Origin of the sequence: Caenimonas aquaedulcis (assembly GCF_015831345.1) — a bacterium.
In the GTDB taxonomy this organism is placed as follows: Bacteria; Pseudomonadota; Gammaproteobacteria; order Burkholderiales; family Burkholderiaceae_C; genus Ramlibacter; species Ramlibacter aquaedulcis.
In genome coordinates this window covers 792,370-904,964 of the sequence record NZ_JADWYS010000001.1, presented here as the reverse complement: position 1 = coordinate 904,964, position 112,595 = coordinate 792,370, and the positions used below count along the sequence as shown (strand labels likewise).

Annotated in this window: 104 protein-coding genes, 1 tRNA gene, 1 other RNA gene and 1 riboswitch (2 of these 107 only partly in view); of the genes, 52 read left to right on the top strand and 54 right to left on the bottom strand. The window is 67.2% G+C overall.

Annotation, left to right across the window (positions count from 1 at the left end; translation table 11 throughout):
* Positions 1–160, bottom strand: partial view of a 2Fe-2S iron-sulfur cluster-binding protein gene (locus I5803_RS04245; protein ID WP_196985158.1) — the beginning only. Its footprint begins 170 nt before the window's first position; only the first 160 of its 330 coding nucleotides appear in the window; it begins with the start codon at positions 158–160; its stop codon lies off the left edge, out of view.
* Between the two features lie 68 nt (positions 161–228).
* On the opposite strand from I5803_RS04245, the gene I5803_RS04240 reads away from it, so the two are divergent.
* On the top strand, positions 229–648 hold the full coding sequence (locus I5803_RS04240; RefSeq protein WP_196985157.1) for a CBS domain-containing protein: 420 nt from the start codon (positions 229–231) through the stop codon (positions 646–648).
* A gap of 3 nt (positions 649–651) precedes the next feature.
* On the opposite strand, the gene I5803_RS04235 is transcribed toward I5803_RS04240, so the two are convergent.
* Entirely contained in the window at positions 652–2,130 is a 1,479-nt protein-coding gene (locus I5803_RS04235) for a glutamine synthetase family protein (protein ID WP_196985156.1), read from the bottom strand.
* Positions 2,127–3,503 carry a Rieske 2Fe-2S domain-containing protein gene (locus I5803_RS04230; protein ID WP_196985155.1) on the bottom strand — a complete coding sequence of 459 codons (1,377 nt, stop codon included), beginning with the start codon at positions 3,501–3,503 and terminating at the stop codon, positions 2,127–2,129. Before I5803_RS04230 ends, I5803_RS04235 begins: the two co-directional genes overlap by 4 nt.
* A gap of 46 nt (positions 3,504–3,549) precedes the next feature.
* Between I5803_RS04230 and maiA the strand changes: the two genes are divergently transcribed.
* Positions 3,550–4,191, top strand: a complete 642-nt coding sequence (maiA, locus tag I5803_RS04225; RefSeq protein ID WP_196985154.1) for a maleylacetoacetate isomerase — start codon at positions 3,550–3,552, stop codon at positions 4,189–4,191.
* Positions 4,191–4,970 carry a peptidoglycan editing factor PgeF gene (pgeF, locus tag I5803_RS04220; protein ID WP_196985153.1) on the top strand — a complete coding sequence of 260 codons (780 nt, stop codon included), beginning with the start codon at positions 4,191–4,193 and terminating at the stop codon, positions 4,968–4,970. The genes maiA and pgeF overlap by 1 nt, the downstream gene beginning before the upstream one ends.
* Here the strand turns inward: pgeF and I5803_RS04215 are convergent.
* Positions 4,902–5,189, bottom strand: a complete 288-nt coding sequence (locus tag I5803_RS04215) for a hypothetical protein (protein ID WP_196985152.1) — start codon at positions 5,187–5,189, stop codon at positions 4,902–4,904. The two genes, pgeF and I5803_RS04215, sit on opposite strands and share 69 nt — an antisense overlap.
* 88 nt (positions 5,190–5,277) lie before the next feature.
* Here I5803_RS04215 and I5803_RS04210 point away from each other — a divergent pair, with 88 nt between their 5' ends.
* Genes I5803_RS04210 through phbB form a run of 3 tightly spaced genes read left to right on the top strand, consistent with a single transcriptional unit; the run spans position 5,278 to position 8,936 of the window.
* The gene (locus I5803_RS04210) at positions 5,278–6,966 is read left to right on the top strand and encodes a PHA/PHB synthase family protein (protein WP_196985151.1); all 1,689 of its coding nucleotides are present in this window, start codon (positions 5,278–5,280) and stop codon (positions 6,964–6,966) included.
* Between the two features lie 12 nt (positions 6,967–6,978).
* A complete protein-coding gene (locus I5803_RS04205; RefSeq protein WP_196985150.1) occupies positions 6,979–8,160 on the top strand; it encodes an acetyl-CoA C-acetyltransferase in 1,182 nt (393 codons plus the stop codon).
* Between the two features lie 38 nt (positions 8,161–8,198).
* Positions 8,199–8,936, top strand: a complete 738-nt coding sequence (phbB, locus tag I5803_RS04200) for an acetoacetyl-CoA reductase (RefSeq protein WP_196985149.1) — start codon at positions 8,199–8,201, stop codon at positions 8,934–8,936.
* A gap of 68 nt (positions 8,937–9,004) precedes the next feature.
* On the opposite strand, the gene I5803_RS04195 is transcribed toward phbB, so the two are convergent.
* Both I5803_RS04195 and I5803_RS04190 read right to left on the bottom strand, forming a co-directional pair.
* Positions 9,005–9,409, bottom strand: coding sequence for an RNA-binding protein (locus I5803_RS04195; RefSeq protein WP_196985148.1), 405 nt, complete (start codon positions 9,407–9,409; stop codon positions 9,005–9,007).
* Between the two features lie 108 nt (positions 9,410–9,517).
* Positions 9,518–12,385, bottom strand: coding sequence for a PAS-domain containing protein (locus I5803_RS04190; protein ID WP_196985147.1), 2,868 nt, complete (start codon positions 12,383–12,385; stop codon positions 9,518–9,520).
* A gap of 43 nt (positions 12,386–12,428) precedes the next feature.
* Here I5803_RS04190 and dusA point away from each other — a divergent pair, with 43 nt between their 5' ends.
* From dusA to I5803_RS04150, 8 genes are all read left to right on the top strand, one after another.
* Entirely contained in the window at positions 12,429–13,427 is a 999-nt protein-coding gene (dusA, locus tag I5803_RS04185; protein ID WP_196985146.1) for a tRNA dihydrouridine(20/20a) synthase DusA, read from the top strand.
* Between the two features lie 28 nt (positions 13,428–13,455).
* Positions 13,456–15,792, top strand: coding sequence for a bifunctional salicylyl-CoA 5-hydroxylase/oxidoreductase (locus tag I5803_RS04180; RefSeq protein WP_196985145.1), 2,337 nt, complete (start codon positions 13,456–13,458; stop codon positions 15,790–15,792).
* A complete protein-coding gene (locus tag I5803_RS04175) occupies positions 15,789–16,646 on the top strand; it encodes an enoyl-CoA hydratase family protein (RefSeq protein ID WP_196985144.1) in 858 nt (285 codons plus the stop codon). Before I5803_RS04180 ends, I5803_RS04175 begins: the two co-directional genes overlap by 4 nt.
* Positions 16,647–16,654: 8 nt before the next feature.
* Positions 16,655–17,812: an acyl-CoA dehydrogenase family protein gene (locus tag I5803_RS04170; RefSeq protein ID WP_196985143.1), complete on the top strand. Its 1,158-nt coding sequence runs from the start codon at positions 16,655–16,657 to the stop codon at positions 17,810–17,812.
* Complete coding sequence (locus I5803_RS04165; protein ID WP_196985142.1) at positions 17,809–18,207, top strand: RidA family protein; 399 nt, start codon at positions 17,809–17,811, stop codon at positions 18,205–18,207. Before I5803_RS04170 ends, I5803_RS04165 begins: the two co-directional genes overlap by 4 nt.
* A gap of 166 nt (positions 18,208–18,373) precedes the next feature.
* Complete coding sequence (locus I5803_RS04160) at positions 18,374–19,177, top strand: calcium-binding protein (RefSeq protein ID WP_196985141.1); 804 nt, start codon at positions 18,374–18,376, stop codon at positions 19,175–19,177.
* 146 nt (positions 19,178–19,323) lie between these two features.
* Entirely contained in the window at positions 19,324–20,721 is a 1,398-nt protein-coding gene (locus tag I5803_RS04155) for a calcium-binding protein (RefSeq protein WP_196985140.1), read from the top strand.
* Between the two features lie 48 nt (positions 20,722–20,769).
* Entirely contained in the window at positions 20,770–21,951 is a 1,182-nt protein-coding gene (locus I5803_RS04150) for an acyl-CoA dehydrogenase (RefSeq protein ID WP_196985139.1), read from the top strand.
* Here I5803_RS04150 and I5803_RS04145 read toward each other — a convergent pair.
* The 3 genes from I5803_RS04145 to I5803_RS04135 all read right to left on the bottom strand — a co-directional run bounded on the left by I5803_RS04145 (position 21,948) and on the right by I5803_RS04135 (position 25,699).
* A complete protein-coding gene (locus I5803_RS04145; protein WP_196985138.1) occupies positions 21,948–23,960 on the bottom strand; it encodes a TRAP transporter permease in 2,013 nt (670 codons plus the stop codon). The two genes, I5803_RS04150 and I5803_RS04145, sit on opposite strands and share 4 nt — an antisense overlap.
* On the bottom strand, positions 23,957–24,913 hold the full coding sequence (locus I5803_RS04140; RefSeq protein ID WP_231402332.1) for a TAXI family TRAP transporter solute-binding subunit: 957 nt from the start codon (positions 24,911–24,913) through the stop codon (positions 23,957–23,959). Before I5803_RS04140 ends, I5803_RS04145 begins: the two co-directional genes overlap by 4 nt.
* Positions 24,914–25,063: 150 nt before the next feature.
* Entirely contained in the window at positions 25,064–25,699 is a 636-nt protein-coding gene (locus I5803_RS04135) for a GntR family transcriptional regulator (protein WP_196985136.1), read from the bottom strand.
* Between the two features lie 98 nt (positions 25,700–25,797).
* Between I5803_RS04135 and scpA the strand changes: the two genes are divergently transcribed.
* The 10 genes from scpA to I5803_RS04085 all read left to right on the top strand — a co-directional run bounded on the left by scpA (position 25,798) and on the right by I5803_RS04085 (position 39,628).
* Positions 25,798–27,960, top strand: a complete 2,163-nt coding sequence (gene scpA / locus I5803_RS04130; RefSeq protein WP_196985135.1) for a methylmalonyl-CoA mutase — start codon at positions 25,798–25,800, stop codon at positions 27,958–27,960.
* 117 nt (positions 27,961–28,077) lie between these two features.
* Positions 28,078–29,070: a methylmalonyl Co-A mutase-associated GTPase MeaB gene (meaB, locus tag I5803_RS04125; protein WP_354001619.1), complete on the top strand. Its 993-nt coding sequence runs from the start codon at positions 28,078–28,080 to the stop codon at positions 29,068–29,070.
* Positions 29,071–29,093: 23 nt separating this feature from the next.
* Positions 29,094–30,626, top strand: a complete 1,533-nt coding sequence (locus tag I5803_RS04120) for an acyl-CoA carboxylase subunit beta (RefSeq protein ID WP_196985134.1) — start codon at positions 29,094–29,096, stop codon at positions 30,624–30,626.
* Positions 30,627–30,768: 142 nt separating this feature from the next.
* Entirely contained in the window at positions 30,769–32,817 is a 2,049-nt protein-coding gene (locus tag I5803_RS04115) for an acetyl-CoA carboxylase biotin carboxylase subunit (RefSeq protein WP_196985133.1), read from the top strand.
* A complete protein-coding gene (locus I5803_RS04110) occupies positions 32,817–33,884 on the top strand; it encodes an alkaline phosphatase D family protein (RefSeq protein WP_196985132.1) in 1,068 nt (355 codons plus the stop codon). Before I5803_RS04115 ends, I5803_RS04110 begins: the two co-directional genes overlap by 1 nt.
* Positions 33,881–34,366 (top strand): VOC family protein, encoded by a 486-nt coding sequence (locus I5803_RS04105; RefSeq protein ID WP_196985131.1) that lies wholly within the window; start codon positions 33,881–33,883, stop codon positions 34,364–34,366. The genes I5803_RS04110 and I5803_RS04105 overlap by 4 nt, the downstream gene beginning before the upstream one ends.
* An 83-nt stretch (positions 34,367–34,449) precedes the next feature.
* Positions 34,450–36,273, top strand: coding sequence for an FAD-dependent oxidoreductase (locus I5803_RS04100; protein ID WP_196985130.1), 1,824 nt, complete (start codon positions 34,450–34,452; stop codon positions 36,271–36,273).
* On the top strand, positions 36,270–38,123 hold the full coding sequence (locus I5803_RS04095; RefSeq protein ID WP_196985129.1) for a 2-oxoacid:acceptor oxidoreductase subunit alpha: 1,854 nt from the start codon (positions 36,270–36,272) through the stop codon (positions 38,121–38,123). Before I5803_RS04100 ends, I5803_RS04095 begins: the two co-directional genes overlap by 4 nt.
* On the top strand, positions 38,120–39,175 hold the full coding sequence (locus I5803_RS04090; RefSeq protein ID WP_196985128.1) for a 2-oxoacid:ferredoxin oxidoreductase subunit beta: 1,056 nt from the start codon (positions 38,120–38,122) through the stop codon (positions 39,173–39,175). The genes I5803_RS04095 and I5803_RS04090 overlap by 4 nt, the downstream gene beginning before the upstream one ends.
* A gap of 12 nt (positions 39,176–39,187) precedes the next feature.
* Entirely contained in the window at positions 39,188–39,628 is a 441-nt protein-coding gene (locus tag I5803_RS04085) for a CBS domain-containing protein (protein ID WP_196985127.1), read from the top strand.
* 3 nt (positions 39,629–39,631) lie between these two features.
* On the opposite strand, the gene I5803_RS04080 is transcribed toward I5803_RS04085, so the two are convergent.
* The 7 genes from I5803_RS04080 to I5803_RS04050 form a co-directional block, all read right to left on the bottom strand.
* Complete coding sequence (locus tag I5803_RS04080) at positions 39,632–40,225, bottom strand: electron transport complex subunit RsxB (protein ID WP_196985126.1); 594 nt, start codon at positions 40,223–40,225, stop codon at positions 39,632–39,634.
* Between the two features lies 1 nt (position 40,226).
* Positions 40,227–41,570, bottom strand: a complete 1,344-nt coding sequence (locus I5803_RS04075; RefSeq protein ID WP_196985125.1) for a polyhydroxyalkanoate depolymerase — start codon at positions 41,568–41,570, stop codon at positions 40,227–40,229.
* A 152-nt stretch (positions 41,571–41,722) separates the two neighbouring features.
* Positions 41,723–43,132: a glycosyltransferase family 2 protein gene (locus tag I5803_RS04070; protein WP_196985124.1), complete on the bottom strand. Its 1,410-nt coding sequence runs from the start codon at positions 43,130–43,132 to the stop codon at positions 41,723–41,725.
* The gene (locus I5803_RS22375) at positions 43,129–44,175 is read right to left on the bottom strand and encodes a HEAT repeat domain-containing protein (protein ID WP_196985123.1); all 1,047 of its coding nucleotides are present in this window, start codon (positions 44,173–44,175) and stop codon (positions 43,129–43,131) included. Before I5803_RS22375 ends, I5803_RS04070 begins: the two co-directional genes overlap by 4 nt.
* Positions 44,156–44,920 (bottom strand): YaiO family outer membrane beta-barrel protein, encoded by a 765-nt coding sequence (locus I5803_RS04060; RefSeq protein WP_196985122.1) that lies wholly within the window; start codon positions 44,918–44,920, stop codon positions 44,156–44,158. Before I5803_RS04060 ends, I5803_RS22375 begins: the two co-directional genes overlap by 20 nt.
* Positions 44,917–45,309 (bottom strand): response regulator transcription factor, encoded by a 393-nt coding sequence (locus I5803_RS04055; RefSeq protein WP_196985121.1) that lies wholly within the window; start codon positions 45,307–45,309, stop codon positions 44,917–44,919. Before I5803_RS04055 ends, I5803_RS04060 begins: the two co-directional genes overlap by 4 nt.
* A gap of 80 nt (positions 45,310–45,389) precedes the next feature.
* On the bottom strand, positions 45,390–46,052 hold the full coding sequence (locus I5803_RS04050) for a hypothetical protein (RefSeq protein WP_196985120.1): 663 nt from the start codon (positions 46,050–46,052) through the stop codon (positions 45,390–45,392).
* Between the two features lie 230 nt (positions 46,053–46,282).
* On the opposite strand from I5803_RS04050, the gene I5803_RS04045 reads away from it, so the two are divergent.
* Positions 46,283–46,444 (top strand): hypothetical protein, encoded by a 162-nt coding sequence (locus I5803_RS04045; protein WP_196985119.1) that lies wholly within the window; start codon positions 46,283–46,285, stop codon positions 46,442–46,444.
* A gap of 29 nt (positions 46,445–46,473) precedes the next feature.
* Here I5803_RS04045 and ffs read toward each other — a convergent pair.
* Positions 46,474–46,570: signal recognition particle sRNA small type (gene ffs, locus I5803_RS04040), an RNA gene on the bottom strand.
* Between the two features lie 75 nt (positions 46,571–46,645).
* Between ffs and dnaX the strand changes: the two genes are divergently transcribed.
* The 7 genes from dnaX to I5803_RS04005 all read left to right on the top strand — a co-directional run bounded on the left by dnaX (position 46,646) and on the right by I5803_RS04005 (position 52,641).
* Positions 46,646–48,463, top strand: coding sequence for a DNA polymerase III subunit gamma/tau (gene dnaX / locus I5803_RS04035; protein WP_196985118.1), 1,818 nt, complete (start codon positions 46,646–46,648; stop codon positions 48,461–48,463).
* Positions 48,464–48,472: 9 nt separating this feature from the next.
* Positions 48,473–48,802, top strand: a complete 330-nt coding sequence (locus I5803_RS04030) for a YbaB/EbfC family nucleoid-associated protein (protein WP_196985117.1) — start codon at positions 48,473–48,475, stop codon at positions 48,800–48,802.
* Positions 48,802–49,389 (top strand): recombination mediator RecR, encoded by a 588-nt coding sequence (recR, locus tag I5803_RS04025; RefSeq protein WP_196985116.1) that lies wholly within the window; start codon positions 48,802–48,804, stop codon positions 49,387–49,389. Before I5803_RS04030 ends, recR begins: the two co-directional genes overlap by 1 nt.
* Before the next feature lie 4 nt (positions 49,390–49,393).
* Complete coding sequence (locus I5803_RS04020; protein ID WP_354001618.1) at positions 49,394–49,813, top strand: MAPEG family protein; 420 nt, start codon at positions 49,394–49,396, stop codon at positions 49,811–49,813.
* Positions 49,814–49,919: 106 nt separating this feature from the next.
* Positions 49,920–50,966, top strand: a complete 1,047-nt coding sequence (locus I5803_RS04015) for an ABC transporter substrate-binding protein (RefSeq protein ID WP_196985115.1) — start codon at positions 49,920–49,922, stop codon at positions 50,964–50,966.
* Between the two features lie 17 nt (positions 50,967–50,983).
* Positions 50,984–51,799: an ABC transporter ATP-binding protein gene (locus tag I5803_RS04010; RefSeq protein ID WP_196985114.1), complete on the top strand. Its 816-nt coding sequence runs from the start codon at positions 50,984–50,986 to the stop codon at positions 51,797–51,799.
* The gene (locus tag I5803_RS04005) at positions 51,796–52,641 is read left to right on the top strand and encodes an ABC transporter permease (RefSeq protein WP_196985113.1); all 846 of its coding nucleotides are present in this window, start codon (positions 51,796–51,798) and stop codon (positions 52,639–52,641) included. The genes I5803_RS04010 and I5803_RS04005 overlap by 4 nt, the downstream gene beginning before the upstream one ends.
* Positions 52,642–52,647: 6 nt before the next feature.
* On the opposite strand, the gene I5803_RS04000 is transcribed toward I5803_RS04005, so the two are convergent.
* From I5803_RS04000 to gloB, 4 genes are all read right to left on the bottom strand, one after another.
* Positions 52,648–54,321 (bottom strand): alkaline phosphatase D family protein, encoded by a 1,674-nt coding sequence (locus I5803_RS04000; RefSeq protein ID WP_196985112.1) that lies wholly within the window; start codon positions 54,319–54,321, stop codon positions 52,648–52,650.
* Positions 54,322–54,483: 162 nt separating this feature from the next.
* A complete protein-coding gene (locus I5803_RS03995) occupies positions 54,484–54,915 on the bottom strand; it encodes a YXWGXW repeat-containing protein (protein WP_196985111.1) in 432 nt (143 codons plus the stop codon).
* Between the two features lie 134 nt (positions 54,916–55,049).
* Positions 55,050–56,588, bottom strand: coding sequence for a transglycosylase SLT domain-containing protein (locus I5803_RS03990; protein WP_196985110.1), 1,539 nt, complete (start codon positions 56,586–56,588; stop codon positions 55,050–55,052).
* A complete protein-coding gene (gene gloB, locus I5803_RS03985; RefSeq protein WP_196985109.1) occupies positions 56,585–57,358 on the bottom strand; it encodes a hydroxyacylglutathione hydrolase in 774 nt (257 codons plus the stop codon). Before gloB ends, I5803_RS03990 begins: the two co-directional genes overlap by 4 nt.
* Here gloB and I5803_RS03980 point away from each other — a divergent pair.
* From I5803_RS03980 to I5803_RS03955, 6 genes are all read left to right on the top strand, one after another.
* The gene (locus tag I5803_RS03980; protein WP_231402331.1) at positions 57,357–58,136 is read left to right on the top strand and encodes a class I SAM-dependent methyltransferase; all 780 of its coding nucleotides are present in this window, start codon (positions 57,357–57,359) and stop codon (positions 58,134–58,136) included. The two genes, gloB and I5803_RS03980, sit on opposite strands and share 2 nt — an antisense overlap.
* A complete protein-coding gene (rnhA, locus tag I5803_RS03975; RefSeq protein WP_196985108.1) occupies positions 58,133–58,594 on the top strand; it encodes a ribonuclease HI in 462 nt (153 codons plus the stop codon). The genes I5803_RS03980 and rnhA overlap by 4 nt, the downstream gene beginning before the upstream one ends.
* Positions 58,595–58,756: 162 nt before the next feature.
* Positions 58,757–60,016, top strand: coding sequence for an efflux RND transporter periplasmic adaptor subunit (locus I5803_RS03970; RefSeq protein ID WP_196985107.1), 1,260 nt, complete (start codon positions 58,757–58,759; stop codon positions 60,014–60,016).
* 16 nt (positions 60,017–60,032) lie between these two features.
* On the top strand, positions 60,033–63,203 hold the full coding sequence (locus I5803_RS03965; RefSeq protein ID WP_196985106.1) for an efflux RND transporter permease subunit: 3,171 nt from the start codon (positions 60,033–60,035) through the stop codon (positions 63,201–63,203).
* Positions 63,204–63,230: 27 nt separating this feature from the next.
* Positions 63,231–63,500: a MoaD/ThiS family protein gene (locus tag I5803_RS03960; RefSeq protein WP_196985105.1), complete on the top strand. Its 270-nt coding sequence runs from the start codon at positions 63,231–63,233 to the stop codon at positions 63,498–63,500.
* 4 nt (positions 63,501–63,504) lie between these two features.
* A complete protein-coding gene (locus I5803_RS03955; RefSeq protein ID WP_196985104.1) occupies positions 63,505–64,602 on the top strand; it encodes a WD40/YVTN/BNR-like repeat-containing protein in 1,098 nt (365 codons plus the stop codon).
* Between the two features lie 15 nt (positions 64,603–64,617).
* Here the strand turns inward: I5803_RS03955 and I5803_RS03950 are convergent, their stop codons facing one another.
* On the bottom strand, positions 64,618–64,986 hold the full coding sequence (locus I5803_RS03950; protein ID WP_196985103.1) for a cell envelope biogenesis protein TolA: 369 nt from the start codon (positions 64,984–64,986) through the stop codon (positions 64,618–64,620).
* Between the two features lie 140 nt (positions 64,987–65,126).
* Here I5803_RS03950 and I5803_RS03945 point away from each other — a divergent pair, with 140 nt between their 5' ends.
* On the top strand, positions 65,127–66,521 hold the full coding sequence (locus I5803_RS03945) for a DUF3943 domain-containing protein (protein WP_196985102.1): 1,395 nt from the start codon (positions 65,127–65,129) through the stop codon (positions 66,519–66,521).
* Between the two features lie 123 nt (positions 66,522–66,644).
* Positions 66,645–67,139, top strand: coding sequence for an acyl-CoA thioesterase (locus I5803_RS03940; protein WP_196985101.1), 495 nt, complete (start codon positions 66,645–66,647; stop codon positions 67,137–67,139).
* Between the two features lie 3 nt (positions 67,140–67,142).
* On the opposite strand, the gene I5803_RS03935 is transcribed toward I5803_RS03940, so the two are convergent.
* The 8 genes from I5803_RS03935 to I5803_RS03900 form a co-directional block, all read right to left on the bottom strand.
* Positions 67,143–68,561 carry a sensor histidine kinase gene (locus I5803_RS03935; RefSeq protein ID WP_196985100.1) on the bottom strand — a complete coding sequence of 473 codons (1,419 nt, stop codon included), beginning with the start codon at positions 68,559–68,561 and terminating at the stop codon, positions 67,143–67,145.
* Positions 68,562–68,691: 130 nt separating this feature from the next.
* Complete coding sequence (moeA, locus tag I5803_RS03930) at positions 68,692–69,960, bottom strand: molybdopterin molybdotransferase MoeA (RefSeq protein WP_196985099.1); 1,269 nt, start codon at positions 69,958–69,960, stop codon at positions 68,692–68,694.
* Positions 69,957–70,583, bottom strand: coding sequence for a molybdenum cofactor guanylyltransferase MobA (mobA, locus tag I5803_RS03925; RefSeq protein ID WP_354001617.1), 627 nt, complete (start codon positions 70,581–70,583; stop codon positions 69,957–69,959). The genes moeA and mobA overlap by 4 nt, the downstream gene beginning before the upstream one ends.
* On the bottom strand, positions 70,576–71,691 hold the full coding sequence (gene moaA / locus I5803_RS03920) for a GTP 3',8-cyclase MoaA (RefSeq protein ID WP_196985098.1): 1,116 nt from the start codon (positions 71,689–71,691) through the stop codon (positions 70,576–70,578). Before moaA ends, mobA begins: the two co-directional genes overlap by 8 nt.
* 29 nt (positions 71,692–71,720) lie before the next feature.
* The gene (locus I5803_RS03915; RefSeq protein WP_196985097.1) at positions 71,721–72,482 is read right to left on the bottom strand and encodes an SDR family oxidoreductase; all 762 of its coding nucleotides are present in this window, start codon (positions 72,480–72,482) and stop codon (positions 71,721–71,723) included.
* 27 nt (positions 72,483–72,509) lie between these two features.
* A complete protein-coding gene (locus I5803_RS03910; RefSeq protein WP_196985096.1) occupies positions 72,510–73,943 on the bottom strand; it encodes an aldehyde dehydrogenase family protein in 1,434 nt (477 codons plus the stop codon).
* A gap of 34 nt (positions 73,944–73,977) precedes the next feature.
* On the bottom strand, positions 73,978–74,796 hold the full coding sequence (locus I5803_RS03905) for a metal-dependent hydrolase (RefSeq protein ID WP_196985095.1): 819 nt from the start codon (positions 74,794–74,796) through the stop codon (positions 73,978–73,980).
* A 93-nt stretch (positions 74,797–74,889) separates the two neighbouring features.
* Positions 74,890–77,055 (bottom strand): sodium-translocating pyrophosphatase, encoded by a 2,166-nt coding sequence (locus I5803_RS03900; protein ID WP_196985094.1) that lies wholly within the window; start codon positions 77,053–77,055, stop codon positions 74,890–74,892.
* A 219-nt stretch (positions 77,056–77,274) separates the two neighbouring features.
* On the opposite strand from I5803_RS03900, the gene ppa reads away from it, so the two are divergent.
* Entirely contained in the window at positions 77,275–77,811 is a 537-nt protein-coding gene (ppa, locus tag I5803_RS03895; RefSeq protein ID WP_196985093.1) for an inorganic diphosphatase, read from the top strand.
* Positions 77,812–77,836: 25 nt separating this feature from the next.
* Here ppa and I5803_RS03890 read toward each other — a convergent pair whose 3' ends face one another.
* The 5 genes from I5803_RS03890 to I5803_RS03870 form a co-directional block, all read right to left on the bottom strand.
* Complete coding sequence (locus I5803_RS03890; protein WP_196985092.1) at positions 77,837–78,088, bottom strand: KTSC domain-containing protein; 252 nt, start codon at positions 78,086–78,088, stop codon at positions 77,837–77,839.
* Between the two features lie 82 nt (positions 78,089–78,170).
* Positions 78,171–78,962: an esterase/lipase family protein gene (locus tag I5803_RS03885; protein ID WP_196985091.1), complete on the bottom strand. Its 792-nt coding sequence runs from the start codon at positions 78,960–78,962 to the stop codon at positions 78,171–78,173.
* Positions 78,963–78,996: 34 nt separating this feature from the next.
* Positions 78,997–80,568, bottom strand: coding sequence for a wax ester/triacylglycerol synthase family O-acyltransferase (locus I5803_RS03880; protein ID WP_196985090.1), 1,572 nt, complete (start codon positions 80,566–80,568; stop codon positions 78,997–78,999).
* Between the two features lie 69 nt (positions 80,569–80,637).
* Positions 80,638–81,390, bottom strand: coding sequence for a hypothetical protein (locus I5803_RS03875; RefSeq protein ID WP_196985089.1), 753 nt, complete (start codon positions 81,388–81,390; stop codon positions 80,638–80,640).
* A gap of 27 nt (positions 81,391–81,417) precedes the next feature.
* Positions 81,418–82,611 (bottom strand): GNAT family N-acetyltransferase, encoded by a 1,194-nt coding sequence (locus tag I5803_RS03870; RefSeq protein WP_196985088.1) that lies wholly within the window; start codon positions 82,609–82,611, stop codon positions 81,418–81,420.
* Between I5803_RS03870 and I5803_RS03865 the strand changes: the two genes are divergently transcribed.
* Both I5803_RS03865 and I5803_RS03860 read left to right on the top strand, forming a co-directional pair.
* Entirely contained in the window at positions 82,610–84,280 is a 1,671-nt protein-coding gene (locus I5803_RS03865) for an NAD+ synthase (RefSeq protein WP_196985087.1), read from the top strand. The genes I5803_RS03870 and I5803_RS03865 overlap by 2 nt on opposite strands.
* 31 nt (positions 84,281–84,311) lie before the next feature.
* Positions 84,312–84,650, top strand: a complete 339-nt coding sequence (locus I5803_RS03860) for a P-II family nitrogen regulator (protein WP_196985086.1) — start codon at positions 84,312–84,314, stop codon at positions 84,648–84,650.
* Between the two features lie 6 nt (positions 84,651–84,656).
* Here I5803_RS03860 and I5803_RS03855 read toward each other — a convergent pair whose 3' ends face one another.
* The 7 genes from I5803_RS03855 to I5803_RS03825 all read right to left on the bottom strand — a co-directional run bounded on the left by I5803_RS03855 (position 84,657) and on the right by I5803_RS03825 (position 90,402).
* Positions 84,657–87,080, bottom strand: coding sequence for a PAS domain-containing protein (locus tag I5803_RS03855; protein ID WP_196985085.1), 2,424 nt, complete (start codon positions 87,078–87,080; stop codon positions 84,657–84,659).
* A 77-nt stretch (positions 87,081–87,157) separates the two neighbouring features.
* Complete coding sequence (locus I5803_RS03850; protein WP_196985084.1) at positions 87,158–87,745, bottom strand: LOG family protein; 588 nt, start codon at positions 87,743–87,745, stop codon at positions 87,158–87,160.
* Complete coding sequence (locus I5803_RS03845; RefSeq protein ID WP_196985083.1) at positions 87,742–88,146, bottom strand: diacylglycerol kinase; 405 nt, start codon at positions 88,144–88,146, stop codon at positions 87,742–87,744. The genes I5803_RS03850 and I5803_RS03845 overlap by 4 nt, the downstream gene beginning before the upstream one ends.
* A 41-nt stretch (positions 88,147–88,187) precedes the next feature.
* On the bottom strand, positions 88,188–88,646 hold the full coding sequence (locus tag I5803_RS03840; RefSeq protein ID WP_196988447.1) for an RDD family protein: 459 nt from the start codon (positions 88,644–88,646) through the stop codon (positions 88,188–88,190).
* 41 nt (positions 88,647–88,687) lie between these two features.
* Positions 88,688–89,401, bottom strand: a complete 714-nt coding sequence (locus I5803_RS03835; protein WP_231402330.1) for a DUF3106 domain-containing protein — start codon at positions 89,399–89,401, stop codon at positions 88,688–88,690.
* A 9-nt stretch (positions 89,402–89,410) separates the two neighbouring features.
* Positions 89,411–89,839, bottom strand: a complete 429-nt coding sequence (locus I5803_RS03830; protein WP_196985082.1) for a DUF3619 family protein — start codon at positions 89,837–89,839, stop codon at positions 89,411–89,413.
* The gene (locus tag I5803_RS03825) at positions 89,836–90,402 is read right to left on the bottom strand and encodes an RNA polymerase sigma factor (RefSeq protein ID WP_196985081.1); all 567 of its coding nucleotides are present in this window, start codon (positions 90,400–90,402) and stop codon (positions 89,836–89,838) included. The genes I5803_RS03830 and I5803_RS03825 overlap by 4 nt, the downstream gene beginning before the upstream one ends.
* A 278-nt stretch (positions 90,403–90,680) precedes the next feature.
* Between I5803_RS03825 and I5803_RS03820 the strand changes: the two genes are divergently transcribed.
* From I5803_RS03820 to pbpG, 7 genes are all read left to right on the top strand, one after another.
* Positions 90,681–92,465: an acetolactate synthase 3 catalytic subunit gene (locus I5803_RS03820; protein ID WP_196985080.1), complete on the top strand. Its 1,785-nt coding sequence runs from the start codon at positions 90,681–90,683 to the stop codon at positions 92,463–92,465.
* An 87-nt stretch (positions 92,466–92,552) separates the two neighbouring features.
* Positions 92,553–93,044, top strand: coding sequence for an acetolactate synthase small subunit (ilvN, locus tag I5803_RS03815; RefSeq protein WP_196985079.1), 492 nt, complete (start codon positions 92,553–92,555; stop codon positions 93,042–93,044).
* Between the two features lie 55 nt (positions 93,045–93,099).
* Positions 93,100–94,116: a ketol-acid reductoisomerase gene (ilvC, locus tag I5803_RS03810; RefSeq protein ID WP_196985078.1), complete on the top strand. Its 1,017-nt coding sequence runs from the start codon at positions 93,100–93,102 to the stop codon at positions 94,114–94,116.
* Between the two features lie 75 nt (positions 94,117–94,191).
* The gene (pssA, locus tag I5803_RS03805) at positions 94,192–95,010 is read left to right on the top strand and encodes a CDP-diacylglycerol--serine O-phosphatidyltransferase (RefSeq protein WP_196985077.1); all 819 of its coding nucleotides are present in this window, start codon (positions 94,192–94,194) and stop codon (positions 95,008–95,010) included.
* Positions 95,011–95,179: 169 nt separating this feature from the next.
* The gene (leuA, locus tag I5803_RS03800; RefSeq protein WP_196985076.1) at positions 95,180–96,877 is read left to right on the top strand and encodes a 2-isopropylmalate synthase; all 1,698 of its coding nucleotides are present in this window, start codon (positions 95,180–95,182) and stop codon (positions 96,875–96,877) included.
* Entirely contained in the window at positions 96,862–98,400 is a 1,539-nt protein-coding gene (locus I5803_RS03795) for a 2-isopropylmalate synthase (RefSeq protein WP_196985075.1), read from the top strand. The genes leuA and I5803_RS03795 overlap by 16 nt, the downstream gene beginning before the upstream one ends.
* A 119-nt stretch (positions 98,401–98,519) precedes the next feature.
* The gene (gene pbpG, locus I5803_RS03790) at positions 98,520–99,566 is read left to right on the top strand and encodes a D-alanyl-D-alanine endopeptidase (RefSeq protein WP_196985074.1); all 1,047 of its coding nucleotides are present in this window, start codon (positions 98,520–98,522) and stop codon (positions 99,564–99,566) included.
* 8 nt (positions 99,567–99,574) lie between these two features.
* Here pbpG and I5803_RS03785 read toward each other — a convergent pair whose 3' ends face one another.
* The 3 genes from I5803_RS03785 to aat form a co-directional block, all read right to left on the bottom strand.
* Positions 99,575–100,369, bottom strand: coding sequence for an IclR family transcriptional regulator (locus tag I5803_RS03785; RefSeq protein WP_196985073.1), 795 nt, complete (start codon positions 100,367–100,369; stop codon positions 99,575–99,577).
* Positions 100,370–100,434: 65 nt separating this feature from the next.
* Positions 100,435–101,178, bottom strand: coding sequence for an arginyltransferase (locus I5803_RS03780; RefSeq protein WP_196985072.1), 744 nt, complete (start codon positions 101,176–101,178; stop codon positions 100,435–100,437).
* Entirely contained in the window at positions 101,175–101,921 is a 747-nt protein-coding gene (gene aat / locus I5803_RS03775; protein WP_196985071.1) for a leucyl/phenylalanyl-tRNA--protein transferase, read from the bottom strand. Before aat ends, I5803_RS03780 begins: the two co-directional genes overlap by 4 nt.
* A 74-nt stretch (positions 101,922–101,995) precedes the next feature.
* Between aat and I5803_RS03770 the strand changes: the two genes are divergently transcribed.
* The gene (locus I5803_RS03770; RefSeq protein ID WP_196985070.1) at positions 101,996–103,159 is read left to right on the top strand and encodes a tetratricopeptide repeat protein; all 1,164 of its coding nucleotides are present in this window, start codon (positions 101,996–101,998) and stop codon (positions 103,157–103,159) included.
* 58 nt (positions 103,160–103,217) lie between these two features.
* Positions 103,218–103,568 (top strand): hypothetical protein, encoded by a 351-nt coding sequence (locus tag I5803_RS03765; RefSeq protein ID WP_196985069.1) that lies wholly within the window; start codon positions 103,218–103,220, stop codon positions 103,566–103,568.
* A gap of 75 nt (positions 103,569–103,643) precedes the next feature.
* Here I5803_RS03765 and I5803_RS03760 read toward each other — a convergent pair.
* From I5803_RS03760 to I5803_RS03720, 9 genes are all read right to left on the bottom strand, one after another.
* Positions 103,644–103,719: transfer RNA gene (locus I5803_RS03760), tRNA-Asn, on the bottom strand.
* A 38-nt stretch (positions 103,720–103,757) separates the two neighbouring features.
* The gene (locus I5803_RS03755) at positions 103,758–105,911 is read right to left on the bottom strand and encodes a TonB-dependent siderophore receptor (RefSeq protein ID WP_196985068.1); all 2,154 of its coding nucleotides are present in this window, start codon (positions 105,909–105,911) and stop codon (positions 103,758–103,760) included.
* A 67-nt stretch (positions 105,912–105,978) separates the two neighbouring features.
* Positions 105,979–106,080: riboswitch (TPP riboswitch) on the bottom strand.
* A 36-nt stretch (positions 106,081–106,116) separates the two neighbouring features.
* Positions 106,117–107,217 carry an NAD(P)/FAD-dependent oxidoreductase gene (locus I5803_RS03750; RefSeq protein WP_196985067.1) on the bottom strand — a complete coding sequence of 367 codons (1,101 nt, stop codon included), beginning with the start codon at positions 107,215–107,217 and terminating at the stop codon, positions 106,117–106,119.
* A 64-nt stretch (positions 107,218–107,281) separates the two neighbouring features.
* Positions 107,282–107,611, bottom strand: coding sequence for a ferredoxin FdxA (fdxA, locus tag I5803_RS03745; RefSeq protein WP_196985066.1), 330 nt, complete (start codon positions 107,609–107,611; stop codon positions 107,282–107,284).
* 62 nt (positions 107,612–107,673) lie between these two features.
* Positions 107,674–108,972: a sulfate adenylyltransferase subunit 1 gene (locus I5803_RS03740; protein ID WP_196985065.1), complete on the bottom strand. Its 1,299-nt coding sequence runs from the start codon at positions 108,970–108,972 to the stop codon at positions 107,674–107,676.
* Positions 108,972–109,904, bottom strand: a complete 933-nt coding sequence (cysD, locus tag I5803_RS03735; protein ID WP_196985064.1) for a sulfate adenylyltransferase subunit CysD — start codon at positions 109,902–109,904, stop codon at positions 108,972–108,974. Before cysD ends, I5803_RS03740 begins: the two co-directional genes overlap by 1 nt.
* Positions 109,901–110,653 carry a phosphoadenylyl-sulfate reductase gene (locus tag I5803_RS03730; protein WP_196985063.1) on the bottom strand — a complete coding sequence of 251 codons (753 nt, stop codon included), beginning with the start codon at positions 110,651–110,653 and terminating at the stop codon, positions 109,901–109,903. Before I5803_RS03730 ends, cysD begins: the two co-directional genes overlap by 4 nt.
* Entirely contained in the window at positions 110,650–111,042 is a 393-nt protein-coding gene (locus tag I5803_RS03725; RefSeq protein WP_196988445.1) for a DUF934 domain-containing protein, read from the bottom strand. Before I5803_RS03725 ends, I5803_RS03730 begins: the two co-directional genes overlap by 4 nt.
* A 5-nt stretch (positions 111,043–111,047) precedes the next feature.
* Positions 111,048–112,595, bottom strand: partial view of a nitrite/sulfite reductase gene (locus I5803_RS03720; protein WP_196985062.1) — the 3' portion only. 273 nt of this gene lie beyond the right edge of the window; the window shows 1,548 of its 1,821 coding nt (coding positions 274–1,821); the start codon falls outside the window, past its right edge; it ends in the stop codon at positions 111,048–111,050.

Here is a 112,595-nt window from a genome sequence, read left to right as displayed (position 1 = left end):
AAACGTGACACGTGCCGCAGGTCATCATGCCGCCGCAGTCGGCCGCGATGCCGTCGATGCCGCCGGCGAGCGCGGCCTTCATCAGGCTGCGCTCCGTCGCGCACTGCACCGGCTGCGGCTTCGCGGGTTGGTCGGCAGTGGCGAAGTACACGGTGATCATCGAAGGCATTGTCCTACAGCGGCATGCGGCCGCGCATCGCCATCATGGTGACCCAACAGGAGAACACCATGCACAAGATCAGCGACGTGATGAGCCGTGACGTGAAAGTCATCGCCCCGGACGCGACCATCGGCGACGCCGCCAAAGCCATGCGCGACGGCGACTTCGGGATGATGCCCGTCAGCGAGAACGACAAGATGGTCGGCGCGATTTCCGATCGCGACATCGCGATCCGCGCCATCGCCGAAGGCCGCGGGCCCGACACGAAGGTGCGCGACATCATGTCCGACGGCATCCACTGGGTGTACGACGACGAGTCGGTCGATCGCGCCTCCAAACTCATGAGCGAGCACCAGATCCGCCGCCTGCCGGTCGTCGACCGCGACAAGCGCCTCGTCGGCATCGTGGCGCTCGCGGACCTGGCCGTGAAGGAAAGCGAATCGCGGCCCGCCTCGCAGGCCCTCACCGAAATCTCGGAACCGGCCTGAATTTCAGAAACGGCTGAAGTACTCGCGCCGTTCGAAGTCTTCCTTGTCCTGCGCGCTGTCCCAGCGCTGCAGGTCGCTGCGCTTGATGCGCGTGAAGTAGCCGATGAAGGACTGGCCGAAGCCTTCGGCCAGCGCGGCGTCGCCCGCGAGCGCGTCGAGCGCCTCGCCGAGCGAGGTGGGCAGCCTGTCCGACGCGTCGCCATACGGCGCATCGGTGGCGGGCGGGGCTTCCAGCGCGTGTGCGATGCCGTCCAGGCCCGCGTGGATCTGCGATGCGAGATACAGGTACGGATTCGCCGCGGGTTCGCCGATGCGGTTCTCGATACGCGTCGCGCCGTCCCCGCATTCGCCGATCACGCGCAGCATCGCCCCGCGGTTGTCCCGGCCCCAGAGAACCGATTGCGGCGCGAGTGCATTCGGGCGGAAGCGTCCGAAGCCGTTCACGCTCGGCGTGCAGAACACGGTCATCCCCCGCGCGTGGGCCAGCAGCCCCGCGAGGTACTGCTCGCCGAGCCTGGAGAGCGTGTAACCCGCGTCGGCAGGCGTCGAGCCGTCCGCCGGCGCGTCGCGGCTGAACAGGTTGCGGCCGCTGCGCGCATCGACCAGCGACTGGTGCAGGTGCCAGCCGCTGGACATGATGTTCGGGAACGGCGGGCGGCACATGAAGCTGGCGTGGTAGCCGGCGCAGCGCAGCGCCTGCTTCACGGCGCTGCGGAACAGGACCATGTTGTCCGCCGCGGCGAGGGCATCCGTCGCTTCGAACACCGCTTCCACCTGGCTCGGCCCCAGTTCGATCTCCAGGGACAGCAGCGGCATGCCCAGCGCCTGCGCCGTCCGTTGCACGATGCGCAGCGGCTCCTCGGCCATGTCGAACCACGCATCGTTCAGCAGGTTGTAGCCCGGGTGGATCATGCGCACCGCGGGCGGCAGGCCCGGCCAGCCGGCCAGCTGCGGATCGAGCTGTTCGCGCGTGTCCTCGATTCGGTAGATGTGGAATTCCACTTCGAGTCCGCAACGCATCGCCAGGCCCGCATCGGCAAGCCGCCGCAGCGCGCGTTGCAGCACGCGGCGCGTGTCCAGTTCCACGGGCGTGCCGTCCTGGAACCAGGGCTGGCCCTGCACCCATCCGGTCTGGCCGGCCCAGGGCAATTGCCGGAAGCTTGCCGGGTCGGCCATCAGCAGGAGGTTGTTCGCAAACCCGAAGCCGGGCAGCGACGCGGTGCCATCGGGCTCGAACACCTTGTACGCGGTGCGGTCGGATGCGTCCTTGAGCATCAAGGTGCTCACCAGGCCCACGCCTTCCTCCATCGCGCGCCGCGCCGCCGACGCCACCAGTGTCTTGCCGCGCGTCACGCCGTGGAGGTCGCACCACGCGAAGCGAACCAGCTCCAGCGACGCGCCCGCGATCAGCCGCTCCGCGCGCACCAGCGCTGCTTCACGCGCCGCGTCGTGGAGGCCGCAGCGCTGCGCGAAGGTGCTCATGCAGCGACGGTGGTGCGATGCGTCCAGGGTGCGCCCGCGCGCTTGGCACGCGTGCGTTCGCGCCACCACGTCGCCCATTCGCCGGCCGGCGCGATGCCGTCGACCGTGTCGGGCCCGGTCATTGCAGCGGCCTGGGACGCGTCCGCGCAGCCGGGCGGAACCCCGCCGGCCTGCACGGTCTCGATCGCCTTCAGCAGCATGCGCCGGTTGGCCATGATCACCTTGTCGCTCGTGCCCAGGTGCTCGCGCGTCCTGTCCTGGATCGCACCCATGCTCTCCACCGCCCACTGGTCGTGCACGTTGATGTCGTCCTCGCCCATGCCCAGGTAGGTTTGCGTGCGCTGCTCCCGCGCGTCGAATCCCCAGTGGTTGTGGCGGCCGGACTTCGGCAGGTAGTCGGGCAGCTCGATGTATTGCAGGCGCTGGTTGCGCATCGCTTCCTTGTCCACCGGCTCGGCGAAGCTGGTGAAGAACGAATACCAGTACGTGTGCGTGTCGTCCACCGGCACGTGCATCTGCGTGATCGTGAGCGTTTCCGACAAGGGGATCACGAAGGTCTGCGGGAAGATCGATTGCGTCACGCGCACGTGCGTGAGCGCATCCGTCATCGGGCGCAAGGCCGTGAGCTGCATCCCCCAGGGCTGCGGCTCGAAGCTGATCTCGGGTTGGTGGAACTCGCGCATGATGCGCGTCATCGGCCAGCGCTCGCCGTCCGCTTCTCCGGCCGCGGCGCTGCGGAACTGCTTGCCCGCCGCATTGCGGCCGATCTCCTCCAGCGGCTCGTCGTTGAGGAAGCGATGCAGGAAGGAAGGATGCGCGGGGTCGATGCCGACCTCGACCGCCTGCAGCCAGTTGCAGTTCCACAAGCCCTTGAAGGCGAAGGTGTGGGACGCGGGCGCCGTGAAGCAGTCGAACGCGGGGAAGGGCGGCGGCTGCGTCCCTTCCTCGCCGAACCAGCCGAAGAGCACGCCGCTTTTCTCCAGCACCGGATAGCTGCGCTGGCGCACGCGCTCGCACAGCTTGCTGCCGGCGGGCTCGGCCGGTGTGTCGAGGCACTTGCCCGCGGCATCGAATTTCCAGCCGTGGAAGGGGCAGCGCAGGCCGTCGCCCTCGTGCCTCCCGAAAGACAGGTCCGCGCCGCGATGCGGGCAGGCACGGTCGAGCAGGCCCCACGCGCCCTGCGCGTCGCGAAACAGCACGAGGTCCTGCCCGAGGATGCGCACGGCCTTCACCGCGCGTTCCGCCATGCGCGGATCGAGCGCCGGGTCGAACTCGTCCACCAGGGCGACAGGCTGCCAGTAGCTGCGCAGCACCGCGCCGCAGGGCGTGCCCGGACCGATGCGTGTGATCAATTCGTTCTGCTCGGCTCGCATGCCAACTCCTTGCATTCGACAGGCAAAAGGGCATTATCCTTTTGCCATGAAGCTCTACAACTACTTCCGCTCCTCCGCCTCGTTTCGCGTGCGCATCGCGCTGCAACTGAAGGGTTTGCCCTATGACTACGTGCCTGTGCACCTGGTGAAGGGCGAGCACAAGAAGGAGGGCTTCGCCTCCATCGCGCCGTCGACGCTCGTGCCGATGCTGGAGCTCGATGGGGGCGAGCGGCTCTCGCAGTCCATGGCGATCATCGAATACCTCGACGAAGTGCATCCCGAAACGCCGCTGCTGCCGCGCGATGCGCTGGGCCGCGCGAAGGTGCGTGCGCTGGCGCAGGACATCGCGTGCGAAATCCATCCGCTCAACAACCTGCGCGTGCTGAAGTACCTCGTGCGCGAGCTGAAGGTGGACGAGGAAACGAAGAACACGTGGTATCGCCACTGGGTGCGCGAGGGACTGGAAGCTTTCGAGCGGCAACTCGCGGCGCTGCCGCGTTCGAAGTACTGCTATGGCGACACGCCCACGCTCGCCGACTGCTGCCTCGTGCCGCAAATTTTCAATGGGCGCCGTGTGAACACGAGCTACGAGGGATTGCCGCGCACGATGGCCGCCTTCGACGCGTGCATGGCCCATCCGGCGTTCCAGGCGGCGCAGCCGTCGAACTGCCCGGACAACGAGCCTTGATGCAATCGCCCCCTGGGTGGATCGTCCCCGCATGGCCCGCGCCGCGGGGTGTGGAGGCGGCGTGCTCGACGCGCCTGGGCGGGGCCTCGCGACCCCCCTACGACAGCCTCAACCTGGGCGATCACGTCGGCGATTCGCCCGCCGACGTCGCGCGCAACCGCGCGACTTATGCGGAGGCGCTCGGCGCGCATCCCGTGTTCATGAAGCAAGTGCACGGCTGGGGGGCGGCGCACATCGACGCGGACAGTGCCGACGGCATCGAAGCGGATATCTGCGTCACCGCCGAAAGGCGCGTGGCGTGCACGATCATGGTGGCCGATTGCATGCCTGTGCTCTTCGCGCTGCGCGACGCCGGCGCGGTCGCGGCGGCGCATGCGGGATGGCGTGGCCTGGCGGGCGAGGGCGGGCGCGGGGTGATCGAATGTGCGTGGGAGCAGCTGCGCGACGCGAACGGCGGGCGGCCCGCTCCGTCGGACGTCCTCGCCTGGCTGGGCCCCTGCATCGGCCCGGAGGCCTTCGAGGTGGGAGAGGAAGTCAAGCAGGCCTTCGAAGCATCGGATGCAGGCGCAGCGGCGTGCTTCCGCGTTCACGCGCCCGGCAAATACCTCGCCGACCTGCCGGCGCTCGCGCGGCGCCGTCTTGCGGCGCTCGGCATCACCTCCGTCCACGGCAACGATGGCAGCGCGCCGTGGTGCACCGTGGGCAATCCCTCAATCTTCTTTTCGCACCGGCGCGACCGCGTCAGCGGGCGGTTCGCCGCGAGTGTCTGGCTCGCCTGACGCGGCGGCCCGCGCCTGCTCCAGCTCAGCCGCTTCGCGTGCCTTGATCGCACGCTTGCGCTGCGGCGTTCGCATCAGGTAAACCACCAACGACACAGGCGCCACGCCATAGAGTACAAAGGTGAAGATGGCGCCGAGCACCGTGCCGATCGGGTTGGTGGCTTCGGCCACCGCCATCATGAGCGCGACGTAAATCCAGGCGATGGCGACGATGTACATGGGGAGCCGGTTGAAAACTTGTTGCACTGCAACATGAATTGACAGATACTTCGGGTTAACCCGAATAACAGGGTAATCAGGAGACAAGATGAATTCTGAAGCAGTCTGGGCGCAGGCCGCCCAGCAGTTCCAGCAGAGCCTCGGCGACAGCTGGACGCAGGCCATGCAGACCTTTTCCGGGGTCCATGGCGCCGGCATGCCCGCGATGCCGCAACTGCAGTTCTCCCCCGACAAGCTCGAGGCCCTGCAGCAGGCGTACGTCAAGGAAGCCACCGAGCTCTGGAACAGCGGCCTCTCCGCGAACCCCGGTGCGGGCGACAAGCGCTTCGCCTCCGACGCCTGGTCCGCGAACCCGGTGGCGGCGTTTTCCGCGGCGGTCTACCTCCTCAATGCGCGCACGCTGCTGGCCATGGCCGAAGCCGCCGATACGGACGCGAAGACCAAGGCTCGGCTGCGTTTCGCGATCGAGCAATGGATGGCTGCTTCGTCGCCGAGCAACTTCATGTGCCTGAACGCCGAGGCGCAGAAAAAGGCCATCGAGACGCAGGGCGAAAGCATCGCCAAGGGCGTGCAGAACCTGCTGAAGGACATCAAGCAGGGCCACGTGTCCATGACGGACGAGAGCGTGTTCGAGGTCGGCACCAACGTCGCCACGACCGAAGGCGCGGTGGTGTTCGAGAACGAGCTTTTCCAGCTCATCGAATACAAGCCGCTCACCAAGCAGGTGCACGAGCGCCCCTTCCTGGTCGTGCCGCCCTGCATCAACAAGTTCTATATCCTGGACCTGCAGCCCGAGAATTCGCTCATCCGCTACCTCGTGTCGCAGGGCCATCGCACTTTCGTCATCAGCTGGCGCAACGCGGACGACGCGGTGCAGGGCAAGACCTGGGACAACTACGTGGGCGAAGGCCCGATGGAGGCGATCCGCGTCGTGCGCGAGATCACCGGCGCGAAGCAGCTCAACGCGCTGGGCTTCTGTGTCGGCGGCACGATCCTGGGCACCGCGCTGGCCGTCCACGCGGCGCGGGGCGAAAAGCCGGTGGCCTCGGCGACCTTCCTCACCACGCTGCTGGACTTCTCCGACACCGGCGTGCTGGACCTCTTCATCGACGAGCCCTTCGTCAAGTTCCGGGAAATGCAGCTGGGCCGGGGCGGCCTGCTGAAGGGCCAGGAACTCGCGTCTACATTCAGTTTCCTTCGCCCCAACGACCTGGTGTGGAATTACGTGGTGGGCAATTACCTCAAGGGCGAAACGCCGCCGCCGTTCGACCTGCTGTACTGGAACAGCGATTCCACGAACCTGCCCGGGCCCATGTTCACCTGGTACCTGCGCAACACCTACTTCGAGAACAACCTCGTCAAGCCCGGCAAGCTCACCGTGTGCGGCGAGAAGGTGGACCTGGGCAATCTCGACATTCCCGTGTACATCTACGGCTCGCGCGAAGACCACATCGTGCCCATCGGCGGCGCCTACGCGTCGACGAAGCACCTGCCCGGGAAGAAGCGCTTCGTCATGGGCGCGTCGGGCCATATCGCGGGGGTGATCAACCCGCCCGCGAAGAACAAGCGGTCCTACTGGACCAACGACAAGCTTCCCGAATCGCTCGAGACCTGGATCAAGGGCGCCAAGGAACATCCGGGCAGCTGGTGGACCGACTGGTCGAACTGGCTGAAACCCCACGCGGGCAAGCTGGTCGCAGCCCCCAAGACTTACGGCAAGGGCAAGTTCAAGGCGATCGAGCCTGCGCCGGGCCGCTATGTGAAAGCCAAGGCTTAAAGGAGCATCCAAATGGAAGACATCGTCATCGTTTCCGCCGTACGTACCGCCGTCGGCAAGTTCGGCGGCTCGCTCGCCAAGATCCCCGCTCCCGAGCTCGGCGCCGCCGTGATCAAGGAAGCCCTGGCCCGCGCCAAGGTGGACCCGGCGCAGGTCAGCGAAGTCATCATGGGCCAGGTGCTCGCGGCCGGCTCGGGCCAGAACCCGGCGCGCCAGGCGCTGCTGAAGGCCGGCCTGCCCAAGGAAGTCCCGGGCCTCACCATCAACGCCGTGTGCGGCTCGGGCCTGAAGGCCGTGATGCTCGCGGCGCAGGCCATCGCCTGGGGCGACGCGGAGATCGTTGTCGCCGGCGGCCAGGAGAACATGAGCGCCGCGCCGCACGTGCTCCCCAATTCCCGCGACGGCCAGCGCATGGGCGACTGGAAGCTGGTCGACACGATGATCGTCGACGGCCTCTGGGACGTCTACAACCAGTACCACATGGGCATCACCGCCGAGAACGTCGCGAAGGCGCACGACATCAGCCGCGACGCGCAGGACAAGCTCGCGCTCGGCAGCCAGCAGAAGGCCGCGGCCGCGCAGGAAGCCGGCAAGTTCAAGGATGAGATCGTCGCGATCACCATCCCGCAGAAGAAGGGCGACCCGGTCGTCTTCAACTCCGACGAGTTCATCAACAAGAAGACCAGCGCCGAAGCGCTGGCCGGCCTGCGCCCCGCCTTCGACAAGGCTGGCAGCGTCACCGCCGGCAACGCGTCCGGCCTCAACGACGGCGCCGCGGCGGTGGTCGTGATGAGCGCGAAGAAGGCCAAGGAACTCGGCCTGAAGCCGCTCGCGCGCATCGTGTCCTTCGGCACCAGCGGCCTCGACCCCGCCACCATGGGCATGGGCCCCGTCCCGGCGACGAAGAAGGCGCTGGAGCGCGCAGGCTGGAAGGCGAGCGACGTCAACCTGTTCGAGCTGAACGAAGCTTTCGCAGCCCAGGCGTGCGCCGTGAACAAGGAACTCGGCATCGACCCCGCGAAGGTCAACGTCAACGGCGGCGCGATCGCGATCGGGCACCCGATCGGTGCATCGGGCGCGCGCATCCTCGTGACGCTTTTGCACGAGATGGGCCGCCGCGAAGCGAAGAAGGGCGTGGCCGCGCTGTGCATCGGCGGCGGCATGGGGGTTTCCCTCGCAGTCGAACTCGTGTGAACGGCGTACAAGAACAATCATCAACCAGGAGACAACACATGAGCCAGAAAATCGCGTACGTCACGGGCGGCATGGGCGGCATCGGCACCGCCATCTGCCAGCGCATGCACAAGGAAGGATTCAAGGTCATCGCGGGTTGCGGCCCGACGCGTGATTTCAACAAGTGGCTGGGCGAGCAGAAGGCGCTCGGCTACACCTTCCATGCGTCCGTCGGCAATGTCGGCGCGTGGGAATCCACCGTGGAGGCTTTCGGCAAGGCGAAGGCCGAGCACGGCCCGATCGACGTGCTGGTGAACAACGCCGGCATCACGCGCGACCGCATGTTCCTCAAGATGACCCGCGAGGACTGGGACGCGGTGATCGAGACCAACCTCAACTCCATGTTCAATGTGACCAAGCAGGTGGTCGGCGACATGGTGGAAAAGGGCTGGGGCCGCATCATCAACATCTCGTCGGTCAACGGCGAGAAGGGCCAGGCGGGCCAGACGAACTACTCGGCCGCGAAGGCCGGCATGCACGGCTTCACGATGGCGCTGGCGCAGGAGCTCGCCAACAAGGGCGTGACGGTCAACACGGTGAGCCCGGGCTACATCGGCACGGACATGGTCAAGGCGATCCGCCCGGACGTCCTCGACAAGATCGTGAGCACGATCCCCGTCAAGCGCCTGGGGCAGCCGGAAGAGATCGCCTCCATCATCGCGTGGCTCGCCTCCGACGAAGGCGGTTACTCGACGGGCGCGGACTTCTCCGTGAACGGCGGCCTGCACATGGGCTGAGCCTTGCCTCGCGCCACGTAAAAAAGGCCCGCGACGCGGGCCTTTTTTTTACGGCGATACCGATGCGATCAGGTCAGGTCTTCGATGACGAGCTGGCGGTACTTCTGCCCATAGGAAATGTTGGCGTCCTTCAGCACGTCCATGACGCGCTCGCTCTCGCTGGCCTTCGGCGCGTGGATCATGAGCGCGTGGTGGCCCTGGCTCGCATATTCGGAGAACTGCCGCACGGTATCCGCTTCGGTGCCGGCCGAGGGCATCGGGATGTCGGCGCTGCCGACCGTGCGCGCGATGTGCTCCTGGATCATCTCGGGTGTCAGCAGCGAGATGGCCTCGTCGGTGTAGCCGTTTTCCTCGAGCAGGCGTTCCGCATCGCGGGCATCCTGCTCGGTGGGGAACATGAGGAACATGTACCCGGTGGGATAGAACACACCCCGCATGGTGAGCATGCCGGGTTCGAGTTGGAATGGTTTCATGGCGCCTCCTAGCTGACACGGCCATTGCAACCCATGCGCGGCGGATGCCCTGTAGTCGCGGCGCAGCGCGCCGTGTAGGACTCGCCCCCATGCCCGGCGGCGGCTCGGTCAGCCGTTCGCGGCGGCGGGCTGGAGCCACCGGTCCACGGCCTGCGTGAGCGTGGCGCCGTCGATGGGCTTGCTGAGGAAATCGTTCATCCCGATCGACAGGCAGCGCTCGCGCTCGGCCTGCGAGGCGTTCGCGGTGAGCGCGATGATGGGCTTGGCGAAACCGCGCTCGCGCAGCAGCGCCGTCGCCTGGTAGCCGTCCATCTCGGGCATGTGGCAATCCATGATGACGAGGTCGAACGGTTCGTGCGAGGCGGCCGCGACGGCTTGCGCGCCGTCGCTCGCGATCACCACGTCCAGGTATCCCGCGTGCGCCAGCAGGCCCTGCACCACCAGCTGGTTGACGGGGTTGTCTTCGGCCAGCAGCAGGCGCGCCGCGCGGAATTCCCGCTGCTGCGGCACCGGCACCCCGGGCTTGCTGGCTGCACCGGCCTGCGCCGCCGCCAGGGGCAGTTCGCAGCGGAAGGAGGATCCCTTGCCCGGCACGCTGCGCAGGCTCACGCTGCCGCCCATCGCGTCGCAGAGCTGGCGCACGATCGCCAGGCCCAGGCCCGTCCCGCCGTACTTGCGTGTGGTGGAACTGTCGGCCTGCGAGAAGCGCGAGAAAAGCCGTTCGCGCACGTCCTCCGCGATGCCGATGCCCGTGTCGTGCACGGTGAACGAGATCTGCGGCGTCGAACGCGCGCCCGGCATGCGCGCGATCACGAGCCCGATGCCGCCTTCGGAGGTGAACTTCAGCGCGTTGGACAGCAGGTTGTTGAGCACCTGCCGCAGCCGCCCGGGGTCGCCGCGCAGCACCGCCGGCACGCCCGGGCCGATCTCCAGCTGGAAGTCGAGGTCCTTCTCGCGCGCGCGCAGCCGGTAGAGCTCCTCCAGGTGGCGCGTCACGTCCTCCAGGCGGAAGTCGATGTCCTCCAGTTCCACCTTGCCCGCCTCGATCTTGCCGAGGTCCAGCAGGTCGTCGATCAACTCGAGCAGGTCCCTCGCGCTGGTGTCGGCCAGCTGCACGTACTTGTGCTGGTGCAGCGCGAGCGGTTCGGCGGCCAGCAGCTGCGTCATGCCCAGGACACCGTTCAGCGGCGTGCGGATCTCGTGGCTGATGGTGTCGAGGAACTCCGTCTTGGCCCGGTTGGCCGCCACCGCTTCGTCCTTCGCGCGCCGCACGTTCGCCTCGGCGCGGCGCGCCTCGGTCACATCGCGGAAGCTCCAGACACGGCCCACGGCATGGCCCTCGACCGTCATCGGCCGCGCATAACGCTCGAACACGCGGCCGTCCTTGAGGATCAGCTCGTCGTTGGCTTCGGAGAGCGGCGACGCGTACAGCTCCCCCACGCGCCGCGTGAACGCCTGCGGATCGGCGAGCTGGGGCTCGATGTTCGGCCGCAGTGCGTCGACACCGTGCGCGAGGTCCTCCGCGGAGAGGTTCCACATCTCCAGGAACTTGCGGTTGTGGTAGAGCACTTCACGGTCGGGGTTCACCACCAGCAGGCCGTCGGTGGTGGATTCGAGCGTCGCGCGCGTGATTTCCGCGGCGCGGGCCAGCGCCTCGTCGGCGGCGCGTGCCTGGGTCACGTCCATGTAGGTGGTGACGAACCCGCCGCCGGGCATGGGCGAGCGGCGCACTTCCAGCGCAGGCGCGCCCACGTGGCTGCGCAGGAGCAGGTGGCGCGAAGGCGTGGCGGCCTGGCGCGCGACGCGCTCGAGCACTTCGCCGGCATCGGCATCGCCGTACTCGCCGCGTGCGAGGTCGAAGCGCACGAATTCCGACAAGGTGGGCTGGCGCCCTTCGAACAGGCGGTCGGGGAAGTCCAGCAAGGTGCGGAACTGGTGGTTGTGCGCGATGAGCCGGAATTGCGCGTCGAACACGCTGACGGCGCACGGCAGGTGCTCCACCACGGCGGACAGCAAACGCAGCGACGCTGCCTCGGCGTCGCGCGCCGACTTGAGCGCGCTGATGTCCTGCAGCACGCCGACCATGCGCACGGGCACGCCGTTCTCGAACTCCGCGTGGCCGACCGATCGCATCCACACCTGGCGCCCGTTCGCGGTGGTCATCGGCAGCTCGATGTCCCAGGGCTCGCCGGTCGCCAGGGCGCGCGCGGCGGTATCGTCCATGAGGCGCAGCGCCTCGGGATTGAAGAATCGGCGATGGTCATCCAGGCCCACCGGCGTGCCGGGCTTGAGTTCGAAGTTGCGGTAGTTCTGCTCCGTCCAGTGCACGGTGCGCGTGCGCAGGTCGGCTTCCCAGCCGCCGACGCGGCTGAGCGTTTCGGCGCGCGCGAGGAAGCGGTTGGCGCCGTGCAGCCGGCTCGCATGCTCCACGTGCCCGGCGATGTCGCTCTCGACACGGTCCATCAGTTGCGCGCGCTGCGTGAGCATGACCTGAACCACCTCCGCCAGCTCGGCCAGGCTTTGCGCCTGCTGGGGCGTGAGGTGCGCGGGCACGCGGTCGATCACGCACACGGTGCCGATGCGCTCGCCGGAGGGCAGGGTGATCGGGGCGCCGGCATAGAAGCGGACGTTGGGCTCGCCGGTGACGTACGGGTTGGACCGGAAGCGGGGGTCGAGCAGGGCGTCGGGCACTTCCATCACGCCCGACTGCCGGATGGCGTGGTCGCAGAAGGCGAGGGTGCGCGGCGTCTCGGTGTCGCCGTCGAGGCCGACCCGGGACTTGAACCACTGCCGGTCTTCGTCGATGAGGCTGATGAGGGCGATCGGCGTGCCGCAGATGGCGGCGGCAACCCGTGTGAGGCTGTCGAAGGCGGGCTCGGGCGCGGAGTCGAGGATCTTCAGCATGCGCAGCCGGGCGAGCCGCCGGGCTTCGCCGGGTACTTCGTCCGGCGGGTGGAGGGGGTCGGAAACGGCCATTGCCGCGCATGTTATCCGCTCGCGTGCAAAATTGCGTTTTCCCATGAACCCCAAACACGATACCCGGTGGCGCATGTCCGTCGCCCCGATGATGGACTGGACGGACCGCCACTGCCGGTACTTCCACCGCCTGCTGACGCGCCGCACGCTGCTCTACACCGAGATGGTGACCACCGGCGCGCTGCTGCACGGCAACGTGCCGCGCCACCTCGATTTCGATCCTGCGGAGCACCCGGTCGCGCTGCAGCTGGGCGGCAGCGAACCGGCGGACCTCGCGGCCAGCGCGAAGCTGGGGCGGGAGTGGGACTACGACGAGATCAACCTCAACTGCGGCTGCCCGAGCGAACGCGTGCAGCGCGGCTCCTTCGGCGCATGCCTGATGGCGGAGCCGCAGCTGGTGGCCGATTGCGTGAAGGCGATGCGCGACGCCGTGTCCCTTCCCGTGACGGTGAAGCACCGGATCGGCATCGACCAGGGCGAGAGCTACGGGTTCGTGCGTGATTTCGTGGGCACCGTCGCAAATGCCGGGTGCGACGTGTTCCTCGTTCACGCGCGCAACGCCTGGCTCAAGGGCCTGTCGCCCAAGGAGAACCGGGAAGTCCCGCCGCTGCGCTACGAATTCGTGCATCGCCTCAAGCGCGAGTTTCCGCATCTCACCTTCGCCGTCAACGGCGGCATCAAGGACGACGCGCAGGTGCGCGAGCAGTTGCAGGCCGTGGACGGCGTGATGGTCGGGCGCGAGGCTTATCACCACCCCTGGTGGCTCGCCTCGTGGGACAGCGCGTACTACGGCGAGGCGGATTCGGGCCTCACCCGCGAGGCGGTGGAAGAGCAGATGGTGGCGTACATGGAACGCGAAGCGGCGCTGCGCGGCACCGCCTACTCCTCCATCGCCCGCCACATGATGGGGCTGTACAACGGCGTTGCGGGCGCGCGCCGCTGGCGGCAGGTCTGGAGCGACCACAGCCTGAAGGACCGCCCGGCGCGCGAGGTCTCGCGACTTGCGCGCGTTTCACTGGCGCAACCGGCGGAGATAGTTTAAGCTTCAACTATCCAGGCTTGGAGCAACCATGAACATCGTCTGCATCGGCGGGGGTCCGGCGGGGCTGTATTTCGCCCTGCTGATGAAACAGCAGGACCCTGCCCATCGCGTGCGGGTCGTGGAGCGCAACCGGCCGTACGACACCTTCGGCTGGGGCGTCGTCTTCTCCGACCAGACCCTTGGAAACCTGCAGGCGGCCGACGCGCCGACCGCCGCCGAAATCCTCGGCGCGTTCAACCACTGGGACGACATCGAGGTCAACATCCGCGGCCACCGCATCGTGTCCGGCGGCCACGGCTTCTGCGGCATCGGCCGCAAGCGCCTCCTCAACATCCTGCAGCGGCGCTGCGAGCAGCTCGGCGTCGAACTCGTGTTCGAGACCGACGTGCAGGACGACGCCCAATACCCCGACGCCGACCTCATCATCGCGAGCGACGGCCTCAACAGCCGCATCCGCACGAAGCACGCCGCCACCTACCAGCCGGACATCGACTTGCGCCAGTGCCGCTTCGTCTGGCTCGGCACGCACAAGCGCTTCGACGCCTTCACCTTCGCGTTCGAGGAAACGCCCTGGGGCTGGTTCCAGGCGCACGCCTACCAGTTCGACGGCGACACCTCCACCTTCATCGTGGAAGCGCCGGAGGCGGTGTGGCTGAAGGCCGGCCTGGACAAGATGGAGAAGGAAGAATCCATCGCGTTCTGCGAGAAGTTGTTCGCGAAGTACCTGGACGGCAACGCACTGATGTCCAACGCGTCGCACCTGCGCGGCTCGGCGCAGTGGATCCGCTTTCCGCGTGTCGTGTGCAAGACGTGGGTGCACGACAACGGCCATGCGCCGGTGGTGCTCATGGGCGACGCCGCGCACACCGCGCACTTTTCCATCGGCTCGGGCACCAAGCTCGCGCTGGAAGATTCCATCGAACTCGCGCGCTGCATCGGCCGATCCAAAGGCGACCTGAAACAGGCGCTGGGGGATTACGAAGCCGTGCGCAGCATCGAAGTGCTGAAGATCCAGAACGCCGCGCGCAATTCGACCGAGTGGTTCGAGAACGTGTCGCGCTACGTCAACCTGCCGCCCGAGCAGTTCGCGTATTCGCTGCTCACGCGCAGCCAGCGCATCAGCCACGAGAACCTGCGCCTGCGCGACAAGGGCTACGTGGAAGGCTACGAAGACTGGATCGCGCAGCGCGCGGGCTTGCAACGCGCGGCGGCGCAGCATCCCGTGCCGCCGATGTTCACGCCGTTCACGGTGCGCGGCGTCACCCTGAACAACCGTGTCGTCGTCTCGCCGATGGCGCAGTACTCCTGCGTGGACGGCCTCCCTGCGGACTACCACCTCGTGCACCTCGGCGCGCGTGCCATGGGCGGCGCCGGACTGGTCGTGGCGGAGATGACCTGCCCCACGCCCGATGCGCGCATCACACCCGGCTGCCCGGGGCTGTGGAACGAGGCGCAGCGGGACGGCTGGAAGCGGATCGTCGATTTCGTGCATGGCAACAGCGACGCGAAGATCGCGCTGCAGCTGGGCCACGCGGGCGCCAAGGGTTCGACGCGCGTGCCCTGGGAAGGCGAGGACCAGCCGCTGCCCTCGGGCAACTGGCCGCTGATCTCGGCGTCCCCGCAGCAATACATCGACGGCGTGAGCGACTGGTCGCGCTCCATGACGCGCGAGGACATGGACCGCGTCAAGGCGGACTTCGTGCACAGCACGCGGCTGGCCGCGCAGGCCGGCTTCGACTGGCTCGAGCTGCACTGCGCGCACGGCTACCTGCTCTCGAGCTTCATCTCGCCGCTGACGAACCAGCGCACGGACGACTACGGCGGCTCGCTGGAGAACCGCCTGCGCTATCCGCTGGAAGTGTTCGCCGCGATGCGCGCGGTGTGGCCCGCGAACCTGCCGATGTCGGTGCGCATCTCCGCGCACGACTGGGTGCCCGGCGGCATCACGCCCGACGACGCGGTGGCGATCGGCAGGGCGTTCAAGGCCGCGGGCGCCGACATGATCGACTGCTCGTCCGGGCAGGTGAGCAAGGAGCAGAAGCCCGTGTACGGCCGCATGTACCAGACGCCTTTTTCGGATCGCGTGCGAAACGAGGCAGGCATCGCCACGATCGCCGTCGGCGCGATCTCTGAAGCGGACCACGTCAACAGCATCATCGCGGCCGGCCGTGCCGACCTGTGCGCCGTGGCCCGGCCGCACCTGGCCAATGCATCGTGGACGCTCCTGGAAGCCGCGAAGATCGGCTACACCGACGTTCCCTGGCCCCGGCAGTACCGCTCGGGCAAGACCCAGCTCGAACGCAATCTCGAGCGCGAAAAGGCCATGGCCGCGGCACCGAACATTCCCGAAGAGGAAAGAACATGACAGAGACAAGCACCCTCGACCCCGCGCTGGCCGCGGGCAACCGCAAGCAGCTGGCGGGGTACCGCGCCGAGCACTTTCTGTGGGAGGTGAAGGAAGGCGTGGCCACCATCACGCTCGACCGCCCGGACCGCAAGAACCCGCTCACCTTCGATTCGTATGCCGAGCTGCGCGACCTCTTCGGCCAGCTGAAATACGCGACGGATGTGCATGCGGTGGTGGTCACGGGCGCGGGCGGCAACTTCTGCTCCGGCGGCGACGTGCACGAAATCATCGGGCCGCTCGTGCAACTGAAGGCGCCGGACCTGCTCATGTTCACCCGCATGACGGGCGATCTGGTGAAGACCATGCGTGCCTGCCCGCAACCCATCGTGGCGGCGGTGGACGGCATCTGCGCGGGCGCCGGCGCGATCGTCGCGATGGCGTCGGACATCCGCTTCGGCACCGCCCGCAGCAAGACGGCCTTTCTCTTCAACCGCGTCGGCCTCGCCGGTTGCGACATGGGCGCCTGCGCCTTCCTGCCGCGGCTGATCGGCCAGGGCCGCGCGAGCGAGCTGCTCTATACCGGCCGGTCCCTGGGCGGCGAGGAGGGCGAGCGCTGGGGCTTCTTCAACCGGCTGTGCGCGCCGGAAGACCTGCTGGCGCAAGCGCAAGCCCTGGCGCTGGAGCTCGCGCAGGGTCCGACCTTCGCGAACGGCATCACCAAGACCATGCTCCACCAGGAGTGGGCGATGACCATCGAGCAGGCGATCGAAGCGGAAGCGCAGGCGCAGGCGATCTGCATGCTGACCGAGGATTTCTCGCGGGCCTACCACGCGTTCGTTGCGAAGCAGAAGCCCCGCTTCGAAGGCAATTGAGGCGAGCCATGAGCGACACCACTTACCTCGACTGGCCTTTCTTCGAAGAGCGGCACCGCGCCCTGGCACGCGAACTGGACGCCTGGGCCGCCCAGCACGTGGCGGGGCACCATGGCAGCGACGTGGACGCGGAGTGCCGTTCGCTCGTGCGGTCCCTCGGCGCGGCCGGGTGGCTCAGGCACGCCGTCGGTGGCGGCCACGGCGCGCAGCCGGTGATCGACACGCGCGCCATCTGCCTGATCCGGGAAACGCTGGCACGCCACAACGGCCTGGCGGACTTCGCGTTCGCGATGCAGGGCCTGGGCTCCGGGGCGATCAGCCTGCAGGGCACGCAGGCCCAGAAGGACAGTTACCTGCCGCGCGTGGCGCGCGGCGAGGCGATCGCCGCATTCGCGCTGTCGGAACCGGAGGCCGGCTCCGACGTGGCCGCGATGCAGTGCAACGCGCACGTCGAGGGCGACCACGCCATCCTGGACGGCGAGAAGACCTGGATCTCCAACGGCGGCATCGCGGACTTCTACGTCGTGTTCTGCCGCACCGGCGAGGCGCCCGGCGCGCGCGGCATTTCCGCCTTCATCGTCGATGCGGGCACGCCGGGCTTCGAAATCGCGGAGCGCATCGACGTGATCGCGCCGCATCCCCTCGCGAAACTCCGCTTCACGCATTGCCGCGTGCCGCTCACGCAGCGCATCGGGGAGGCGGGGGAGGGGTTCAAGGTGGCGATGCGAACGCTCGATGTGTTCCGCACCTCGGTCGCGGCCGCCGCGCTCGGCTTCGCCCGCCGCGCGATGGACGAAGCCCTGCATCGCGCGACGACGCGCAGGATGTTCAACCAGGCACTGGCCGACTTCCAGCTCACGCAGGCGAAGCTCGCGCAGATGGCGACGACCATCGACAGCGCGGCGCTGCTCGTGTACCGCGCCGCGTGGCAGCGCGATGGCGGCCGCAACGTGACCAAGGAGGCCGCGATGGCCAAGCTGACCGCCACGGAAGGCGCGCAGCAGGTCATCGACGCGGCCGTGCAGATGTTCGGCGGGCAGGGCGTGGTCAGCGGGGAGATGGTGGAGCGCCTCTACCGCGAGATCCGCTCGCTGCGCATCTACGAAGGCGCGAGCGAAGTGCAGCAGTTGATCATCGCCCGCGAACTGCTCAAGGAGGCACGATGACTTGCGAGGTGATTCTCCCGGCCGGGTGGCCGCGGCCCAAGGGCTATGCGAACGGCGTCGTGGCGCAGGGAAAGATGCTGTTCATCGCCGGCATGATCGGCTGGGACGCGCAGGGCGTCTTCCACTCCGACGATTTCGCGGCGCAGGCGCGCCAGGCCTTGCAGAACCTGGCCGACGTGCTGGAGGAAGCCGGCGGCAAGCCGGAGCACATCGTGCGCATGACCTGGTATGTGACGGACAAGCGCGAATACCTCGCCGCGTCGCGCGAGATCGGCGTGGCCTTCCGCGAGATCATCGGCGCCTACAACGCCGCGATGACGGCCGTGCAGGTCACGGCGCTGATGGAGGACCGCGCCAAGGTGGAAATCGAGGCGACCGCGGTATTGCCCGCCTAGCCCGGAGGCGAGGGCAGGCCATTTCCCTACACGCAGGCGCTCCATTGCCCTGCTGTGCCAGGAAATTGCAGAGCTACATTGGCTCACAGTCAGGTGCATTCGGTGCTCGGCTTAGTTCTTAACTAGCGGAGACAACCTCATGGCCCGGATTCATCAAGACCACAGCGTGCAAACCGTTGCACAACAGACCATCAACCTCACCAGCGCCAACGACACCTACACCATCGGTGCCGGCAACTTCCAGATCAACGGACTGGGCGGGGACGACACGATCACCACCGGAAGCGGCAGCAACCTCGTCGTCACGCGCGCCGGCAACGACACCATCACCACCGGCGGCGGCGCGGACGTCATCCAGGGCGGCGACGGCAACAACACCGTGAATGCGGGCGACGGCACCAACGCCGTCACGACCGGCACCGGCAACGACACGCTCACCACGGGCTCCGGCAACGACGTCATCGTCAGCGGCGCGGGCAACGACATCATCCGCAGCGGCGCCGGCGCGGACCTGATCACCAGCGGCGCGGGCAACGACTCGATCGACCTGGGCGTCGACAGCGTGCTGGACCGCGTCATCTTCGCCAAGTCGGCAGCCCTGAACGGCAACGACGTGATCACCGGGTTTACCACCGGCATCGACAAGCTCGACCTGAACGCCATGACCTCGCAGCACGCGGCGACGCTGGTGCAGGGCAACCTGACGGTGCATGCAGGCAACGTCTACTTCCTGGCCTCCGGCCTCTCGAGCGCGGCCGACAGCGCCGTCGCATCCGCCGCACTGATCGAGGCCGGCGCGCACTGGACCAACGGCCAGGCCGGCACCGTCGCCTTCTTCGTCGTCGCGGACGACAACAGCTCGGCGGTCTACCAATACATCGAGGCTGGCGGCGCGGGCATCACGCTCGGTGAGTTGACGTTGATGGGCACGGTGGACCACGCGGTGTCGACCGGCGACCTCGCTTTCTAAGCCACCACCCGATCCGAGCGGGGTATTGCCTTACGCGCAATCCCCGCTTTTGCTTTCGTGGCGCCGAAAGTGCCGAGCTACATTGGCTCACAGTCTGGTGCATCGGGTACTCGGCTTAGTTTCCAACTAGCAAAAGAGACCGCCCCATGACCATCTCCACCGCAGAACGCACCCTCATCATCGAACTCGCCGTGGCGATGTTCGACGTCGCCCCCGGCGCCACCTACCTGGCCTCGCTCGAAGCGGCGCTGGAGGCCAACGGGCACGTCATGTGCACGCTGGCCACCGAGATGGCGAACAGCAGCGTCTACCGCTCCCTGAACCCCGACTCGCAGACCATGGAGGAATTCGCGACGGCGTTCCTCACGCCGCTGGGCCTGCAGTCCAACGAACTCGCGCACGACTTCGTGTACGGCAAGTGGAACGCCGGTGTCGACAAGGGGCAGATCGCGTACGAGGCCATCATCGCGCTGGACGGCACGAACTCGCCCCAGTTCGCCGAGGTCAAGGCGCTGCTGAACAACGAAACCTTCGTCGCGGAGCACTATTCCGTGACACTGGCGCAACCCGCCACGGACTTCGTGCTGCTGCACCACGTGATCGAAAGCGTGACGGCCGATACGGCGAGCGTCGACACGGCGATCGCCGCCATGACGCCGCCTCCTGCACCGGCGCCTGCTCCCGCTCCGGCTCCCGGTCCTGCGCCGGCTCCCGCTCCCGCTCCCGGACCATCCCCCGCGCCTGCGCCCTCGCCCCAGCAGGTGGTCGACCTGACGATCGCCAACGACACCTACACCATCGGTGCCGGGGACTTCCGCATCAATGGCCTGGGCGGCGACGACACGATCACGACCGGCAACGGCAACAACGCGGTGATCACCCTGGCGGGCAACGACACCATCACCACCGGCAGCGGGGCGGACACCATCCTCGCGGGCGACGGCAACAACACCGTGAGCGCGGGCGACGGCATCAATGCCGTCACGACCGGCACGGGCAACGACACCATCACCACCGGCGCAGGCAAGGACACCATCGTGAGCGGCGCCGGCAACGACGTCATCACCAGCGGCGCCGGCATGGACGTCGTCTCCAGCGGCGCGGGCAGCGACACGATCGACCTCGGGGTGGACAACGTGATGGACCGCAACATCATGGCGGCTACGCCTGCGGCGAACGGCAACGACGTGGTCACGAATTTCATGTCGGGCGTCGACAAGCTCGACGTCGGCCTGCTCACCACGCAGCATGCGGCGGTCGCCGTCGCCGGCAGCATCAACGTGCACGCCGGCGCCGTCTATTTCGTCGATGCCGCGCTCTCGAGCGTCGCGGACAGTGCGGTCGCGTCGGCGACATTCATCGCGTCGGCGGCGTCGTGGACGGACGGGAGCGCGGGGGCGGTGGCCTACTTCGTCGTCACGGACGACGACAGCTCGGCGGTCTACCAATACATCGAAGCGGGCGGCGCGGGCATCACGGCGGGCGAATTGACGCTGATGGGCACCGTCGGCACGAAAATGGCGGCCGGCGACCTGATGTTCTGAGGCGCGGATTCGGCGAGAATTGCGTCCAGACACTCTCTGGATGCACACATGAAAGCCACCAAAGCTTCCTTCAACTGGGCCGACCCGCTGCTGCTCGACTCGCAGCTCACCGACGACGAGCGCTCCGTCCGGGAGGCGGCGGCGTCGTATTGCCAGGAGCGCCTGGCGCCCCGCGTGGTCGAGGCGTTCCGCCACGAGAAAACCGATGCGTCCATCTTTCGCGAGATGGGCGAGCTCGGCCTGCTCGGGCCGACCATCCCCGAAGCTTATGGCGGCGCCGGCCTGAATTACGTGTGCTACGGCCTCGTCGCGCGCGAAGTGGAGCGCGTCGATTCCGGCTACCGCTCGATGATGAGCGTGCAGTCCTCTCTCGTGATGGTGCCCATCAACGAATTCGGCAATGAAGCGACGAAGCAGAAATACCTGCCCAAGCTCGCGCGCGGCGAGTGGATCGGCTGCTTCGGCCTCACCGAGCCCAACCACGGCTCTGACCCGGGCAGCATGATCACCCGCGCGAAGAAGGTGGACGGCGGCTACAAGCTCTCGGGCGCGAAGATGTGGATCACCAACAGCCCGATCGCGGACGTGTTCGTCGTGTGGGCCAAGGACGACGAAGGCGCGATCCGCGGCTTCGTGCTGGAGAAGGGCTGGAAGGGCCTGTCCGCCCCGAAGATCGAAGGCAAGGTGGGCTTGCGCGCCTCCGTGACGGGCGAGATCGTGATGGACGAAGTGTTCTGTCCCGAAGAAAACGCGTTCCCCGAGGTGCGCGGCCTCAAGGGCCCGTTCACCTGCCTCAATTCCGCGCGCTACGGCATCGCCTGGGGCGCGCTGGGCGCGGCGGAGGACTGCTGGTTCCGCGCGCGGCAGTACGTACTGGACCGCAAGCAGTTCGGCAAGCCGCTCGCGGCCAACCAGTTGATCCAGAAGAAGCTCGCGGACATGCAGACCGAGATCACGCTGGGCCTGCAGGGGTGCCTGCGCCTGGGCCGCATGAAGGACGAGGGCACGGCGTCGGTGGAGATCACCTCCATCATGAAGCGCAATTCCTGCGGCAAGGCGCTGGACATCGCGCGCCTGGCGCGGGACATGATGGGCGGCAACGGCATCAGCGACGAATTCGGCGTCGCGCGCCACATGGTGAACCTCGAGGTGGTGAACACCTACGAGGGCACGCACGACGTGCACGCGCTCATCCTCGGGCGCGCGCAGACGGGGATTTCGGCGTTCTAGGCAGCGACCGGCCGGCCGCGCAGGTACTGCATCGCCAGCGCGGCGACGACAAGCCCGATGCCGACCAGATCCGCCGTCACCGTCGGATAGACCAGCGCAAACCCCGCCGCGAGGAACATGCCTCGTTCGAACGGCGTCGCCTTCTTGAGCGCCCAGCCCTGGAAGCCGGCGGCCAGCGCCGCCACGCCGATGGCGGCCGTGATGGTCACCTCGGCGATCGACCACCAGTTGGCCGCCGCCAGCGCCTTCGTCGATCCCATCAGCAGCAAGCCCTGCCCGCTCGGGTCCAGCACGAACATGAAGGGAACGAGGAACGCTGGCACGGTGTACTTCCAGCACTGCATCGTCGTCCTGTACGGATCGCCGCCGGTGATGGCCGCCGCAGCGAAGGGTGACAGCGCCGTCGGCGGCGACACCTCGGACAACACCGCGTAATAGAAGATGAACATGTGCGCCGCGAAGTCCGGCACGCCGAGCTTGATGAGGGCCGGCGCCGCGATCACCGCGCAGATGATGTACGACGCCGTCACCGGCACGGCCAGCCCGACGATCCACACCACGAGCGAGGTGTAGATGGCGGTGAGCAGCAGCGAGCCGTGCGCCATGTCGATCACGATGGAGCTGAACTTGAGGCCCAGCCCGGTGAGCGTCACCACGCCGACGATGATGCCGGCGCCCGCGCAGGTCGCGGCGACGTTCAGCACCCCGATGGAGCCGCCTTCCATCGCCTTGATGAAGCCCGAGTTCCACAGCTTCGGCACGAAGGGGCCGCGCCCCCGAAACACGTCGTAGGGGATCAGCGAGCATTCCGGCCGCAGGAAACTGGCCACGGCCGACACCACCGTCGCCCAGAACACCGAGAGCACCGGCGAGAAGCCCCACATCATGAAGACCACGATGGAGATCAGCGACAGGAAGTGGAACCAGTAGCGGCGCGTGAGGTTCCACACCGTGTCGACCTTCTCGAAGACGGTGTTGCCCATGCCGTACTTGCGCGCATCGATCTCCACCATGAGGAAGAGCGCGAGGTAGAAGAGCAGCGTGGGGATGCACGCCATCAGCAGCACGTCGAGGTAGGAGATCTTCAGGAACTCCGCGATCAGGAACGCCGCGGCGCCGAGCACCGGCGGCGAGATGATCGCGCCCAGCCCGCCCGCGGCGAGCAGGCCGCCGGCCGCATTGCGTTCGTAGCCGACCTTGGCGAGCATCGGCCACGCGACGGAGCCGAGGGTCACCGTCGTCGCCACACCCGAACCTGACGGCCCGCCCAGCAGGAAGGACGCGAGCACCACCGTGCGCCCCGCGCCCGTGGGCTTGCCGCCCATCGCGGAGAAGGAGAAGTCGATGTAGAACTTGCCCGCGCCGGAATACTGCAGGAACGCGCCGAAGATCGTGAAGAGGATGATGAGCGAGGACGACACGTCCACCGCCACGCCGAAGATCCCCTCCAGCGTCATGTACAGGTGCCCCACCAGGCGGCCCACCTCGTAGCCCTTGTGCGTCCACGGGTTGGGCAGGTAGGCGCCGAAGAGCGCATAGAGCACGAAAACGCTGGTGATCGCCGGCATGATCCAGCCGGTCGTGCGGCGCATCGCCTCCAGCACCAGCACGATGAGCGTGACCCCGAAAAAGATGTCCCAGCCGTTGGGCGTGGTGTTGCGGTCGGTGAAGTCGTCGCCGCCGAGGATCACCCACATCACCACCGCGATCGAGAGCAGGGCGGCGATGAGGTCCCACCACATGATGCGGTGGCGGAACGCCTTGCTCACGGGAAAGAGCAGGAAGGTGAGGAACAGCACCATCGCCACGTGCAACGGCCGCAGCGTCTGCGTTGGCACGATGGCGTAGGCGGCGTACAGGTGGAACGCCGACATCGCGACGGCGCAGGCGGTGATGAAGACGGCGCGCCAGCCCGCGAGCTTGTTGGCCGCGCCTTCTTCCTCCTCGATGAACTCCTGCGCCCTGGACAGCGCTTCGTCGCTGACGACGCCGGACGGCTCGGCGCTCAATTGAGCTTCACGCCTCGTTCAGCGAAATACTTCGCCGCCCCCGGGTGGAAGGGGATGGGCGTGGCGGCGTTCTTCTGGTTCTCCAGCTTGAAGTTCTCCGCTTCCTTGTGCACGGCGATGAGGTCCGTGCGCTTGTCGAAGATGGTCTTCACGATGTTGTAGGCCGTCTTGTCGTCCATGTTCTGGTGCGCGACCAGCAGGTTCATCACGGTGGCCTGGTGGTTGTCCGTGTCCATGCCCTTGTACATGGCCTTCGGGATCACGTCCTCGACATACAGCGGGCCGTATTTGGCGTTCATCTTCGCGACGACCTCGGTGTGGTCGATCATCTTGAGCTTCGTGCCGGGCGTATTGGCCAGGTCGGTCACGGCCGCGGTGGGCAGCCCGCCGACCCAGAAGAACGCGTCGATCTTGTTGTCCTTGATCGCGTTCACCGATTCGGCCGCCCCGAGCCGCTCGCGCTTCATGTCCTTGTCCTTGTCCAGGCCGGCGGCTTCGATGATGCGAAACGCCATGACTTCCGTCGCGCTTCCCGGAGAGCCGGTCGACACGTGCTTGCCCTTGAGGTCGGACAGCTTCGAGATGCCGCGGCCTTCCACGGTGACGATGTGCATGCGGTTCGGGTAGAGGACCATCAGCGTGCGCAGCGGGATCTTGTTGCCCTTGAACTTGTCCTCGCCCTTGTACGCATCCAGGCCCGCGTCGGCCATGGTGAAGCCGATGTAGGGCTTGTCGGTACCGATGAGCTTGAGGTTGTCCACGGAACCGCCCGTGACTTCCGCGGTGGCCTGCATCCCGGGCACGTACTTCGAGAGCACGGCCGCGAGCCCGCCGCCCATCGGGTAGTACACGCCCCCGGTGCCGCCCGTGCCGATGGAGATGTTCTGCGCGCCTGCCAGGCCCGCAAAGAAGAGGGCGAGGGCGGCCGTGGCCAGCCGGAGGAAGTGACCCATCATTTGTCCTGTCTCCTGTGTGTTGTGGCGCCGGCGAAGGCGCTGGGTGAAGCCAGACCATGCTAGGTGACGCGCGAATGCGCTGTCAACGTGTGAAACGCTTGCACCTTTCGTATACGGCGGCCGGGCGGTGCGGCCGGCGGGCGGCGCTCAGGCGGCGGCTTCGAGCCCGTTGCGGAAGTGCTCCTGCATCCGCTTGCTCGCGGCCTTCGCGTCGCGCCGGGCGATGGCCTCCATGATCGCGCGATGCTCGAGCATCGACTCCTTCACGCGGCCGGTCTTCAAGAGCGAGTTGTGCCGGTTGAGCTTCATGACCTTGCGCAGGTCCGCCACCATCTGGTCGCGCCAGCGGTTGCCCGCGATCGCGAGCAGGCGCATGTGGAAGCGCTCGTTGATGGCGAAGAACCTGTCGCGATTGCCGGCGGCGGCCTCCAGCTGCTTGTGGATCGCCTGCAGGTCCGAGATCTCGTCGTCCGTCGCCTGCGTGGCCACCACGCCCGCCGCATCGCTTTCCAGCAGCGAGAGGAGGTGATAGACGTCGGTGAGGTCCTTGTCCGACACCTCCGTGACGTAGGCGCCGCGCCGCACCTTCATCGTGATGAGGCCCTCGGCCGCGAGCACCTTGAGCGCCTCGCGCAGGGGCGTGCGGCTGATGCCGAATTCCTCGGCGATCTTCATCTCGTCGATCCAGCTGCCGGGCTCGAGCTCGCGCTTGAAGATGCGCTGGCGCAAGAGCTCCGCCACCTCCTGGTACAGGGCGCGGGGAGCGAGCGACACGGCGGACATGGGCGCGATTTTAGGTGGATTCCAATTCTTTATCAATAATTATGAATGATGTAAGATGGCGGCCCGACAGGAATAGCATCGAACCGGAAGCCGTACCCATGAGCCAGCCCGACCCCGACACCGCACCCGGCCGCCTTGCCGCCTGGGCCCAAGCCGCGGCCAAGTCCGCCCCCGGCGGCGACGTCGCGAAGCTCGACTGGGTGACGCCCGACGGCATCACCGTCAAGCCGCTCTACACCGCGCAGGACCTGCGGGGCCTGCCGTATACCGATACGCTGCCCGGCTTCGAGCCGTACCTGCGCGGGCCGCAAGCCACCATGTACGCGGCGCGCCCGTGGACGATCCGCCAGTACGCCGGCTTTTCCACGGCGGAAGAATCGAACGCGTTCTACCGCAAGGGCCTCGCGGGCGGCGGGCAGGGCGTGTCGGTGGCCTTCGACCTCGCCACGCACCGCGGTTACGACAGCGACCATCCGCGCGTCACCGGCGACGTCGGCAAGGCCGGCGTCGCGATCGACTCGGTGGAAGACATGAAGATCCTCTTCGACGGGATCCCGCTGGACAAGGTGTCGGTGTCGATGACGATGAACGGCGCGGTGCTGCCCGTGCTCGCAGGCTATGTCGTCGCGGCGGAAGAGCAGGGCGTGGCGGCGGACAAGCTCTCGGGGACCATCCAGAACGACATCCTCAAGGAGTTCATGGTCCGCAACACCTACATCTACCCGCCCAAGCCGAGCATGCGGATCATCGGCGACATCATCGAGTACACGGCGAAACACATGCCGAAGTTCAACTCGATCTCCATCTCCGGCTATCACATGCAGGAGGCCGGAGCGAACCAGGCGCTGGAACTCGCGTTCACGCTGGCCGACGGCAAGGAATACGTGAAGACGGCGCTGGCGAAGGGCCTGGACGTCGACGATTTCGCGGGGCGCCTCTCCTTCTTCTGGGCCATCGGGATGAACTTCTATCTCGAAGTCGCGAAGATGCGCGCGGCCCGCCTGCTGTGGCACAGGATCATGAAAGGCTTCGGCGCGAAGAACGCGAAGAGCCTGATGCTGCGCACGCACTGCCAGACCTCCGGCTGGTCCCTGACCGAGCAGGACCCGTACAACAACGTCGTGCGCACCACCATCGAGGCGATGGCGGCGGTGTTCGGCGGCACGCAGTCGCTGCACACCAACTCCTTCGACGAGGCGATCGCGCTGCCCACCGAGTTCTCCTCGCGGATCGCCCGCAACACGCAGCTCATCATCCAGGAGGAGACGCACATCACGAACGTGATCGATCCCTGGGCCGGCAGCTACATGATGGAAAAGCTCACGCAGGACATGGCGGATGCGGCGTGGAAGATCATCGAGGAAGTCGAAGCCATGGGCGGCATGACGCGCGCGGTGGACTCGGGCTGGGCCAAGCTGAAGATCGAGGCGGCGGCGGCGGAGAAGCAGGCGCGCATCGACTCCGGCCGCGACGTGATCGTCGGCGTGAACAAGTACAGGCTCGCGAAGGAAGACCCGGTCGACATTCGCGACATCGACAACGTCGCGGTGCGCGAGCAGCAGATCGCAAGGCTGAAATCCATTCGCGCATCGCGCGACGGCGCGAAGGTGCAGGCGGCGCTCGATGCGCTCACGGCGGCTGCCGAGAAGGGCGACGGCAACCTGCTGGACCTGAGCATCCGTGCCGTGCGGCTGCGCGCCACGGTGGGCGAGGTGTCCGATGCGCTGGAAAAGGTTTTTGGGCGCCACCGCGCCGATACGCAAAAGGTGACCGGTGTGTATGCAGCTGCCTATGACTCGGCCGAGGGCTGGGAACAATTGAAGAAGGAAATCGAGGCGTTCGCGCAGGAAGAGGGCCGCCGCCCGCGCGTGATGATCTCCAAGCTCGGGCAGGACGGCCACGACCGCGGCGCGAAAGTGGTGGCCACCGCCTTCGCGGACCTGGGCTTCGACGTCGACATGGGCCCGCTCTTCCAGACACCGGAGGAGTGCGCGCGCCAGGCGATCGAGAACGACGTGCATGCCGTCGGCGTGTCCACCCTGGCCGCGGGCCACAAGACATTGGTGCCCGCCATCATCGCGGAGCTGAAGAAGCAGGGAGCCGACGACATCATCGTGTTCGTCGGCGGCGTGGTGCCGCAGCAGGACTACGACTTCCTCTACCAGGCGGGCGTCAAGGGCATCTACGGCCCGGGCACGCCGATCCCGGCGAGCGCGAAGGACGTGCTGGAGCAGATTCGCAAGGCGATCGGGCGGTCATGATTCAAAGCCCTTATGACCTGTTACTACAGGTGCAGGAAGAATCCGCGAAGATCGGCGAACCTGGACCACGCGGCAAATGAGGCCAGTATTGCCTGACCGCCAGGCGTTCGAGATCCTGTGAACGCCGAAGTCCACACCCTGGTCCAGGCGGTGCGCGGCGCCGACGCCATGCAGCGCCGCCGCGCGGTGGCCAAGGCCATCACGCTGCTCGAATCGACGCGGCCGGACCACCGCGCGCGGGCCGACGAGCTGCTCGCGCAGCTGCTGCCGCACTCCGGCCGCTCGGTCCGCCTCGGCATCTCGGGCGTCCCGGGCGTCGGCAAGAGCACCTTCATCGAGGCGCTGGGGCTCTTCCTGATCGAGCGCGGCCACCGCGTCGCGGTGCTCGCCGTGGATCCATCGTCGAAAGTGTCCGGCGGCTCCATCCTCGGCGACAAGACGCGCATGGAGCGCCTGAGCGTCGACGAGCGCGCCTTCATCCGCCCGAGCCCGTCGAGCGGCACGCTGGGCGGCGTCGCGGAGAAAACACGCGAGGCCATGCTGGTGTGCGAAGCGGCGGGCTTCGACGTGGTGATCGTCGAGACGGTCGGTGTCGGCCAGAGCGAGACCGCGGTGGCGGGCATGACGGACATGTTCGTGCTCATGCAGCTGCCCAACGCCGGCGACGATCTGCAGGCGATCAAGAAGGGCGTGATGGAGCTCGCCGACCTCGTCGTCATCAACAAGGCCGACATCGACCCCGACGCCGCCACGCGCGCGCAGGCGCAGGTCACGAGCGCGTTGCGCCTGCTCACGCAGCACGGCCGCGCGATGGCCTGGGCGCCGCACGTGATGTCCATGAGTGCATTGACGGGCGAGGGCCTGGAGCGCTTCTGGCAAACGGTGGAGGAATTCCTCGCCGTGCAGCGCGGTGGCGGCGCGCTGGAGGCACGCCGCAAGCAGCAGGCGCTCGAATGGATGTGGGAGCGCATCGACGCGGGCCTGCGTTCGGAGTTTCGCGAGAACCCCGCCGTGCGGGAACTCCTGCCCCAACTGCGCAACGAGGTGGCCGCGGGCCGCGTCGCCGCATCCACCGCCGCGCGCAAACTGCTCGACGCGCGGCGCACCTGAAAAGATTCTGGAGAACGAACGACATGCAGGACATCCTCGAACAACTGGAACAGAAGCGCGCCGCAGCCCGCCTGGGCGGCGGGCAGAAGCGCATCGACTCGCAGCACAAGAAGGGCAAGCTCACGGCGCGCGAGCGGCTGGAGCTGCTGCTCGACGAAGGCACCTTCGAAGAGTGGGACATGTTCGTCGAGCATCGCTCCACGGACTTCGGCATGGCGGACAACAAGATTCCCGGCGACGGCGTCGTCACCGGCTACGGGATGATCAACGGCCGCCTCGTGTTCGTGTTCAGCCAGGACTTCACCGTGTTCGGCGGCGCGCTGTCCGAGGCGCATGCGGAGAAGATCTGCAAGGTGATGGACCAGGCGATGAAGGTCGGCGCGCCCGTGATCGGCCTGAACGATTCCGGCGGCGCGCGCATCCAGGAAGGCGTGGCGTCGCTCGGCGGTTATGCGGACGTATTCCAGCGCAACGTGATGGCGTCCGGCGTCATTCCGCAGATCAGCATGATCATGGGCCCGTGCGCCGGCGGCGCGGTGTATTCGCCCGCGATGACGGACTTCATCTTCATGGTGAAGGACTCGAGCTACATGTTCGTCACCGGCCCCGAAGTGGTGAAGACGGTGACGCACGAGGAAGTCACGGCCGAGGAACTCGGCGGCGCGGTGACACATACCTCCCGCAGCGGCGTGGCGGACCTCGCCTTCGAAAACGACGTCGAGGCGCTCCTGATGCTGCGGCGCCTGTACAACTACCTGCCACTCAACAACCGCGAGAAGGCGCCGCGCCGCCCGAGCAACGACCCGGCCGAGCGCATGGACATGTCGCTGGACACGCTGGTGCCCGAGAACGCGAACAAGCCCTACGACATGAAGGAGCTCATCACCAAGACGGTGGACGACGGCGACTTCTTCGAGCTGCAGCCGGAATACGCGAAGAACATCATCGTGGGCTTCGGCCGGATGGAAGGCCAGACGGTGGGCATCGTCGCCAACCAGCCGCTGGTGCTGGCGGGCTGCCTGGACATCAAGAGCTCGATCAAGGCCGCGCGCTTCGTGCGCTTTTGCGATGCATTCAACATCCCGGTCGTCACCTTCGTGGACGTCCCGGGCTTCATGCCGGGCACGAGCCAGGAGTACGGCGGCATCATCAAGCACGGCGCGAAGCTGCTCTACGCGTACGCCGAGTGCACGGTGCCGAAGATCACGGTGATCACGCGCAAGGCTTACGGCGGGGCGTACGACGTGATGAGCTCCAAGCACCTGCGCGGCGACGTGAACTTCGCATGGCCGAATGCCGAAATCGCGGTGATGGGCGCGAAGGGCGCGGTGGAGATCATCTTCCGCGAAGACAAGGGTGACCCGGTGAAGCTTGCGGCCAAAGAGGCCGAGTACAAGGCACGCTTCGCGAACCCCTTCGTCGCGGGCGCGCGCGGCTTCATCGACGACGTGATCCTGCCGCATGAAACCCGCAAGCGCATCTGCCGCTCGCTCATCATGCTGCGCGACAAGAAGCTCGAGAACCCGTGGAGGAAGCACGGGAATATTCCGCTGTAGGACCCGACAGCCGGACGCAGAATCTCGCAGAGGTTACGCAGAAGAAGACAAGAAGAAGTCAAATTTCATTTTGAATTTTCTGTATTCATTCTGCGTAACTTCTGCGAATTCTGCGTCCTTGAACCCGAATAAAGGACATCACATGTTCACCAAAATCCTCATAGCCAACCGCGGCGAGATCGCCTGCCGCGTCATCAAGACGGCCAGAAAGATGGGCATCAAGACCGTCGCCGTCTACTCCGACGCCGACCGCGACGCGCGTCACGTGCAGCTCGCCGACGAGGCGGTGCACATCGGCGCCGCGCCCAGCCGCGAAAGCTACCTGCAGGCGGACCGCATCATTGCGGCCTGCAAGCAGACCGGCGCGCAGGCGGTGCACCCGGGCTACGGCTTCCTGTCCGAGAACGAGGCGTTCGCGCGCAAGGTCGAGGAGGAGGGCATCACCTTCATCGGGCCCAAGCACTACTCCATCGCCGCGATGGGCGACAAGATCGCGTCCAAGAAGCTCGCCAACGATGCGAAGGTCAACACCATCCCCGGCTACAACGAAGCGATCGAGACGGCCGAGCAGGCCGTCGAGATCGCCAAGGGGATCGGCTACCCCGTGATGATCAAGGCGTCGGCGGGCGGCGGCGGCAAGGGATTGCGCGTCGCGTTCAACGACAAGGAGGCACTCGAAGGCTTCACGTCCTGCCGCAACGAGGCGCGCAACAGCTTCGGCGACGACCGCGTGTTCATCGAGAAGTTCGTCGAGGAGCCGCGCCACATCGAGATCCAGGTGCTGGGCGACTCGCACGGCAACGTGATCTACCTCAACGAACGCGAATGCTCGATCCAGCGCCGTCACCAGAAGGTGATCGAGGAGGCGCCGTCGCCCTTCATCAGCGACAGGACGCGCAAGGCGATGGGCGAGCAGGCCGTGGCGCTCGCCAAGGCCGTGAAGTACCAGAGCGCGGGGACGGTGGAATTCGTGGTCGGCAAGGACCAGTCCTTCTACTTCCTGGAGATGAACACGCGGCTGCAGGTGGAGCACCCCGTCACGGAGTGCATCACCGCGCTGGACCTGGTGGAGCTGATGATCCGCGTCGCGGCGGGCGAGAAATTGCCGCTGGCCCAGGCCGACGTGAAGCGCGAGGGCTGGGCGATGGAGTGCCGCATCAACGCCGAGGACCCGTTCAGGAATTTCCTGCCGTCCACGGGGCGGCTCGTGAGGTTCCAGCCGCCGAAGGAGTCGATGTGGGCCTCGGACACGGAACACCTGTACGGCGTGCGCGTGGACACCGGCGTGCAGGACGGCGGCGAGATTCCCATGTACTACGACTCGATGATCGCGAAGCTGATCGTGCACGGCAAGGACCGCGCGGAGGCGATCGCGAAGATGCGCGAGGCGCTCAACGGCTTCGTGATCCGCGGCATCTCCAGCAACATCCCCTTCCAGGCCGCGCTGCTGGCGCACCCGAAGTTCGTCTCCGGGGACTTCAACACCGGCTTCATCGCCGAGCACTACGGCAAGGGCTTCCATGCGGAAGACGTGCCGCACGACGACCCCGATTTCCTCGCGGCGCTCGCGGCCTACGTCAACCGGCATTCGCTCCAGCGCGCCGCGGGCATCAGCGGGCAGATGCCGGGCCACGAGTTCGAGGTGGGCGAGGATTTCGTGGTGGTGGGCCTCGGCGCCGACGGGAACAACCGCCGCCAGCCCGTGAACGTGCGCGATTTCCAGGCGCAGTCCGGCTCCAGCGCGGTGGAGACGAACGGCAAGCGCTACGAGTTGTGCAGCAAGTGGCACCTGGGCGGCTCGCGCATCCGCGGCACCGTCAACGGGAAGGCCTTCACGGCGCAGATCGAACGCGGGGTGGGGCGCAATCCCCTGGCCTTGCGCGTGTCGCACAACGGCACGCGGCTGGACGCGCTGGTGCTCACGCCGCGGGCGGCGGAGCTGCATGCGCTGATGCCCTTCAAGGCGCCGCCGGACATGAGCCGCTTCGTGCTGTCGCCGATGCCCGGCCTGCTGGTCGATGTCGCCGTGCAGCCGGGACAGAAGGTGCAGGCCGGCGAGCGGGTCGCGGTGATCGAGGCGATGAAGATGGAGAACGTGCTCTTCGCCACCGCGGACGGCGTGGTGGGCAAGGTGCTGGCCGCCAAGGGGGAGAGCCTCACCGTCGACCAGCCGATCGTGGAGTTCGTCTGATGTTGAAACGGCGCCAGATTCTCGCGTGCGGCGCGGCGACAGGCTTTGCCGCGCTGGCCGGCTGCGCATCGCCGGGGATCGTGCCGCGCGACGCGTCCGTCCCGCTGCGTCGCATCGGCATGTCCTCCTGCATGGACCAGAACCAGCCGCAGCCGATCTGGGATACGGTCATCGCGGACCGGCCGGACCTGTTCCTCTTCGGCGGCGACAACGTGTACTGCGAGATGCCTTACTCGCTCACCCGCCTGCAGCGCGCCTACGCCAGGGCATCCGAGTGGGACGGCTTCGCGCGCGTGCGCGCCGGCACGCGCCACATGGCGATCTGGGACGACAACGATTACGGGCAGAACGACGGTGGGGCGGACTTCGCGTTCAAGGTCGAATCCAAGGCGGTGTTCCTCGATTTCTGGAAGGTTCCGCAAGACGATCCGCGCCGCACCCGCGAAGGCCTGTACGTCGCCGAGACCTTCGGCCCGGCCGGCCGCCGGGTGCAGGTCATCATGCTGGACGGACGGTGGTTCCGCTCGCCCTGGAAGGTTACCGACCAGCGCAACGCGCCCGGCAAGGAGCGCTACGTGCCCGACCCGGACCCGGCCAAGACGATGCTCGGCGAGGCGCAGTGGCGCTGGCTGGAGGAGCAGCTGCGCCAGGACGCGCAGGTGCGCATCATCGTCTCCGGCATCCAGGTCGTGACCGAGGGCCACGGCTGGGAGCGCTGGGGCAATTTCCCGCGCGAGCGGCAGCGCCTCTACGACACCATCGCGCGCACCGGTGCGCAGGGCGTCGTGCTGCTCTCGGGCGACCGGCACATCGGCGCGATGTATAGCGAGACCCGGGACGTGCCCTACACGCTGTACGAGATGACGTCCAGCGGCATCACGCATCCCTGGCGCAATGCGGCCGAAGCCGGCCCCAACCGGATCGGCGAGCTCTTCACCGAGCAGCACTACGGCGTGGTGGAGATCGACTGGGAGGCCCGCGCGCTGGAGCTGCAGCTCAAGGACATCTCCGCCACGGTGCGACGCCGCCAGCGCCTCGCTTTCGACCAACTCAAGGGCAGACCATGACCACCGCGCAACGTCCCTTCCAGGTGCTGGGCATCCAGCAGATCGCCATCGGCGGGCCCGACAAGATGCGCCTGCGAAAGCTCTGGGTCGACTTGTTCGGCCTGCAGGTCACAGGCACTTTCCAGAGCGCTAGCGAGAACGTGGACGAGGACATCTGCACCCTGGGGTCCGGGCCGTTCAGGGTGGAAGTGGACCTGATGCAGCCCCTGGATCCGGAAAAAAAGCCGGCGGTGCACCAGACCCCGCTCAACCACATCGGCCTGTGGATCGACGACCTGCCCAAGGCGGTGGAATGGCTGGGCGCCCAGGGCCTGCGCTTCGCGCCCGGCGGCATCCGGCGCGGCGCCTCGGGTTTCGACATCTGCTTCGTGCATCCCAAAGCCAATGACCAGTTTCCCTTCGCCGGAGAAGGCGTGCTGATCGAGCTGGTCCAGGCGCCGCCGGAAGTCGTCCGGGCCTTCGCGGCCCTTGCCGGGAGCTGACCCCGGCATTTGCCCCCGTTCGCAGACGAGCATAGACTGTCCCCAACCGCAGGCATTTCATGCGGGCAGCAAGGAGACAAGCTTTGCAGCGAACCGATATTGCCGACCCGGCCTATTTCCACAAGGTCGTCGACTGCCAGTGGGCCTGCCCCGCGCACACCCCCGTCCCCGAATACATACGATTGATCGCGCAGGGCCGCTACAGCGACGCCTACATGATCAACTGGGTGTCCAACGTCTTCCCCGGCATCCTCGGGCGAACGTGCGACAGGCCCTGCGAGCCCGCCTGCCGTCGCGGCCGCGTCGAGGAGAACAACGCGGGGGATCCGGAGCCGGTCGCGATCTGCCGCCTCAAGCGCGTCGCCGCGGACATGAAGGGCGACGACGTGCAGGCGCGCATGCCCAAGCCCGCGAAGAAGAACGGCAAGCGCATCGCCTGCGTCGGGGCCGGGCCGGCATCGCTGACCGTCGCGCGCGACCTGGCGCCGCTGGGCTATGACGTCACTGTGTTCGATGGGGAAGCGAAGGCCGGCGGCTTCATGTGGACGCAGATCCCGCGCTTTCGCCTGCCGGAGTCGGTGATCGACCAGGAGACGGGGTTCATCATGAACCTCGGCGTGAATTTCGTCAGCGGCAAGCGCATCGAGTCGATGAAGGCGCTGATGGCGCAGGGCTACGACGCGATCTTCGTGGGCTGCGGCGCACCGCGCGGACGCAAGCTCGAATTGCCGGGGCTGGAAGAATCCAGGGCCAACGTGCACATCGGCATCGACTGGCTGGCGTCGGTTTCCTTCGGCCACGTGACGAAGATCGGCAAGCGCGTGATCGTGCTCGGCGGCGGCAACACCGCCATGGACTGCTGCCGCTCCGCGCGCCGGCTGGGCGGCGAGGACGTGAAGGTGATCGTGCGCAGCGGCTTCGAGGAGATGAAGGCCTCGCCCTGGGAGAAGGAAGACGCGATGCACGAGGGCATCCCGATCGTCAACTTCCACGTCCCGAAGGCCTTCGTGCACGAGGGCGGACGGCTCACCGGCATGACGTTCGAGATCGTCAAGGCCGAATACGACGCGAAGGGGCGCCGCCAGCTCGTACCCACGGGCGAGCCCGACGCGTTCTTCGCGTGCGACGACGTGCTGGTGGCCGTGGGCCAGGAGAACGCCTTCCCCTGGATCGAGCGCGACTGCGGCATCGCCTTCGACGAATGGGGCCTGCCCAAGCTGCTCAAGGACACTTTCCAGTCCAGCGTGCCCAACGTCTTCTTCGGCGGCGATTCGGCCTACGGCCCGAAGAACATCATCACCGCCGTGGCGCACGGCCACGAGGCGGCCGTGTCGATCGACAAGCTGCTGCACGGGGAAGAGATCTACGTGCGGCCGCCGCCGATGACGAACCTGATGTCGCAGAAGATGGGCATCCACGAGTGGAGCTACGACAACGACACCAGCAACGACCTGCGCTACAAGGTGCCGTGGGCCAAGGCGGAGAAGGCGCTGGCCAGCATCAAGGTGGAGGTGGAGCTCGGCTTCGACGTCGCGACCGCGGTGAAGGAAGCGGGGCGCTGCCTCAATTGCGACGTGCAAACGGTGTTCGTGGAGAGCGCGTGCATCGAATGCGACGCCTGCGTGGACATCTGCCCGATGGACTGCATCACCTTCACGGACAACGGAGAAGAGGGCGACCTCCGGCAGCGATTGAAGGCGCCGGCGCTGAACCTCGCACAGTCGCTCTACGTCTCGGGCGGGCTCAAGACCGGACGCATCATGGTCAAGGACGAGGACGTCTGCCTGCACTGCGGCCTGTGCGCCGAGCGCTGCCCGACGGGTGCCTGGGACATGCAGAAGTTCCTGCTCAAGACGACGCAGGCGGGGCCGACATGCCGGTCGCACAAGGAGGAAGTCGCCGCATGAAGCGCATCGAAGCCCTCAACGATTTCGTCATCAAGTTCGCGAACGTGAACGGTTCGGGATCGGCCTCGGCCAACGAACTGTTCGCCAAGGCGATCCTGCGCATGGGCGTGCCGGTGAGCCCGCGCAACATCTTCCCGAGCAACATCCAGGGCCTGCCGACCTGGTACGAGGTGCGCGTGAGCGAGGCGGGCTACCTCGGCCGGCGCGGCGGCATCGACATGATGGTTGCGATGAACCCGCAGACCTGGGACGCGGACGTCGCCGAACTGGAGCCCGGCGGCTACCTCTTCTACGACAGCACGCGGCCGCTGCCGCCCTCGAAGTTCCGGCCCGACATCACCGTCATCGGCATGCCGCTCACCGAGATCTGCAATGCCGTCTACACCGACCCGCGCCAGCGGCAGCTCTTCAAGAACATCGTCTACGTCGGCGCGCTGTCGGTGCTGCTGGAGATCGAGCCGGAGGTGATCGAGAAGCTCTTCGGCGAGCAGTACAAGGGCAAGGAGAAGCTGCTCGCGTCCAACGTGCAGGCGCTGCACCTGGGGCGCGACTTCGCGAAGGAGCACCTCGACGCTCCGCTGGGCATCCGCGTCAAGCGTGCGGACAAGGTCGGCGACCAGATCTTCGTGGACGGCAATGCGGCGGCGGCGCTGGGCTGCGTCTATGGGGGCGCGACGGTCGCCGCGTGGTACCCGATCACGCCATCGTCGTCCGTCGCGGAGGCGTTCCAGAAGTACTGCGGCAAGTTCCGCGTGGATCCCGCGACAGGCCAGCACCACTACGCCATCGTGCAGGCGGAGGACGAGATCGCCTCCATCGGCATGGTGGTCGGCGCGGGGTGGAACGGCGCGCGCGCCTTCACGGCGACCTCGGGCCCGGGCGTGTCGCTCATGACGGAATTCATCGGCCTCGCGTATTTCGCGGAGATCCCCGTGACCATCATCAACGTGCAGCGCGGCGGACCGTCCACGGGCATGCCCACGCGCACGCAGCAGGCGGACATCATCGCCTGCGCCTACGCATCGCACGGGGACACCAAGCACGTACTGCTGTTCCCCGAGGACCCGCACGAATGCTTCGAACATGCGGCTTGCGCCCTGGACCTCGCGGACCGGCTGCAGACACCCGTGTTCGTGATGACCGACCTGGACATCGGCATGAACCAGCGCATGTGCCGGCCCTTCGCGTGGGACGACAGCCGCAGCTACGACCGCGGCAAGGTGATGACCGCCGCGGAGCTGGAGGCCGGCAAGGATTTCGGCCGCTACAAGGACGTGGACGGCGACGGCATCCCGTGGCGCACGCTGCCCGGCACGCACCCGACGAAGGGCAGCTACTTCACGCGCGGCACCACGCGCGACCCGTACGCGCGCTATTCGGAGCGCGGGCCGGACTACATCTACAACGTCGAGCGGCTGCTCAAGAAATTCGCCACCGCCGCGACGCTGGTGCCGCAGCCGGTGCTGCGCCCCGCGAGCCGCAAGACGCCGCTGGGCGTGATCTACTTCGGCTCGACCAGCCCCGCGATGCAGGAGGCGCTGGACGTGCTGCCCGAATCCGGCATCCACCTCGACGCGCTGCGCCTTCGCGCCTTCCCATTCCCGGAGAGCGTGAAGCAGTTCATCGCGTCGCACGAACGGGTTTTCATCGTGGAGCAGAACCGGGACGCACAGATGCACAACCTGATCGTCAACGAGCTGGACATCGACCCCGGCAAGCTCACGCGCGTGCTGCACTACGACGGCACGCCGATCACCGCTCGCTTCATCACCGCGGCGATCACCAAGCACGTGACGCTGTCGATGATGCCGCGCGGCAAGACAGCCCAGGCGCAGGAGGTGCAGCCATGACCTACATCGCCAAGCCCCGGCTGCACCACCCGACCCTGGAGACCAACAAGGTCGGCTACACCCGCCGCGATTACGAAGGGAAAATCTCGACCCTGTGCGCGGGTTGCGGGCACGACTCCATCTCCGCGGCCATCATCCAGGCGTGCTGGGAGCTGGACATCGAGCCGCACCGCGTCGCCAAGCTGTCGGGCATCGGCTGCAGCTCCAAGACGCCGGATTACTTCCTCGGCGCCTCGCACGGCTTCAACACCGTGCACGGGCGGATGCCTTCGGTGCTGACCGGCGCCAACCTCGCCAACCGGGACCTGCTGTACCTCGGCGTGTCCGGCGACGGCGATTCCGCGTCCATCGGCCTGGGGCAGTTCGCGCACGCGATGCGGCGAGGCGTGCGCATGGCCTACATCGTGGAGAACAACGGCGTGTACGGCCTCACCAAGGGGCAGTTCTCCGCGACGGCGGACAGCGGTTCCAAGAGCAAGAAGGGCGTGATCAACAGCGACAGCCCCGTGGACCTGGTGGCGATGGCGCTGCAGCTCGGCGCGACCTACGTGGGGCGCAGCTTCTCCGGCAACAAGGCGCAGCTCGTGCCGCTGATCAAGGGGGCGATCACCCACGGCGGCGCGGCCTTCATCGACGTCATCAGCCCCTGCGTCGCCTTCAACAACCACCCGGGCAGCACGAAGAGCTACGACTACGTGCGCGAGCACAACGAGGCCGTGAGCCGCATCGACTTCATCACCGAGCGCGAGGAGATCACGGCGGTGGCGCAGCCCGGCGAGGTGGTGGACGTGCGCCAGCACGACGGCTCGCTGCTGCGCCTGCGCAGCCTGCACGCGGACTACGACGCGACCAACCGCTACACCGCGATGGCCTACATGCAGGAGCACCAGGCCCGCGGCGAGATCGTCACGGGCCTGCTGTACGTGGACCCGCTGGCCACGGACCTGCACACTGCGCTCAACACGAGCGCGAAGCCGCTGAACGAGCTGGACGTGCCGCAGTTGTGCCCGGGCGCGCCGGCGCTGGACAAGCTGAACGCCTCACTGCGCTGAAAGGGGTTGATCATGGCCGAACGCACCGTCTTCCAGTCCATGTCGCACAAGCACGTGCTCAGCCTGGGCCCCACGGCAAGCGTGTGGGAGGCGGCCTGCGCGATGACGCGCGAGAACTGCGGCAGCGTCCTCATCATGGAGCCGCCGGAAAAGATCCTGGGCATCGTGACGGAACGGGACCTGATGACGCGCGTGCTGGCCAAGGCGCTGGACCCGGCGAAGACGGCGGTGTCGGCGGTGATGACGCCGCACCCGCTGTGCGTCACGCCCGAAACGCTGGTGTCGGACGCGGTGGTGATCATGCTGGAGCGCGGCTTTCGCCACCTGCCCATCGTCGCCCCGAATGCGAAGGTGCTCGGCGTGTTCTCGGTGCGCGATGCGCTGCCGCGCGAGATCGGCGCGGCGATGAGCGTGACCGAATTCAACGAACAGGTGAACGACGCGCTCGGCTGAGCCTCAGGGCGCCGCGCGACGCGCGCGGGACTTCGCCATCGCGGCTTCGATCACGGATCGCTTGCGGTCGGCTTCCACGCGCGAAGCCTGCTCCTGCGCATCCCGCGCACGGCGCACCCCATGGAATTCGTAGCGTTGCAGTGCTTCGTCCGCCTGCGGCTGGGACCATGCCTGCCAACCGGTGGCCGTGCCGGTTTCGTTCTCGAGAGAAATGCAATCCACCGGGCACACGGGCACGCACAGCTCGCAGCCGGTGCAGTAGGGCTCGATCACGGTGTGCATCCGCTTGTTGCTGCCCAGGATGGCGTCGGTGGGGCAGACCTTCAGGCACAGCGTGCAGCCGATGCACCAGTTCTCGTCGATGACGGCCATCAGGCGCGGGCCTTCGACGCCGTTCGCGGGATTCAGGGGGAGGGGAGGCAGCCCGGTGATCGCCGAGAGGCGCGAGACGCCTTCCGCGCCACCGGGCGGGCACTGGTTGATCGCGGCGTCACCGTCGGCGATCGCCTGCGCATAGCCTGCGCAGTCCGGGTAGCCGCAACGCGTGCACTGGGTCTGGGGCAGGGCGGCATGCAGCCGCGCGGCCAGGGGCGTCACGTCAGGCGGCGACCTTGCGACGCGAGGTCTTTGCGGTTTTCACGGCCTTGCGCGCGGGCTTGGGCGCCTCGACGGTCGGGCCGTTGTGGAACTGCTGGATGAAATCGCGCACCTGCGGATAGACCTGGTCGCGCCAGCGGCGGCCGCTGAAGATGCCGTAGTGGCCCGCGCCCTTGACTTCCAGGTGCTTCTGGCGGGACTTGGGCACGTTGTAGCAGAGCTCGTGCGCGGCTTCGGTCTGGCCGGAGCCGGAGATGTCGTCCAGCTCGCCCTCGACGGTGAAGTGCGCCGTCGTCTTGATGGACGAGGGATCGACCCGCTCGAGCTCGCCGTTTTCCGAGATCACGTCCCAGGTGCCGTTCACGAGCGCGAACTCCTGGAAGACGATGCGGATGGTCTCGAGGTAGTAGTCCGCATCCATGTCGAGCACGGCGTTGTATTCGTCGTAGAACTTGCGGTGCGCCTCGGTGCTCGCGTCGTCGCCCTTGATCAGGTTCTTGAAGTAGTCGTAGTGGCTCGACATGTGGCGGTCGGGGTTCATCGCCACGAAGCCGGTGTGCTGCAGGAAGCCCGGGTAGACGCGGCGGCCCGCGCCGGGGAAGTTGCTCGGCACGCGGTAGATCACGTTGTTCTCGAACCACTCGTAGCTCTTGTTCATCGCGAGGTTGTTCACCGCGGTCGGGGACTTGCGGGCGTCGATCGGGCCGCCCATCATCGTCATCGTGAGCGGCGTCGTCTCGCCGCGCGAGGCCATGAGCGACACGGCGGCCAGCACCGGCACCGTCGGCTGGCACACGCTGATGACATGGCAGTTGCCGTAGATCCCCTGCAGGTGGCGGATGAATTCCTGCACGTAGTTGACGTAGTCGTCCAGGTGGAACTCGCCCTGCTCGAGCGGCACGTTGCGCGCGTTCTTCCAGTCGGTGATGTAGACCTTGTGGTCCTTGAGCATGGTGCGGACGGTATCGCGCAGCAGCGTGGCGTAGTGGCCGGAGAGCGGCGCGACGATCAGCACGGCCGGCTGGCCCTTGATGCGGTCGAGCGTGGCGGGGTCGTCCGTGAAGCGCTTGAAGCGGCGCAGCTCGCAAAAGGGCTTGTCGATCTCCACGCGTTCGTGGATGGCCATCTCGGCGCCGTCCACGTCGATCGACGTGATGCCGAAGGCGGGCTTCTCATAGTCCTTCCAGAGACGGTACATCAGGTCGTAGCCCGCGGAGGCGCGCTGGGCGAACGGGTTCTGGCCGAAAGGCGAAAGCGGGTTGCTGTAGAGCTTGGACGCGGCCTGCGCGAAGTCGGCGAAGGGCTCCATGAGGGAGCGTTGCGTTTCGTAGATCTGGTAGAGCATGTGTGCGGGTCCCGTCTTGTGCAGTGCAATATAGCACTCGGTTACGAGGCAGGCTTAAGGAGTAACCACCAATCGTTGTAGGGGAGCACCTATGGTCCCGGCGTCACGGAATCGTTATAAAAGTGAACCTTTTCATGCGTAGGGGCCAAGACTCACTGCTTCTGTTGCCAGGATCCCTTGCGCTTCATCTCCCCCCAGCTCGACTTGCTGTTGGCGGCCCAGCGGTACAGGCCGATGAGCCGCCACCAGGTATTCATCTGCCGGTAGCCGAAGTTCTCCAGCACCACGATGCAGGCGAGCACCCCGATCTGCTTCATCGTGGGATAGAGGTGAAAGGCCATCTCTTCCAGGAGCAGACCCGAGGCGGACAAAAGGATCCCGAGCCCGAGCGCGACGAACAGGAAGATCGCGCAGGCCTCCCAGGAGATGAGGCCGAAGGACCAGGCGAACAGCATGAAGGCATACCCGCCCAGCTCCACCACCGGCCCCAGCCACTCGAACAGCACCATGAAGGGGAAGGCGATCCAGCCCGGCGGCCCGCCGTGGCGGCTGAACATCAGTCCCCAGTTGGAGGTCAGGCTCTCCGACAGCCCGCGCTGCCAGCGGATCCGCTGGTTACGCAAGGTGGTGCGGTCTTCCGGCACCTCCGTCCAGCACACCGGGTCGGGCACGAATTCCGCGCGGTAGGGGATGCCCTGGTCGCGCAGCATGCGGTGCATGCGGACCACGAGCTCCATGTCTTCCCCGATGGTCTTGGGCCGGTAGCCGCCCGCCGCGACGACCACTTCCGTCTTGAAGAGGCCGAACGCCCCCGAGATGATCAGCATCGCGTTGATCTGCGACCACCCGAGCCGGCCGAAGAGAAACGCGCGCAGGTACTCGACCACCTGAAAGAGCGCGAGCAGGTTCGACGGCAGGCCGACCTTGGTGAGGAAGCCGCCCTGTACCTCGCAGCCGTTGGCGACGCGCACCGTGCCGCCCGTCGCGACCATGCGCGAATCGCGCAGGAAGGGCCGCGCGACGCGCTGCAGGCTGTCGCGCTCCAGGATGGAATCGGCGTCGACACCGCAGAAGAGTTCGTAACGCGCGAGGTTGATGCCCGCATTGAGCGAATCGGCCTTGCCGCCGTTCTCCTTGTCGATCACGCGCAACTGCCGGTGCAGCGCGGAGCGGTAGATGCCGCGCACGGGCTTCGTTTCGATCCGTGCGTTCACCGCTTCGGGGAAGGGCGAGAGCTCGAATTCGCGCTTGAGCACATCGAGCGTGGCGTCCTTGGAGCCATCGTTGATCACGACGATCTCGAATTCTGAATACGCGAGCTGCAGCATCGAGCGGATCGACGCGGCAATGGTGGTCTCCTCGTTGTACGCGGGGACGAGGATGCTGATGGCGGGCTCGAGTCCGGTGATCACTTGCGGCAAGCTCTCGACGATCTTTTCCTGCGACATGCGATACAGGCTGACCAGCGACAGGATATTGAGCGTGAGGTAGCCCAGGTTCAGCAGGATGAAGTACGCCAGCACCGCGACGGTGATGAAGTGGATCACGCCCTGCTGCGTCATGCGGCCGCCAGTTCCGCCAGCACATGGCGCAGGATGTCGTGGGACCCGGCGGAGGCGTTCTGCAGCTCTTCGAGCTTGCGCGTGTCCACATAAGGGAAGTTCGCGATCGTCTGCGCCGCAGCCAGGCGCACCGGCCACTGCGCATCCCCGAGCAGCTGGGCCAACAGGTCGACGTCCTGCGGGCCGCCCATGCGGCCGAGCGCGTGGGCGGCCCCGGCGCGGACGCGCGCGTCGGGATGCAGGGCGAGGCGGCGCACGTCTTCCACCACGTCGCGGTCGGCCGCGGTGGCCAGGGCCGCGGCGACCACTTCGGGCGGCTGGCCCTGCGCCAGGGCGAAGCGCAGGGTGGGCGCGGGCAGCGTGAGCCGCAGCGCGTCGGTGAAGCGCAGCGCGCGCACGAGTTCCTCGGACTTGAGCTCGACGATGCGTTTGACCAGCAGCAGCCAGAAGGCTTCCCGCGCCTCGGTGAGGAAGCCGGCCACGCGCGCGACGTCCCAGTCGCCGCGGCCGAGGATCAGGTGCATCAGCCGCTGCGCGCCTTCCAGCGGGTCGATCTGCACCAGCGAGCGGGCCGCGTTGACCGAGAGTTGCCCGTCGGGGTGCGCCGCGAGCTTCAGCAGGTCGTCCCGGGCCTGCGTATCGCGCAGGTGGCCCACGCAGAGGATCGCCAGCAGCTTCTCGTCGCGCGACCCCCAGCGCAGGAGCTTGCGCGCGACACGGTCCGCACCCACCGCGCGCGCGGCTTCGTCGAGCCGCCGCGCCGACTCGCCGCGCACCGACTCGTGCAGGTATGCCCACAGGCGCAGGAACATGCGCGCCTGTCCGGGACGCAGGCGCGCCAGGGCGCGCGGCGTGCGGTCCACCATGGCCGACATCAGGATCGGGCGCCAGACTTCCAGGAATCGGTTCCACCGGCGCTCCTCGCGGCGCAGGCGCACGCGCAGCGACACGATGGCGACGGCGACGCCCAGCGTCAGGACGACGGAGACGACGCCGGCCCAGAAGGCGGCGAGCAGGTAGGGGTCAGAAAGAGACCTGGACACCTGCCGATGCGCCTTCCCGGGTGTAGAAGCTGCCCTGGCGCACGCGGTGCAGCGACCAGGTCAGGGCGAGGCCGGGACGCAGCTCGTGCTTGCCCAGCAGCGCGAAGGCGCGCACCGGCGCGAGGGACACGACACCGGGCGCGACCAGGGTGGCCTCGTCGCCTCGGCTCGCGATGAAACCCACCGAGCTGTGCTCCCTGTAGTACCAGGCCCCGCGCAGTTCCTTGCCGGATGCGGATGTGCCCCCCGAGCGCACCGGGGACCACGCCACCGATGCGCTGAAGTCGCCGAAGTAGTGCTCCAGCTGCAGCTTGCCGGCATCGACGCGGGAGCTGTCGTATTGCGTTCGCTTCAAGGCGCCGAGCACCAGCCAGCCCGGTGCGAATTCGTATTGCAACTGCCCGCCGAGGGCGTGTCGGGGCAGGACGCGATGCGTGCCGCTGGCCGTCGCCTCCACCGCGCCGGAGAGCGCGGCGGACAGCGGCGTGGCATACGACAGCAGCACTTGCGTGTCTTCCTGTCCGAAGCGGCGGGTGCGCGCCACGCCCGCGTCGAGCACGCGGTGGCGCTCCCATTCGCGCAGCCAGTGCGCAGAGACTTCGGTCCAGGGGGCAAGGCCCTTGTCAAGCGAGGAGTGCTCCGCCGACACCGCCACGCGGTCGACCGGCGCCTGCTGCGCGGCGGCCCCCAGCGCAGCGAGGGACGCGGCAGACGCGACGATCCAGGGGCGAAGGGGCGCCCTCACGGCTTCGCCCCGGCGAGGCGGCGCAGGCGTGCGAGCAATTCGTTCGGCTGGAAGGGCTTGACGACGTAGTCGTTGGCGCCCGCGTCGAGGGCGCGGACGATGTCGCGTTCCTGCGTCTTGGCAGTGAGCATGATCACGGGCACCGACTGCCAGCCGGGCTGCGCGCGCAGCATGCCGACGAGCTGGAAGCCGTCGTGGAAGGGAAGCATCACGTCCAGCAGGACGAAGTCGGGCGCGGGGTTGGACTCGATGAATTGCTTGCCGGCCCGGCCGTCGCGTGCGACGTGGACCCGGTAGCCGGCGCGCTGGAGCATGAATTCAAGCAGGTGGGCGATGTGGTCGTCATCCTCGACGACGAGCGCGCTTTGCGAACGGGACGAATCTGTCATTCAGGAGGCCAGCTCAACGGGAAGGCCCCCATTTTGCCGTGGGACGGGCGCCGGTGGGGCGCTTGCCGCCCCGAAACCGTTCAGAACTTCGAGCGGTAATACATCATCGGCTTGCCGCCGCTGCGCTTGAGGGTCACGCGCGCTCCGCTTTCCAGCTGCACGCCGAGGAAGCCCTTGTCGGCGACGAAGCCGCTGCGCGGCAGGCTGCTGCCGAGCGCCATTTCCACGCGCGCGCCGTACTGCGCGGCGTCGCGCGTCTCGACCATCGTCAAGGCATCCGGCGGCACGATGCGGCGGTAGGCGGTGACGTCGAGGCGCACGGTGCCGTCGACGGTATAGCGCCACTTCACGCCCAGGTCGAGCGACGGGGACAGGCTCGCGCGATTGGGGGATGCAAATGCGGGTGCGCTCGTGTCCGCGCCCGTCATGCCCAGCGACAGGCCGAGCGCGGAGCGCTGCGGCGCGCTCCAGGTGGTCATGTCGATGCGCGAGGTGCGATTGCCCGTGTCGACGTTGTCGAAGCGGGGCAGGGAGGTGGTGGAGATCTCGAGCTGCGGGCCGCCGCGTTCCGTGCCGGGGACGGCGGGGGTGCCTGCGAGCGCGACGACCATGGTGGCGTTGCCGGTGTCGGCGTCGCTTGCCAGCGCTGCATGGCCCGAAAGAGCCATCGCCGCGAACATGGCGCAACGTCCGCCGCGGGCGGCTGCCTGGATCAACTGGCATGAAGTGGGGACGGCAACCATGGCTCACCTCCAAGGATGAAGTGAACTGTAGGTCTGCAGGGTGAAAACGTTTGTCGGACGTAGCCGAGCGTTACAGTCAGCCGCCAGAGGGTCGCCCCACGGATGCCAACGGACACGGATGTAAGGGAACCTGACGAGACGGTTACGCCCCGCCGTGACCTAGTTCACTGATTTTGCCCTGTCCAGGCAGGGTGAACGTCCGTAGAGTCGAGGGCAAGGAGTTTGCAGTCGTGAAACTACTCGTCGTCCCCGTCATCTTGATGCTCGTATGGGCACTGGCCCAGGCAGCCAAACGCTATCTCAAGGCGCGCCAGCTGCGCGAAAAGCTGAAGGCGGGGAGGGGGCAGGAGTTCGAGGAGGCGGCGGAAGCGTATCACTCGAGGGACTGGTGAGACGCACATTGCGAACGCGAAGAAAAGAAGTTGACGAGCCTTACCCCCGGCACTGGCTCCACAGTTAGGGCTGCTTGGTTCCCCACCTGACCCGGTTGGCCGCTTCACCATGCGGGGAGGCCCGTCGAGGTCTATTGTAGTGGGCGCGCGATGCCACTGCGGCGCGGGCGGACACATTTTCCCTGCCCGTAGAATCGCCCGATGTCCTACGTCGTGCTCGCCCGCAAATACCGCTCCCGGAACTTCCGGGAGATGGTGGGCCAGACGCACGTGGTGCAGGCCCTCACCAACGCGCTCACGCAGCAGCGCCTCCACCACGCCTACCTCTTCACCGGCACGCGCGGCGTCGGCAAGACGACGGTGTCGCGCATCCTCGCCAAGGCGCTCAACTGCCAGGGGCCGGACGGCAAGGGCGGCATCACGGCCGACCCTTGCGGCGTGTGCGAAGCCTGTGTCGCGATCGACAGCGGCCGCTTTGTCGATTACACCGAGCTGGATGCCGCCTCCAATCGTGGCGTCGACGAGGTGCAGTCGCTGCTCGAGCAGGCGGTCTACAAGCCGGTGCAGGGGCGCTTCAAGGTCTTCATGATCGACGAGGTGCACATGCTCACGGGGCACGCGTTCAACGCGATGCTCAAGACGCTGGAAGAGCCGCCCGAATACCTCAAGTTCGTGCTCGCCACGACCGATCCGCAGAAGGTGCCCGTCACGGTGCTTTCGCGCTGCCTGCAGTTCAACCTGCGCCCCATGGCGCCGGAGACCGTGCAGGACCACCTCGCGCACGTGCTGCAGGCCGAAGGCGTGCCGGCCACGCCGGGCGCGCTGCGCCTGCTCTCGCGCGCCGCGCGTGGCTCGATGCGCGACGCGCTCTCGCTGACCGACCAGGCCATCGCCTACGGCTCGGGCTCGCTGGAAGAAAACGCCGTGCGCCAGATGCTGGGCAGCGTCGATTCCACGCACGTGTTCCGCCTCGTCGACGCGCTCGCGCGCGGCGACGGCAAGACGGTGGTCGAGGTGTCGGAAGCCCTGCGCGTGCAGGGCCTGAGCGCCGCGTCGACGCTGGAAGAAATGAGCGCGGTGCTGCAGCGCATGGCCGTGGTGCAGGCCGTGCCTGCCGCGGCCGGCGATGCCAACGACCCGGAAGCCGCCGAGATTGCGCGCCTGGCCGCGCTGATGCCTGCCGACGAAACGCAGCTGCTCTACAGCATGTGCCTGCACGGCCGCACCGAGCTGGGCCTTGCGCCCGACGAGTACGCCGCGCTCACCATGGTGCTGCTGCGCCTGCTCGCGTTCAAGCCGCAAGGGCAGGCCGCCGCATCGTCGCCCGCACCTGCTTCCTCCGCGCCTGTCGCCAGGCCGGCTGAAAAAAAAACTCTGATTGAAGCCGCGGCGCCGGTGCCGGCTGCCGCGCCTCTCGGCCCCGCGCCTGCCGCGGTGCCCGCCGTCGGCGCGCCGCCCGGCCGCGTGCTGCCCGTGGTGGAGCCGCCCGCGGTGCGCGCCTCGCCGCAGCGCCCGACCGTGGCGCCCGTCAACGGACGCCCCGCCAGCGAAGTCGTCGGCGTGCCGGTGCGCGTGCAGGCCGAATCGCGGCGCGACGCGGCCACCGCGCCGCCGCCGCTGGTGCCCACCGAAGAAGGCAACTTCTGGCACGAGACCGTCTCCGCGCTCATCGCCCGCGAAGCCGTGACGGCGCTCGTGCGCGAACTCGCGCTGCAATCGCAGCTCGTGGGGCGCGACGAAGCCGACTGGATGCTGCGCGTGGAGCGCGAATCGCTCAACCAGCCCGCGAGCCGCGAACGCCTGCAGGCCGCGCTGCACGCCGCCGGGCACGCGGTGCGCCTCACCGTCGAGGTGGGCGCCGTCACCGACAGCCCGGCACGCCGCAATGCGGCCGCCGCGGCGGAGCGCCAGCGCGCCGCCGAGGAAATCATCCTGGGCGATCCCTTCGTGCAGGACATGATGCGCGACTTTGGCGCGAAAATCGTGCCTGGCAGCATCAAGCCCGTCATCACCAACTAGGAAAACACCATGTTCAACAAGGGACAGCTCGCCGGCCTCATGAAGCAGGCGCAGGCCATGCAGGACAACCTCAAGAAGGCGCAGGACGAGCTCGCATTGATCGAGGTCAGCGGCGAATCCGGCTCCGGCCTCGTGAAGGTCACGATGACCTGCAAGCACGAGGTGCGCCGCGTGGAGATCGACCCGAGCCTGCTCACCGAGGACAAGGACATGCTGGAGGACCTCGTCGCGGCCGCCTTCAACGCCGCCTGGCGCAAGGCCGAGGACACCTCCGCGGAAAAACTCGGCAAGCTCACCGCCGGCATGCCGGGCATGGGCGGCATGAAGCTGCCGTTCTGATGGCGGACGGCTCGCTCAACGCGCTGGTGGAGGCGCTGCGGCGCCTGCCGGGCGTGGGCGTGAAGTCCGCGCAGCGGATGGCCTTCCACCTGCTGCAGCACGACCGTCCCGGCGCGCAGCTGCTGTCGCAGGCGCTGGCCCAGGCGGCGTCGAACGTGCGTCACTGCACGATGTGCCACACCTTCACCGAGCACGAGCTCTGCGACACCTGCCGCAACCCGCAACGCGATCGCAGCAAGCTGTGCGTCGTGGAGACGCCGGCGGACCAGGCTGCGCTGGAGCGCACGGCCGCCTTCAAGGGGCTGTACTTCGTGCTGATGGGCAAGCTGAGCCCGCTCGACGGCATCGGCCCCAAGGACATCGGCCTGGAGAAGCTCTTTGCGCGCGCCACGGACGGCACGGTGCAGGAGGTGATCCTCGCGACCAATTTCACCGCCGAGGGCGAGGCCACCGCGCACGTCATCGGCGAAGCCCTGAAGGCGCGCGGCATCGCCGTGACGCGCCTCGCGCGCGGCGTGCCCGCGGGCAGCGAACTCGAATACGTGGACCTGGGCACCATCGCGCACGCCCTCGTGGACAGGAGATAAGACGGTGACCCCTCAGATCGTGAAGTTCACGGTGGCGTACTGGTGTGTGTTCTTCGCGGCGATGCTGCCCTATGCATGCGCCTGGATCGCGAAGTCCAAGGGCTTCGGCAAGCCGCGCCGCGAGGGCGGCTTCGACAACCACGACCCGCGTGCGTGGCTCTCGCGGCTCACCGACTGGCAGGCCCGCGCCAACGCCGCGCAGGCCAACAGCTTCGAGGCGCTGCCGTTTTTCATCGGCGCGGTGATCATCGCGCACCAGCTCGCGGCGCAACAAGCCGTGCTGGACATCCTCGCGTTGCTATTCGTTACCTTGCGGGTCATCTACATCGCGATGTATGTCGCCGGGCTGCCTACGGTGCGGTCGGCCATCTGGGCGCTCGCGCTATTGGTGAACGTGGGCATTCTCTTCCTCGGCTGGCGCTGAGCGCTGCCGCGCCGCGTTACGTGAAAACCCGCACGGGATGTTCCCGATGCGGCGTCGCAGCATCGTGCTTAACCTTGCCCGCAAGCCCACCAAGAGGTTCTGTCCCATGAAATCCATGCACATCCATCGCCGCACCTTCACTTCCGCCGCGCTCCTGGGCGCCGCCGCCCTCGCTGCGCCCATGCTGCGCGCGCAGGGCAAGCTCGAGAAAAGCAAGATCGCCATCGCTGTCGGAGGCAAGGCGTCGTTCTACTACCTGCCGCTGACCATCTCGGAGCAGCTGGGTTACTTCAAGGCCGAGGGTCTCGACGTCGAGATCTCGGATTTCGCCGGTGGCGCGAAGGCGCTGCAGGCCCTGGTGGGCGGCTCCGCCGACGTCGTGAGCGGCGCATACGAGCACACCATCAACATGCAGAGCAAGAACCAGTTCATCCAGGCGATCGTCCTAATGGGCCGGGCACCTGCCATCGCGATGGGCGTCTCCACCAAGGCGATGCCGAACTACAAGACGCTCGCCGACCTGAAGGGCAAGAAGATCGGCGTGTCCGCGCCAGGCTCCTCCACGAACATGATGGCCAACCTGCTGCTCTCGCGCGCCGGGATCAAGGCCACCGACGTGAGTTACGTGGGTGTGGGCACGTCCGCCGGTGCGCTCTCCGCGCTGCGCTCGGGCCAGATCGACGCGATGAGCAACATCGACCCGGTGATGACCATGCTCGAACAGAAGGGCGACGTGAAGATCATCAGCGACACCCGCACGCTCAAGGGCACGCAGGAAGTCTTCGGCGGCCCGATGCCGGCCGCGTGCTTCTACCTGCACTCCGACTTCGTCAAGGCCAATCCGAACACCTGCCAGGCGCTCGCGAATGCGATCGTGCATGGCCTCAAGTGGCTGCAGACGGCGGGCCCGAGCGACATCATCAAGACCGTGCCCGAGAGCTACCTGCTCGGCGACCGCGCGCTGTACCTTGCATCGTTTGCGAAGGTGCGTGAGGCGATCGCGGTGGACGGCATGATCCCCGAAGAAGGCACGCGCACCGCGCTGCGCGCACTGGCGAGTTTCGATCCGAGCATCAAGGCCGAGAAGATCGAGCTGGGCAAGACCTACACCAACGAGTTCGCGCGCCGCGCCAAGGACAAGTTCAAGGCGTAGGTCGACGGGCCCACGCGATGTCTGCCTACGCGCTCGAATTCGATCGCATCACCGTCACCTTCCGCGCGCCCGATGGGGAGGGCGGCGGGTACACCGCGGTCTCCGACACCACGCTGCGCATCCGCGCCGGCGAATTCGTCTCCGTTGTCGGGCCCACGGGCTGCGGCAAATCCACCCTGCTGAACATCGGCGCCGGCCTGCTCGACGCATCCTCGGGCGACGTGCGCGTGTTCGGCGAGCCGCTGCGCGGCATCAATGCGCGCGCGGGCTACATGTTCCAGGCCGAGGCGCTCATGCCCTGGCGCAGCTGCATCGCCAACGTGATGGTGGGCCTGCAGTACCGCGGCGTGCCCGACGACCAGGCGCGCGCGCAGGCGCAGGCCTGGCTGGAGCGCGTGGGCCTGGGCGAGTTCGGGGACCGTTACCCGCACCAGCTGTCCGGCGGCATGCGCAAGCGCACGGCGCTCGCGCAGACGCTCGCGCTGGACCCGGACATCATCTTGATGGACGAGCCTTTCAGCGCGCTCGACGTGCAGACGCGCCAGCTCATGGAAAACGAAGTGCTCGCGCTGTGGGCCGCGAAGAAAAAGGCGGTGCTCTTCATCACGCACGACCTCGACGAGGCGATCGCGATGAGCGACCGCGTGGTCGTGCTGTCGGCCGGGCCCGCGACGCACCCCATCGGCGAGTTCGAGATCGACCTGCCGCGGCCGCGCGACGTGGCGGAAGTGCGCAACCTCCCGCGCTTCGTCGAACTGCACTCGCAGATCTGGAACGTGCTGCGCGACGAGGTGCTCAAGGGCTACGCGCAGCAGTTGAGGAAGGCGGCATGAGCTTTCTCGCGTCGCTGAAACCGTCCGGCAGGAACCTGCGCGCGTGGCAGGTCGGCGTGCTGATCGTCATGCTCGCGGTCTGGCAGCTCGCCTCGGGCAACGAACAGACCGCGTTCTTCATCGGCGAGCCCGTCAAGGTGGCGGGCCGCATCTGGTCGTGGTTCATGCCGGTCACCGTCGGGGAGAACCGGTTCTTCCCCGATGGCCTGCCCGGCCGCGCGGACATCTACCTGCACCTGGGCGTGACGCTGCTCGAGACCGTGCTCGCGTTCGCGATCGGCACCGTGCTCGGTCTGGTCTTCGGACTCTGGCTCGCGCTAGCGCCGACGGCCAGTGCCATCCTCGACCCCTACATCAAGGCGGCGAACTCCATGCCGCGCGTGATCCTCGCGCCGATTTTCGCGATGTGGTTCGGGTTGGGCATCTGGAGCAAGGTCGCGCTGGCGGTCACGCTCGTGTTCTTCATCGTCTTCTTCAATGTCTACCAGGGCGTGAAGGAGGTGAGCCCCGTCGTGCTCGCGAACGCGCGCATGCTGGGCGCCAACCAGAAGCAGCTGCTGCGCACGGTGTACCTGCCGAGCGCGACGAGCTGGGTGTTCTCCAGCCTGCACACCTCGGTGGGCCTCGCATTCGTCGGCGCTGTGGTGGGCGAGTACCTCGGCTCCGCGCGCGGCGTGGGCTACCTGATCCTGCAGGCGGAGGGCACCTTCGACGTGAACACGGTATTCGCGGGCATCGTGGTGCTGACCGCGTGCGCACTGGTCCTCGATGGCTTCGTCGGGCGCATCGAGAAGCGGCTGATGAAGTGGCAGCCGCGGACCGGGGAGACCGAGAAGCTCTGACGCGCGTTACGCGGGCACGAGCACGCGGTTCGCCGCACCCGGCAGCATGCGCAGCACCGGCCCCGAGAACGCCGTGAACGAGTTGTCGAACACGGAGCTCACGAAGACCCACTCACCGGTCGCCGATGCCGGCGTCAGCGTGAGGACGTGGTAGCCGCGATGGCTCGTCTCCGCGAACTTCAGGTCGGGGATCATGCGCACGAACGAATCGGCGAGGAACTGCCGGCCGACGTTGGTGTGCGTGATCTCCAGGCCGGTGGATGTGACCGAGGGCGTGCCGAACTCCACGCCGATGCTGGCGCCGGACGCATCCTTCAGGTTGCTCGCCCACGCGTTGTGACTGTCGCCCGAGACGACGACGAGGTTCTTGTCCTTGGCGCGCGCGCTCGCGAAGAGCGCTTCGCGCGCCGCGCCGAAACCGTCCCAGTTGGTGAGTTCGTAGCCGATGCGCGGTTGCGCGACGAGCGCCGCCTGCGTGGGCGTGCGCGACGCCGCGGGCGTGTCCAGCGCGACCAGGAATTCGTTGATGCTGTCCTCGGTGAAGTTGTCGTACACGGACAGCGGGATGCGCATGCGGCCCATCAGCACCTGGTTGCCCAGCACCTGGTAGGTCGCCGTGGACGCCTGCATCTGCGCGTCCAGCCAGGCGGCCTGCACCGGGCCGAGCAACTGGCGGCCGGGTGCGTCCGCCGTGGTGAGGAAGGTGTCGCGATTGAGCGGCGCATCGCGGCCCACCACGCGCGTGTCCAGCATGTGCAACGACAGCAGGTTGCCGAAGTCGAAGGAGCGGTAGATCTTCAGCGGGTCCGGGTCGTCGCGCGTCGGCAGCCACTCGTGCCAGGCCTGCGCGGCGGAACCACGCCGCTCGGCGAAGCTGCCTTCGGTGGCCGGGTCGTGCCCGCCCGCGCCGTCGCGCCAGGTGTCGTTGACGATCTCGTGGTCGTCCCACACCGCGATGATCGGCATGCTCGCGCGCAGCGCGCGCAGGTCGGCGTCGGTGTGGTAGCGCGCGTAGCGCTGGCGGTATTCGAAGAGCGTGTGCAACTCGCCCTGCGGGTCGGCTTCGCGGCCGAGCGCGAAGGCCGCCGCCTGCTCGACGTTCGTGAGGCCGGTTTCATAGATGTAGTCGCCGAGCATCAGCGCGACGTCCAGGTCGCCGCGGTTCACCGCATGCGCATACGCGTGGAACTGGCCGAGCGAATACGCGGCACACGAGAACACGCCGATCTTCACCTGCTGCGGGTTCCCGACGGGCAGGGTCTTGGTGCGGCCCGTCGGCGAGAAGTTGCCGCCCGCCTTGAAGCGGTAGAAGTAGGTCGTCGCGGGCTGCAGGCCCGTCACGTCCACCTTCACGGTGTAGTCGCGGCTCACGTCCGCCGTGGCCGTGCCGGATTTCAGGACGTTCGCGAATGCGGCGTCCGTGGCCACCTGCCACTCCACGGGCACCGCGCCGCCGGTGTTGTTGGCGCGCGTCCAGATGATCACGCGGTCGGACAGGGGGTCGCCGCTGGCGACACCGTAGCCGAAGAGCTGCTTGTCCTCGTCGTGTCCCCCGCCGCAAGCGGACAGGCCGAGGCCCGAGCCGAGCGCCATCGCGGCGGTCGCAGCGACGAAGCGGCGGCGGGACGGGCCGGCGGATTCGGGAGAGGGTGAAGGGTTGTTCTTGTCGTTCGCGTTCATGCGCAGGCTCCGGTGACTGGGCAATGAGCATAAGCGCTGAGCTGCTGCCGGCGCGTAGGCCGCGCCCTACACGCGGCAAAGAGGGACCGTGCGTGATCGATTCACGCCCGCATGAAAAAAGGCCCGGCGGGGCCGGGCCTTCAGTCACGGATCACGTGCGCATCAGCTGCGGCGCGGATCGCCGGGGTAGCGGTCGCGATGGTTGGGCACGCCGTCGCCGTCGCGGTCATGGTCCCAGCGGTTGGGCACGCCGTCACGGTCGCGGTCGCGGTAGGCCTGGCGCTCGTGGCGGTCCCAGTTGCCGCCCAGCAGCACCCATTCACCATTGCCGCGCTGGACCCAGTGCGGGTTGTTCCAGGCGTAGCCCGGCCGCTCGCGCAGCCAGTGGCCCTGCACCCACACGTAGTGGTTGCCGCGCCATTCGTGGTGGCCCTCCGCCCACACGTAGCCCGGGCGGGGCGCCGGCACCGTCTCGACGATGGCCGGAGGCGGGGCCACGCGCACGATGTATTGCTGCGCGCTCGCGGCCATCGGCAGCAAGGCGGCCACGCCGCTGGCGGCCAGGACGGCACTCATCAAAGTCTTTTTCAACATGGTTGACTCCTTTCTAGAGCAGTGCAACCAGTGTGGATCGGCACGACTGTCGAGCACATCGGCGCAGGGCGGCAATCCCCGTCGGAGGAGTCCTGCGCGGCAGTTGTGGCCGGATGTAGCTCTGCGGTGGGGCCTCAGCGTTTGTGCGCGGGCTTGGCCGTGCGGCGGCCGGGGGACGCCTTGCTCGCCTTGTAGCCGCCATGCCCTGCCGCCTTGGCGCCCGCACGCGGCGTGTGCCGCGCGCTTGCGCGTACCGGGAGGTACACCACGACCTGCTGGCCCGCGTGGAAAGCAGCCGACGCGCTCACGCCGTTCCATTCGGCCACCTGGGCGGGACTCAGGCGATAGCGCCGCGCGATGCTCGCAACGGTGTCGCGCTTGCCGGCTTTCACCGTGGATTTGCGCGTGACGGATTCGGGCGCGAGGTTGAGCTGGCCGTTGTCCGCGACATGGCTCGCCACGTCGTTCTGCATCTTCGCCGAGCGCGGAACGATCAGCACGGACCCCGCCTTGATGAGCATGCGAGGGGGAATCGTGTTCACGCTGCGCAGGTCGGCTTCGCTCATGCCGGTGCGTTTCGCGGCTTCGGCGACGGACATCGTGGACGGCGCGCTCCATGCCGTCCAACTGGCGTACTGGCCCGCGGAGTACGCATCGAAGTTGCGTTCGAAGACCTTGGCGTTGTCCCAGGGCAGCAGGATCTGCGGCGTGCCCGCCGCGAGGATCACGGGGCGGTTCATGGAGGGGTTGAGCGCCTTGAAGTCCTCGATCGACACGTCGGCCAGCCGCGCGGCAAGCTGCACGTCGATGTCGCGCGGAACGGTGACGCTCTGGAAGTACGGGTGGTTCTCGATCAGCGGAAGTTCGGTGCGAAAGCCGTCCGGGTTCGCGACGATGTTCTTCACCGCCTGCAGCTTGGGCACGTACATCCGCGTTTCGCCGGGCATGTTCAGGTCGACGTAGGCGGCCGGGAGGCCGGCGCGCTGGTTGCGCTGCACCGCGCGGCCCACGCTGCCTTCGCCCCAGTTGTACGCGGCCAGGGCGAGGTGCCAGTCGCCGAACATGCCGTAGAGCTTCTGCAGGTAGTCGAGCGCGGCGCGCGTCGATGCGAGCACGTCGCGCCGGTCGTCGCGGAACACGTTCTGCTTGAGCTCGAAGTATTGCCCGGTCGCGGGCATGAACTGCCACATGCCGGCGGCGCGCGCGCTGGACACGGCCTGCGGGTTGAACGCGCTCTCGATGAAGGGCAGCAGCGCGAGCTCGGTGGGCATGTTGCGGCGCTCGAGTTCCTCGACGATGTGGAAGAGGTATTTCTTCGAGCGCTCGGTCATGCGCTGCATGTACTCCGGCCGGGTGGAATAGAACTGCTCCTGCTGGCGCACGAGGTCGCTCTCGAGGTTGGGCATGGCGAAGCCGCGGCGGATGCGTTCCCACAAGTCCGCCGGCGGCTGCAGTTGCGCGACGCCGCGCGAAGCCGCGTCGGCGGGGGTGATGGGCTGAAGCGGCCCGCCGGGAATGAAAGCCGGGGCGGGTGCGTTCGCGACGGCGGCGGAAGCGGGGGTGGAGGGCGCCGCGGCGGCGGCGGGAGGGGCGGGCTTGTCGGTTGCCACGGGGGTGGCGCAGCCGGCGAGCCAGAGCAGGCTCGCGAGCGCTGCGACGTGAAACACCTTCATCTGAACTCGTTCTTCCATTGCCGGATGGCCGCGAAGACCGCGACGTCATCCGAGGGGGTGGCGGCATCGTGTGCGCGCGCGGCCTGGGCGACGCCGGGAAGGCGTGTGCGCAGGAAGGGATTGACCTGTTTTTCCAGGGCGACCGACGACGGGAGCGTCGGCAGCCCTTGTTCGCGCAGCTTCTCGCAGCGCTCGATGTAATGGATCAGCTCGGCGTTGCCGGGTTCCACCGCGCGTGCAAATTTCAGGTTGCTCAATGTGTATTCGTGTGTGCAGCACACCCGGGTTTCCCCGGGGAGGGCGGCGAGCTTGTCCAGCGAATCGAGCATCTGCGCGGGCGTGCCTTCGAACAGGCGCCCGCAGCCGCCGGAGAAGAGCGTGTCGCCGCAAAAGAGCAGCGGCTTGCCGTCCATTTCCCTGCAGTAGTACGCGATGTGCCCGGAGGTGTGGCCCGGCACGTCGATGATGGAGAACTTCAGCCCCAGCACCTCGATCGCGTCGCCTTCCGTCAGGCGCTGCAGGGGCTCGGGAATGGTCTCGCGCGCAGGGCCGTAGACCTTCGCGCCGGTGGCGTCGCGCACGGCATCGACCCCGCCGATATGGTCGGGGTGGTGGTGCGTGACTAGAATCGCCTGCAACCGCAGGCCAGCCTGTTGCAGGTAAGCGAGCACGGGCGCGGCGTCGCCCGGATCCACCACGAGGGCATCGTGCCCATCGTGCAGCACCCACAGGTAATTGTCTTGGAAGGCCGGTAGCGGTATTAACTTCATGAGCGACCCGATTATAGGAATGCAGCAGTGGTTCGAAACCCCGCCGGGCCGCTACCTGCTGGCCTGGGAGCGGGCCGAGTTCGACCGTGCGGTCTCGGACGTCTTCGGGTTCCATGCGGTCCAGCTGGGCCTGCCGATGCTCGACACGCTCGCCGCCAACCGGATGCCGCACAAATGGCTGGCCGTGGACGGGCACGATGCCGGCGCCCGGACCCGCGCCGCGCTCGTGACCGACTTCGCCGCGCTGCCCTTCGAGGAGAACAGCCTGGACCTTGTCGTGCTGCCCCATTCGCTGGAGCTCAACGCCGACCCCCACGCCACGCTGCGCGAGGTCGAGCGGGTGCTGGTGCCGGAGGGCCGCGTGGTGATCTGCTGCCTCAACCCCGCGAGCCTCTGGGGCCTGCGCCAGCGCCGCGCGCACCTGTACCAGCGGCTGGGCTTCGGCGAGCTCTTCCTGCCGGACGCGGGGGAATTCATCGGCTACTGGCGCCTGCGCGACTGGCTGCGCCTGCTGAGCTTCGAGGTCGAGTCCAGCAACTTCGGCTGCTACCGGCCGGCGTTCAAAAGCGAGAAGTGGCTCGAACGCTGGGACTGGATGGATCTCGCGGGCGACCGCTGGTGGCCGATCTTCGGCGCCGTCTATTTCCTCGTCGCGGTCAAGCGCGTGCGGGGCATCAAGCTCATCGGGCGCGCCTGGAAGACGGCGCCCGCCATTTCCACCGCGCCCGTGCCCATGGTCAACAGCGGGCACGGCATCCATTCGAAAGAGACGACTTGAACGACATCGTGATCTATACCGACGGCGCCTGCAAGGGCAATCCCGGCCCCGGGGGTTGGGGCGCCGTGCTGCGCTCCGGCAGTACTGAAAAAGAGCTCTATGGCGGGGAGCCGCAGACGACCAACAACCGAATGGAACTGCTGGCCGTGATCCGGGCGCTCGAGGCGCTCAAGCGGCCCTGCGCCGTGACGCTGCATGTGGACAGCCAGTACGTGCTCAAGGGCATGACCGAGTGGCTGCCCGGCTGGAAGGCCAAGGGCTGGCGCACGTCCACCAAGCAGCCCGTGAAGAACGTGGAGCTCTGGCAGGAGCTCGACGCGCTCGTCAACGGCGCGGGCCACAAGATCCAGTGGCGCTGGGTGCGCGGCCACAACGGCGACGCCGGCAACGAGCACGCGGACCGGCTGGCGAACCTGGGCGTCGAAGTGGCGATGGGCCGGCGGCCGCCGCCGGCCTAGCACCCGTGTAAAGCGCGGGTAAAACCGGGTCGCGCGGGCGCGACTCGGGGGCGCGGCTAGGCGAAACGCGGATGGTGTGTCGGCATGCTGCTGATACATTGGCAAGTTGTCTTTCGGCAACAACAAAACGAACTCCGCCCCGTTGGGCAGGCTCTCACCCTCATGGCACTGAAAGCTCTCCATATCGCAGCCGGCGCCGCCGGCATCGCCCTCGTTGCGGGCGCCGCCTGGTGGTACCACGCGAGCAATGCGCCTGTGTCCGGCGCGGTCGCCGCGGACGGCCGCGCCGCCGGGGCGCCGGCACCCGGCGCAAGCGGATCGACCGGGCCCGCGGCCCTGGTCACCCTGGCCGTCGCGCAGAAGCAGGACGTGCCGGTGGACGTCACCGTCAACGGCAGCGTGATGTCGCTCAACAGCGTGGACGTGCGGCCGCAGGTGAGCAACATGATCCAGAAGGTGCACGTGAAGGAGGGCGACTTCGTGAAGGCGGGCCAGCCGCTCTTCACGCTCGATTCGCGCGCCGACCAGGCGAACCTCGCGAAGGCGAAGGCGCAGCAGCAGAAGGACGAGGCCACGCTGGCCGACCTCGAGCGCCAGTACAAGCGCAGCCAGGAACTGCTCGCGCAGAACTTCATCGCCAAGAGCGCGACCGAGACGGTGCTCGCCCAGGTCGAGGCGCAGCGCGCCACGGTCGCCGCCGACCGGGCCGCCGTCCAGTCCGCCGCCGTGGCGCTCAGCTTCGACGAGATCCGCGCGCCGATCGCCGGGCGCACCGGCGCCATCGCCGTGTTCGCGGGCACGCTCGCGCAGCCGGCGACTTCGCTGGTCACGATCACGCAACTCGACCCGATCGCGGTGTCCTTCCCGGTGCCCGAGGGGCGCCTGCAGGACCTGCTGCAGGCGTCGAAGGCGCGCTCGCCCGTGCTGGCCATGATCCCGGGCAAGCCCGCGCCCCTGCGGGGCGCGCTGAGCTTCGTGGACAACACGGTCGACCCGCAGGTGGGCACGGTGCGCGCGAAGGCGCAATTCGACAACGGCGAACACCTGCTGTGGCCCGGGCAGTACGTCAACACCAGCGTGACGGTCCGCACCATCAAGGATGCGGTGGTGGTGCCCCTCGCCGCGATCATCACGAGCCCCAATGGCCGCATCGTGTACGTGGTGAAGGACGATGCCGTGCAGCCGCGCAAGGTGGAGATCGACTATTCCTTCGCCGACAAGGCCGTGGTGAAGGGCCTGCAGCCGGGCGAGCGCATCGTCCTCGAAGGCAAGCAGAACCTGCGGCCGGGCTCGCGCGTGCGGATCGAGAAGCCATCCGGCGCGCCGGCTGCGAAGGGCGCCGCCAGCGGCGCACGCGGCGCGGCCAGTTCGGCGGGCGCCCCGGCCAGCGCCCTGCTGGCCGCGCGCAGGGACCCCACCTGAACCGGAGGGCCGAGGCATGAACATCTCCGAGCTGTGCATCCGGCGTCCCGTGATGACGGTGCTGCTCAGCGCGGCGCTCGTGGTCGCGGGCATCCTGGCCTACCTGCGCATCCCGATCGCGGCGCTGCCCAGCTACAACACGCCCGTCATTTCCGTGAACGCGCAGCTCGCCGGCGCGAGCCCCGACACCATGGCGGCCTCCGTCGCGCTCCCGCTGGAAAAGCAGTTCTCCACCATTGCGGGGTTGAAGCTGATCAGCTCGACCAACACCCTGGGGATCAGCCAGATCACGCTGGAGTTCGAATCCTCCCGCGACATCGACGCCGCCGCCGTCGACGTGCAGGCCGCGCTGCTGCGCGCGCAGCGCCAGCTGCCTGCGGAGCTGACGCAGCTGCCGTCCTACCGCAAGGTGAACCCCGCCGATGCGCCGGTGCTCTTCATCGCGCTCGACTCGCCGTCCATGGGCCTCTCGGAGCTCAACGACTACGCCGAGAACCTGATTGCGCCGACGCTCTCGACGATCGACGGCGTGGCGCAAGTGAACGTCAACGGCCAGAAGCGTTTCGCGGTGCGTGTGCGCGCGAATTCCGAGATGCTGAACGCGCGCGGCATCACGCTCGAGGAGCTCGCGGCCGCGATCAAGTCGTCCAACTCCAACACGCCGATCGGCGTGCTCGACGGGCCGCGCCAGACCCTCACGATCCAGGCCAACGCGCAGATGCGCAACGCCAAGGAGTTCTCCGAGATCATCATCGCCTCGCGCAACGGGGCGCCGGTGCGCCTGTCGGAAGTCGCGACCGTGGAAGACAGCTACGAGTCCGTGAAGACTTCCGCCAGCTACAACGGGCAGCGCGCGATCCTGCTGTCCGTCCAGCGCCAGCCGAACGCGAACACGGTGCAGGTGGTGGACTCGGTCAAGAAGCTGCTGCCGCTCTTTCGCGCGCAGCTGCCGCAGTCGATCAACATCACGGTGCTCAACGACCGCTCCACCTCCATCCGCGAGGCCGTGCACGACGTGAACCTCACGCTGGCCGCCACCGTGCTGCTGGTGGTGCTGGTGATCTACCTGTTCCTGCACCGCGTGATGGCGACGCTCATCCCGGCGGTGACCATGCCGATCTCGCTGATCGGCGCCATGTCGCTGCTCTACGCCTTCGGCTACAGCCTGGACAACGTGTCGCTGCTGGGCATCACGCTCGCGGTGGGATTGGTGGTGGACGACGCGATCGTGGTGCTGGAGAACATCGTGCGGCACATCGAGGACGGGATGGCGCCCATGAAGGCCTCGCTGCAGGGCGCGCGGGAGATGGGCTTCACGATCGTGTCGATCTCCGTGTCGCTCGTCGCGGTGTTCATCCCGATCTTCTTCATGCCCGGCGTGATCGGCCTGCTGTTCCACGAATTCGCCGTCGTGGTGTCGCTGGCGGTGCTGGTGTCCGCCGCGGTGTCGCTCACTCTGGTGCCGATGATGGCCAGCCGCTTCATCAAGCCGGAGGAGGGCGACGGCGCGGACCACGGGCACGAGGCGGACGGCAAGGTCCACGCGCCGGGCGGCTGGGTCGGCCGCACGTTCGAGCGGATGTTCCGCGGCGTGCACGGCTTCTACATGCGCACGCTCGACTGGACGCTCGGCCATCGCACCCTCATGCTGCTGGTCGCGCTCGGCACCTTCGTGCTCACGGGCTGGCTCGCGACGACCATGCCCAAGGGCTTCTTCCCCGAGGAAGACATCGGGCAGATCCAGGTGACCACGGAGGCGTCGGAGGACATCTCCTTCCCCGCGATGCTCGAACTGCAGGACCGCGTCGCCGCGGCGCTCAAGGCCGACCCGAACGTGCAGGACATGACGTCCTTCATCGGCGCGGGCGGCGGCGGCACGCTCAACAGCGGGCGCATGTTCATCGTGCTCAAGCCCCGCGGCGACCGCGCGAAGATGCCCGCGGTGATGGACTCGCTGCGGCGCGCCGCGCGCAGCGTGCCCGGCATCGCGGTGTACATGCAGCCGGTGCAGAACCTGCGCCTGGGCGGCCGGCAGAGCAAGAGCCGTTACCAGTACTCGCTGCAGAGCGTGAGCGCGGATGCGCTGTCCGACTGGTCCACGCGGATGATGGAGCGCATGCGCGCCGACCCGGCGTTCCGCGACATCACGAGCGATTCGCAGAACCGCGGCCTGCAGGCGTCGCTGCGCATCGATCGGGACAAGGCCAACCTGCTGGGCGTGCAGATCGGCGACGTGCGCAACGCGCTGTACGACGCGTTCGGCGAGCGCCAGGTGTCCACCATCTACAGCGCCGCCAACAGCTACTCGGTCATCCTGGAGGCGGCGGACGCGGACCGCCGATTCGAGGCGGGCCTCGCGACCATCAACCTGCGCGGCAAGAGCGGCGCGCTGGTGCCGCTGTCTTCCATCGCGACGGTCGAACGCACGGTGGGTCCCACGGCGGTGAACCACCAGGGCCAGCTGCAGGCGATCACGATCTCCTTCAACCTCGCCCCGGACACGCCGCTGGGCGTCGCGACGGACAAGATCGACCGGTTCAAGCAGGAGCTGAAGCTGCCCCCGAGCATCATCACCAGCTACGGCGGCGATGCGGCGGTGTTCCAGGATTCGCAGGGCAGCCAGGCCATCCTCCTGGTCACCGCGCTGCTCGTGATCTACGTGCTGCTGGGCGTGCTGTACGAGAGCTACATCCATCCGCTCACGATTCTCGCGGGCCTGCCGTCGGCCACTGTCGGTGCACTTCTCGCGTTGAAGATCTTCGGCTTCGACCTCACGCTGATCGCGACCATCGGCATCCTGATGCTGATCGGCATCGTGAAGAAGAACGCGATCATGATGATCGACTTCGCGCTGCACGCGCAGCGCACGCAGGGCATGTCGCCACCCGACGCGATCCGCGAGGCGTGCCGCCTTCGGTTCCGCCCGATCCTGATGACCACGATGGCCGCGCTGATGGGTGCCTTGCCGATGGCCCTGGGCCTGGGCGCGGGCGCCGAGCTGCGCCAGCCCCTGGGCCTGGCGGTCGCGGGCGGGCTGATCTTCTCGCAGGTGATCACGCTGTACATCACCCCGGCGATCTACCTGGCACTGGACCGCTACAGCGGTCGCGGGCCGGTGCAGGACCTCGATGCGATCGGCAAGCGGCTTTTTCCGAAGGCGGAGGGTGGCGGGCTGATTGCGAAGTAGACGTCCGGGATTTTTTTTGGACGCAACATGCCCACGGTCGAATTTGCCCCTGCGCTGACCCGTCACGTCGCCTGCCCGCCCCAGCGCGTGGAGGCTGCCACCCTGCGCGACGCGCTTTCCGCGGCTTTCGAAGCCGCCCCCGCCATGCGCAACTACGTGCTTGACGAGCAGGGCTGCGTGCGCAAGCATGTGGCCGTTTTCGTCAACGCGGCCATGATCGCCGACCGCGCGCGGCTGGACATTGCGCTTGCGGAAGACGACAAGGTCATGGTGATCCAGGCGCTCACAGGAGGTTGACGGCATGGCATCGGCACGCACGCTCTGGGTCGGGACCCGCAAGGGGCTCTTCGTCGCCACCAGGCTCGACGACGGCTGGCGCCTCGGCGCCCCGCGCTTTCCGGGCGAGCCCGTCACGCAGTTCCTCGCCAACCCGTACGACGGCGCCTGGCACGCCGCGCTGCGGCTCGGTCACTTCGGCGTGAAGGTGTGGAAATGCACCGACGGCGCCGGCGCCGACTGGAAGGAAGTCGCGGCGCCCGCATTCCCGCCCAAGCCCACCGAAGGCGAGTGGAAGGACGACACGATGCCCTGGACGGTGGACCAGGTCTGGTCGCTCGCGGCCTCGCCCGACGGGCGCCTCTGGGCGGGTTGCCTGCCGGCGGGCCTCTTCACCTCGCGCGACGGCGGCGCGAGCTGGCAGCTGGTCGAGAGCCTGTGGCTGCGGCCGGAGCGCAAGCTGTGGTTCGGCGGCGGCTACGACTGGCCGGGCATCCACTCGATCCTCGTGGACCCGCGCGACTCGTCGCATGTGACGATCGCGATCTCCTGCGGCGGCGTCTGGCAGACCCGCGACGGCGGGAAGACCTGGGACAACACCTCCTCGGGCATGTTCGCCGACTTCATGCCGCCCGAGCGGCGCGAGGACCCGAACATCCAGGACGTGCATTGCCTCGCGCAATGCGGCGCGCAGCCCGACGCCTTGTGGTGCCAGCATCACGGCGGGATCTTCCGTTCGACCAACGGCGGGGAGAGGTGGGAGGCGATCGCGTCGCCCCAGCCGAGCGGCTTCGGCTTTCCTGTCGTCGCGCATCCGGCCGATCCGGAACGCGCATGGTTCGCGCCCGCGCATTCGGACGCGCAGCGCATGCCGGTGGACGGCAGGATGGTCGTGACGCAGACGCGCGATGGGGGCGCCACGTTCACGGTGCATGGGGAGGGCCTGCCGCAGCAGGACGCGTTCCACCTCGTCTACCGGCACGCGTTGGTGGCCGACAGCACGGGTGAGACGCTCGCGATGGGATCGACCACCGGAGGGTTGTGGATCAGCGAGGACGCGGGAGGCACCTGGCGATGCCTCTCCCGCGACCTCCCGCCGATCGCCGTGCTCAGGCTGGGCTGAGCACAGGCGCGCGAATTACTTCTTCGCGGCTGCCTTGATGTCGGCTTCGGCCTTTTCGTGGTTGGCCTTGGCTTCCTTCTTGCAGGCCTTGGCTTCCGCGCCCTTCATCGGCTTGCAGGCGGCCTTGGCGGCTTTGTAGTCGGCTTCGGCCTTCTTCTTGGCGGCCTTGGCTTCGTCCTTGGACATCGTGCCGGCGGCGGCCGTGGTGGTGGCGGCGGACGTGCTGCCGGCCATCGGGGCGGTGGTGGACTTGCTGCCCGAAGCGGATGCCATCGGGGCGGACGCGCCCTTCATGGGAGCGCCGGTGTGCGAGGCTGCGAAACCGGCGGTGGAAACGAGGCCCAGGCACAGGGCGCTGGCGATGGCGAGGATGGTCTTCTTCATGAGTTACTCCAGGTGTTTGAAAGGGCGTCGGCGATCCGACCTCTGAACAACGCAGCCCCGTACCGGCGGGTTGTAGGACAACGCCGCAAGCGACGCGGCATGGCGTCAGCCCAGGCTCAGCCTCTGAGATCATCGGCTGCATGAACAACTCATGCGTGCCGTCCTTCCTGCGCGCCATGGCCGCGCTGCTGTGTTTCGCGACGGGCGTGTGCGCCGCGCAGACGGCCCCGCCCGAGACGAAGGACGACACGCCGCCCGCGCCCGGCTACACGGTGCCGGCGCTCGAGATCTTCGGGTTCGACTTCCTGCTCAACCGCTACAACCACCGCTTCAGCGGCGTCACCGATTACGACGTGAGCCTCGATTCGATCCGCCGCAACCTGCACAGCAGCTGGGTGGTCGACGCGGACCCGTTCAAGGTCAACCAGCTCGGCCACCCGTACCAGGGTTCGATGTATCACGGCTTCGGCCGCTCCGCGGGCCTGGACTTCTGGCCAGCGATGGGCCTCACCTTCGTGGGCAGCGCCGGCTGGGAAATCGCGGGCGAACAGACCAGGCCCTCGCGCAACGACCAGGTCGCCTCCGGCATCGGCGGCAGCTTCCTCGGCGAAGCGCTGTACCGCATGGCCAACCTGCTGCTCGAACACGGCGGCGGCGTGTCGCCGTTCTGGCGCGAGACGGGCGCGGCGATCATCTCGCCGTCCAACGGCTTCAACCGGCTGGTGTACGGCAAGAACCTCGGCGCGATCTTCGACAGCCGCCAGGCACCGTATTACAGCCGCCTGCAGGTCGGCGCCATGGGGACGGCGCAGAACCGTTCCGGCCTGTCCTCGCTCCTGCACCGCAACGAGCTCCAGGCGAACTTCGCCCTCGACTACGGGATGCCGGGCAAGCCGGGCTACCAGTACCGCCGCCCCTTCGACTATTTCGCCTTCGAGGCGACGGCGACCACCGCCGGCAACTTCGAAAGCGTGCTGACGCGCGGCCTCCTCGCGGGGCGCGACTACGAGGTCGGCAAGGACTACCGCGGCGTCTGGGGCGCCTACGGCACCTACGACTATGTGTCGCCGCAGACCTTCCGGATCTCCACGACGGCGGTGTCGCTCGGGACGACCGGCGAGTGGCGCGCGAGCGACCGGATCGCCGTCCAGGGCACCGTGCTCGCGGGCGTCGGGTATGCGGCGGTGGGGGCGCTCAACGGGGTGGCGGAGGACTACCACTATGGCGTGTCGCCCCAGGCGCTGGCGGCGCTGCGCATCATCCACGGCGACAGCTATTCCTTCGACCTGACCGGGCGCGAGTATTTCGTCAACAAGGCGCAGAGCGGGCCGGGCGGGCACGACAACATCGTTCGCGTGGACGCGGCCTTCACGGCGCGCGTGAAGGGCCCGCACGCGGTGACCTTCAAGTACCTCTGGAACCGCCGGGACGCCACCTCCACGGCGCTGGGCAGCCGCACGCAGACGCGCGGCACCTTCGGCATCTTCTATACCCTGCTCGGGCACGACGGCTTCGGCAGGGCCGACTGGCGCTGAAAACGGCTTCGCGACAAGAGCCCGCTTGAAATGTAGATTGATGGGGTGCCGCCCGAAGTTGGGCGTCATCGCGCGTGCGCGCTGCGCACGCGTGCCCATTTCAACTACGTTCAGGAGAGAGTCATGCTAGTAGCAGACACCGTCAGGCATCCCGTTTTCCATCCCGGCCCCGCGCCGCAGCCGCTCCCCCAGCTCCGGGCCTCCAAGACGTTCCGGCACACGATCGACATCTACCTCAAGGATTCCAACGCCTACGCGAATACTTATTTCTCACGCTACTTCGAGTGGCAGGGTATCTGCCGGGAGCGCTGGTTCCACCAGTGCATCTCGGCCGACATGCTGCAGTCCATGGGGGTGTTCATCACGAAGCGCGCGCACCAGGAATACGTGCAGGAGACCTTTCCCTTCCAGTCGGTGGAATGCCAGCTCAACACCTTCGACGTGAAGCAGTGTTCGTTCTACCTGCTGTTCCAGTTCCTGGTGGCGGGCCAGGTCGTGTCCACCGGCTACCAGCAGATCGTGTTCGCGCGGCAGGACAAGCGCATCCAGCGCCTGCCGGAACATGTGCTGTCCAAGGTGCGGGAGTACGAGCTCCCGGTGAACGCGGTGAAGAACTGACGCTCAGGCGGCGGGCACTTGCGCCCGCTGGCCGCGCGCGGCGGCCGTGGAGCCGGCGAGCGGGAATTCGAGGGTGAAGCGCGTCCACTCGCCCTCGCGGGATTCGCAGCGCATCTGCCCGCCGAACGACTGCACCACCCGCCGGCAGAAGGCGAGGCCGATGCCGGCCCCGGCGCTTTTCTTGGTGGTGAAGAACGCGTCGAAGATCCTCGGGACGGTGGCGGCGGGGATGCCGCTGCCCGTGTCGGTGAAGACGACGGCATTGCGCCCCGCGCTGGAGGTGACGGCGATGGAGATGTCCCCCTTGCCGGCGGCCTTGAGCGCATACAGCGAATTCTTCAGCAGGTTGAAGAGGACGTAGACCATCAACGAGTTGGAGCCGTGGAAGTCGAAGTCGCCCGCGACCGAGACGCTCACGCGGTCTCGCTCGCCCTTGCCGAAGGGGTAGGTCTCGATCGCCTCGGCGACGCAGGCGCTCGCGGAATGCGATGCGAAGTCGGACGGGTCGATCTGTTCCATGCGCGCCGAAGCCAGCATCATGTCGATCACGGTATTGGAGCGGTCCACCTGGTGGCGGATGCCGTGGGAGAGGTCCGCCAGCCGCTTCGATGCGGACGGATGGAACGCCGGCTCGCACAGGCCGTGCGCGACGGCGAGCTCGTAGCCCTTGTGCAGGTCGGGCAGGTACTGCGTGAGGGCGTCGGCCTGCATGCGGATCGAGGCGAGCGGTGTGCGCATCTCGTGCGCGACGGTCGCCGCGACGGCGATCGGGCTCATGAGCTCGTAGCGGGTGACCGCCACCGCGATCAGCCCCAGGCTGATGGCGATGAACACCACGCCGGGGGGATAGAACTCCAGGCCGTAATTGCACAGGTAGTCCACCGCGGCGACGAAGTACACGAACAGGCTGGCGATGCACATGCGCAACTGGACGCGGCGTCCGGGCTGCGCGCTCTTTTGCTGCAGGAACGTGATGTACAGGCCGCGGTTGACCACGATCACCGTCTGCAGGACGTGCAGGGGATGCAGCACCCCCGCCTTCGGGTAGTAGCCGAAGAAATAGTGGTACCAGCCGTCGACGAAGAGGTCCGTCGTGACGTCGAAGACCCCCAGCACGGCGGCGACGGCGTAGGAAGCCGTCACCCATTTCCTCTCGCCGGGCCGCTCGGAGATTTCCGCGAGGAACCAGTAGAGGCTGGTGGGCAGGAAGATGATCAGCAGGTAGCCCGTCTTGACGAGGATGCGCGCGATGGCAGGGTCCTGCACCTGGAACAGCACCGCCCACACGCCCTGCCAGAAGAACGTGGTGACGCACAGGATGAAGAAGCTCGTGCTGACGCGGCTGAAGCCCTTTTCGGCGACCACATAGAGGCCGTAGCCCAGGAAAAGGGCGGACACGACGGCGGGTAATACCGAATACATGAATCCTCCTGATCGAGCCGCCTCTGCGTGCGGTTTGACGGGGCCGGCGCGCGGTGGCGCTGGCTCGGCAGGAGTGTACCGTGGGGCCGCCGATTGCGGTCGAAACGGCTGGTAACTGTGACGGGTCCGGTCAGATCGCGCCGTCGAACATCAGGACGTCCACGGCTTCCCCCGCGGCGACATCGCCCTGGCCGTGGTGCAGCACGATCAGGCCGTTGGCGTGGACCATGGAGCTCAGGACGCCGGAGCCCTGGTTGCCGGTGGTGCGAACCTGCAACCCGCCATCCGGGGCGCGAGTCACCAGCCCCCGCTGGTATTCGGTGCGCCCCGCCTTCTTGCGTATGGGCTCCTCGCTGCGCGCCTGCAGCAGCGGCGCGGGCTGTGCCGCCGCGCCCATCATGCGCAGCAGGGCCGGCTTGACGAAGGCGAGGAAGGTGACCATCACCGCGACCGGGTTGCCGGGCAGGCCGAAGAGGATGGACGAGCCGAGGCGCCCGACCGCCATCGGGCGGCCGGGGCGCATGGCGATGCGCCAGAAAGCGACGTCGCCGAGCTGTCTCATCATGGCCTTGGTGTAGTCGGCCTCGCCGACGCTCACGCCGCCGCTGGTGATGATCGCGTCGGCGCCTGCCGCGGCCTCGCTGAACGCGGCCTCGAGCTTCGCGGGGTCATCGCGCACGACGCCCATGTCGATGACCTCGCAGCCCAGGCGCGTGAGCAGGCCGAAGACGGTGTAGCGGTTGCTGTCGTAGACGGCGCCCTCGCGCGGCGGCTCGCCGAGGCTCAGGATTTCATCGCCGGTGGAGAAGTAGGCCACGCGCAGGCGGCGCATGACGCGCACGCGGGGAATGCCGAGGCTCGCGATGAGCCCGCACGCGGCCGGTCCGAGGACCTCTCCTGCGCGCAGGGCCGGCCGACCCTGCATCAGGTCCTCGCCCGCGAGGCGGCGGTTGTCGCCGGGCCGCACCGCTGTCGAGGCGAACGTGATGCGGCCGTCCGGTGCGGCCTGCGTGAATTCCTGCGGCACCACCGTGTCCATGCCGGCGGGCATGATCGCGCCCGTCATGATCTTCACGCCTTGCCCGTGGCCGACGCTTCCCTGCCAGGCCTTGCCCGCGAGCGCGGTTCCCACGATGTCGAGCGTGATCGATTCGCCCTGCGACAGCAGCGCGCCGTCGAAGGCGAATCCGTCCATGGCGGAGTTGTCGTGCGGGGGGACGCTGATCGGGGAGACGAGGTCGGTGGCGAGCACGCGCCCGAGCGCATCGAAAAGCGGCACTTCCTGTGTGTCCGCGGTGGGTGTCACGAGCCGGGCGAGGAATTCGTTGACCGCGTCGGCGGAGAGCGCCTGCGGGTCGTAGCCCTGCAGCTCGGCGGCGACCTGCGCGATGGTCTTCACGGGTGTTCGAGCCGGTGCAGCTCGCCGAGGGTGTTGGCGTTGTAGAAGGCGCGGGGGTCGTCGCCCGGAGCGTCGAACGGCACGATGGCCGTCTTGTGCCGGCCCGTCCACGCGTCGATCTTGCGGCCGCCGTCATGCGTGAACTGCACGAGGCTTTCCAGCAATTCGACGCGCAGCAGGCAAAAAACCGGCTGGTTGCGCAGTTGCCCGTCTTCCTCCCGGGCAGCCGCCATCGCGATCTCCGCGCCCTGGGCCGCCGCGCCGGCGGCGAGCCGCGCCACGAAGTCCTGCGGGAAGAGCGGCGTGTCGCATGGCACGGTGACGAGCCACGGCGTTTCGCAGCGCTCCAGGGCAGTGAGAAAGCCCGCCAGCGGGCCCGCGTAATCGGCCAGCACATCGGGCCAGACGGGCACGCCGAACGATTCGTAGGCGCCGAGGTTTCGGTTCGCGTTGATCATGGCCGCGCCGACCTGCGGCGACAGGCGCATGAGCGTGTGCAGCGCGAGGGGCATGCCGTTGAAGTTCTGCAGCCCCTTGTCGACGCCGCCCATGCGCGAGCCGCGGCCGCCCGCGAGCACGACGCCTGTGATGTCTTCGAGCGGAATGGGGGTGATATCAGCCACCGATGTAGCTCATTTCCACACGACGCGCGCCCGTGCCGGTGTCGGCGGGCATGGAAGCGCGCAGCTGCGAGTACCGGTCGTCCCGGCGGTGCCAGATCTGCCCGATGGCCGAGGCGAGTTGCTCGTCGGTCGCACCACCGCGCACCAGCGAGCGCAAGTCGTGGCCCTGCGTGGCGAAGAGGCACAGGTAGAGCTGGCCTTCGGTGGAGAGGCGCGCGCGGTTGCAGTCGCCGCAGAAGGCCTGCGTCACGCTGCTGATCACGCCGATCTCGCCGCCGCCATCCGCATAGCCCCAGCGCTCCGCGGTCTCGCCGGGCGCGGAAGGTTCGAGCTGCACCAGCGGCATCTGCGCGTGGATCAGCTTCACGACTTCCGCAGAGGGCAGCACCTGGTCCATGCGCCAGCCGTTGGTGGCGCCGACATCCATGTATTCGATGAAGCGCAGCACGATGCCCGTGCCCTTGAAGCGGCGCGCCATCGGCAGGATTTCGTGCTCGTTGGTGCCGCGCTGCACCACCATGTTCACCTTGATCGGGCCGAGGCCGGCTTCCTGCGCGGCATGGATGCCCGCGAGCACTTCGGCGACGGGGAAGTCCACGTCGTTCATGCGGCGAAACACCGTGTCGTCGAGCCCATCGAGGCTCACGGTGACGCGTTGCAGGCCCGCGTCCTTCAGGGACCGTGCCTTGCGCGCGAGCAGCGAGCCGTTCGTGGTGAGCGTGATGTCGAGCGGCGCGCCCTCCACGGTGCGCAGGGCTGCCAGCTGGCCGATGAGGATCTCGATGTTCTTGCGCAGGAGCGGCTCGCCGCCCGTGAGCCGGATCTTCTGCACGCCGTGCGCCACGAACTGCCTGGCCACGCGGGTGATTTCCTCGAAGGTGAGCAGGTCCGAATGCGGCAGGTAAGGGTAGTCCTTGTCGAAGACTTCCTTGGGCATGCAGTAGCTGCAGCGGAAGTTGCAGCGGTCCGTGACGCTGATGCGCAGGTCGCGCAGCGGCCGGCCCAGCGCATCGGCGAGCAGGCCCGTCGCGGGGATGGCACGGGGCGGCACGCCGGCGGCCAGCGTGCGGACACGCTGGTCGACGAGGGGAATGACGCGCTCGGCCATGGCGCTATTGTCGCCCTGCGCGAGCAACCCTACACGCAGCGCGCGCCGTCAACCTCGATGCACACGCCCGAGATGAACGCGGCTTCGTCGCTCGCAAGGTAGAGCGCCGCATTGGCGACGTCCAGCGCGGTCGAAAAACGGCCCAGCGGGATGGACGCGAGGAATTTGGCGCGGCGCGCCTCGTCCACGGGGCCGCCCGCGAATTCGGCGGACAGGCCGGTGTCGGGGTTGAACACGGGGTTGATGCAGTTGACCCGGATGTTGTCAGGGCCGAACTCGGCCGCGAGCGACTTGCTGGTGGTGATCACCGCGCCCTTGGAGCCGTTGTACCAGGCGAGGCCGGGGCGGGGGCGGATGCCCGCGGTCGACGCGATGTTGATGAAGCTGCCGCCCTTGTTCGCGCGGAAGGCGGGCACGGCGTGGATCGTGGAGAGGTAGATGCTCTTCATGTTCACCGCGAAGCACTTGTCGAACTCGTCCTCGCTCACTTCGAGCGCGGGGCGGTTGCGGTGCGTCCAGCCGGCGTTGTTGACCATCGCATCGAGCTTGCCGTGGCGCGACACGGCCGCGTCGACGAGCGCCTTCATGTCGGCGGACTTCGTGACGTCCGCCGCGAAGAAGGATGCGGTGCCGCCCGCGGCCTCGATCTGCGCGGCGACTTTCTCGCCGAGGGCCGCGTTGATGTCGTTGACGATGACCTTCGCGCCTTCCTCCGCGAGGCGTTTGGCGATGCCTTCGCCGATGCCGCCCCCGGAGCCGGTGACGATGATGGATTTGTCCTTGACTCGCATGGAGATGCTCCTGATTTGTCGTTTGCTTCAGCTGTGCTTGATCGCCACGGTCTTGAGGGTCGTGAATCCGTACAGGGCTTCGAAGCCCTTCTCGCGCCCGTAGCCCGATGACTTCACGCCGCCGAAGGGCAATTCCACGCCGCCGCCCGCGCCATAGTTGTTGATGAACACCTGGCCGCTCTTCACGCGTTTGGCCATGCGCAGCTGCCGCCCGCCGTCGCGTGTCCAGATGCCGGCGACGAGCCCGAATTGGGTGGCGTTGGCCAGGCGCACCGCGTCGTCCTCGTCCCTGAAACTCATGGCCGCGAGGACCGGGCCGAACACTTCTTCCTGCGCGAGGCGGTGATCCACCGGGACGTCCCGTAGCAGCGTGGGCGCCTGGTAGAAGCCCGTTTCGGGCGCTTCGTCGACCACCTGGCCCTGCGCGACCATCGCGATGTTCGCGACCTGCGCGTCCGACAGGAAGTCCCACACGCGCTGCTGCTGGCTCGCGCGGATCAGCGGACCGACGTCGAGGTCCATCGCGGCGGGGCCGACGCGCAGGTTCGCGAACATGCCGCCCAGCCGGTCGAGCAGGGCCTCGTAGATCGGCTGCTGCACCAGGAGGCGCGAGCCGGCCGAGCAGGTCTGCCCGGCGTTCTGCACGATCGCATTGATGACCATGGGCAAGGCGGCGTCCAGGTCCGCGTCCTCGAAGATGATCTGCGGGCTCTTGCCGCCGAGCTCCAGCGTGACGGGGCAATGGCGCTGCGCCGCGACCTGCTGGATCAGCGTGCCCACGCTCGGGCTGCCGGTGAAGCTGATGTGGTCGATCCCGTGGTGCCGCGCCAGCGCGTCGCCGACCTCGTGGCCATAGCCCGTGACGATGTTGATCGCACCGGCGGGAAAGCCCGCTTCCGCGGCGAGTTGCGCGACGCGGATCAGCGACAGGCAGGCGTCTTCCGAAGGCTTCACCACGCAGACGTTGCCTGCCGCGAGTGCGCCGCCCACGCTGCGCCCGAAAATCTGCATCGGGTAGTTCCAGGGAATGATGTGGCCCGTGACTCCGTGCGGCTCGCGCCAGGTGAGGACGCTGTAGCCGTCGAGGTAGGGCAGCGTTTCGCCGTGCAGCTTGTCGCAGGCGCCGGCGTAGAACTCGAAGTAGCGCACCAGCGCCAGCGCGTCGGCGCGCGCCTGCTTGGTGGGCTTGCCGCAATCGCGCTGCTCGAGCGCGGCGAGCTCGTCGGCGTGCGCCGCGATCTTCTCCGAGAGCCGCATCAGCAGGCGCCCGCGCTCCGCGGCGTTCAGCCTGCTCCAGACACCCTCGTAGCACTGGCGCGCCGCGCGCACGGCGCTGTCGATGTCCGCGGCGTCCCCGCGCTGGAGTTCGTCGAAGGGTTGGCCGTCCGAGGGGTCGATGACGGGAATGGTGCGCCCGGACTCGGTCGCACGCGCCTGGTTGGCGATGAAGTGGTGCTGCATCCCGCCATTTTGCGCGAAGCCGCGTGCCGCGTCCCTAGGCGCCGACGGCGGTGTAGCGGCTCGCGTTGTCCGCGAGCCAGCGCCGGGACAGTGTGCTGTCCTGCTGGTTCGGGTGGAAGTCCGGCTTCAGGTATTCGCGCCACGGCCGCCAGGTTTCGCGCACCAGCCCGCGCGGTCCGAAGAGGGTGGTCCACGCGCTCTTCCAGGTGCCGAACTTCCACAGCGTGCCGTCGCGCCGCAGGTTGTCCACGGTCTGGCGCAACGTGTCGCCCAGGAAGATCGTGGTGATGCGCCGGAACCAGGTGATCCGCCACGCATGGTCGCCGCCCAGGGCCCGGTAGATGTCGAAGGCGGTGCTCTTGTGCTCGGATTCCTCCGCGCTGTGCCACAGCCAGAGTGTGGCCAGGCGAGGGTCCTGCGTGCCGAGCAGGTCCGGGTTGCGAAGCATCCAGTCCGCGAGGATGGCGGTGAAGTGCTCGTTGGCCGCGGTGAGTGCCACGGCGTGGCGCGGGTCCAAGCCGTCGAGCAGCTTCATGCGCGCCGCCGCGCGGGGCGCCCAGTCGTTGACGAGGCCCAGCTTGTCCAGGTGCGCGTTGTACAGCGCATGGAGGCGGCGGTGCGTGGCCTCCTGGCCGATGAAGCCCTTCACCTCGGCGTCGAACTGCGCCTGCTGGCCCGGCGGCAATGCCTTGAAGCCGTTGCGCACGGAGTCGATGAAGAATTGCTCGCCGACGGGAAAGCTCATCGACAGCGCGTTGAAGAGGGCGGAGCGGAAGGCGTCGCCGTCGCACCAGTGGCGGGCGATGGGCTGCTCCATGTCGACGAGCAGGCGGCGGACGACGAGATCGGTCATTGCAATGGGTCCTTGTGCGGCGATTATCGCGGGCAGGGTGGGGCGCAAAGAGAAAGGCCCGCCAGAGCGGGCCTTTCCTTCGTCGGGCCGAATCTACTTCGAAGGGGTCACCGGGCCCGAAGCCGACGGCGCGGTCATCGGCGCCGGCGCGTGGGCCGCGGGCGCGGGCATGTCGCCGGTATGGAACTTCACCACCAGCGGCACGATGAGCAGCGCCACGATGTTGATGATCTTGATCAGCGGATTCACGGCCGGGCCGGCGGTGTCCTTGTACGGGTCGCCGACGGTGTCGCCGGTGACGGCGGCCTTGTGCGTCTCGCCGCCCTTCTTGTGCGTCACGCCGTCCTTGTCGACGAAGTTGTCCTCGATCAGCTTCTTCGCGTTGTCCCAGGCGCCGCCGCCGGTGCACATCGAGATCGCGACGAACAGGCCCGTCACGATCGTGCCCATCAGCAGGCCGCCGAGCGCCTTCGGGCCGAGTGCGAGGCCGACGATGATCGGCACCACCACCGGCAGGAGCGACGGGATCATCATTTCCTTGATGGCGGCGCGGGTCAGCATGTCCACCGCCACGCCGTATTCGGGCTTGGCCGTGCCTTCCATGATGCCCTTGATCTCGCGGAACTGGCGGCGCACTTCCACCACCACCGAGCCCGCGGCCCGGCCCACGGCCTCCATCGCCATCGCGCCGAAGAGGTAGGGGATCAGGCCGCCGATGAACAGGCCCACGATCACCATCGGGTCGGACAGGTCGAAGCTGATCGACTGGCCGAAGCTCTCGAGCTTGTGCGTGTAGTCCGCGAAGAGCACCAGTGCGGCCAGGCCGGCGGAGCCGATGGCATAGCCCTTGGTCACGGCCTTCGTCGTGTTGCCGACGGCGTCGAGCGGGTCGGTGATGTCGCGCACGGAGGACGGCAGGTCCGCCATTTCGGCGATGCCGCCGGCGTTGTCCGTGATCGGGCCGTAGGCGTCGAGCGCCACCACGATGCCGGCCATGCTCAGCATGGAGGTCGCGGCGATGGCGATGCCATAGAGGCCTGCCAGCTTGAACGCCACCAGGATCGCGATGCACACGAAGATCACGGGCCAGGCGGTGGAACGCATGGACACGCCCAGGCCCGCAATGATGTTCGTGCCGTGGCCGGTGGTCGACGCCTGCGCGATGTGGCGCACCGGCGAGTACTGCGTGCCGGTGTAGAACTCGGTGATCCAGACCAGCGCGCCGGTGAGGATGAGGCCGACGGCGCACGCGCCGAACAGGCGCATCTGCGTGCCCGTCGCCGTGACCGCGTTGTCGGGCATGAGCCATGCGGTGACGAAGTAGAACGCGATCAGCGACAGCACGCCGGCCACCGCGAGGCCCCGGTACAGCGCGGGCATGACGTTGACCATCCCGGTCTTCGCCTTGACGAAGAAGCAGCCGATGATCGACGCGATGATCGACACGCCGCCCAGCGCCAGCGGGTACATCACCGCGGCGGTGCCCGAGCTGGAGATGAGCAGGGCGCCCAGCACCATGGTCGCGATCAGCGTCACGGCGTAGGTCTCGAACAGGTCGGCCGCCATGCCGGCGCAGTCGCCGACGTTGTCGCCCACGTTGTCCGCGATCACGGCGGGATTGCGCGGGTCATCCTCGGGGATGCCGGCTTCCACCTTGCCCACCAGGTCCGCGCCGACGTCGGCGCCCTTGGTGAAGATGCCGCCGCCGAGGCGCGCGAAGATCGAGATCAGCGAGGAGCCGAACGCGAAGCCGATGAGCGGGTTGAGGATTGCCGCGAGGTTGCGGTCGGGCGTCAGGTTGCCGTTCCCCGCGAGAAACCAGTAGAAGCCGGTCACGCCCAGCAGGCCGAGGCCCACTACCAGCATGCCGGTGATGGCGCCGCCGCGGAAGGCGACGTCGAGCGCCGGGCCGATGCCGCGCGTCGCGGCCTGGGCCGTGCGCACGTTGGCGCGCACCGAGACGTTCATGCCGATGAAGCCGCAGGCGCCGGACAGGAGCGCGCCGATGATGAAGCCCACGGCCGTCTGGCCGTCGAGGAAGACACCGATGAGGATGGCGAGCACGACGCCCACGATGGCGATCGTCTTGTATTGCCGCGCGAGGTAGGCTGCTGCGCCGGCCTGGATGGCCGCCGCGATCTCCTGCATGCGGGCATTGCCGGCGTCCTGCGAGAGGATCCAGCCGCGGGCCCAGAAGCCATACGCCACGGCCGCGAGGCCGCATACGAGCGCCAGTATCAGCGCCGAATTACCGTTCATTTCTTTCTCCTGCCGTTGTTTTCGCTTGGAGGGGGCAACGCTGCGGATGCCCCCGCTGCGTTGCTTCCTCGTCGCTCCCGTACGACCGGAGACGATTGGCCAACGGCCGAAATATAAGCGCAAACAGATGACGCTTTTGCGGCAGCGCGCGGGAAAGCAAGGCCCGCGAAAGTAAAATCAGGGTTAATCCTAGGTTTTGTTACTTCCCCGAGAAAAATCATGTCCCTCGACAAAGTGTTCCCCGGCAAGCATGTCCCCGACGCGTTCAACGTGATCATCGAAATCCCGATGAACGCCGACCCCGTGAAGTACGAGGTGGACAAGGAATCCGGCGCGATCTTCGTGGACCGCTTCATGAGCACGTCCATGCACTACCCGACCAACTACGGCTATGTGCCCAAGACGATCAGCGGCGACGGCGACCCGGTCGACGTGCTGGTCATCACGCCGGTGCCGCTGATCCCCGGCGTCGTGGTGACGTGCCGGCCGCTCGGCATCCTGAACATGGAAGACGAAGCCGGCAAGGACGGCAAGGTGCTGGCGGTGCCGACGGACAAGATCCTGTCGATCTACACGCAGTGGCAAAAGCCCGAAGACCTGAACCCGATGCGCCTGCACACCATCGCGCACTTCTTCGAGCACTACAAGGATCTCGAGCCCGGCAAGTGGGTGAAGATCCTCGGCTGGGAAGGCCCCGAGGCGGCCCGCAAGGAAATCATGGACGGGATCGAGGCCTACCGCAAGGCGCACGGCTGAGTTGCGGGGAGGGGCGTTTAAACGATCAGGCGGCTGAGGTCTCCTCCGCCTCCATCAACTCGTACTCGTAGTACGGCTTGATCTCGCGGTTCATGTGCGCTCCTTTCGACGGCGCCTCCAGGAAGCGCTCGTACTCCAGCGGCGGGACGCGGAAGTAGTTGTAGACCTGGCCGTTGACGTATTTCACCTGCAACACCCATTCGTCGGCGTCGTAGGCGGCGCTGCGAACGGCAGAGGACGTCACGGGCTCGCGGGGGAGGTTGGCGCTGTAGTGCATGCCTCCATTGCAGCCGCAATCAGGTCCCGTACCTGTCGGTGGCGGCACGCATCGCCTGTCGTCATCTTCCTGCCTGACCCGTTCAAGACCGGTTCGGGTCGGGGTAGATGAGTCCCTTGATACCGTAGAGCCCGGTCCGGTCGAACGGGCGCCACAGGTTTTCCGGCTGCGCCAGTCGGTCCGCGACCGCCCACCACGCCCCCGGGTTCACGCCAAGCCCGATGTGACTCGCGACCACTTCGATGTTCTCCGTCTCGGCGTGATCGGGCTGCTGGATGCTTCCCTGCCAGGCGACGATGCCGTCCGTGCGCGAATAGATGCTGGTGGTGGGCACCGGCGGCGCGGCGGGCAGGTCGAACTGCTGGTGCTCGCTGTGGATATCGCGACCGCTGGTGAGTTCGTAGATCCGCCACGCATTGGTCGACTTCGGCGGGCCGGCAAACGGCGTTCCCAGGGTGATGACGCAGCGGACGAGCTCGGGCATCTCCTTGGCGAGTTCACGCGCGTACACGCCGCCCAGGCTCCAGCCGATGAGGCTCACCTTCCGCCCGCTCGCCTCGTACGCCTCGCGCAGGTCGCGCCTTGCCGTGTCCAGGACGCCTGCGCGCGGCCCGAAATTGAATCCCTGGCTCCAGCCCATGGAGCGGTAGCCGCGCGTGCCCAGGTAGCCGCGGAGCGGCAGGGTCGTTGCGTCGCTCGCGGAAAGCCCCGGGAAGACGAGGACCGTGTGGCCGTCGCCTGCCGGCGCGCGCTGGAGCACGGGCCACGCGGGCAACACCGAGCCGAGTTCGAAGGGTGCACGGAATTCGAGTGCGAGCAGGCCGAGGCCCGGCGGTGGCAGGTCGTTGTTGGTGGGGCGTCTGGGCGTGGCCATCGATGCATGCATCCTTGGGGAATGACAGGGCGTTTCAGGCCGCGCGCCGCGCCGTGCGCGCCGGGGTCCTGCGGCGTGGCGCGGCGGGGCTGGCCGCCTTCCTGCGGGGCGCGCGCGGCCTGGCGGCAGGTGCGGGTGCCGGCGCGGCTGCGGCGACGAAAATGCCTTTGGCCTCCTCGAACGCCGCCTCGATCGCATCGGCCAGGTCGTGCACGTGCGGCACGGCGTCCTTGTCGCCGATGATGCCGAAGTCGACGCTGCCCGCGTAGGTCTGGATCGTGATGTTCAGCGCGAGCCCGTGGATCACGATGGACAGGGGATGGAATGTGCGCATGCGCGCGCCGGCCAGGTACAGGGGCACCTGCGGCCCCGGCACGTTGCTGATCGCCACGTTGGCGACGGAAGGCAGGCGGTCCGCGACGCCCCGCTTGCCGTAGGTCTTGAAGAGGGCCTTCGCGGCGCCGCCCATGACCCACGGCGAGAGCAGGGAAGGGTAATCGGTGGGCAGCACGGACTTCAGGCTCGCGAGCGCGTCCTTCACCTTGGAGGTGGACGCCATGATCGCGTTCATGCGCTTCATCGGATGCGCGAGGTGCGTGCCCAGGTCCACCACGGTGATCGACGCCTGGTTGTTCAGTTCCTTGTTGCTTTCCTCGCGCAGGCTCACCGGCATCGCGGCGACCAGGGGCTTCTTCGGCAACGTCGCGTGCTTCGCGAGGTAGTTGCGCAGCGCCGTGGAGCAGATCCACAGCACGATGTCGTTGAACGAGCCGCCCACCACCTTGGCCATGGCCTTCGATTCGGCGAAGGGCACGCTGGCCGTCGCGAACACACGGTGCCGCGTGATGCCGGCGTTGAAGATCGTCCGGGGCGCCAGGTTGATGGGGGATCTGGGCGGCAGGCCGGCGAGGCCCCGGCCGTCGCCGGCGATGGCTTGCCGCGCGACCGCGCCGCCCAGCGAACTGGCGGCGTTCGGCAGCGAGCGCGCGAGCTTCGCGTACTGCGCGAGCGAATTCGAAAACACCGCGCCGATCATCTCGCCGATCTTCAGGTCGCCGCCCTTGCGCCCCTTGCGCGCCGGGTCCGCCGGGGCCACCTCGCGCGGCGTGGACCCGAGGTCCAGCACGGCGTTGGCCAGCACCGTGCCGCCCTTGCCGTCGAGCGCGGCGTGATGGATCTTCGAGTAGAAGCCGACCAGCTTGCCCTCGACTTCCATGCCCGCCGGCGCCTTGAGGTTGTCGAAGATGTGGAATTCCCAGAGCGGATGCTCGCGGTCGATCAACTGCCCGTGCAGTTTGGCCGCCATGGTTTCGGCTTCCCGCACCGTGAGTTGCCGCCCGGGGACCTTGCGGATGTGGAAGTCGAGGTCCACCTCGTCGGCTTCGACCCAGATCGGGTGCCCGAGGTCGAAGGGCATGAAGGCAAGGCGCCGGCTGAAGATCGGTGCGAGGTGCATGCGCTTGGCGATGTGCGCCTGCACCGCCTTGTGGAAACTGCCCTTGAAGCCCGGCGGCAATTCGTAGAGGTTGAGCGAGCCGACGTGCATCGGCGTCTCCGGCGTCTCCAGGTAGAGGAACGTGGCGTCCAGTCCGCTGAGAGATTTCATCGTGGGTGTCTCCGTCGCCGCACGTTACCCCGCGTGCGGCCCGGAGGCACTAGGGTAAGCCTTGACCGCTCAGGCCTTGAGGCTGCCCTGGGCGAGCGCGATCCACTCGCGGTTGATGTCGCGCGCATGCGAGGACCAGTGGCGTGCGGCCTTCTGGAGGTCTTCCATGAGCGTGGACGCGCGGGCCGTGTCGCCCTGCTGCGCAAGCCACGCGATGTAGCGGGCTCGCGTTTCCACGTTGTTGTAGGTGCCCAGGGCATGTTCGAACGCGCGCGCGGCTTCGTCCCGGCGGCCCGCGCCGGCGAAGGCCCGGGCGGCCAGCAGCGCCGTCTCGTCCCGGCGGTAATCGGGATGCGTCGCAGAGAGGCGGGCGACGACATCGCACGCGCGCACCGCCGCGGCCGCACTTCCTTCCGCCAGGAGCGAGCGCCCCAGCCCGAACAGCAGTTCCGGGTCGGAGGCGAACGGGCCGGTCAGGGCATCGTCGTAATGACGGACGGCTTCCTGCGCGTTGCCGCGCTCGAGCGCGGCTTTCGCGAGGCGGATCTTGTTCTGCGCGGTCGGGGTGAGGTCGTAGGCCGCGGAGGCCTCCCGGTATTCGCGTTCCGGGTCCAGCAATTTCATGGCCGCGCCGGCGGCCTTGTTGATGCCGCGGTTCAGGCGCGAATGCGGCAGGTATTCGACCAGGAAGTAGACGATGCTGCCGAGCAGGGGGAAGCTGAACAGGATGATGAGCCAATACAGGTTGCGCCCCGTCTTCATCGCATGGACCGCGAAGAAGATCGCCACCACCACATGCAGGCCCAGACCGATGAAAGGCATTTGCTCCTCCGCTTGCCGTTGGTATTTCTAGCTCGGCTTTATATCAGCTTCCGCGAGGGGCGCTCCCTGCCTGAAGGGGCTGCGCGCTTCCAGCTGCTCGAGGTAATTGCCGATGCCGCGTCCTTCGCGCTCCAGGAATTTCTCGACCGCATCGGCAAAGGCAGGGTGGGCCAGCCAGTGCGCGCTCGTCGTCCTGACCGGCATGAGCGCACGCGCCATCTTGTGCTCGCCCTGCGCGCCGCCCTCGAACCGTTCGATGCCGTGCTCGATGCACCACTGCAGCGGCTGGTAGTAGCAGGCTTCGAAATGCAGGCAGTCCACGCGCTGCGTCGCGCCCCAGTAGCGGCCGTAGGCGACGTTCCCGTCGAGCGCGATCAGGCTGGAGGCCGCGCGCCGTCCGCCGCGCTCGGCGATGAAGAGCAGCCAGTTGTCCGGCATGGTGCGCGCCATGGCCGCGAAAAACCCGCGCGTGAGGTAAGGCGCGTTGCCGTGCTCGCGGTAGGTGCGTTCGTAGCAGCGGTAGAAGTAGTCCCAGTCGTCCTGCGCGATGTGCGTGCCGCGCGCCCAGCGGAAGGTGACGCCGGCCTCGGCGACCTTGCGCCGCTCCTGCCGGATCTTCTTGCGCTTTTCCTGCGCGAGGCTGGCGAGGAACTCGTCGAAGCTCTTCCAGCCGCCCTGCGTCCAGTGGAACTGCACGGTGTGGCGCAGCATGAGGCGCGCCTCCTCGCAGGCCGCGACATCATCGGCCGCCGCGAAAAGCAGGTGCAGGGACGACAGCTTGTTCGCCCTGCACCACGCGACCGCGGCGTCTACCAGCGCGCGGCGTGACGACGCGTCGCGTGCGAGCAGCCGGGCGCCGGGCGCGGGCGTGAACGGCGCCGCGACGATGGCTTTCGGGTAATAGGCAATTCCGTGCTGCTCGTAGGCGCTGGCCCATGCCCAGTCGAAGACGTATTCGCCCCAGGAGTGATCCTTCAGGTAGAGCGCGCAGGCGGCATGCAGCTCGTCGCCGCGCCAGAGCGTGATGAAGCGCGGGGTCCATCCCGTTGCGGGCACTGCGCTGTCGCTTTGCTCCATGGCCGCAAGGTACTCGTGGCGCATGAAAGGACTGGGTTCTCCCTGCGCGGCGAGCAGCGAGTTCCATGGCTGTGCCGGCACCGCGAGCGCCGAATCCGCGACACGGATGACATAATCGTTCGAGACATTCTTCACTGCTGACATGGCCCTCACACTCTGCATTGCCCAACTCGACTTCATCGTGGGCGACACCGCCGGCAATGCGCAAAAGATCATCGAGGCTTCGCGCGCCGCGTATGCGCAGGGCGCCCGCCTGGTGCTCACGCCGGAATTGTCGATCTGCGGTTACGCGGCCGAAGACCTCTTCCTGCGCCCGGCGTTCATCGCCTCCTGCGATGATGCCGTGAAAACCGTGGCCCGCGAGCTGGCCGGGTTGAAAGGCCTGCACGTCGTGGTGGGTCATCCGTTCGGCGGCGACATCCGCAGCAAATCCGTGGCCGTGCAGCGTCGCTTCAATGCGGCGAGCGTGCTGAGCGAAGGCCGCGTGCTCGAGACCTATTCCAAGCGCGAACTGCCGAACTACCAGGTGTTCGACGAGCGCCGCTACTTCACGCCCGGGCAGGGCATCTGCGTCTTCCAGGTCGAAGGCGTGAACGTGGGCTTGCTCATCTGTGAGGACGCCTGGTTCGACGAGCCCGGCTTGCTGGCGCGCGAGGCGGGAGCCGAGTTGCTCGCAGTCATCAACGCATCGCCCTTCCACGTCGGCAAGGGCGTCGAGCGTTTCGCGCGCATGGCGGGGCGCGCGCAGGCACTCGATGTGCCGGTGGTGTATGCGCACCTGGTGGGGGGGCAGGACGAGGTGGTCTTCGACGGCGCTTCGTTCGCGGTCAATGCCGATGGCACGCTGGCGGCGCGCGCGCCCGGCTTCCGGGAAGACGTGTTCATGATGCAGGCCGGCCGCGATGCTGCGGGCGGCAAGGTCGTGCTCCGGGGCGCGATCGCCCCCGACCGCACGCCCGAAGCCGACCTGTGGGATGCCCTGGTGCTGGGCGTGCGCGACTACATCGGCAAGAACGGGTTTCCCGGCGTGCTTCTGGGCCTGTCCGGCGGCATCGACTCCGCGCTGGTGCTGGCGGTCGCCGTCGACGCGCTGGGAGCCGATAGGGTCCGTGCGGTGATGATGCCGTCGCCCTACACGGCCGGCATCTCGACGACCGACGCCCGGGAAATGGCCCGGCGCGTGGGCGTGCGCTATGACGAGATTTCCATTTCGCCGCAGTTCGAGGCGTTCAAGGCATCGCTGGCCGGCGAATTCAAGGGCCTGCCCGAAGACACGACCGAGGAGAACATCCAGGCCCGCATCCGCGGCGTGTTCCTGATGGCGCTCTCCAACAAGTTCGGCAGCATCGTGCTCACGACCGGCAACAAGAGCGAGATGGCCACCGGCTATTGCACGCTGTACGGCGACATGGCCGGCGGCTTCGCGGTGATCAAGGACGTGCTGAAGACCACCGTGTTCGACCTTGCGCGCTGGCGCAACCTGCACGACCCCTACGGCACGGGCGCCAACCCGATTCCCGAACGCATCATCACGCGCCCGCCCAGCGCGGAGCTGCGGCCCGACCAGACGGACCAGGACTGCCTGCCGCCCTACGAGGTGCTGGACGCCATCCTCGCGCGCTACATGGAGGAAGACCAGGGGGTGGAGGAGATCATCGCCGCCGGCTTCGAGCGCGCGATCGTCGAGCGCGTGGCGCGCCTGATCCGCATCAACGAATACAAGCGCAGGCAGGCGCCTGTGGGGATTCGCGTGACGCACCGCAGCTTCGGCAAGGATTGGCGCTATCCTATTACCGGTAAATTCCGCGCATGACCACAGCAGCAGCACATTGGGGACACCGTACATGAAACAGATCACCGCCATCGTCAAGCCCTTCAAGCTGGAGGAAGTCCGCGAGGCGCTCGCGGAATGCGGTGTCACCGGCCTCACCGTCACGGAGGTCAAGGGCTTCGGGCGCCAGAAGGGCCACACGGAACTCTATCGCGGCGCCGAATACGTCGTGGACTTCCTGCCCAAGGTGAAGGTGGAAGTGGTGGTGAAGGACGACGACGTGGATCGCTGCGTCGACGCCATCGTGAAAGCCGCGCGCACCGGAAAGATCGGCGACGGCAAGATCTTCATCACGACCGTGGAGCGCGTGGTGCGCATCCGCACCGGCGAGACGGACGAATCGGCCGTCTGAGGCGCGTCACGCCGGTTCGTCGCCGAGCGTGAAGTAGAACGACGCCCCCTGGTCCGGGCGCGAATGCGCCCAGATGCGCCCCGAGTGCCGCGCGACGATGCGCCGCACGTTCGCAAGCCCGATGCCCCATCCCGGAAAGTCCCCGTGCGCGTGCAGGCGCTGGAAGGCGCCGAACAGGTTCTGCGCGTAGGCCGGCTCGAAGCCGATGCCGTTGTCCCGTACCTCGTAGACGACTTCGCCCTCCGGGCCCGCGATGCTGGCGAAGGACACCACGGCGCGGTCGGTTCTCGCGCTGAACTTCCAGGCGTTGCCGATCAGGTTGTCGAACACGAGCTGCAGCAGGCGGGGATCGCCGTGCGCGGTGAGCCCCGGCTCGACCGATGATTCGACGCGCCGTGCAGGGTCCTGCAGGCGGCAGGTCTGGATGGCCGTTTCCGCCATGGCGGAGAGGTTCACGCGCTCCCACCGCAATTCCGCGCGAGACAGCTGCGCGAGCGACAGCAGCGCGTCGATCATCCCCGAGGTTCGTAGCACGCCTTCCTGCATCCTCTCGAGGCAGTGCCGCGCGCGATCGCCCAGCGACCCTCCCATCTCGTGCTGCAGGGCATGGCTGAACCCGGATATCGCGGCGAGCGGCGCGCGCAGGTCGTGGGCGATGGAATAGGAGAACGCCCTCAGCTCTTCGTTGGCCATCTCCAGCTGGCCCGTGCGCTGGCGCACGCGCTGCTCCAGCTCGACGTTGAGGCGCTGGATCTCCGCCTGGGCGGCGAGCCGCTCCCCGATGTCGCGAAAGTAGATGGTGAGCCCGCCTTCGCGCGATGGGTAGGCGCGGATTTCCAGCCAGGTGTCCAGGGGCGGGTAGAACGACTGCAGCTCCACCGTCTCTCCCTGCTTGAGCGCGCGAAGGTACGCGTCCTCGAAGGCCGTCCCGCGCCCCTGCGGGAATTGCTCCCACATGTCCGTGCCCAGCAATTGCGCGCGCGATCGCCGCAGGACCCGCTCGGCCTCCCGGTTGACATAGGTGAAACGCCAGTTCGCATCGACCGTGACGAGCGCGTCCGTGATGCTTTCCAGTGTCGTGGCCAACTGCTCCGCCAGCCCGCGGATTTCCTCTTCCGCCACCACCCGGTCCGTGATGTCCTGGAACGCGCCTTGGACGCAGCGGATGGTGCCCCTGTTGTCGCGCACCGCTTCTCCCATCGTGCGCGCGCTCAGCCGCCGGCCGTTCACGGTGAAGACATTGAGCTCGAAGTCGAAGCCGGTGCCCTCGCGCGCGCAGGCGTCGAACGCCCGGATGAATGGCGCACGGTCTTCGAGGGCGATGAAGGACAGCGCCGCCTCGAGCGAAGGGGAGGGCCCCGCGGGTAATTCGTAGATCTTGAAGAGCTCGTCGGACCAGGTGTTTTCCATGGAGGCGAGCTCCACTTCCCAGGCGCCGATGCGCCCCAGGCGGCTCGCCATCGTGAGCAGCGCCTTCTGGTGGCGCAACCGTTCGATCGATCCGTGCTGCTGGGTCACGTCCCTCGTGACGTAAAGGACCGAGGCGATCGCGCCATCCTCGCCGCGCAGCGGCACGGCATGGGTGTCCATCCACAGCGTGCGGCCCTGCAGGCCCTGCGCCCTGAACTGCAACTCGCCGGTCCCGCCCACCGCCACCCGGTCGTGCAGGGCGTGGAATGCCTCGCGGTCGTCGGGGTGGATGATGTCCGTGACGGTGCGTCCCACGACCTCGTCGGGCGTCGTCGCCTGGATCATGAGCAACCCGGCGCGGTTGATGTCGATGAGCTTTCCGTCCAGCGACACGTCCTTCACGCACTCGGGTTCGGTTTCGATCACCGCGCGCAGGCGAGCTTCGCTCGCGCGCAGCGCGCTCTCCATCTGGCGGCGCTGCACGTCGCGTTCGCGCGCTTCCAGGCCGAACGAGAGGTTCTCTGCCAGGGACGTGAGGATGTCCATCTCCCCCGGATCGAAGTAGAGCGGCTGCGCCGCGTAGACGAGGAAGACCGCGGTGACCTTGCCCTCGACCTTCAGGGGGAAGGCGGCGCAGCTGCGATAGCCCTGGGCGAGCGCCTGCTCGCGATAGGCGAAGAACTGGTGGTCGTTCTCGATGTCGTTGCAGATGGACGGGGCGCCGGTGCGCCAGGCGGTTCCGCCGGGACCCTGGCCTTCGCGGTAGCGCGATTCCGTGCTGATGTGGATGGAGTCGATGTAGCCCTCGTCCCGGCCCCAGTGCGCGACAGGCGTGAGCTTGCCGAGGGCCGGGTCGTCGCGGCCCACCCAGGCCATCATGAGCCCGCCCCGCTCGACCGCGATGCGGCAGGCTTCGCGGAACAGGTCGACCTCTCCCGGGATGCGGACGATTGCCGCATTGATGCCGCTGGCGACGGCATGAAGCCGATTCAGCCGCGGTGCCTGGTCCGCCTCCGACATCTGTTGCTTCGTCCGGATCGAATGCTTCCGGACGCCTTTCGCCGGGTCAGTATAGGCCTGCGACCTGACGCACCGGGTCAGATCTGCGACAAGTTGGTGGCGCGCGCCGCCGAGGAGGACGCTTGCCGGAGGTCCTGGAGCAGCGACGGTGCGTCGCCGGCCACGCGGATGAGCTCCATCTGCCATTCGCTCATGAAACCGCTGGAAACGCTGGACCAGAGGAAAGCGAGAAGGGTGTCGTAGTAGCCCGCCTCGTTGAGCAGGCCGATGGGCTTGTCGTGGTAGCCGAGTTGGCGCCAGGTCCAGACTTCGAAGAACTCCTCGAACGTGCCGATGCCGCCGGGCAGCGCGAGGAAGGCATCGGCGCGTTCGGCCATCATGCGTTTACGCTCGTGCATGTTCTCGACGACGTGCAACTCGGTGCAGTCGAGCTTGGCCCATTCCTTCTCGACCAGGGCATGCGGAATGACGCCCACTACACGCGCGCCCGCTTCAAGCGCGGCCGTCGCCATGACGCCCATGAGCCCGTTATTGCCGCCGCCATAGACGAGCTGGCCGCCATGCTCGCCAAGCCAGCGCCCGACTTGCGCGGCCGTCGCGGCAAAGGCGGGTTCCACACCCGGACGCGAGCCGCAATAGACGCAGAGGGAAAAGAAGGGGGTCATGCCGCAAATCGCTGGTAGAGGGCGCCGATCCAGATGCCGCCGCAGGCGAGCAGGCTCAACAGGACGGCCGCGCTTCCCATGTCCTTGGCGCGCTTGGACAACTCGTGCCATTCGGGGCCGATCCTGTCGATGGCGGCCTCGATGCCGGTGTTGAGCAGCTCGATGCTCAGGACGATGAGCACGGAGCCCGCGAGCAGGGCGACTTCGACCCAGCCGCGTCCGAGCCAGAACGCGAGCGGCACCATGACGATCGCGGCGATGGCTTCCTGGCGAAACGCGGTTTCGCTCCAGCCCGCGCGCAAGCCTGCCAGCGAGAAGCCCGCTGCGTGCATCACGCGGTCCAGCCCGGACCGTCGCTTTTGCTGGTCGGCGGGGGAGGCCGCCTGGGGTTGGGACGTCATGGATCGATTGTCGCTGCGCTGGGGTGCGGCTTCACGCCGGCTCACCGGCTGAGCGGTGCGGAGGGGACGAGTCGCGTTCCAGCGAATGCATCGTGCCAGAACTGCCGCTGGGGATGAAAGCGGCTCAGGATCGCCCAGACGGCAACCCATCCGAGCACCACCACCGCGGATTCACCGCCTGACAGCTTGAAGGGCGCCATGGCCGCGAGCGGCGGCAGGAACCACAGCCAGCACAACAGGTAGCGAAGCAGCGCGCGGCGCTGGGTGATGGGAAGCCCGGTCTTGTCCACCACGCGCAGGCCCCACGTTTTCATGGCGAGCGTCTGGCCGCGCGACCAGAACCAGGCGAAGTAGATGCCGAAAACGATGAACAGGAATGCCTGCAGCAGGGGGCGACGCGCATCCATGGCGTCGCGCATCTGGCCCAGCGTGCTGAACAACCACCCGGAGATGAAGACGACCGCGAACAGCAGCATTCCCTCGTACACCCACGCGCCCATGCGGCGGATGAGCGGCGGTGCGGTCAGGTCCGGGGCCGCGCTCAATTGGCGGCGCCAGCGGCGGGCTGGGGCAACAGGGTGTTCTGGTCGACCTGGTTGGCGCCGGCGGCGATCCGCGGCGGCCTGGAGACGGGCTTGGGCTGCGGGACTTTGGCCAGTTTCTCGGCCGGGACAGGCTTGACTGCGGCAGCAGTCGTCGGAGGCTTGGCGCTGCTCGCCGCGCCGGCGGCCAGCTTTCGCTTTTCCTCCGGAGGCAGGGCCTGGTAGGCCTCCCACTTCGCCTTCTTGTCGTCCGCCGAGATTTCCTGGGTCTTGCCGAAATTGAGGCGGGCCTGCGTGCGCTGCTGCGGGCTGAGCGCCACCCATTCGGTCATGCGGCTATGAAGCTTGGCCTGCTCCGCGGGCGGCATCTTGGGGAAATTCTGGGACATCGCGATCCACTTGCGCTTCTGCGCCTCGCTTACGCCGTCCCATTTGGCCGAAAGGGGAGCCAGCGCCTGGCGCTGCGCCTCCGTGAGCTCGCTCCAGAGCGGGCGAGTCGAAGGCTTGACCGCCTGCCTGGCGACCGAAGCACCCGGCGCTCGGACGGGAGTGGCCCGACTGGCGGCCGAGGCCGCGGGCACCGCGGCGGAAGGTTGGGGTTGTGCACGCGCCTGGAAGGCGCAAAGGCCCAGCGCGAGGCCGACCGACATCACTGCCGGAACGGCAGGCCACCGCCAGGTCGTGGGCGGAACAGCGCGGCAATCGGAAGGCATGGGCCCTGCTTATTCCCCGCCGGACTTCAGGAACTGCACGAAGCCGGGGTCGGCATAGGCAGACGGGGGAAGGTCGTCGGTGAGCAGCGCGGCGTCCACCTCGGCGACTTCGCTGGCGCGGCGATCGTTCTGGACGGTATGGATCAGGAAGAGGCCCGCGACCAGCGCGATGAGGGGGATGACGGAGCCGATGCGGCCCCACATGCCCATGTGCTCGTCGCCGAAGGTCAGGGAAGCGCTGGTGCCGGATGCGACGACGCTACCGGCGGTGCGGACGTTCTCCAGTTTCCGGCGGGCCACGGCCTGGACCCTGGCGGCGCGCAGGCGTTCGGAAATGTCGCGCGGCAGGTCGGCGGTGCCGGCAGCCAGGCGCTGGGAGAGCAGCAGGCCGAATTTGTCCTGGGCCTGTTGGAGCGTGATGGTTGGCGAGTTGGTCATAGTTGTATTCCCCTTGCCTTCAGTGCTTTGCTGAGGGCCTGGACCGCCCGTGAACAGTGCGTTTTGACACTGCCTTCCGAACAGCCCATGGCCGCCGCCGTTTCGGCCACGTCCATGTCCTCCCAGTAACGCATCAGGAAGGCTTCACGTTGACGGGCCGGCAATTCCTGGATTTCCGATTCGATCTGTCGCAAGATCTGCGCCCGCCGCGTGGAATCTTCCGCGCTTTCGACCTGCTGTGACCCTTCGGCGAAGGAATAAGTTTCCAGCAAGTCGAAATCCCCGTCTTCCGACGCGGATTCGAAGTCGCTCATGTTGGAAAACAGGGCCCGGCGGGTCTTCTGGCGGCGAAACCAGTCGAGCGTGCAGTTCGACAGGATGCGCTGGAAGAGCATCGGCAGCTCGTTCGGCGGCTTGTCCCCGTAGTGTTCGGCGAGCTTCATCATGCTGTCCTGCACGATGTCCAGGGCGGCTTCCTCGTCGCGAACGTGATAGATCGAGCGCTTGAATGCGCGCTTCTCGACGCTTTTGAGGAAGTCTGAGAGTTCTCGTTCGGTTGCCAATGAAGGGCCCTGCGCGGCAGGTCTGTCTCGTTTTGGGGACTGCGCGTATGCCGGTGGTGCGTCGGCAGCGCGAAATTATCGCATCGCGCCGCGAGGTTCCTTGGCCTTGCCGTGCTGCAGTGCGATAATCCGCCTGCAAGTCAAAAGGCAAACGAGTCCTGATCCGGCGCTGCGATAGGCGTGCCCATGGTCAGTGGTTCTAAGTCCCGCACCGGCCCCACAAGGGCGCGCGAGGGGCACCCAAGGTTTTTCGTCAGAGAAAATCGCAAAGGTTCATCATGGAAATCTCCAAGGCGGAGCTCAGCTCCGCGGCCGCCGCCACGGCGGGCCACACCGGATCCCCGCCCGAGCTGCGCGGCGCCGAAATCCTCGTCAAGACCCTCCAGGCCGAAGGCGTGAAGTACGTCTGGGGCTACCCGGGCGGCGCGGTGCTGCACATCTACGACGCGTTCTACAAGCAGGACACCATCCAGCACGTCCTCGTGCGCCATGAGCAGGCCGCCGTGCATGCGGCGGACGGCTACGCGCGCGCCACCGGCGACGTCGGCGTCGCGCTGGTCACCTCGGGTCCCGGCGTCACCAATGCGGTCACCGGTATCGCCACCGCCTACATGGACAGCATCCCCATGGTCATCATCACGGGCCAGGTGCCCGTGCCGGCGATCGGCCTGGACGCCTTCCAGGAGTGCGACACGGTCGGCATCACGCGCCCCATCGTCAAGCACAATTTCCTGGTGAAGGACGTGCGCACGCTGGCGGACGTGATGAAAAAGGCTTTCCATATCGCGCGCAGCGGCCGTCCGGGCCCGGTCGTGGTGGACATCCCGAAGGACGTGTCCTTCCTCAAGACGCCTTATCACGGCTACCCCGACAAGGTGGAGATGCGCTCGTACAACCCCGTGCGCAAAGGCCACGGCGGACAGATCCGCAAGGCGCTGCAGCTGCTGATGGCGGCCAAGCGCCCGTACATCTACACCGGCGGCGGCGTGATCCTGGGCAACGCGACGCAGGAACTGCGCACCCTGGTGGACATGCTGGGCTATCCGGTCACGAACACGCTGATGGGCCTGGGCGCTTACCCCGCGAGCGACCGCAAGTTCCTGGGCATGCTCGGGATGCACGGCACGATCGAAGCCAACAACGCGATGCAGAACTGCGACGTGCTGCTCGCCGTGGGCGCGCGCTTCGACGACCGCGTCATCGGCAACCCCAAGCATTTCGCGCAGAACGAACGCAAGATCATCCACATCGACATCGACCCTTCGAGCATCTCCAAGCGCGTGAAGGTCGACATCCCGATCGTCGGCGACGTGAAGGACGTGCTGGGCGAGCTCATCGCGATGATCCGCGAATCAAGCGTCAAGCCGGATTCGCAGGCGCTCGGCGCATGGTGGGAATCCATCGACGCCTGGCGCAAGAAGGACTGCCTGCGCTACGACCGCAAGAACACCGAGGTCATCAAGCCGCAATACGTCGTCGAGACGCTGTGGAACATGACCAAGGACGCGGACACGTACATCACGTCGGACGTCGGCCAGCACCAGATGTGGGCCGCCCAGTACTACCGCTTCGACGAGCCGCGCCGCTGGATCAACTCCGGCGGGCTGGGCACGATGGGCGTGGGCATTCCCTACGCCATGGGGATCAAGCTCGCCAAGCCCAAGAGCGAGGTGTACTGCGTGACGGGCGAAGGCTCGGTGCAGATGTGCATCCAGGAGCTCTCCACCTGCCTGCAATACAACACGCCGATCAAGATCGTCTCGCTGAACAACCGGTACCTGGGCATGGTGCGCCAGTGGCAGGAACTCGACTACGAGGGCCGGTACAGCCACAGCTACATGGATGCGCTGCCCAACTTCGTGAAGCTCGCGGAGGCATACGGGCACGTCGGCATGCTGATCGAGCACGCGAAGGATGTCGAGCCGGCGCTGCGCGAGGCGCGCAAGCTCAAGGACCGCACCGTCTTCATGGATTTCCGCACCGACCCGACGGAAAACGTGTTCCCCATGGTGCAGGCCGGCAAGGGCATCACCGAGATGCTCCTCGGAAGCGAAGATCTTTAAACCGTAACGCGGCGAATCTATCGGCCGCCAAGCCGCCCGGTTACCGCCGGGCGGGGAGGGCGCCGAAATGAGGAGCCGGAGGACAACATGAAACACATCATCGCAGTGCTGCTGGAGAACGAGCCCGGCGCTCTCTCCCGCGTCGTGGGCCTTTTTTCCGCCCGCGGCTACAACATCGAATCGCTCACCGTGGCGCCGACGGAAGACCCGTCGCTCTCGCGCATGACGATCCAGACCACCGGGTCGGACGACGTCATCGAGCAGATCACCAAGCACCTCAACCGCCTCATCGAGGTGGTGAAGGTCGTCGACCTCACCGAGGGCGCCTACACGGAGCGCGAGCTCATGATGGTGAAGGTGCGCGCCGTCGGCAAGGAACGCGAGGAGATGAAGCGCATGGCGGACATCTTCCGCGGCCGCATCATCGACGTGACGGAGAAGAGCTACACGATCGAGCTCACGGGCGACCAGGGAAAGAACGACGCTTTCCTCGAAGCCATCGACCGCACCGCGATCCTCGAAACGGTCCGCACCGGCTCGAGCGGCATCGGCCGCGGCGAACGCATTCTGCGTGTCTGACCGCGCAGTCCCACTTTTTTCAACGATTTCACGATTTCAACTGGAGAGAAAGACCATGAAGGTTTATTACGACAAGGACTGCGACCTGAGCCTCATCAAGGGCAAGACCGTCGCCATCATCGGCTACGGCTCGCAGGGCCATGCGCACGCGCAGAACCTGAACGACAGCGGCGTGAAGGTCGTCGTCGGCCTGCGCAAGGGCGGCGCGTCCTGGCCCAAGGTGGAGAAGGCCGGCCTGAAGGTCGCCGAAGTCGCCGATGCGGTGAAGTCCGCCGACGTGGTCATGATCCTGCTGCCCGACGAGCAGATCGCCCAGGTCTACAAAAACGACGTCGAGCCGAACATCAAGCCGGGCGCATCGCTCGTGTTCGCCCACGGCTTCAATGTGCATTACGGTTTCGTCACGCCGCGCGCCGACCTCGACGTCTGGATGGTTGCGCCCAAGGCGCCCGGCCACACCGTTCGCGGCACCTACGTGCAAGGCGGCGGCGTACCCCACCTGGTCGCGGTGCACCAGGACAAGAGCGGCAAGGCGCGCGACCTCGCTTTGTCCTATTCGATGGCCAATGGCGGCGGCAAGGCCGGCATCATCGAGACGAACTTCCGCGAAGAGACCGAGACCGACCTCTTCGGTGAGCAGGCCGTGCTGTGCGGCGGCACCGTCGAGCTGATCAAGGCCGGCTTCGAGACGCTGGTGGAAGCCGGCTACGCGCCCGAGATGGCGTACTTCGAGTGCCTGCACGAGCTGAAGCTGATCGTCGACATGATCTATGAAGGCGGCATCGCCAACATGAACTACTCGATCTCGAACAACGCCGAGTACGGCGAGTACGTCACCGGTCCGCGCATCGTGACGGACGAGACCAAGAAGGTCATGAAGCAGGTGCTCAAGGACATCCAGTCCGGCGAATATGCCAAGAGCTTCATCCTGGAAAACCGCGCCGGCGCACCCACGCTGCTGTCCAAGCGCAACCTGATGGCCCGCCACCAGATCGAGACCGTGGGCGAGCAGCTGCGCGCGATGATGCCCTGGATCAAGAAGAACAAGCTGGTCGACCAGACCCGCAACTGAGCGCTACCCGTGCAAAGAAGAGGCCGCCCCCGGGCGGCCTTTTTCACGTCCCCCGTATCTCTTACACTCGCTGCCATGCACGAAGGCAACGACTCCCACGACCACTCGCCCTCGGAAGGCATCGTGGTGCGCAAACGCCGCAAGGGCATCTACATCCTGCCCAACCTGTTCACGCTCGCGGCGCTCTTCGGCGGCTTCTACGGCATCGTCATGGCGATGGACGGGCGCTTCGACCAGGCGGCGGTGGGCATCTTCTGCGCGATGGTGCTCGACAGCCTCGACGGCCGCGTCGCCCGGATGACCAACACCCAGAGTGCGTTCGGCGAACAGATGGATTCGCTGTCCGACATGGTGTCTTTCGGCGCGGCGCCGGCGCTAGTCGCCTACACCTGGTCGTTGAAGGATCTCGGACGCTGGGGCTGGATCGCGGCTTTCGTTTATTGCGCCTGCGCCATGATGCGGCTGGCGCGCTTCAACGTGAACACCCAGGTCGTCGACAAGCGCTATTTCCAGGGGCTGCCTTCGCCGGCCGCGGCGGCGCTCATCGCGGGGTTCGTCTGGCTCATGACGGACGCAGGTATCCAGGGCCCGCAGGTGTCCTGGTACGTCTTCGCGGCGGCGCTCTTCGCCGGCCTCACGATGGTCACCAACGTCCCGTTCTACAGCTTCAAGGACGTGCAGATGAAAAAGAGCGTGCCCTTCGTGGTGATCGTCCTGATCGCCCTGGGCATCGCGGTCATCAACATCGCGCCTTCCATCGTCCTGTTCTCGCTCTTCGTGGTCTATGCCGTGTCGGGCTATGCGGTCTACGGATGGCGGCGCTTCAAGGGCGAGCGGGCGAGCGTCATCAGCACCTCCACCGACGAGCCCGAGGAAAGCGGCCTGCACCGCTAACTGTGCTACATTGGCATCCATGAACCGAATTTCGCTGGCCCTACTGCTATCTCCCCACGGGCGGAGACGGTAGCGCACGCGTAAACCTGATCGACGGCCCGTTTGCACCTGCAGCGGGCCGTTTTTCTTTGGGGCTGCAGGTTCACCTGATATCTTTCGAGAGATCGCCATGTTGAAGAATCCCGCCTCCAAATACCGCGCCTTCCAGCCGGTTCGCCTCGCAGACCGCACCTGGCCCGATGCCGTGCTGACCCGCCCGCCCGTGTGGTGCAGCGTCGACCTGCGCGACGGCAACCAGGCGCTGATCGAGCCCATGGACATCCCGCGCAAGCTGCGGATGTTCCAGGCGCTGGTGGAGATCGGCTTCAAGGAAATCGAGGTGGGTTTCCCCTCGGCATCGCAGGTCGAATTCGACTTCGTCCGCAAGCTGATCGATGAGGACCTCGTGCCGGACGACGTGACCATCCAGGTCCTGACGCAGGCGCGCGAACCGCTGATCCGCCGCACCTTCGAAGCGCTCGCGGGCGCCAGGCGGGTGATCGTGCACCTCTACAACGCCACGGCCCCCGTGATGCGCAAGGTGGTGCTGGGCCTGGACGAAGACGGCATCGTCGAACTCGCGACCAGCCAGGCCCGCCTGTTCAGCGAACTCGCGGCGCAGCAGCCCGGCACGCAGTGGACGTTCCAATATTCGCCGGAGATGTTCTCCGGCACCGAGCTCGCGTTCTCCAAACGCGTTGTCGATGCGGTGACCGATGTGTGGCAGCCGACCCCGCAGCGCAAGTGCATCGTCAACCTGCCGTCCACGGTGGAACATTCCACGCCGAACATCTTCGCGGACATGATCGAGTGGATGCACCGGCATCTCGCGCGTCGTGAAGCCATCGTGCTGTCCGTGCATCCGCACAACGACCGCGGCACGGGCACGGCGGCCGGCGAATTCGCGGTGATGGCGGGCGCGGACCGGCTCGAAGGCTGCCTCTTCGGCAACGGCGAGCGCACCGGCAACCTGGACCTCGTCAACGTCGCGCTCAACCTGTACTCGCAGGGCGTGGACCCGGGCCTCGACTTCTCGGACATCGACGAGATCCGCCGCACGGTGGAGCACTGCAACCAGTTGCCGGTCCACCCGCGCCACCCGTATGCGGGCGATCTCGTCTACACGTCGTTCTCGGGCTCCCACCAGGATGCCATCAAGAAGGCGTTTGCCGTGCGCAAGGAAGGCGACGTCTGGGACATGCCCTACCTGCCGCTGGACCCGAAGGACCTCGGCCGCAGCTACGAAGCGGTGATCCGCGTGAACAGCCAGTCGGGCAAGGGCGGCATCTCCTACCTGCTGGAAAGCGAATTCGGCCTCGAACTGCCAAGGCGCCTGCAGATCGAATTCAGCCAGGTCGTGCAGAACGTGATGGACGCCTCCGGCAAGGAGCTGAGCGCACAGCAACTCTACGACCTGTTCGAGCGCGAATATGGCGTGCGAAGCATCGCGGCGCCACAGCACCAGGTGCTGGAGGACGTCGGCGGCAGCACCGGGCAGCTCGTCCGGATGACGGCGGAGGTGGAAGTCTCCGGCAAGCGCCTGTCCGTCCACGGCGCGGGCAATGGCCCGATCGACGCTTTCGTGGAGGCGCTGGGTAGCGCGTGCGGCGAAGCGATCCGCGTGCTGGACTACCATGAGCACGCGATTGGGGCGGGCGCGAACGCGCAGGCCGTGGCATACCTCGAATTGCGCGTCGGCGACCGGACGCTCTTCGGCGTCGGCATGGATTCGAGCATCGTGTCCGCATCGCTGAAGGCCATCGTCTCGGGCGTGCAGCGCGCGCAGGCCAGCCGCAACAACAAGGAAGCAACATGGCAGACCAACTGATCATCTTCGACACGACGCTGCGCGACGGTGAGCAATCGCCAGGCGCCTCCATGACCAAAGACGAAAAGCTGCGGATCGCGCGCCAGCTCGAGCGCCTGAAGGTGGACGTGATCGAGGCCGGCTTCGCGGCCAGTTCCAACGGCGACTTCGAAGCCGTGCAGCTCATCGCGAACGCCATCCGCGAGTCCACCATCTGTTCCTTGTCCCGCGCCAACGACCGCGACATCTCGCGGGCGGCCGAGGCGCTGAAGGGCGCCGAGCGCGCGCGCATCCACACCTTCATCGCGACTTCACCCCTGCACATGGAAAAAAAGCTGAGGATGACGCCGGAGCAGGTGCACGAGCAGGCGAAGCAGGCGGTGCGCTTTGCGCGCAACCTGTGTGGGGACATCGAGTTTTCCCCCGAGGACGGTTACCGCAGCGACATGGATTTCCTGTGCCGCGTGTTGGAGACAGTCATCGCGGAAGGTGCCACCACGATCAACGTGCCCGACACCGTGGGCTACGCGGTTCCCGAGCTGTACGGCCAGTTCATCAAGACCCTGCGCGAGCGGGTCCCGAATTCGGACAAGGCGATCTGGTCGGTCCACTGCCACAACGACCTGGGCATGGCGGTGGCGAACTCGCTGGCCGGCGTGAAGCTCGGCGGGGCGCGGCAGGTGGAGTGCACGATCAACGGGCTGGGCGAGCGCGCCGGCAACTGCTCGCTGGAAGAGATCGTCATGGCGGTGAAGACCCGCAAGGACTATTTCAAGCTCGAGCTCAACATCGACCCCAAGCACATCGTGGCTGCCAGCCGCATGGTGAGCCAGACCACGGGCTTCGTGGTCCAGCCCAACAAGGCGGTGGTCGGGGCCAATGCCTTCGCCCACGCGAGCGGCATCCACCAGGACGGCGTGCTGAAGGCGCGCGACACCTACGAAATCATGCGCGCCGAGGATGTCGGCTGGAGCGCCAACAAGATCGTGCTGGGCAAACTGTCGGGCCGCAATGCGTTCAAGCAGCGCCTGCAGGAACTCGGCGTCTCGCTCGAGAGCGAGGCCGACGTCAACAGCGCATTTGCGCGCTTCAAGGAACTCGCCGACCGCAAGAGCGACATCTTCGACGAGGACATCCTGGCCTTGGTGAGCGACGAGAGCGTCTCGCACGACAAGGAGCAGTACAGCTTTGTCTCGCTGTCGCAACACAGTGAAACCGGTGAGAAGCCGCATGCGGCGGTCGTCTTCACGGTCGCCGGCAAGGAAGTCCGCGGGGAATCGGACGGCAACGGTCCGGTCGATGCCTCGCTGAAGGCGATCGAAAGCCACGTCAAGAGCGGGGCGGAGATGGTGCTGTACTCGGTCAACGCCATCAGCGGGTCCACCGAAAGTCAGGGCGAGGTGACAGTCCGCCTCCAGAACTCCGGCCGCGTGGTCAACGGTGTGGGCGCGGACCCGGACATCGTCGTGGCCTCCGCGAAGGCTTATCTCAGTGCACTCAACAAGTTACAAAGTAAATCTGATCGAGTGGCTGCACAAGGCTGAGCCGTTTCCCTATAATTTGGTGTATCGATTGAAGAAAGTTACATAAGTCATTGATCTTGTGTAATATTTTCTCTCCCGGTCAACTTCGAGCCGTTTTGTGGCGTTTTAGGAGTTTCTGGATGCACCAAAAAGCTTCGTTGGCGATGAGCAAGATCCTCACCCGTTTCCTGCAATCCGTGGCCTTGGCAGCTCTCGCTGTGGCACTGGTTCCGTCGCATGCCGAGGCCGCCACTCGCAAGGTCGCCGCCAGCAAGAAATCCCAGGTAACGCCCAAGCGCGTTTCTCGCTCGTTTGCCGTTGGCAAGCGCTCCGTGATTCGAGTGGCTGCAGTTCCCGCCCGGCCCTCATACGGCCAATTGGCCGGCCTGCACTCCGTGTCCGACCAGCTGGACCTCAAGTCCAGCGTCGCCCTGGTCATCGACCAGGACACGCGTGAAGTACTGCTGTCCAAGAACGACTCCGCCGTCCTGCCCATCGCCTCGCTCACCAAGCTCATGACGGGCCTGCTGATCAGCGAAGCCAAGCTGCCGATGGACGAGATGATCACCATCACCCAGGACGACGTCGACACGGAAAAGGGCAGCCGCTCCCGCCTGCGCGTGGGCACCGTGCTTTCCCGCGGTGAGCTCCTGCATCTTGCGTTGATGTCTTCCGAAAACCGCGCTGCCCACGCACTCGGCCGCACCTATCCGGGCGGCCTCGCGACATTCGTCGCGCTGATGAACGCCAAGGCCAAGACGCTCGGAATGAAGGACACGCACTACGTCGAGCCGACGGGCCTGTCCAGCCAGAATCAGTCCAGCGCGCATGACCTCGCGACGCTCGTCGGCACCGCCTACGGCGATCCCGTGCTCCGCGATTTCTCCACCTCGCCGGGCCATCAGGTCGCTGTCGGCAACCGCACGCTGCAGTTCAACAACACGAACCGCCTCGTGAAGAACCCCGCCTGGGACATCGGCCTGCAAAAGACCGGCTTCATCAATGAAGCGGGTCAGTGCCTCGTCATGCAGGCCAAGGTGGCCGGTCGCAAGCTGATCATGGTGTTCCTGGATTCCGCGGGCAAGCTCAGCCGCATCGGCGACGCGGAACGCGTTCGCAAGTGGGTGGAATCCAACCCGGTGGTCGTCCCCGGCGTGAACACTGTCATTCGCCAGGTCAACGGCTAAGGCGCGCCTCAGGCCGCCCGCGTTGCAGGGGCGCGATGCCCCAAGGCCGACGAAATTTCGTTGGCCGTCGCCTGCAATTTCGTCAGCCAGCCTTCATCCAGCCGGTCGGCCGGCGCGGAGATCGACAGCCCCGCGACGAGCCTGCTCTGGTCGTCGTAGATGCCGGCCGCCATGCAGCGCACACCCAGCTCCAGTTCCTCGTTGTCGCGGGCGATGCCGTACTGGCGCGCCTTCGACAGTTCGCGCTCGAGCACCGGCAACTGCGTGATGCTGTTGCGGGTGTGGCCGGCGAGGCCCGTGCGAGTCGCGTAGGCACGCACGCGCTGCGCGTCGTCCGCGGCAAGAAAAAGTTTGCCCGTCGATGTGAGGTGAAGGGGCGCCCGCCCGCCGATGGCGCGCACCACCTGCATGCCCGAGCGCTCGCTATAGGCCCGCTCGATGTACACGATCTCGTCCCCTTGGCGCATGCTCAGGTTCACGGGCTGCTGGATCAGCTTGTGCAATTCCCGCATCGGCGTCAGCGCCGCGTCGCGCACGTTGAGGCGGCCCTTGACGAGGTTGCCCAGCTCCAGCAGGCGCATGCCCAGGCGGTAGCTGCCAGCCTCCGGCCGGTCGACGAATCGGCCTGTCGCGAGGTCATTGAGGATGCGGTGCGTCGTCGAGGGGTGCAGGCCGGTCTTCTCGCTGATTTCCTTGAGCGACACGGCTTCCTCGCGGGACGCCAGCACGTCGATCAGCGCGAACATGCGCTCGATCACCTGGATCGTCGGCGTCGCGGGGGCGCCGGTGTCGTTTTTTCTCATGGCAGGCCGGGGAGCTGGTAAGCCCCGATTTTATCATGTGAAATTCGCCGAAGGGGCGAGAAGGGTCAGGCCGGCGCGGAGCGGGCCCAGTGACCGTCCACCAGCACTTCATGCGGCGAGAACTTGGCCTTGTAATTCATCTTCGGGCTCTGGCCGATCCAGTAGCCCAGGTAGACATGCGGCAGTTGAAGCCGACGGGCCTGGTCGATCTGCCACAGCACGCTGTAGGTGCCATAACTGGCGGACGCATGCGGTTCGTAGAAGGTGTAGACGGCCGAGATGCCGTCGTTCAACACGTCCAGGATGGACACCATGCGCAGCGCACCCGGCGAGCCGTCGGGGCGGGTCTCGCGAAATTCCACCAGGCGTGAGTTCACCCGGCTTTGCAGCAGGAACTGCGTGTACTGGTCGATGCTGTCGTGGTCCATCCCGCCGCCCGCGTGGCGGCCGGTCTGGTAGCGCAGATAGAGGTGGTAATGCTCCGGGACGAAGCACAACTTGAGGACGCGCGCCTGCAGGTTGGCGTGCTGCGCCCAGGCGCGCCGCTGGCTGCGCGTCGGCTGGAATTCTTCGCTCAGCACGCGGAGCGGCACGCAGGCGCGGCAGCCGTCGCAATAAGGCCGGTAGGTGAACATGCCGCTGCGACGGAAGCCGTTGGTGACGAGGTCCGAGTATGCGTCGTTATGGATCAGGTGGCTGGGCGTCGCGACCTGTGAGCGTGCCTGCTTGCCCGGCAGGTAGCTGCACGGGTAGGGTGCCGTTGCATAGAACTGCAGGGTCTGGAGCGGGAGATCCTTGAGGTGGGTCACGCTGGAGGCTTGGGCGGCAGGAGTGCGTTCCAGTATACGGGGTCGAACCGCCAGGACGGCGTCGGACGGGATGCGTTCCGTGCCACCTGCGCAACAAATTCCGCCCGGGGAATCTCCCGCGCGCCCAGCGACGCCAGGTGCTGAGTGTTCTGCTGGCAGTCGATCATGGCGATGCCATGGGCCCGGCAGAACGCGACCAGGCCGGCCAGTGCCAGCTTGGAAGCATCCGGCACGCGCGTGAACATGGATTCGCCGAACACCGCTTGGCCGATGCACACGCAGTACAGGCCGCCGGCGAGGCGCCCGTCGATCCAGGCCTCGACGCTGTGCGCATGACCGGCGGCGTGGAACGCTTCGTAGGCCTCGACCATGGGCGGCAGAATCCAGGTGCCGTTCTGCCCCGCGCGCGCGGATCCCGAGCAGGCGCGGATGACGTCGCCGAACGCGCTGTCGATTCGCAGTTCGCACGACGGGTCCGCGATGAATCGTGAGAGCGTCTTGCGCAGTGAACGGTGCAGCTTGAATTCGCGGGGGATGAGGACCATGCGAGGGTCGGTGCTCCACCAGAGGATGGGCTGGCCATCGCTGAACCAGGGAAAGATGCCGTTCGAATACGCGCGATGGAGGGTCCGGACATCCAGGGCGCCGCCGGCCGCGAGCAGGCCCGGGGCGGGCTGGGACGCACCCCACGCCTGCGCCGGGGGCGGAAACGGGTCGCCGGGGTCGAGCCAGGGCAGGTTCATGCGGCGCGGAGAAATAGCTTGAGCTTGCTTGCCACGCTGCTATTGTGCAGGGAGCACTTCTTCCGGAGGCTTCGATGCTCAAGCGCGCGCTTTGGATGGTCACGGCCGCTGTCGCCCTGGTGGGCTGCGCAGCGCCGATCGAAACGCCGCGCGCCGGCGCCCTGCCTTGGCTCGACGATGCATTCGAAGCGCAGCCCAACCTCGTGACCGTGGGCAAGGACGAGCTATTCCGGCTGGCCCCCGACCTGCAGGCGCGCCTCAAGGACGCGAACGTCGATGGGATGAGCAACCCGCGCAAGCTCAAGCACATCCTGACACTGATTTTCGGACCCGACCTGCGTGGGTTCAACTACGCCGCCGGCCATTCGACCATCGCCTCGGAAACCTGGCAACGCAAGCGCGGCGACTGCCTGTCGCTCACCGTGCTGACCTACTCGGTCGCCAGGGCGCTGCGCATGAACGCGCAGATGCAGGAAGTCCGCGTCCCCGTCCTTTTCGACAGGCGGGGGCAGGTGGACGTGGTGAACCAGCACGTGAACGTGCTCTTTCGCGGCGGGGCGCGCCAATGGCCCGACGAAGCGGAGGCGCACGACACCGTGATCGACTTCGAGCCCGAGTTCTCGTCGGGCAAGCCCGGGCATCCCCTCACCGAAGAGGCGATCCTCGCGCGCTACTACAACAACCTCGGGGCGGAGCATCTCGTGGCCGGGCGGCGCAGCCTCGCCTACGCCCACTTCAAGGCCGCGATCCAGGCCGACGCGGCCTATGCGGCCAGCTACGGAAACCTCGCGGTCCTCTACCGCGAGACCGGGCGCCTGCGTGAGGCGGAGCAGTTGCTGGTGTGGGCCGTGAAGCTGAGCGATCCCCCGGACGTGCCGCTGCATACGCTGCATGAAATGCTGGTCGCGCAGGGCCGCACTGCGGAAGCGGAACGGTATGCGGTTGCGATGCGGGCCGCGCGCGACCGGGATCCGTATTACTGGGTGGCCAGGGGCATCGATCTCCTGAACCAGGGCGATGCCCGGCGCGCGATCGCCGCGCTGGAGCATGCGCGCGAGATGTCCAACGGCTTCGACGAGGTGCATCGCTATCTTGCGCTGGCCTACTGGCGCGCGGGGGAACCCCTGAAGGCACGGCAGGAACTGGACGTGCTGGTCGCGTCCGGGGATGACGTGGGCGCATCGAAGGTGCGGCGCAAGATCAAGGCCCGGACGGTGGAGCCCCCGCCGCCTTCCTGATTCGTAGGACAGGGGCCCGACTTTCTGGCAGGCGGATGCGACACAACCATAATCAGGGATGAAAAAGCCTGCCCGCCGTTCGACAGCCACCCGCCTGCTCGTGGGAGCGATCGGCAAGACGGAAAAGGTGCGCGACGACCTCACGGACGCGGCGCGAGACCTGAGCGACACCAATGCACTGCTTTCCGGGCCGCTTTCGGCGGCGCAAGCCGTGGCCGCCGTTGCAGGCGCCGTCAAACAGAATCTCGCCGCGGAGGTGAAGGTGCAGGAAGCCGCCGAGGAACTCGCCACCGTCAAGAGCATGCTGGAGGACGCGCAGGTCGCCAATGCCGAAGAACCGGCGACGGGGAAGGGCGGAGAGGGCGTTGCGAGCATCCTTCCGCATCTGCAATCGGCAAGAGATTGCTGACCCAAAGAAAAAGCCAGCTACCTGGGAGATAGCTGGCTTTTGGGGCCTGCAGCCTAAGGCTGCGGGCTGATTTTTTGGCTCCTCGACCTGGGCTCGAACCAGGGACCTACGGATTAACAGTCCGGCGCTCTACCGACTGAGCTATCGAGGAACAAGCCTTAGATTATAGCGCGATTTTTGGGCTCGATTTCAGAGCGCTGCCGTGAACGAAACGCGGAAGGTCCGCGGCGCGCCCGGGTACAGGTACACGTGCCCGAACTGGGTAGGGGATTCCTTCCAGAAGCGCTTGTTCGTGAGGTTGTCCACGCCGATGCTCCAGGTGGTCGCTGTCGCGCCCATCTTCGTTTCGTAGCGCAGGGCGGCGTCCAGGCGCGTCCAGCCCGGCAACACCACCGACTCGTCCGCCAGCACGGAGCGTCGGCCCTCATGGGATACAGTCCCGCGCAGTTCCAGCCCGGGGGCCGAGGCCATGCGCCAGGCGACATGCGCGCGAACCACCGCGTCGGGAACATTCACCGGCCGCTTGCCGTTGCCCGCCGGCTCCAGTGCGCTGCCCCGGCGCTTCGCGTTCAGCAACGTCACGCCGCCGCCGGCGCTCCAGGGTCCCCTCGCCCAGTTCAGGTTCGCTTCGACGCCTTGATGGACCGCCTCGCCGTCGGACTGGCCGACACAGCTTGCATACGTGCGGTTGCAATAGTCGATGTTGCTCATCGGACGGTGGATGCGGAAGAGGACGAGCTGCCAGCCGAGTCCTTCGCGCTCTCCCTTCACCCCGACTTCCACCTGGCGCGACTTGAGCGCAGGCAAGACCTGCCCCGGATTTGCGTAGATCGCGGCATTGTTGGGCACCTGCTGCGACTCGACGCCCTGGCCCCAGCTCGCGTAGCCCATCATCGCCTCCGTGAGTTTCAGGCTCGCGGCGATCCACGGTGTCGTCAGTTGCTGCGCATACGAATTGGCGGCGGAGCCGTCCGTCATCACGCTGTCGCGGTGCAGGCGGGTGTGGCGCATACCGAGCCAGGTGGTGAAGCGCTCATTCCAGCGGATCGCGTCCTGTGCCGAGAACTCGAGCGAGCGCTCGTCGCGATTGGTGCCTTCGTAGGTGAGCGTTGGATCGGGGGGCGCGACAGCCGTACCGTCGACGTAGCCCGTGCCCACGTAGTTGTACGCCTGCGGCTGCACACGGTTGCGCACGCGGCCCGCGAGTACGCCGAAGGACAGGTCGTGCGTGACGGCTCCCATGGACAGTTTGCCCTTCAGGTTGAGCAGTCCCGCGTCCTGCCGGCGCCGCTCGTTCTCGCTGCGGAAATCGTAATAGTCGAAGCTGCCGTCCGAACAGTAGCGGTCGTAGTTGCCTTCCGCACCGCAACCGAAGGGGAAGGCCGTGTAGTCGTCATTCTTCAGGCGTTGTGTGCCCAGCGACGCCGACCAGCGCCAGCCGTCCCCGAGCCCCTGGTCGAAGCGCACCGAGCCCGTGGCCGCCTCGAAGCGCGAAGGCTGCACCCACGGCTGGTTGTTCAGGTTCAATCGCGGATCGGGCACGGAGGGCAGCACGCTGCCCAGCAGGCTGTAGCCCACCTGGCTCGCTTGCGTCTTACGGCTCCATTCGAATTCGGCCGAGAGCACGGAGTCCCGGCCGAGGCGCCAGTCGGTCGCCAGCGACACCAGGCTGCGGTTGCCATCCAGGTCGCGGACCAGGGGGCGCAGCCGTTCCTGCGCGACGTTCAGTCGGTAGCCGAACGCGCCGTCCTTGCCTGCGCGGCCGCCAAGGTCCACCGCGGCCAACACGCTCGCGCGGCTGGTCCATTCGAGCCGCACTTCGCGCAGGTCCTGCTCGGTGGGGCGCTTCACCACGTAGTTGACGAGGCCCCCCGGCGCGCTCGTGCCCGCCTGGATGCCGCTCGTGCCCTTGAGGATCTCGACCCGTTCCTTGTTGTCCAGCGCAATGGTGGTCTCCGCGTTGATGGGCAAGCCCTCGCGGCGGTAGTTGAACCGGTTGTCCAGCGTGAAGCCGCGCACGGAGATGAAGTCCCAGTAGCCGGGCGCGTTGTAGGCGTCGGACACCGAGGAGTCGAACTGCGCGAGGTCCGCCAGGCGCCGCGCGCCGGTGGCTTCGATCTGCCGGTGGTCCACGATGGTGGCCGAGACGGGCACCTCCGTGAGCGGCGCGTCGCCGAAGCCCGTGACGTCGGCGGCAGGCGCACTGCGCCCCGTGACGACGACCGGCTTGAGCGCCGCGTTTTGCGCTTGCGCGGTGGAGCATGCGAGGACGGCAGTTGCTGCCGCGAGCGCGATATGAGATTTCGGCCACGAAGGCCGGCGGATTGGCGATGGTTGTGCCATAACGTTTTCTTTCAACGCGATGGCAGGTCGGCTTGCTGTGGCGTCAAGCGCCCGGGAGAAGAGGGCGCCGCCGGAGAGCTTGCTTCCCTGCGCGAGGATTACCTCAATCAGGTTCAAAGGGTTTTTCTCAGTCAGCGCCTTTCGAGCGCCAACACCCCTAGCGGATGTGCCCTTTCGGACACGAGCGGAATTCTAAGCGAATGCCTCAGTCGAAAACCGGCGACTCGACCCCGAGCACCTTGTGCAGCTTCGGGCTGGTCGTCGTGTACTGCAGGTGGATCTTCTTGTCGGGGAAGATGAAGGGTGCCGCGGCAAATGCGGCCAGCGCGCATTCGTGGAAGCCGGAGAGGATCAGCTTCTTCTTGCCCGGATAGGTGTTGATGTCGCCCACCGCGAAGATGCCCGGCGTGCTGGTCGCGAATTTCTCGGTGTCGACCTTGACCTGCTTGCGTTCGATGTCCAGGCCCCACTCGGCGATCGGGCCGAGCTTGGGACTCAGGCCGAAGAAAACCAGCAGCACGTCCAGCGGAACGACGCGCGTCACGGCGTCGGAGCCGGTGACCTTCACGCCGGTGAGGCGGCCGTCCTTTTCCTCGTAGCCGGTGACCTGGCCCACGATGAACTGCATCTCCAGCGCGTCGCACAGCTCCTTCATCTTGGCCACCGAAGCGGGCGCGGCCTTGAAGCCGTCGCGGCGGTGGATGAGGATCACGCTTTCAGCCTTGTGCGAGCCGTCCTGCACGAAGTTCAGGGCCCAGTCCAGCGCGGAGTCGCCGCCGCCCACGATCACCAGGTTCTTGCCCGCGAAGTCGGCGGGGTTCTTGACTCGGTAATGCAGCTGCGTGCCCTCGAAGCGCTCCAGGCCATCGACCTTCAGCAGGCGCGGCTGGAACGCGCCGACGCCGGCGGCGATGAAGATCGTCTTCGTGAGGAAACGCGTGCCCCTGGAAGTCTCGACGTAGAAGCGGCCGTCGTCCTTCTTCTCGACGGTGGTCACTTCCTGGCCGAAGTGGAAGGTCGCGCCGAAGGGCTCGATCTGCTTGAGCAGGTTGTCCGTCAATTCCTGGCCCGTGCACACGGGCACGGCCGGGATGTCGTAGATCGGCTTGTCGGGATAGAGCTCGACGCACTGGCCGCCCGGATAGGCGAGCGAGTCGATCACGTGCGCCTTGATCTCGAGCAGGCCGAGCTCGAACACCTGGAACAGCCCGACGGGCCCGGCGCCGACGATGACCGCATCGGTCTCGATCGGCCCGTCGTGCGCGGCGGCTGTGTCGATCACTTCTTGGTTGAGTTGTGGTTCCATTGCAAATGCTACCTGCCTGCGACCCGCCTTCCCTTGCGATGGCTCAAGAAGTGCGCGGATTGCGCTACCGCACGAGCTCGGAGAGCTTGCCCGTCTTGTCCTTCCACTCGTCGGCGTCCGGCGGCGGCTCCTTGCGCTTGGTGATGCTCTTCCAGCCCGCGGCCTGCGTGAGTTCGACGTTGAGCTTGATGAAATTGAGCTGGTCCGGCGGCACGTCTTCCTCGGCGTAGATCGCATTGACGGGGCACTCGGGGATGCACACCGCGCAGTCGATGCATTCGTCGGGGTCGATGACGAGCATGTTGGGGCCTTCGCGGAAGCAATCCACGGGGCAGACGTCCACGCAGTCGGTGTACTTGCAGCGGATACAGGATTCGGTGACGACGTGGGTCATGTTGGAATGGCTTCGAAAGGGGACAAACCCCCGATTTTATGGGCTCGGCAGGCAGCGGGCCGTTATCTCACCAGCACGGCCCCGGATGTCTTGTGGGTAGCGGAGTCCACCAGCACCAGCGAGCCCAGGATGCGCGAGCGCGCATAGGGCAGCGTGGAGAGCGGTTCCTGCAGCGCCAGTTCGATGTGGCCGATCGAATTCGGCTCCAGCTGGGTCGCGTCCGCCTCGGCGAGGGTGTTCACGTCCAGCCTGTGGACGATGCGCTTGACCCGCGCCTTGACCCAGCGGTGGCCGTGCAGCGCGTAGTACACCCGGCCTGCGACCAGCGGCTCGTCGTCCATCCAGGCGATGGTGGCGGAAATCTCCCGCGAGGGTTCCGCGGCGCCCGGCGCGAGCAGCCAGTCGCCCCTCGACACGTCGACTTCGCGATCGAGCACGATGCCCGCGCTGTGGCCCGCGGGGACGTCGCCCGGGACCCGCACGTGGTTGAGCACCTGCGCGACGATCGCCGTCTGGCCGCCGGGCGCCACCTTGACCTCCTGGCCCGTCCGTATCGCGCCCGTGGCCACGCGGCCCCAGAAGACGCGGCGGCCCTGGCTCGTGTCCGCGGACGAGGAGAACTTCTCCACCCACTGCACCGGGAAGGCGAAAGGCTCGGAAGTTTCCGCTGCCACCACGTCCAGGCGTTCGAGCAACTGCAGCAGCGACGGCCCCTGGTAGCCGCACCAGCCCGGCTTGGCCTCGACCACGTTGTGGCCCTTGAGCGCGGAAATCGGGATCACGCCACGCACGGCGATGCCCGCGGCCGTGGCGAACGCCTGCAAGGCGCCCGAGATGTTGTTGAAGGCGACCGCCGGGTCTTCGACTGCGTCGAGCTTGTTCACCGCGAAGACGATGGACGGCACGCGCAGCAGGTTTACCAGCAACGAATGGCGGCGCGTTTGCGGCAGGAGTTCGAGGCCGGGGTTCTGCCATTGCAGCTTGGTCGCGTCGACGAGTACCACGGCGGCGTCCGCGCTGGAGGCGGCCGTCACCATGTTGCGCGTGTACTGCTCGTGCCCCGGCGCGTCGCCGATGATGAACTTGCGGGTCGGCGTCGCGAAGTACCGGTAAGCCACGTCGATGGTGATGCCCTGTTCGCGCTCGGCGGACAGGCCGTCGGTGAGCAGCGCGAGGTCGGTTTCGCCCGAGCGCTGCACGCCCGCGAGCTGGTCCTGCAGCACGGCCTTGCTGTCCACCAGCAGGCGGCCGATCAGCGTGCTCTTGCCGTCGTCGACGCTGCCGCAGGTGATGAAGCGCAGGGCGGAGATATGGTCGTGCCCGGCGCGTGCTTCGGCGACGGAAGGGAGGTCGGCTGTCATCAGAAGTACCCGTCTTTCTTGCGCTTCTCCATGGAAGCGTCGGAGGTCTTGTCGTCCATGCGCGTCGCGCCGCGCTCGCTCACGTCCACCGTGAGCGTTTCGACGACGACCTGCGCCGCGTCGGCGGCGGGGCTCTCCACCGGGCAGGTGCAGGTGATGTCGCCGACGGTGCGAAAGCGCACGGTGCGCTCGACGACTTCCTCGCCGTCGCGCGGCGGCGTGAGCTCGGTCACGGGCACGAGAAGGCCCTTGCGCTCGACCACCTGGCGCTGGTGCGCGTAGTAGATCGAGGGCAGCGCGATCTTTTCGCGCTCGATGTATTGCCACACATCGAGCTCGGTCCAGTTGGAGATCGGGAACACGCGGAAATGCTCGCCGGGCTGCAGGCGCGTGTTGAAGAGCGTCCAGAGTTCGGGCCGCTGGGCCTTGGGCTGCCATTGGCCGAAGCTGTCGCGGTGGGAGAAGATGCGCTCTTTGGCGCGGGCCTTCTCTTCGTCGCGGCGCGCGCCGCCGATCAGCGCGTCGAAGCGGAATTCCTCGATGGCTTCCAGCAGCGTCACGGACTGGTGCACGTTGCGCGATTCGCCCGGGTGCGCAAGCCGCACGGTACCGCGCTTCATGGAGTCTTCCACGTTGCGCACGATGAGTTCGGCGCCGAGTTCCTTCGCGCGGAAATCGCGGAATGCCGTGACCTCCGGGAAGTTGTGCCCGGTGTCGATCATCAGCAGCGGGTACGGGATGCGCCCGGCGCCGAACGCTTTTTCTGCGCACTTGAGCAGCACGAGGGAATCCTTGCCGCCCGAGAAAAGGAGGGTGGGCCGCTCGAACGCGGCGGCGACTTCGCGCAGGATGAAGATGGCTTCCTCCTCCAGCGCGTCGAGGTGGAGGTTGCTCAGGGGGGCGAGCAACTGGGGTTCTGCGCGGGCATTCATGCGGTGATCCGATCGTCCTGGGCGTGTTCCGGCTGCTTCACGTGAAGGCCGCATTCCTTGGCTGCTTCGTCTTCCCACCACCAGCGGCCGGCGCGGAAGTCCTCGCCGAGGCTGATGGCGCGGGTGCAGGGCGCGCAGCCGATGCTCGGGAAGAAGTCGTCGTGCAGCGGGTTGTAGTCGACGCCGTTCAGCTTGATGTAGTGCCACACGTCGCCCCACGTCCAGTCGACCAGGGGATTGAACTTCGTGCGGCCCGTTTCCGCCTCGTCGCTCGTGTCGATGAGGGGCACGTCGGCGCGCGCGTTCGACTGCTCGCGGCGCAGGCCGGTGATCCAGGCACGCTTGCCCGCCAGGGCGCGCTCCAGCGGCTCGACCTTGCGGATGTGGCAGCAGGCCTTGCGCAGCTCGATGCTCTTGTACATCGGCTCCTTGCCTTCGCGCGCGACGAACTGGATCACCGCTTCGTTGACGGGGCGGTACACGTTGACAGGCGCCTTCGACGTCGCGCGCGTGCGCTCCAGCAGCGCCAGCGTTTCCGCGTGCAGCATGCCGGTGTCGAGCACGAACACGGGAATGTCCAGGCCCAGTGCGTTGATCAGGTGCGTGATCACGACGTCTTCCGCGCCCAGGCTGGAGGCCTGCGTCAACGGCGAAAACTCCGCGGCGGCGCGTTGGAGCAACGCGCGGGTTTGCGCGAGCTTCTCGTCGAAGGTCTTCGACGGCCGCGCGTGCAGGTCGATGGCGCTCATGCGGCAGCTCGCTGGAAATGCGGGGTCGGCTCGAGGGTGTCGCCCTGGTAGAACGCCGCGTACCGCTCGAACTGGCGGCGCGCGAAGCCGGCGTCCTGGTCGGCGCGCAGCACCGCGCTGGAAAAGCCGCTGCGCTCCATCTGCACGAGCTGGTCCACGAGCACGTCGCCCGTCGCGCGGATGTCGCCCTTGAAGCCCTGGCGGCGGCGCAGCAGGTAGGCCTGGCTGAAGGCGCGGCCGTCGGTGAATTTCGGGAAGCTGAGTTCGACGCGCTCGATGCCGTCGAGGCTCGCTTCGAGCGGGTTGGCGTCATTGGGCAGCTGCAGCACCTTGGCGGAATCCAGGGGAGCCGGCTCGCCGTTCGCGGCAAGAATGAGTTGGAGGTTCATGTTCATCACGCCACCTGCTTTTCCGTGAAACGCGCACCGTTGGCCGCGGCCTTGAACGGGTCGATGCCGACGCGGCGCAGCGTGGCGATGAAGGTTTCCGACTTGCCGTCGATGCTCTGGCGCTCGCGCTTGTAGGTTTCCAGCAGCGCTTCGATCACCTCCGGCACTTCGGCGGCGGAGAACGACGGGCCGACCACCTTGCCGGGCGTGGCCGCGCCGGACAGGATCGAGCCGTCCGCGCCGCCGAGCGTGACCTGATACCACTCCTTGCCGTCCTTGTCGACGCCCAGGATGCCGATGTGGCCGCTGTGGTGGTGGCCGCACGAGTTGATGCAGCCGCTGATGTGCAGGTCGATCTCGCCGATGTCGTCGAGCTCGTCGATGTCCTGGTAGCGCTGCGTGATCGCCTCGGCGATCGGCAGCGAGCGGGCATTGGCGAGCGAGCAGAAGTCGCCGCCCGGGCACGCGATCATGTCGGAGAGCAGGCCGATGTTCGGCTTGGCCAGGCCCGCCTTGCGCGCGGCCGCCCAGAGCTCCGGCAGGTCGTCCTGGTGCACCCAGGGCAGCAGCAGGTTCTGCTCGTGGGTCACACGCGCTTCGCCGGCGGAGAAACGATCCGCGAGGTCCGCGGCGATCTCGAGCTGCTCGGCGTTGGCGTCGCCGGGCGCCTGGCCCAGGCGCTTGAAGGACAGGGTCACGGCGCGCAGTTGCGGGTTCTTGTGTTCGGCGACATTGCGCTGCAGCCAGCGGTCGTAGGCGGCGTCGGCCTCCGCATCCGTGCGCACGATCTCGTGCAGGCGCGCATCCACGCCCTTGCGAGCGCCCTTCAGCGCGGGCGGGACGAAGGAGGCGGCGACGCGGTCGAATTCCGCCTGCGTGATGGTGTGCGGCGCGCCGTCGCGCTCGAGGATCTGCCGGTATTCCGCTTCGACCTGGTCGATGTAGCGCTGGCCTTCCGCCTTCACCAGGATCTTGATGCGGGCCTTCCAGGCGTTGTCGCGGCGGCCGTAGCTGTTGTAGACGCGGATGACGGCTTCGAGGTAGTTCAGGAGCTGGTTCCAGGGCAGGAATTCGCGCACCACCGTGCCGATGATCGGCGTGCGGCCCATGCCGCCGCCGACCTGCACGCGAAAGCCCAGCTCGCCCGCGTCGTTGCGCAGGAGCTGCAGGCCGACGTCGTACCAGCCGATCGCCGCGCGGTCCTCGCGGGCGCCGTTGACGGCGATCTTGAACTTGCGCGGCAGGAACGCGAATTCCGGGTGCAGCGTGCTCCACTGGCGCATGATTTCGCAGAAGGGCCGCGGATCGGCGATCTCGTCGGGGGCGATGCCGGCCAGTTCATCGCTCGTGATGTTGCGGATGCAGTTGCCGCTGGTCTGGATGCCGTGCATGTTCACGCTCGCGAGCAGCTCCATCACGTCCGCGCTCTTGACCAGCGGGATCCAGTTGAACTGCACGTTGGTGCGCGTGGTGAAGTGGCCGTAGCCGTACTTGAAATTCGTGACGATGGGCGTGCCGCCCTTCACCGGCAGCTCGCCGAGCGCCCACTGCTT

Bases quoted from the DNA above. Each gene is read 5' to 3' on its own strand.
- I5803_RS03755 (WP_196985068.1), bottom strand. From the start codon at position 105,911: ATGGCACAACCATCGCCAATCCGCCGGCCTTCGTGGCCGAAATCTCAT.
- I5803_RS03840 (WP_196988447.1), bottom strand. From the start codon at position 88,646: ATGGGCGCGTGGGTGTACGAGGGAATGCTGCTGTTCGCGGTCGTCTTC.
- pbpG (WP_196985074.1), top strand. From the start codon at position 98,520: ATGCACCAAAAAGCTTCGTTGGCGATGAGCAAGATCCTCACCCGTTTC.
- I5803_RS03940 (WP_196985101.1), top strand. From the start codon at position 66,645: ATGCTAGTAGCAGACACCGTCAGGCATCCCGTTTTCCATCCCGGCCCC.
- I5803_RS03890 (WP_196985092.1), bottom strand. From the start codon at position 78,088: ATGCACTACAGCGCCAACCTCCCCCGCGAGCCCGTGACGTCCTCTGCC.
- I5803_RS03860 (WP_196985086.1), top strand. From the start codon at position 84,312: ATGAAACAGATCACCGCCATCGTCAAGCCCTTCAAGCTGGAGGAAGTC.
- I5803_RS04115 (WP_196985133.1), top strand. From the start codon at position 30,769: ATGTTCACCAAAATCCTCATAGCCAACCGCGGCGAGATCGCCTGCCGC.
- aat (WP_196985071.1), bottom strand. From the start codon at position 101,921: ATGAACCTGCCCTGGCTCGACCCCGGCGACCCGTTTCCGCCCCCGGCG.
- I5803_RS03995 (WP_196985111.1), bottom strand. From the start codon at position 54,915: ATGTTGAAAAAGACTTTGATGAGTGCCGTCCTGGCCGCCAGCGGCGTG.
- I5803_RS03725 (WP_196988445.1), bottom strand. From the start codon at position 111,042: ATGAACCTCCAACTCATTCTTGCCGCGAACGGCGAGCCGGCTCCCCTG.
- I5803_RS03865 (WP_196985087.1), top strand. From the start codon at position 82,610: ATGGCCCTCACACTCTGCATTGCCCAACTCGACTTCATCGTGGGCGAC.
- I5803_RS04105 (WP_196985131.1), top strand. From the start codon at position 33,881: ATGACCACCGCGCAACGTCCCTTCCAGGTGCTGGGCATCCAGCAGATC.
- I5803_RS04150 (WP_196985139.1), top strand. From the start codon at position 20,770: ATGAAAGCCACCAAAGCTTCCTTCAACTGGGCCGACCCGCTGCTGCTC.
- gloB (WP_196985109.1), bottom strand. From the start codon at position 57,358: ATGAAGTTAATACCGCTACCGGCCTTCCAAGACAATTACCTGTGGGTG.
- scpA (WP_196985135.1), top strand. From the start codon at position 25,798: ATGAGCCAGCCCGACCCCGACACCGCACCCGGCCGCCTTGCCGCCTGG.
- dnaX (WP_196985118.1), top strand. From the start codon at position 46,646: ATGTCCTACGTCGTGCTCGCCCGCAAATACCGCTCCCGGAACTTCCGG.
- I5803_RS03730 (WP_196985063.1), bottom strand. From the start codon at position 110,653: ATGAGCGCCATCGACCTGCACGCGCGGCCGTCGAAGACCTTCGACGAG.
- I5803_RS04180 (WP_196985145.1), top strand. From the start codon at position 13,456: ATGAACATCGTCTGCATCGGCGGGGGTCCGGCGGGGCTGTATTTCGCC.
- I5803_RS03880 (WP_196985090.1), bottom strand. From the start codon at position 80,568: ATGAAATCTCTCAGCGGACTGGACGCCACGTTCCTCTACCTGGAGACG.
- maiA (WP_196985154.1), top strand. From the start codon at position 3,550: ATGAAGCTCTACAACTACTTCCGCTCCTCCGCCTCGTTTCGCGTGCGC.
- I5803_RS03970 (WP_196985107.1), top strand. From the start codon at position 58,757: ATGGCACTGAAAGCTCTCCATATCGCAGCCGGCGCCGCCGGCATCGCC.
- I5803_RS04095 (WP_196985129.1), top strand. From the start codon at position 36,270: ATGAAGCGCATCGAAGCCCTCAACGATTTCGTCATCAAGTTCGCGAAC.
- I5803_RS04165 (WP_196985142.1), top strand. From the start codon at position 17,809: ATGACTTGCGAGGTGATTCTCCCGGCCGGGTGGCCGCGGCCCAAGGGC.
- I5803_RS03845 (WP_196985083.1), bottom strand. From the start codon at position 88,146: ATGACGTCCCAACCCCAGGCGGCCTCCCCCGCCGACCAGCAAAAGCGA.
- I5803_RS04235 (WP_196985156.1), bottom strand. From the start codon at position 2,130: ATGAGCACCTTCGCGCAGCGCTGCGGCCTCCACGACGCGGCGCGTGAA.
- I5803_RS04090 (WP_196985128.1), top strand. From the start codon at position 38,120: ATGACCTACATCGCCAAGCCCCGGCTGCACCACCCGACCCTGGAGACC.
- I5803_RS03850 (WP_196985084.1), bottom strand. From the start codon at position 87,745: ATGACCCCCTTCTTTTCCCTCTGCGTCTATTGCGGCTCGCGTCCGGGT.
- I5803_RS04230 (WP_196985155.1), bottom strand. From the start codon at position 3,503: ATGCGAGCCGAGCAGAACGAATTGATCACACGCATCGGTCCGGGCACG.
- I5803_RS04030 (WP_196985117.1), top strand. From the start codon at position 48,473: ATGTTCAACAAGGGACAGCTCGCCGGCCTCATGAAGCAGGCGCAGGCC.
- I5803_RS04215 (WP_196985152.1), bottom strand. From the start codon at position 5,189: ATGTACATCGTCGCCATCGCCTGGATTTACGTCGCGCTCATGATGGCG.
- I5803_RS04210 (WP_196985151.1), top strand. From the start codon at position 5,278: ATGAATTCTGAAGCAGTCTGGGCGCAGGCCGCCCAGCAGTTCCAGCAG.
- I5803_RS04000 (WP_196985112.1), bottom strand. From the start codon at position 54,321: ATGAACGCGAACGACAAGAACAACCCTTCACCCTCTCCCGAATCCGCC.
- I5803_RS04135 (WP_196985136.1), bottom strand. From the start codon at position 25,699: ATGTCCGCCGTGTCGCTCGCTCCCCGCGCCCTGTACCAGGAGGTGGCG.
- recR (WP_196985116.1), top strand. From the start codon at position 48,802: ATGGCGGACGGCTCGCTCAACGCGCTGGTGGAGGCGCTGCGGCGCCTG.
- I5803_RS04110 (WP_196985132.1), top strand. From the start codon at position 32,817: ATGTTGAAACGGCGCCAGATTCTCGCGTGCGGCGCGGCGACAGGCTTT.
- I5803_RS03945 (WP_196985102.1), top strand. From the start codon at position 65,127: ATGAACAACTCATGCGTGCCGTCCTTCCTGCGCGCCATGGCCGCGCTG.
- pssA (WP_196985077.1), top strand. From the start codon at position 94,192: ATGCACGAAGGCAACGACTCCCACGACCACTCGCCCTCGGAAGGCATC.
- I5803_RS03795 (WP_196985075.1), top strand. From the start codon at position 96,862: ATGGCAGACCAACTGATCATCTTCGACACGACGCTGCGCGACGGTGAG.
- I5803_RS03765 (WP_196985069.1), top strand. From the start codon at position 103,218: ATGAAAAAGCCTGCCCGCCGTTCGACAGCCACCCGCCTGCTCGTGGGA.
- I5803_RS04005 (WP_196985113.1), top strand. From the start codon at position 51,796: ATGAGCTTTCTCGCGTCGCTGAAACCGTCCGGCAGGAACCTGCGCGCG.
- I5803_RS04075 (WP_196985125.1), bottom strand. From the start codon at position 41,570: ATGCTCTACCAGATCTACGAAACGCAACGCTCCCTCATGGAGCCCTTC.
- I5803_RS03835 (WP_231402330.1), bottom strand. From the start codon at position 89,401: ATGCCTTCCGATTGCCGCGCTGTTCCGCCCACGACCTGGCGGTGGCCT.
- moaA (WP_196985098.1), bottom strand. From the start codon at position 71,691: ATGGCCGAGCGCGTCATTCCCCTCGTCGACCAGCGTGTCCGCACGCTG.
- I5803_RS04120 (WP_196985134.1), top strand. From the start codon at position 29,094: ATGCAGGACATCCTCGAACAACTGGAACAGAAGCGCGCCGCAGCCCGC.
- I5803_RS03910 (WP_196985096.1), bottom strand. From the start codon at position 73,943: ATGCAGCACCACTTCATCGCCAACCAGGCGCGTGCGACCGAGTCCGGG.
- I5803_RS04175 (WP_196985144.1), top strand. From the start codon at position 15,789: ATGACAGAGACAAGCACCCTCGACCCCGCGCTGGCCGCGGGCAACCGC.
- I5803_RS03950 (WP_196985103.1), bottom strand. From the start codon at position 64,986: ATGAAGAAGACCATCCTCGCCATCGCCAGCGCCCTGTGCCTGGGCCTC.
- I5803_RS04240 (WP_196985157.1), top strand. From the start codon at position 229: ATGCACAAGATCAGCGACGTGATGAGCCGTGACGTGAAAGTCATCGCC.
- cysD (WP_196985064.1), bottom strand. From the start codon at position 109,904: ATGAATGCCCGCGCAGAACCCCAGTTGCTCGCCCCCCTGAGCAACCTC.
- I5803_RS04070 (WP_196985124.1), bottom strand. From the start codon at position 43,132: ATGACGCAGCAGGGCGTGATCCACTTCATCACCGTCGCGGTGCTGGCG.
- fdxA (WP_196985066.1), bottom strand. From the start codon at position 107,611: ATGACCCACGTCGTCACCGAATCCTGTATCCGCTGCAAGTACACCGAC.
- ilvC (WP_196985078.1), top strand. From the start codon at position 93,100: ATGAAGGTTTATTACGACAAGGACTGCGACCTGAGCCTCATCAAGGGC.
- I5803_RS04155 (WP_196985140.1), top strand. From the start codon at position 19,324: ATGACCATCTCCACCGCAGAACGCACCCTCATCATCGAACTCGCCGTG.
- I5803_RS03900 (WP_196985094.1), bottom strand. From the start codon at position 77,055: ATGAACGGTAATTCGGCGCTGATACTGGCGCTCGTATGCGGCCTCGCG.
- I5803_RS03935 (WP_196985100.1), bottom strand. From the start codon at position 68,561: ATGTATTCGGTATTACCCGCCGTCGTGTCCGCCCTTTTCCTGGGCTAC.
- I5803_RS04085 (WP_196985127.1), top strand. From the start codon at position 39,188: ATGGCCGAACGCACCGTCTTCCAGTCCATGTCGCACAAGCACGTGCTC.
- phbB (WP_196985149.1), top strand. From the start codon at position 8,199: ATGAGCCAGAAAATCGCGTACGTCACGGGCGGCATGGGCGGCATCGGC.
- I5803_RS03955 (WP_196985104.1), top strand. From the start codon at position 63,505: ATGGCATCGGCACGCACGCTCTGGGTCGGGACCCGCAAGGGGCTCTTC.
- I5803_RS03785 (WP_196985073.1), bottom strand. From the start codon at position 100,369: ATGAGAAAAAACGACACCGGCGCCCCCGCGACGCCGACGATCCAGGTG.
- I5803_RS04205 (WP_196985150.1), top strand. From the start codon at position 6,979: ATGGAAGACATCGTCATCGTTTCCGCCGTACGTACCGCCGTCGGCAAG.
- I5803_RS03750 (WP_196985067.1), bottom strand. From the start codon at position 107,217: ATGGAACCACAACTCAACCAAGAAGTGATCGACACAGCCGCCGCGCAC.
- I5803_RS04015 (WP_196985115.1), top strand. From the start codon at position 49,920: ATGAAATCCATGCACATCCATCGCCGCACCTTCACTTCCGCCGCGCTC.
- I5803_RS03965 (WP_196985106.1), top strand. From the start codon at position 60,033: ATGAACATCTCCGAGCTGTGCATCCGGCGTCCCGTGATGACGGTGCTG.
- I5803_RS03915 (WP_196985097.1), bottom strand. From the start codon at position 72,482: ATGCGAGTCAAGGACAAATCCATCATCGTCACCGGCTCCGGGGGCGGC.
- I5803_RS03830 (WP_196985082.1), bottom strand. From the start codon at position 89,839: ATGACCAACTCGCCAACCATCACGCTCCAACAGGCCCAGGACAAATTC.
- I5803_RS03740 (WP_196985065.1), bottom strand. From the start codon at position 108,972: ATGACAGCCGACCTCCCTTCCGTCGCCGAAGCACGCGCCGGGCACGAC.
- I5803_RS04055 (WP_196985121.1), bottom strand. From the start codon at position 45,309: ATGACAGATTCGTCCCGTTCGCAAAGCGCGCTCGTCGTCGAGGATGAC.
- I5803_RS04190 (WP_196985147.1), bottom strand. From the start codon at position 12,385: ATGGCCGTTTCCGACCCCCTCCACCCGCCGGACGAAGTACCCGGCGAA.
- dusA (WP_196985146.1), top strand. From the start codon at position 12,429: ATGAACCCCAAACACGATACCCGGTGGCGCATGTCCGTCGCCCCGATG.
- I5803_RS03875 (WP_196985089.1), bottom strand. From the start codon at position 81,390: ATGCCTTTCATCGGTCTGGGCCTGCATGTGGTGGTGGCGATCTTCTTC.
- I5803_RS04010 (WP_196985114.1), top strand. From the start codon at position 50,984: ATGTCTGCCTACGCGCTCGAATTCGATCGCATCACCGTCACCTTCCGC.
- I5803_RS04170 (WP_196985143.1), top strand. From the start codon at position 16,655: ATGAGCGACACCACTTACCTCGACTGGCCTTTCTTCGAAGAGCGGCAC.
- I5803_RS03990 (WP_196985110.1), bottom strand. From the start codon at position 56,588: ATGAAGGTGTTTCACGTCGCAGCGCTCGCGAGCCTGCTCTGGCTCGCC.
- I5803_RS04050 (WP_196985120.1), bottom strand. From the start codon at position 46,052: ATGGTTGCCGTCCCCACTTCATGCCAGTTGATCCAGGCAGCCGCCCGC.
- pgeF (WP_196985153.1), top strand. From the start codon at position 4,191: ATGCAATCGCCCCCTGGGTGGATCGTCCCCGCATGGCCCGCGCCGCGG.
- leuA (WP_196985076.1), top strand. From the start codon at position 95,180: ATGTTGAAGAATCCCGCCTCCAAATACCGCGCCTTCCAGCCGGTTCGC.
- I5803_RS03855 (WP_196985085.1), bottom strand. From the start codon at position 87,080: ATGTCGGAGGCGGACCAGGCACCGCGGCTGAATCGGCTTCATGCCGTC.
- I5803_RS03770 (WP_196985070.1), top strand. From the start codon at position 101,996: ATGCTCAAGCGCGCGCTTTGGATGGTCACGGCCGCTGTCGCCCTGGTG.
- I5803_RS03820 (WP_196985080.1), top strand. From the start codon at position 90,681: ATGGAAATCTCCAAGGCGGAGCTCAGCTCCGCGGCCGCCGCCACGGCG.
- I5803_RS03980 (WP_231402331.1), top strand. From the start codon at position 57,357: ATGAGCGACCCGATTATAGGAATGCAGCAGTGGTTCGAAACCCCGCCG.
- I5803_RS04195 (WP_196985148.1), bottom strand. From the start codon at position 9,409: ATGAAACCATTCCAACTCGAACCCGGCATGCTCACCATGCGGGGTGTG.
- I5803_RS03960 (WP_196985105.1), top strand. From the start codon at position 63,231: ATGCCCACGGTCGAATTTGCCCCTGCGCTGACCCGTCACGTCGCCTGC.
- ilvN (WP_196985079.1), top strand. From the start codon at position 92,553: ATGAAACACATCATCGCAGTGCTGCTGGAGAACGAGCCCGGCGCTCTC.
- I5803_RS03870 (WP_196985088.1), bottom strand. From the start codon at position 82,611: ATGTCAGCAGTGAAGAATGTCTCGAACGATTATGTCATCCGTGTCGCG.
- I5803_RS04140 (WP_231402332.1), bottom strand. From the start codon at position 24,913: ATGGGTCACTTCCTCCGGCTGGCCACGGCCGCCCTCGCCCTCTTCTTT.
- ppa (WP_196985093.1), top strand. From the start codon at position 77,275: ATGTCCCTCGACAAAGTGTTCCCCGGCAAGCATGTCCCCGACGCGTTC.
- I5803_RS03905 (WP_196985095.1), bottom strand. From the start codon at position 74,796: ATGACCGATCTCGTCGTCCGCCGCCTGCTCGTCGACATGGAGCAGCCC.
- I5803_RS03885 (WP_196985091.1), bottom strand. From the start codon at position 78,962: ATGGCCACGCCCAGACGCCCCACCAACAACGACCTGCCACCGCCGGGC.